Genomic DNA, 91461 nt, shown 5'->3' on the forward strand with positions numbered 1-91461 from the left:
GGCGCGCTCGGCGTCGCCCGCCTCGGCCTCTGTGCCGCCGAGGGCGCAGACCCTGCCGAGATCATGACCATGCCGGGCATCGAGCGGCTGATCACACCCGACCGCGCCCTGACTGCCGCCTATTCCGACCAATATGCGCGCTATCGCGCGCTCTATCCCGCCATCGAGGAGGCCCGCACGTGACCGATTTCTTCAAGGGTATTTCGCCCGTCAAGTTCGAGGGGCCGAGCTCCTCCAATCCGCTGGCCTTCCGGCACTACAACAAGGACGAAGTCGTCCTCGGCAAGACGATGGAAGAGCATATCCGCCCGGCCATCGCCTACTGGCACACCTTCGCCTGGGAAGGCGGCGACCCGTTCGGCGGCCGCACTTTCGATCGTCCCTGGTATGACAAGGGCCTCGAGGGCGCCAAGATCAAGGCCGACGTGGCCTTCGAGCTGTTCGACCTGCTCGATATTCCGTTCTTCTGCTTCCACGACGCCGACATCGCCCCCGAAGGCGAGACGCTGGCCGAATCCAACCGCAATGTCCGCGTCATCGGCGATATTTTTGCCAAGAAGATGCAGTCGAGCCGCACCAAGCTGCTCTGGGGCACCGCTAACCTGTTCTCCAATCGCCGCTACATGTCGGGCGCCGCGACCAATCCCGATCCGGATGTGTTCGCCTACGCCGCCGGCCAGGTGAAGAACGTGCTGGAGCTGACCCACGAACTGGGCGGCGCCAATTACGTGCTCTGGGGCGGCCGCGAGGGCTATGAAACCCTGCTCAATACCAAGATCGGCCAGGAACAGGACCAGATGGGCCGCTTCCTGCATCTCGTCATCGAGCATGCCCACAAGATCGGCTTCAAGGGCCAGATCCTGATCGAGCCAAAACCGCAGGAACCGTCCAAGCATCAGTACGATTTCGACGTCGCCACGGTCTATGGCTTCCTTCGGAAGTATGGCCTGGAAAAAGACGTGAAGTGCAATATCGAGGTCGGCCACGCCTTCCTCGCCAACCACACTTTTGAACATGAACTGGCTCTGGCCGCTTCGCTCGGCATCCTGGGTTCGGTCGACGCCAACCGCAACGATATCCAGTCCGGCTGGGATACCGACCAGTTCCCCAATTCGGTGCCGGACACGACGCTGGCTTTCTACCAGATCCTCAAGGCTGGCGGACTCAACTCCGGCGGCTGGAATTTTGATGCCAAGGTGCGCCGCCAGTCGATCGATCCGGCCGACCTGCTGCATGGCCACATCGGCGGCCTCGACGTGCTGGCCCGCTCGCTCAAGGCGGCGGCGGCCCTGATCACCGACGGCACCTACGACAAAACCTTGGATGCGCGCTATGCCGGCTGGAACACGCCCGACGGCAAGGCGATCCTCGAGGGCAAGGTCTCGCTCGCCGATCTCGCTGCCCGTGTCGATGCGCAAAACATCAACCCGCAGCCCCGCTCCGGCCAGCAGGAATACCTCGAAAACCTGATCAACCGCTTCGTCTGATCGAACTGAACCGGCCGCCCCGCAGGCGGCCGGTTCACAATTCCCCGACCGGGGGCGACAAAACGCCGCATCTGTTTTATGCTTGTCTCAGATGCAGATCAGCGTTCGCCCGACCGCCCTGTAACTCCAATGCCCGGTCCGGCGAATGGGCTCTGCACCCTTTGGTAGCGGAGAATCATAATGGCCAATTTTCACGTCATCGGCGGCACCACCGAAAGGCTGGCCCACCCCACCATTCGCAAAATTCACACTGCCGACCTGATCGACAGTCTGCGCCTCGGCATGGCCGATTTCTGGGAAAAACCGTCCCACATGGTACTGCTGGCCCTGATCTATCCCGCGGTCGCTATCGTGCTGACGGTATGGGCTTCGGGCTATTACACTTGGCCCCTGCTCTATCCGTTGCTGGGCGGCTTCGCGCTGATCGGGCCTATCGCCGCGCTCGGCCTTTATGAAATCAGCCGGCGGCGCGAACAGGGCCTCGATACCTCCTGGCAACACGCCTTCGCCGTGCTGCACTCGCCGGCTATCGGCTCCATCTTTGCGGTCGGCGTGATGCTCTTCGTCGTCTTCACTCTGTGGCTGACGGCGGCGCAAAGCCTTTACGAAAGCCTGTTCGGCTCGGCTCCACCCATGACTATCGATGTGCTGGTGCAGCAAATCCTGACCACGCCGCAGGGCTGGACCCTTATCATCGTCGGCAATCTCATCGGCCTGGCGTTCGCGGTGATCACTCTCTGCACGACCGTAGTGGCTTTTCCCTTGCTGCTCGACCGCGATGTGGGGGCAGCCGCGGCGGTCGAAACCTCGTTCCGCGCTGTCATCAAGAACCCGCTACAGATGGCGCTCTGGGGCCTGATCGTCGCGATCGGCCTGGTGCTGGGCTCGATCCCTTTGTTTGTCGGCCTCGCCGTCGTCATCCCGATTTTCGGCCATGCCACTTGGCATCTCTACCGCAAGGTCATCGAGCCGGAGGCCGCCACCATGCCAGTGCGCCGCGGCCGTGCCATGAAACCGGGAAAAACCGCCTGACCGCTGTTGGATTCTGCGCCCCAAGCCCCTAAGTTCTCGGCTTCCCCGCGGTGGCCGAGAATTTGATGGACCAGACGCCTTTCGATCCCCCCGCCGAGCCCTTGGTGCTGACGCCGATGATGGCGCAGTATTTCGAGATCAAGGCCGTCAATCCGGGCTATCTGCTGTTCTATCGCATGGGCGATTTCTACGAGCTGTTCTTCGAGGACGCCGAGATCGCCAGCGCGGCCCTGGGCATCGTTTTGACCAAGCGTGGCAAGCACTTGGGCCAGGATATCCGCATGTGCGGCGTGCCCATTCATGCCGCCAATGATTATCTCAACAAGCTGATCCGCCTCGGTCATCGGGTGGCGCTATGCGAGCAAGTCGAGGACCCCGCCGAAGCCAAGAAGCGCGGCGGCAAGTCGGTGGTCAAGCGCGACGTCGTCCGCCTGATCACGCCCGGCACGCTGACCGAGGATGATCACCTCCAGGCCCGGTCCTCCAATTATCTGGCGGCTCTTGCCATGGTGCGCCATGGCGATACCGATTTCGCCCTCGCCTGGGCCGATGTCTCGACCGGCGAAACCGCCTGCCTCGATCTGAGCGCCGAAGCCTTGCAGGACGAGCTGGCCCGCATCGATCCGGCCGAACTGCTGATGACCGAGGCGACGCGCACCACCCTGCGCGAGCGCCATCTGCTACCCCCCTCCATTGCCGCCGTGCTGTCGCTGGTGCCGGCCGAAGTCTTTGATAGTGAAGCAGCTTTAGCCCAGCTCCGGGCGACCTTCCCCGCTGATCTCTATGATCCTACCGTGCTCACCCGCGCCGCCCGCGCGGCTCTGGGCGCGCTGGTCGCCTATGTGCGCGAATCGCAAAAAGGCTTGGCTCCCGTGGCTTTGCGGCCGCCTTCCGATGCTTATGCGGCCCCGCATATGGCGATCGATCAGGCGACACGCTCGTCACTCGAAATCCTTGTCACTCAGCGCGGCCAGTCCAAGGGCTCGCTGCGCGATGCGATCGACCTAACTGTCACCGGGCCCGGTTCACGCCTGCTGGCGACCCGGCTGGCCGCTCCGCTCTGCGATGCCGCGGAGATCAATCACCGCCTCGATGCGGTCGGCGTGCTGGTTGATAATGGATTGCTGGCCGCTCGATTGCGTGCCGATCTCAAGATGGTGCCCGATCTGGCCCGCGCGCTGACCCGGCTGGCGCTCGATCGTGGCGGCCCGCGCGACCTTGCCGCAATCGGCAATTCCGTTAGCGCCTCGTTAGCATTGAGTGCGCATTTCGAGCGCATTGGGGAGCTTTCGCCGATCCTGCAGCGCTTGGCCGATTGTCTGGCCGCTGCCCCGCTCGATCTGGCCTCCGAATTGGCCCTCGCCATCGACGACGAGCCCCCCTTGCTCGCTCGCGACGGCGGGTTCGTGCGCAAGGGCTATGACGGCAAACTCGATGCTGAACGCGCCCTCGCCAGCGAAACCCGCGAGGTCGTGGCTGCCCTGCAATCGAGGCTAATCGACGAGACCGAAGTCCGTTCGCTCAAGATCCGCCATAACGGCGTTCTGGGCTATTTCGTCGAAGTCCCCGCCGGCCACGGATCGCGCCTGCTCGAAGAGCCGCTGCGCCAAACGTTCATCCATCGCCAGACGCTGGCCAACGCCATGCGCTTCACCACGGCGGAACTCGCCGATCTGGAAGGCCACATTGCCCGCGCCCATGAGGCCGCGCTCGATCTCGAACTCAAGATTTTTGCTAGCCTGCGCGCCGCCGTGCTGGCCCGTACCGATGCGCTGCGCGAACTGGCTGACGCCCTGGCCGAACTCGACGTCACGGCCGGCCTCGCCCACCTCGCCGCTACCCGAAATTATGCCCGCCCCGAAATCGACAATTCCCTTGCCTTCGATATCCGTGCCGGCCGCCACCCGGTCGTCGAGGACATGGTCGCGGCCGAAGGTCACAGCTTCGTGGCCAATGATGCGGACCTCAGCGGCTCCGACGCCATTGGCGGTGGCCGCCTCTGGCTCGTCACCGGCCCGAATATGGGTGGTAAATCCACCTTCCTGCGCCAGAACGCGCTGATCGCGATCCTCGCGCAGATGGGCAGTTTCGTGCCCGCATCCTCAGCCCATATCGGCGTCATCGACCGCGTTTTTTCCCGCGTCGGGGCCAGCGACGATATTGCCCATGGCCGTTCCACCTTTATGGTGGAAATGGTCGAAACCGCTGCCATCCTCAACCGTGCCACCCGGCGGAGCCTGGTCATTCTCGACGAAATCGGCCGCGGCACGGCCACCTTTGATGGCCTCTCCATCGCCTGGGCGGCCGTCGAGGCCTTGCACGAAACCACCGGCTGTCGCGCCCTGTTCGCGACCCATTTCCACGAATTGACCTCGCTTCAAAAGAGCTTGAGCCGGGTATCGAACGTCACCATGAAGGTGCGAGAATGGGAGGGCGATGTCGTCTTCCTGCACGAAGTGAGCGCCGGTGCCGCCGATCGTAGCTATGGCATTCAGGTTGCCCGCCTCGCGGGCCTGCCGGAGCCCGTTTTGGCCCGTGCTCGCCAGGTACTTGCCGTGCTGGAGCAGCGCTCGGCGGGCACTGCCTCTTCCGGCAGCAACGCTGCCGTGCTAGACGATTTGCCGTTGTTTGCGCACCGGCCTCCCCCGGTCAAAGCCGCGACCGACCCCGTTGCCGAAAAGCTCGACGCCGTCCGACCTGACGAAATGACCCCCAAGCAAGCCATCGAGCTGATCTACGAGTTGAAGAAAATCCGCGATGCCGCTCGCTGAAGCTGACGTCAAACCGCGAAAACCCCAGTTCGCGCTGAAATCCGCGTCCACCATCCTGGAGGAGCTTGATGCCCTGATCGGCGCCGAGCCCCCCAAGAGCGCCGCCGCGCGCGCTCTGGTGCTCGCCCATATCCGCCAGACCCTGGCCGATGCCCGCAAGAGTGCCGAAGCCGAATTGCTGGCTACCAGCAAGGGCACCCGCTGCGCCGAGAACCTGTCCTCGGCACAAGACGAAATCATCTCGGCGGTGCATCAGTTCGCCATCCGCCGCGTCTATCCGGTCGATAATCCCTCCGGCGCCGAAGCCATCGCGCTGGCCGCCGTCGGCGGTTACGGCCGTGGCACCCTGGCCCCCGGCTCCGATATCGATCTGCTGTTCATCCTGCCCTACAAGCAGACGCCCTGGGGCGAGCAGGTCACCGAATATATCCTCTACATGCTGTGGGACTTGGGCCAGAAAGTCGGCCACGCCGTGCGTTCGGTCGACGAGTGCATCCGCATGGCCCGCGCCGATATGACCGTGCGCACCGCGACGCTCGAAGCGCGTTTCCTGACCGGCGAAATGGGCCTGTTCAAGCAGCTCGTGCATCGCTTCGAAACCGAAATCATGCCCCGCACCGGGCCCGAATTCATTGCCGCCAAGATGGCCGAGCGCGACGAACGCCACCGCATCATGGGCAATACCCGCTATGTGGTCGAGCCCAATATCAAGGACGGCAAGGGCGGGCTGCGCGATCTCAATACCCTGTTCTGGATCGGCAAATATTTCTACCAGGTCAAGACCAGCCATGAGCTGATCGCCAAGGGCGTGCTCAGCACCGCCGAATATCGCCTGTTCTCGCGCGCCGAGGACTTTTTGTGGGCGGTGCGCTGCCACCTGCATTTCCTCACCAACCGCGCCGAGGACAAGCTGACCTTCGACGTGCAGCCAGACCTGGCCCAGCGCATGGGCTATGCCGAGCGTGTCGGCATGCTGGGCGTCGAGCGCTTCATGAAGCGCTATTTCCTGGTCGCCAAGGATGTCGGCGACCTGACCCGCATTTTCTGCGCCAGCCTCGAATTCAACCACGCCAAGGACATGGACCTGATCGGCCGCGTCTTCGCGCCGTTCCGCTCGGGTAAATCCAAGATTAAGGGCGAGACCGATTTCGTCCTGGATACCGGCCGCCTCAACATCGCCCGGCCGGACGTGTTCGAAAAAGACCCCATCAATCTGATCAAGATGTTTCTGGTGGCGGGTCGCGAAGAACTGCTGTTCCATCCCGATGCGATCAAGGAAATCACCCGCTCGCTGGCCCTGATCGACAACAATCTGCGCCACGATCCCAAGGCCAACAGCTATTTCCTGACCATCCTGACCGCCCCGCTCTCGGTCGAGCGCATCCTGCGCCAGATGAACGAAAGCGGCGTACTCGGCAAGTTCGTGCCCGATTTCGGCAAGATCGTCGCCCTGATGCAGTTCAACATGTACCACCACTATACAGTGGACGAGCATCTGATCCGCGCCGTCGGCGTCATGGCCCAGATCGCCAATGGCGGGTTGCGCGACGAACTGCCCCTGACCCACGAATTGCTGCCCCAGCTCAACGATACGCGCCTGCTCTATGTGGCACTGTTCCTGCACGATATCGCCAAGGGTCGCCCCGAAGATCACTCCATTGCCGGCGCCCGCATCGCCAAGAAGCTGTGCCCGCGCTTCGGCCTCAGCGCCGCCGAAACCGATACCGTTTCCTGGCTGATCGAATATCACCTGCTGATGAGTGAAATCGCCCAAGCCCGCGATATCCAGGACCCCGAAACCGCCAAAGCCTTTGCCGATGTGGTGCAATCGCCGCAACGCCTGGCCCTGCTGATGATCCTGACGGCCTGCGATATCCGCGCCGTTGGGCCGGGCGTCTGGAGCGGCTGGAAGGGCAGCCTGCTGCGCGCGCTCTACTACGCCACCGAGCCGCTGCTGTCGGGCGGCCATTCCCAAGTCACCCAGTCCGACCGCATCGGCGCCGCCCGCCACGAACTGGCCCAGGCGCTCGACGGATGGTCACCCGCCGATATCGCCACCTATACGGCGCGCCATTACGATCACTACTGGCTGCGTGCCGAGCCGGAATTGCAGGTCGAACATGCCCGCATGATCCGCCATGCCGATATGGCCGACCAGCCCTTTGCCGGCTCGATCCGCATCAAGGCCTTCGAGGGCATTACCGAGGTTTCGTTCTATACGCCGGATCACCCCCGCCTGCTGTCGCTGATCGCCGGTGCCTGTACCATGCAGGATGCATCTATCATTGGGGCGCAGATTTTCTCCACCCGCGACGGCCGCGCCATCGACACGTTCCGCCTGCGCCGCGCCTTCGCGTCGGACGAGGACGAAAAGGTCCGCGCCACCCGCATCATCGATACGGTCAAGCAGCTCCTGCAGGGCAAGCGCACCATCCTGATCGATCTGGGCAAGGATTCGCGCCACAACCGCCGCCTAAAACCCTTCGCGCTGCCGGCGCAGGTTAGCGTCTCCAATGCGTTATCGGAAAAGTTCACCGTCATCGAGGTCTCGGGCCTTGACCGCACCGGTCTCCTGCACGCGCTGACCCGCGAAATTTCCGATCTCAATCTCACCATTGGCTCGGCCCATATCGGCACCTATGGCGAAAAGGCCGTCGACGTTTTCTACGTCACCGACCTGACCGGCCAGAAAATCGCCAGCAAGCCCCGCCAGCGCAAAATCCACGACGCCCTGATGGCCGTATTCCACGCCAAGCCCGCCGAAGAGCGCGCGAAGGTCGTCAATGGGTGATATGCCCACTCTGTGCCACGCCCTCGTGGTTCGAGGGTCGCTGCGCTCCCGCCTCACCATGAGGACTACTGGAAACGCCGCTTCTGAAGTAGCCCTCATGGTGAGGTGCGAGCACTTCGCGAGCCTCGAACCACGAGGGCGTGGCGCGATGCTCCCATGAGCCTCTACCGCAACTTCATCAATGTTGGCGTTCTGACCCTGGGCAGCCGCGTTTTCGGCTTCGCCCGCGACGCCCTGATGGCCGCCGTGCTCGGCACCAGCCCCGCCGCCGACGCCTTCGCGGCCGCCTTCCGCTTTCCCAACCTGTTCCGGCGCCTGTTTGCCGAAGGGGCCTTCAACACCGCCTTCGTGCCGATGTTCTCGACCGCGCTGGAGCGCGACGGCGCCGAGTCGGCCAAATTGCTCGCCGCCAAGATCATGAGCTGGCTGGTCACCGCCATCCTGATCATCACCATCCTGTTCGAAATCTTCATGCCGCAGATCACCGTGTTCTTCGTGCCCGGCTTCGTCGACGATCCGGACAAGTTCGAACTGACCGTGTTCCTCACCCGCATCATGTTTCCGTACCTCGCCTGCATGTCGCTGATGGCAGCCTATGGGGCCATTTTGAACACGCTGGGCCGCTTCTTCGCCGCCGCCTTCGCGCCAATCCTGCTGAACATCGTCAACATCGCCGCGCTCGTCCCCTTGGCCATCATTGCGCTGGACAATCCCGCCGATACCGCCTTCTGGGTCGCCATCGCCACCATGCTGGGCGGCATTGCGCAGTTGATGCTGGTCTATTGGGCCATCCGCCGCGCCGGCTTCGTGCCGCGTATCGGCCTGCCGCGTTTCGATCCCGAAGTGCGTCGCTTCTGGATCTTGGCCATTCCGGCAATTTTGACCGGCGGCATCACCCAGATCAACATCATCGTCGGCACCACGATCGCGTCGGGCGCCTCGGGCGCTATCGCCATTCTGGGATTGGCCGATCGGCTCTACCAGTTGCCGTTGGGTATCGTTGGCATCGCCATCGGCACCGTGCTGCTGCCCGAACTCAGCCGCCATATCGGTGCCGGCCGTGACCGGGAGGCGCGCTCCAGCCAGAGCCAGTCACTGCTGCTCTCCATGCTGCTCTCCATGCCCGCAGCCACGGCCCTGATCGGCCTCGCCACGCCCATCGTGCGCGTGCTTTACGAGCGCGGCCTGTTCACTCCTGCCGATACCATTGCCGTGTCCCAGGCTCTGATCGGGTTCGCGATCGGCCTGCCCGCCTATGTGCTGATCCGCGTGCTGCAGCCCGGCTATTTTTCGCGCAAGGACACCATGACGCCGACGATTTTCGCCGGCATTTCGGTCGTCGCCAATATCGGCCTGTCGCTCTGGTTGTTCCCCAGCCTGACCTATGTGGGCATCGCCCTGGCCACCACCATCGCAGCCTGGCTCAATGCGATCCTGCTCGCAGTCTTTCTCGCCGTTCGCGGCCATTTCGCCCTCACCCGCGACGAGTGGCGCAATCACATCAAGATCATCGCCATCAGCCTGCTGATGGGCGGCGTGCTCTATCTCTTCGGCGTGCGCGGCGCTCACCTGCTGGCCACCGGCAACCCGATCTATATCCAGGCCAGCGTTCTTGCCGCGTTGGTGGTGTTCGGCATGGCGCTGTATTTCACCCTGATCCACATCTCCGGCGCCCAGCCGCTCGGCCTGCTGCTTCGGCGCCTGCGCCGGGCGGGCTAATCGCAATCCAGGCTTGTGAACGGCTAGGCGACTGCTAAATAGTCGCAACCGACTTTTTCTGAACTGCTAGGCTCACTTTCATGGCTTTTACCCCACGCGTCTTTTCGGGCATCAAACCCTCCGGCGATCTGCATCTGGGCAATTATCTCGGCGCCATTCGCCGCTTCGTGCCGCTGCAGGAAACCCATGAAACCCTCTATTGCGTGGTCGATATGCACGCCATCACCGTGTGGCAGGACCCCGAAGACCTCAAGCGTTGGACCTATGAGATCGCCGCGGCCTATATCGCCTCCGGCCTCGATCCCAGCAAATCGATCATCTTCAACCAGTCCCAGGTGATGGAGCATGCCGAGCTGAGCTGGATTTTCAACTGCGTCGCCCGCGTGGGTTGGATGGAGCGGATGACCCAGTTCAAGGACAAATCCGGCGAAAACAGCGAGAATGTTTCGCTGGGCCTGTTCGCTTATCCGTCGCTGATGGCCGCCGATATCCTGCTCTATAAAACCACCGGCGTGCCGGTTGGGGATGACCAGAAGCAGCATCTGGAATTGACGCGCGATATCGCCAAGAAGTTTAATCACGATTTCCGCAAGCAGATCAAGGATTTGGGGTTCGACGAAGATTACTTCCCGATCACCGAAACGCTGGCCACTGGACCCGCCATGCGCGTGAAAAGCCTCAAGGACGGTGCGCGCAAGATGAGCAAGTCGGACGCCTCCGACATGTCGACGATCTATATGATGGACGATGCCGATACGATCGCCAAGAAGATCAAGCGCGCCACCAGCGACGCCGCGCCGCTGCCGGAAACCGCCGATGGTCTCGCCGGCCGGGCCGAGGCCGAAAACCTCGTCGGCATCTTCGCCGCGCTCTCCAACCGCTCGGTCGATGACGTTCTCATCGAGTTCGGCGGCAAGGGCTGGGGCGCGTTCAAGCCGGCACTGGCCGATCTGGCTGTCTCGGTGCTGGCGCCCATCGCGGGCGAGATGCAGCGTCTGGTCGGCGATCGCGGCGAGATGGATCGCATCCTGCGCGACGGCGCCGCGCGTGCTCGCGCCATTGCCCAACCCACAATGGACGAAGTTCGCCGCATCGTCGGCTTCATTCGGTAGGAGTTTTCCGTGGTCGAACACAGCGAATACCGGCGCAAATTCCTTGTCGTCATCGACGAAACGCCCGAATGCGACCGCGCCCTGACCTTTGCGGCCTACCGCACCAAGCGCACCGGCGGCACGGTCGTGCTGATGAGCGTCGTGGAGCCCCCCGGCTTTGTCGGCCTGGGCGTCGAGGATGTGCTGCGCGCCGAGGCCGTCGAGGAGGCCGAACGCAATCTCGACGTGCGCCTAGCCCGTCTCAGGGACATCGGCGACATCAAGGTGGAATCGGTCATTCGAGAGGGTGACGCGGCCGAGCAGATCGAGCGGGTCATCGGCGAAGACCGCGATATTGCCATCCTGGCGCTCGCGGCCTCCGTCTCCGCCGACGGCCCCGGCCCACTGGTGCTGCATTTCGCCAACCGCGCCAACGCCTTGCCCATCCCACTCACCATCGTGCCCGGCCGCATGACCGATGAGGAAATCATCGCCATCTGCTAGGCCGAATCCCCCTTGCTTCCGCGCCCAAAAACACTATTTTAGAAGCATTCTAATTCTTACCGCGCCCTTGCCGCGAGGATACGTCCATGTTCATTCAGACCGAAGCCACGCCCAATCCGGCGACCCTGAAGTTCCTGCCCGGCCGCGACGTGCTTGAAGGTGAACCGCGCGATTTCCGCAATCCGGAAGCCGCTGCCATCTCGCCGCTGGCGATGGGCCTGTTCGCCATTTCCGGCGTCAGTGGCGTGTTCTTGGGCTCCGATTTTATCTCGGTGACCAAGGACGACACCAATTGGGCCCATATCAAGCCCGCCATTTTGGGCGTCATCATGGACCATTTCCTCTCCGGCAAGCCGGTGATCATGGAAAACACCTCGGGCGTGGCCGAGGAAACCTATGGCGGCGAAGAATTCTTCGAACCCGAAGACAGCGAAACCGTCGAAGTGATCAAGGAATTGCTGTCGACGCGCGTCCGCCCAGCGGTGGCGATGGACGGCGGCGACATCATCTTCAAGGGCTATAAGGAAGGCACCGTGTTCCTGCACATGCAGGGTGCATGTTCTGGTTGCCCCTCCTCGACCGCGACGCTCAAGAACGGCATCGAAAACCTGCTCCGCCATTTCGTCCCCGGCGTCGAAGCCGTGCAGCAGGTCTGATCGCCTCATCTGCCACGTCATCGCCATGCTACAAAAGCCCGGATCGCTCCGGGCTTTTTTGCTTTGTCTCGCTCTCACCCACCCACTGATCTTCCCGCGGACTTGATCCGCGGGCCACTCTCAACACGGCACAAGCGGAAAGTGATCCCCGGATCAAGTCCGGGGACAGATCGTGGGTGTGGCTGCGGCTGTGGCTGTCTGCGCGTGGGTGTGGCTGTGACTGTAGATATGGATGCAGCCGAGCTAAGCTAAACTGAGCGTGGCGGCAGCCACTTCTTCTCGACCTTGCACACCATCGTATAGGCCGGATCGAACACATTGCCGACTTCGTAGCGCACCACCTGCCCTAGCAGATGGCTCACCGCCGTGGCGCTCAGCCCATAATCGGCCACCAGCCAGTCCATCATTTCGGTCGTCGCATGCTGTAGCGCCTGTTCGAGCGGGCGTGCATTGCCCACGGTGAAGATCGCATCGGCCGTCTCGCCGCGCGGCCAGACCTGCTTGCGCGCCTTGACCACGCTCAGCCGCACTTCGACCTCGAACGCCGTCTCCACCCCGTTGCCGACGATCTCGCCATCGCCCTGGATGGCGTGGCAATCGCCGAGGAAAAACAGCGCACCGGGCACCGCCACCGGAAACCACACAGTCGTGCCCGGCCCAAAGCCGCGGTAATCCATATTGCCGCCGTTCTCGGCGCTGGTGGCGGTCGAAAATGCCTGCCCCAGTTTTGGCGCCACCCCGAAGCAGCCAATCATTGGCTCCAGCGGCAACACCAGATGCTCGAGTCCGGCCACCGGCTGCTCCAGCCGCGCCGTGCCGTTCTCGATAATCCATTGCACCCGATCCGGCGATGGCAAAGTCCGCACGCGTTCCGGATCGACCACGTTCCCGGCCAGTACCGCGCGGGTCCAGCCGCGGTCCCGGATCGGCGTCATCCGTACGATCTTGACGCACAGCGCATCGCCCGGCTGCGCGCCGGCAACAAAAATCGGCCCGTTCATCGGATTGGGACCGTGGGCGCGGCTGATCCCGTCCTTGTCGAGCCCGGCCGCGTCCAGCGTCTGCGTGACCACGCTGTCGCCATCCGCAATGGTCAAGGCCGCCGGCAGCGTCCCCAGCACATTGTGCCATACGCTGGGTTCCAGCCGATGCAAGGTCATGGTCTACTCCGCTGCCGCCGCTTTTTCGCTGTCGCTGCGCTGGTCGGTGATTGCCAGCGTTTCGGTTACGCCCGACTTACGGCGAATGCGCAGCCGCTTGATGCGCCGGCTATCGGCCGCCAGCACTTCGAATTCAAAACCCTCGAGCCGCGTCACCTTTTCGCCGCGCTTGGGCACATGGCCAGCCAGATCGAACACCAGCCCGCCAATCGTGTCGACCTCGTCGCCAAATTCGCCCGGATCGAAATCCGGCCCGATCAGCGTGCGCACATCGCTGAGCTCGGCCCGTGCATCAGCGATATAGGTATCGGCGCCCACCTTGCGGATCAACGCCGCTTCCAGCTCGTCGTGCTCGTCCTCGATATCGCCGACCACGGCCTCCAGCAGGTCTTCGATGGTCACGAGCCCATCGGTGCCGCCATATTCATCCACCACGATCGCCATATGCACGCGCGATGCGCGCATCGATTGCAGCAGATCCCCCACCGGCATGGTGGTGGGCACGAACATAGCCGTGCGCAGCAGGTCGAGCCTGTTGATTTTCTGTTTCAGCGCCGCCGACACCAGCTTGACCGGAATGTCCTTGCTCGGATCGGTCACCGGCTCGGTGATGCGTTGCAGTGCGTCCTTGACGTGGATGAAGCCGATAATGTTATCCAGCCCGTCCTCGTAGATCGGCATGCGCGAATGCCCGACCTGGCGGAACTTCCCCAGCAGAGCGCCTAGGTTAATATCAATACCGGCTGCCTGTATGTCGCTCCGCTCCACCATCACGTCGGCAACCGACACGTTGGAGAGCTTGAGCACGTTCTGCAGGATGGTCCGCTCGCTCTCCGAAAAATCGGCGGCTTCGGCGCTCCCCTGCTCGTCGAGGGCCACCTGCAGGTCGTCGCGCAACGAGACCGTGCCGCGGGCCAGCATGGCGCGGAAGCGGTTCCAGATCGATTGCCCCCGCGCTGGCGCGGAGGCGGGACTAGAAGGAGGCTCGGGATTTTCGGGTGCGCGCGGCACCATACTGTCGCTGTCGTTCATGGTTCCACGCCGCCAGAGGCAGCTTTTCTATCAGAAAATCGGGCGGTCTTAGTCCGCATAAGGGTCTTCCACCCCCAGCTTAGCCAATATCTGGGTTTCGAGGCTCTCCATTTGAAGGGCCTCTTCGTCGTTCATATGATCATAACCCAGTATATGCAGAAAGCCATGCACCACCAAATGGGTAAAGTGGTCGGCAAAACTCTTGTCCAGATCGGCCGCTTCGCGCTCCAGCGTTTCGCGCGCTAGCGTGATATCGCCCAGGATGCCCACGACCGGTCCAAACGGTTCGATCTGGGGAAAGCTCAACACATTGGTCGAGCTATCCTTGCCGCGCCATTGCTTGTTGAGCTCGTGCTGCTCTTCGTCATTGGTGAGCAGGATCGACAGTTCCGCCGCGCCCTTGACCTTGGCCTTGCTCTGCTTGAGCGCTTCCAGCACGGCGCGCTCGGCCAGAGGATCGAGATCCTCCGGCCAGGCTTCATCGTTGCGGATGACGGCGATATCGAGCGGCGAAGCGGTCAGCGCGCCACTCCCTCGGTGAGTTTTTCTTTCACCTTGCGGGCGGTATCGGCCTCGTAGGCGCGCACGATGCGCCCAACCAGAGCGTGGCGCACCACGTCCTTGTCGTTGAAGCGGCTGATATGCACGCCCTCGACGCCGTCGAGCAAATCCACGGCTTCCACCAGCCCGGATTTCTCGCCGCGCGGCAGATCGACCTGGGTCGGATCGCCGGTAACGATCATTTTCGAGTTCTCGCCCAACCGGGTCAAAAACATCTTCATCTGCATTGAGGTGGTGTTTTGCGCCTCGTCGAGGATGACGACGGCATTGGCGAGCGTACGGCCGCGCATGAAGGCCAGCGGCGCGACTTCGATAATGCCTGAGGTCAGGCACCGCTCGACGTTTTCCGGCTTCATCATGTCGTAAAGCGCGTCATAGAGTGGGCGCAGGTAAGGATCGACCTTTTCCTTCATGTCACCCGGCAGGAAGCCTAGGCGCTCGCCGGCTTCGACAGCCGGGCGCGACAGGATGATGCGATTGATATCGCCGCGTTCGAGCAGGCTGGCGGCATGCGCCACCGCCAGGTAGGTTTTGCCGGTACCGGCCGGGCCCACTCCGAACACCAGTTCGGAGCGCTCCATCGACCGCATATAGGCGTCCTGCGCCGGCGTGCGGGCCACCACGGTGGATTTGCGCGTGGCGATCTGGGCCATGCGCACCTTGCCCTTGCGCTCCAGCGTCGGCAGGGTGAGCTGGCTGTCTTCGGTCTCGATCATGCGGATGACACCATCGACGTCGGAAATCTCAACCGATCGGCCTTCTTCCAAGACGCCATAAAGCGATTCCAGCACGCGGCGCGCCTGGTCGACGCTGCTTGCAGCGCCTTTGATCAGCACATGATTGCCGCGCGGGGTTGCCGAAACCTTCAGCCGCTGTTCGATCAAGGCCAGGTTCTGGTCGAAATCGCCGTACAACTGGGCGGCGAGCCGATTGTCTTCAAAAGCGAGTTCAAGTTGGGATGCGAGTGCGTTGTCTGCGGTCGGGGACAAATGCCTGCTCAAACTGGAATGGCTCCACGATGACGTGGCGCGGGTTGCCCCGCGCTCGGGGGAACACGGTGCGGGCTTGCACCGCGTCAGACTCAAGAGGCTAGGCGGATTTGCGTTCCATGTCTGTAGCAATATTGTGACGCTCCAGCCCGGCCGCAAGGCGGCAAAATCGCTCCAGTTGAGCGATTTTAGGGCTGGAGGCCATGAGAGCTATGCTCGAATGACCCGGCGGCGACAACTAGCCGGGGCCAATCAGGCTAGGCTTGACACCGAGAGACCATTTGTAACAATAAGTGTTACATGAGTAACGACGACGCTTTGCCCGCCGCAAACGCCTTCAATGCCGGCCATGCACGATCTTACGCCGAAGGCCCGCCCCGCCAGGTTCCGGGCTTTGCCGGCCTGCAGCGAATGACCTCGATGCTGCTGGCCGAGCGCGTCTCTGCCGAGGGTAAAGTGCTGGTACTGGGGGCAGGGGGCGGCCTGGAATTAAAGACCCTCGCCGACGATCACCCCGCTTGGACCTTTGTGGGCGTCGACCCCTCGGCCGACATGCTTGCGATGGCCGCTCAAATCGTTGAGCCGCATGCTGACCGCATCCACCTGCAGCAGGGCTATATCGACTCCGCCCCGATCGGCCCATTCGACGGCGCAACTTGCCTGCTGACGCTGCATTTCGTGCCTCGGGACCAGCGTCTCCACACCCTACGTGAAGTCCATCGCCGCCTGCTGCCCGGCTCGCCGTTCGTGGTCGCCCACATCAGTTTTCCGCAAACCGAGCCCGAGCGCTCCCTCTGGATCGCCCGCCACGTCGCCTTCGGGAGCACCGACCCCGCCAATGTGGAAAGCGCCAAACAGGCGATCGGCACCAGGCTCTCCATCCTGTCGCCCGAGGACGATGAAGCCCTGCTCCGCGAGGCCGGATTTTCCGATGTCAGCCTGTTCTATGCCGGCCTGAGTTTCAAAGGCTGGGTGGCCTACGCTTAGGCCGCCTGCGCCACTTTGAGCCGTCCCACCAGCGAATTGGTGCTGGTGCCGACGATCTCCACCTGATGGATCGCGCCGATCAGGTCCGGGCTCCCGTCCAGATGCACCGCCTGCAGGTAAGGTGAGCGTCCGCCGACCTGACCAGGCATCCGCCCGGGCCGCTCGATCAGCACCGGCATGGTCTTGCCGACGCAGGCGGCATGGAATGCCGTGGTCTGCGCATTGACCAGGTCCTGCAGCCGATGCAGCCGCTCGGTCTTGACCTCTTCGGCGATCTGGCCGCCCAGGTTCGCGCCCGGCGTGCCGGGGCGGGTGGAATATTTGAATGAATAGGCCGACGCGTAACCCACCTCGCGGATAATGCTCAGCGTGGCCTCGAAATCCTGATCCGTCTCGCCCGGAAACCCGACGATGAAATCGCCCGATAGCGCCATGTCCGGCCGCGCGGTCTTTATCCGCTCGATGGTGCGTAGATACTCGGCGGCCGTATGCCGCCGGTTCATTGCCTTGAGCATGGTGTCGGAGCCCGACTGTACCGGCAGGTGCAGATAGGGCATCAGGATATCGAGGTCGCGGTGCGCGGCGATCAGCGCATCGTCCATGTCGCGCGGGTGGCTGGTGGTGTAGCGCACGCGTTCCAGCCCGGCGATATCGGCCAAGAGGAAGGCCAGCTCGCCCAGCCCGACCGTGCGGCCGGTGGCGTCCAGCCCGTGATAGGCATTCACATTCTGCCCCAGCAGCGTGATTTCCTTGACCCCTGCGGCGACTAAATTGCGCGCTTCTGTTAGCACTTGGTTAACCGGACGGGACACTTCCGAGCCGCGCGTATAGGGCACGACACAGAACGAGCAGAACTTGTCGCAGCCTTCCTGCACCGTCAGGAACGCCGTCAGCCCGCGCTTGATGGTGACTTCCTTGGAAGCCGCCGGCAGGTGCTCGAATTTGTCCTCTTCGGGATAATCGGTATCCACCACTGCCCGCTTTTGGCTGGGATGCAGGCTCCGGCGTGATGTGGCTTCGCTCAGCATCTCGGGCAGCCGATGATAGCTCTGCGGCCCGAACACCATGTCGACCACCGGCGCACGCCGGGCGATTTCCTCGCCCTCAGCCTGCGCCACGCAACCCGCGACCCCGATCATCAGGTCAGCCCCGGCAGCGCGCCGCAGATTTTGCAGTTCCTGCATCCGTCCGAGCTCGGAAAACACCTTTTCCGAGGCCTTTTCGCGGATATGGCAGGTGTTGAGCAGCACCAGGTCGGCGTTCATGATGTCGCCGGTCGGCTCATAGCCGTGCGGCGCCAGGGCGTCGGCCATGCGGTCGCTGTCATAGACGTTCATCTGGCACCCGTAGGTCTTGATGAACAGCTTCTTGGTATTGGCGATAATCTCGGTCATGGCCGCTCTTTACCAGAGACTCCCGGCGGCCGCAAAGCTTGGCGCAACCTTGCCGGCGCTGCCCCGTTGACCAAGGGACAGCCAAAGGAGGTCATCATGACCGAAGCGCAAAAAACCACGCCCGGCGCCGCCGCCCTCAAGGACGGCAAGAAGCCCGGCCCCAAGGACGCCCCGGTGCAGGTTCGCCCTGCCGGCAAGGACTCCCACGCCGACAAACCCAAGAATTGGGACAAGACCGACGAGGCGCTGGACGAGAGTTTCCCCTCGAGCGATCCCACCGCCAAGTATTGAGATCTGGTCGCAGTCCACCGGTTGTGACCACAAACGGAGGCATTCCCGCGCAGGCGGGAACCTCCGTTTTCTTTTGGGCAGCGCAAACAGAGGTTCCCGCCTGCGCGGGAATGACCCGGGTGGTGCGGAAGGATTTTGCCCGGCGCTGCCTCGCCTCGCCGCTATTCAATAAATTCTGGCGTTCCCGGCCCTTTTGCCCTATATGCAGCCCAACTTTGGCTCAATGGGCTTGAAGTTTTCACGGCCCCACCTGGACGACATCCCTGCTGGGGCGACCCATCCTCTTTTGAAAGGATATACCGATGTCGATTACTGCTGAGCGCAAGACCGAACTGATCGGCGAATACGCCACCAAGGCCAATGATACCGGCTCGCCGGAAGTCCAGGTCGCGATCCTGTCGGAACGTATTGCCAACCTCACCGAGCACTTCAAGGGCCACGCCAAGGATAACCATTCCCGTCGCGGTCTGCTCCGTCTGGTCTCGACCCGCCGCCGCCTTCTCGACTACGTCAAGAAGATCGACGATGCGCGTTACAAGACCCTGATCGAGCGTCTCGGCCTGCGTCGCTAGTCGACGCGGTTCTGAATTGCGGATGCGGGGGAAACTCTCCGCATTCGCCTTCGCCCCAGCCATGAAATGGCGCAAGTGGGCGGAAGCGTAGACCGGCGATTGCCGGAGCATGGCAGGATTATTGGCCGCTCCACCGCCTCACGCTCGCAAAATCAGGTTTTTGGTTTTGGTTTTCGTGAGGCACCCCGGACAAATCGGGGAGCGTCTTGTTGTCTTGCCCATGTTTCGTCAGCCCGCCGGGCCGAAACAGTGCCTGATTTTGAGCCGGGACATGCACATGGGGTGCCTGTCCGGTGCGGGCACACTGAATAGTCACGCGGTCGCTACGCGCCGCGCTCCGGGCTGTTCAGCAGAGATGGAAAGACGAAACACATGTTTGATCACCACAAAGTCGAACTCAACTGGGGCGGCCAGCCGCTCACCCTCGAGACCGGCAAGATCGCCCGCCAGGCCGATGGCGCCGTGCTCGCCACCCTCGGCGAAACCGTGCTGCTGGCCACCGTTGTCAGCGCCAAGACCGCCAAGCCGGGCATCGATTTCTTCCCGCTGACCGTCAACTACCAGGAAAAATACTTCGCCGCCGGCAAGATCCCGGGCGGCTATTTCAAGCGCGAAGGCCGTCCGACCGAGAACGAGACCCTGACGTCTCGCCTGATCGACCGCCCGATCCGTCCGCTGTTCCCCGCCGGCTACAAGCACGAGACGCAAGTTGTCGTCACGGTTCTCCAGCACGACATGGAAAACAATCCGGACGTGCTGGCGATCGTCGCTGCCTCCGCAGCGCTGACCATTTCGGGCGTTCCCTTCATGGGCCCGATCGGCGCTGCCCGCGTCGGCTATGTGGATGGCAAGTACGTCCTCAACCTCGCCGTCGACCGTCGCGCTGATAGCAAGCTCGATCTGGTCATGGCCGGCACCGACGACGCCGTGCTGATGGTGGAATCCGAAGCCCAGGAGCTGAGCGAAGAAGTCATGCTCGGCGCCGTGATGTTCGGCCATGCCGAGTCGCGCAAGGTCATCGCTGCCATCATCAAGCTGGCCGAACTGGCCGCCAAGGATGCCCGCGATTTCGAGGCCGAGGATCACTCCGCTGTCGAGACCGAAATGCTGGGCGTTGTCGAAGCCGAGCTGCGCGCCGCCTACAAGATCACCAAGAAGGAAGACCGCTACGCTGCGGTTGACGGCGTCAAGGCCGTGGCCAAGAAGCATTTTGCCGCTCGCGTCGAAGCCGGCGAACTCTCGGCTGAAGACGTTGGCGCGGTGTTCAAGCACCTGCAGGCCAAGGTCGTCCGCTGGAACGTGCTCGATACGGGCCTGCGCATCGACGGTCGCGATCTGACCACCGTGCGTCCGATCGTTTCGGAAGTCGGCGTTCTGCCGCGCACCCATGGCTCGGCCATCTTCACCCGTGGCGAAACCCAGGCGCTGGTCGTTGCCACGCTGGGCACCGGCGATGACGAGCAGTACATCGACTCGCTCGAGGGCACCTACAAGCAGAACTTCCTGCTGCACTACAACTTCCCTCCATATTCGGTGGGTGAAGCTGGGCGCATGGGCTCCCCGGGCCGCCGCGAAATCGGCCATGGCAAGCTTGCATGGCGCGCCATCAACCCCATCCGTCCTTCGGTCGAAGAATTCCCCTACACCATTCGCGTGGTGTCGGAGATCACCGAGTCCAACGGTTCCTCCTCGATGGCCACCGTCTGCGGCACTTCGCTTGCCCTGATGGATGCCGGCGTGCCGATGAAGCGTCCGGTGGCGGGTATCGCCATGGGCCTGATCCTGGAAGGCGAGAAGTTCGCCGTCCTCAGCGATATCCTGGGTGACGAAGATCACCTCGGCGACATGGACTTCAAGGTGGCTGGCACCGAAGAGGGCGTTACGTCCCTTCAGATGGACATCAAGATTGCCGGTATCACCGAGCAGATCATGCAGATCGCGCTTGAGCAGGCCAAGGGCGGCCGCATCCATATCCTGGGTGAAATGGCCAAGGCGATCACGGCGTCGCGTTCGCAGGTCGGCGAGTTCGCCCCCCGCATCGAGACCATGAAGATCCCGACCGACAAGATCCGTGAAGTGATCGGCACCGGCGGCAAGGTGATCCGCGAGATCGTCGAAAAGACCGGCGCCAAGATCAACATCGAAGACGATGGCACGATCAAGATCGCCTCCAGCGATGGCGCGCAGATCGAAGCCGCGATCAAGTGGATCCGCTCGATCACCGACGAAGCCGAAGTCGGCGCCATCTATCAGGGCACCGTCGTCAAGACCGCCGATTTCGGCGCGTTCGTGAACTTCTTCGGCGCCAAGGACGGCCTCGTCCACATCAGCCAGCTGGCCGAAGCCCGCGTTGCCAAGACCACCGACGTGGTCAAGGAAGGCGACAAGGTCTGGGTCAAGCTGTTGGGCTTTGACGAGCGCGGCAAGGTCCGCCTGTCCATGAAGGTCGTCGATCAGGCGACCGGCAAGGAAGTCGCCCAGGGCGAAGCCGCCGAGTAATCTCGACGCGTTCAAGCATCGGGCCCGGACAGCGATGTCCGGGCCTTTTTTGTTTGGGAGAGATAGATGTTCAACGCGCTGATACCAGAACTGGCTGTTCGCAATTGCGCTGCCAGCCTGCGCTTCTATCGCGACGTGCTGGGCTTTGCGGTGGTCTACGAGCGCCCCGAAGAGGGTTTTGCCTTCCTTCAGCTCGGCGCTGCCCAACTCATGCTCGACCAGATCGGCGCAGGGCGCACTTTCGGCGCTGTTGGACCCGATACCCCGCTTGGCCAGGGACTGAACCTGCAGATCACCGTGGTGGCGCTCGATCCTATGCTGACCGCGCTCGCCGAGGCTGGCGTTACATTGCTGTTGCCCCCAGAGGTGCGCAGCTATCGGCGGGGCGAATCAGCGCTGCTGCAGCGCCAATTTGTGGTCGCCGATCCTGACGGCTACCTGCTGCGGTTCTGCGAATCGCCCCGTGTTGTTGCCGCAACACCCCTTTGACGTTCACAAAGTTGCGATCCGGCGTGGCCCAAGTCGGGCGGTTGACGAGTGATGCTTTCTTGCACTCGACAACGCACCCCGCCGCCGCATACGTCATTAGTTAATCAGAACAACCGCTTACCAAAGGACCGAGACGTGATCAGCCGCCGCCTCTTTATGATCGCAATGCCTCTGACGCTTGCCGCTTGCGCCACCGGTGGTCGTAATCGCGTCGCCGAAGGTCCTCATATCGACCCACAATATGTGGCGATGTATTCGACCCCCGCCAATGAGCCCTTCGCCATTCCGCCAGTCGATCTGCGCCGCGTCGATCCGCAGTGGTGGCGCCAGGAAGTCGCCTATACGGGCGGCGAAAAGCCCGGCACCATCGTCATCGATACCCCCGGCCATCACCTCTACCTGGTCCAGGCCGGTGGCACCGCCATGCGCTACGGCGTTGGCGTCGGCCGCGAGGAAGCCCTGCAGTTCAAGGGTCGTGCCAGCATTGGCCGCAAGGCCGAATGGCCGACCTGGACGCCCACAGGCAACATGATCCGCCGCGATCCGGATCGCTACGCGGCCTATGCGCGTGGCCTGCCCGGTGGGCTGGAGAATCCCCTCGGCGCGCGCGCGCTCTATCTCTATCGCGGCGGCAGCGACACCCATTTCCGCCTGCATGGCACCACGGAGCCCTATTCGATCGGCACCAACGTGTCCTCGGGCTGCATCCGCCTGATGAATCAGGACATTGTCGATCTCTATGGCCGCGTGTCGACCGGCGCCCAGGTCATCGTCAAGAGCTAACCCCATCTCCAGGTCATTCCCGCGTGAGCGGGAACTTTGTTTCGGCTTCCGTAGTCACCCGAAGCGACGATCTCCGCTCCCGCGGGAATAACCTGGACACCAGAGGCCCAGTCTTCGGACTGGGCCTTTTTCTATTTTGGCTGGGCCGCAGGCATCTTGCGCTGGGCCAGCGCCTTGACGGCTTCGAATTCTATCGCGTTGGAGAAGGCCCGCTGGGGCACGACCATGCCCTCCCGCCGGCTGAGCACGAGGAAAAGGTGCTTGGGCTTGACGACAACCCGACGGAACACGGACCACTCGAGTTGGGAGCTCCGACCCGGGACCGACGTCGTCAGCCCGGCTTCGTCGATGACGATATCGACATGTTGATCGGCAATGGACAGGCCCCTGTAGAGACGCATCGCCCGCAGCAGCGTCAGGTTGGGCATCAGTGCGATCAGCACGAGGCCCGCCAGCAGCACTCCATAGACGGAGAACGGCACCTCGTTGAAGGTGACGAGGTCTGTCACGGCCTGCACAAACTGCGGCCAGTTTTTGCTCATCAAACCCATAATCAGCACGAAGAGCGAAATCCAGGCCGTGACGAGAATGGTCCGCACCCCCCGCTGTGGTTGATCCAGCGTCCGGACCATCGCCAGGTAGTCATCGCGGGTGATGGTGTAGTGGCCAGTAAAACTGGCTGGCAGGTCGGTTTCGGTCATGGCGGGGCTCAAACAAAAAGGGCACGGATTGCTCCGTGCCCTTCTAATTGTCTGGCGATGAACCCTGGCTGACGCTTAGAGCGTGCGCTGGATGGTCTCGACGCGGAAGCATTCGATGACGTCGCCGGCGCGCATGTCTTCGTATTTCTCGAAGGCCATGCCGCATTCCTGGCCGGTCTGGACTTCCTTGACTTCGTCCTTGAAGCGCTTGAGCGTCGACAGCTTGCCTTCGTGCACCACGACGTTGTCGCGGATCAGGCGCACGCCGGCGCCGCGTTCCACGATACCATCGGTGACGCGGCAACCCGCGACCTTGCCGACTTTGGAGATGTTGAACACTTCCAGGATCGTTGCATTGCCGATGAAGGTCTCGCGCCGTTCGGGCTTGAGCAGACCGCTCATCGCCGCCTTCACGTCATCCACAAGGTCGTAGATGATGTTGTAATAGCGGATTTCGATGCCGTCGCGCGTCGCCAGATCGCTCGCCTGCTTGTTGGCACGAACGTTGAAGCCAATGACGATGGCACTCGATGCCGCCGCCAGGGTCACGTCCGACTCGGTGATGCCACCGACTGCCGACATCAGGATCTGCGCCGAAACTTCATCGGTCGACAGCTTGTTGAGCGAAGCGGTGATCGCTTCGACCGAACCCTGCACGTCGCCCTTGATGATCAGCGGGAACTTGGCAATGCCGGCAATCTTGAGCTGATTCATCATCTGCTCAAGGCTGGTGGCGCCGCCGCCTGCCGTCTTCTCGCGAATGGCGCGCTGACGGTATTCGGTGACTTCACGGGCACGGGCTTCCGACTCGACGACCGAGAAGCGGTCGCCAGCATTCGGCACGCCGGTAAAGCCCAGCACTTCGACAGGAACCGACGGGCCGGCATCCTTGACCTGCTCGCCCTGATCGTTGATCAGCGCACGCACGCGGGCAAACTCGGTGCCGGCAACGACGATGTCACCGATCGCCAGGGTCCCGCGCTGCACCAGCACCGTCGCCACCGCACCGCGGCCGCGATCGAGCTTGGCCTCGATGACCAGACCTTCGGCGCGGCCATCGCGGGCCACCCGCAGTTCGAGCACTTCGGCCTGCAGCAGGATGGTTTCGAGCAGCTTGTCGAGACCTTCCTTGGTCACGGCCGACACTTCCACGTCCAGCACGTCGCCGCCCATCGATTCGACGAACACTTCATGCTGCAGCAGTTCGGTGCGAACGCGCTGCGGATTGGCCGATGGCTTGTCCATCTTGTTGATGGCCACGATGATCGGAACGCCGGCCGCCTTGGCATGCTTGATCGATTCGATCGTCTGCGGCATCACGCCGTCATCCGCTGCCACCACCAGAACCGCGATATCGGTCGCTTGCGCGCCACGGGCACGCATGGCGGTGAACGCCTCGTGGCCCGGGGTATCGAGGAAGGTGATCTTGGCGCCGTTCTTGACCACCTGATAGGCGCCGATGTGCTGGGTGATGCCACCGGCTTCACCCGAGACGACATTGGCTTCGCGGATCGCGTCGAGCAACGAGGTCTTGCCGTGGTCGACGTGGCCCATGATGGTCACGACCGGCGCGCGATCGGTCAGATCTTCGGCCAGATCGTCGGACGGCACGTCATAGAGGCCTTCTTCCACGTCGGCATCGGACACGCGGCGTACCGTGTGGCCCAATTCGATGGCGATCAGTTCGGCGGTATCGCTGTCGATCACGTCGTTGATCGTCGCCATCGTGCCCTGGGCCATCAGCATCTTGATGACGACCACGGAGCGCTCGGCCATGCGGTTAGCCAGTTCCTGCACCGTGATGGCCTCAGGAATGATGACTTCGCGGCTGAGCTTGGGCGCGGACTGCTGGTTGCGGCCCATCTTCTTGTCGCGGCGGCGGCGCATGGCGGCCAGCGATGGCCCCTTGTCGCGATCGCCCTCGACGCCCGCATTGGTCACCGTCAGGCGGCCACGCGCATTGGCTTCGTCGCCACGGCGAACCGGGCGTTCGGGAGCCGCACGCGCAGCGCGGCGGGCATTTTCCAATTCGGCTTCCGTCGTCGGCCGGGCCGAAGGCGCGCCGGTACGGATCTTGCGACCATCGGCTTCGCTCGGCGGGGCGGGCGGCACATTGCCGATCGGCGCCATGCCGGCACCAGCCGGACGCGTCCGCGCATCAGCGGCGGGACGGCCAGCGGTACCCGATGGGCGGGCACCAGCGCTTGGACGCAGCGCTGCACCAGCACCACGTTCGCTTTCCGGACGGGCATTGGGATTGGGTCGATCGCCAGCGGGGCGGGTCGACACGGGGCGCGGCGGCTGACCGGGACGGCCGGCGACCACACGCACGCTGGACGGGCCGGCATTGCGCTGCGATGGCGGCACAAACGGGGCTGCGGGAGCAGCTTCGGTCGGACGCGCCTGCGGGGCAGCACTGGCTTCGGCCGGACGGGCTTCAGCCGGGCGCGCTGCTACCGGAGCACTTGCGACAGGCGCTGCTGTCTCAGCTGCAACAACGGCTGGCGCGGCAACAGGCTCTGCCGCTTCAACCTGCGGCGCTGGAGCCTCTTCGATAACGGGCGCTTCGCTGGCGCGACGCTCTTCATCCTGGCGGGCAGCGTCTTCGCGAACCTGGCGGCGACGCGCATCGTCTTCGACGCGGCGCGCTTCCTCGGCGGCGAAACGGGCCTGGTCTTCGGCAGCGCGGGCACCAGCCTCACGCAGCACATTGCGGCGGGCTTCGGCCTCGGCGGCCGAAAGGCCCGCTACCGGACGCTGGCTCTGGACCGGCCTGGTCTGGGGTGGACGCTGGCTCTGCACGGGGGCGCCGCTGCTGGGCGTTGCCACCTGCGGACGCTGCGGCGCGCCACTGGGAGCGCCCGGCGTTGCAACGCGGCGCGTGCGCTTTTCGACAACCACGGTGCGCGACTGCGGACGTGCCATGCCGGGGCGACTGCCGAGGCCCGGCCCGCCCTTCAATGTCAGCGTCTTCTTGCCAGCGCCAGAGGTGTCGTCGGTGCGCTTGTCGTCGTTATCAGCCATGTATCTCGCGTCTCTATCTTGTCTCGTCTGGCAAAACGTCACCGTCAACCGCGTGGCGGCCGGTGTCATTTTCCCTCGGTTTGGCGCTGTAACGGGCCAGTCGCCTGGCTTTTTCGAGCGCCGCTTGGGCTGCCGCCCCTCTTATGAGCGCAGCATGTATCACATTTTCGAGCCCGAGTGCCAAACCCAATTGCTCACTGGAGAGCATTTCGAAATGAGGTATCTCGAATCCTACTTTTTCGTCTTCCCGCGCCGCATGGTGGAGGGCTTTTAAGGGCCCCGTCATCTTGCTGCGCCCATCGGGGGAGGCGTCGCTTGCGGTGATCAGGGCGATCAGATCGCCCTTTTCCAGCAAGGCACGCACCTTGGTCGCCCCGAAGGTGAACTGACCGGCCTTGCGGGCCATGCCCAGCGCCGCAAACAGGCGCTGTTCCAGCCGCAAGTAAGTCAGTCCCGGCAGGTCGTCGGGCAGAGTGACCTCTTGCTTGAGGCTCCGTCCGAACACTTTCTTCTTCACCGCCTCCGCCACGGCGTCGCGGCTGAGCGTGATCCACACGCCCCGCCCTTCGGCCTTGGCCTCGGTATCGGGCACCAGCACCCCGTCGGGGCCGAGCACGAAGCGGATCAGCTCCGGGATCGGCAATTCCGCCCGGGTGAGGGCGCATAGCCGCGTCGTATCCTGGCGCCGACCCACCGGGCGGCCCTCGTCAACGTCCGCGTCAGACGGATTCTTCTGCAACCTCGCCAACTTCCTCGACGGGCTCGGCGTCGGCTTCGATCCAGCCGGCTTTGATGCGGGCCTGCATGATCATGTCTTCGGCTTCTTCGCGAGAGACCGGGAAGTCCTTGAAGGTGCCTTCAAAGCGCTTGGTCTCGCCGTCCTTGCGTTCACTCCAGCCGACGAGATCGTCAGCGGCGCAACCGGCAAAGTCGTCGACGGTGCGGATCTCTTCCTTGCCGAGAGCCACCAGCATGGCGGCGGTCAGCCCGTTGATCTCATAAAGCTCGTCCGCAACGCCCAGCTTGACGCGCTCTTCATCATGCGCCCGGTCGATGGCCGCAAGATATTCGGTGGCGCGGTTCTGGATTTCGCCAGCGGTTTCTTCGTCGAAACCCTCGATGGTGGCGATTTCATTGACGTCGATATAGGCCAGTTCCTCGACCGAGGAGAAGCCTTCGGAAGCCAAGAGTTGGGCAACCATCTCGTCAACGTCAAGGGCGGAGATGAACAAAGTCGAGCGTTCGGTGAATTCCTTCTGGCGCCGTTCGCTCTCTTCCTGCTCGGTGAGGATGTCGATATCCCAGCCGATCAGCTGCGAAGCGAGACGCACGTTCTGGCCGCGGCGGCCAATGGCCAGCGACAGCTGTTCGTCGGGAACCACGACTTCGATGCGCTCAGCCTGCTCGTCGAGCACCACCTTGGCCACATCGGCCGGCTGCAAAGCCGAAACCACGAGGTCCGCAATGGTGTCGGTCCACGGAATGATGTCGATCTTTTCGCCCTGCAGTTCGGCGACGACCGCCTGCACGCGGCTACCACGCATACCCACGCAAGCGCCGACCGGATCGATCGACGAGTCGGAGGAGGTCACGGCGATCTTGGCGCGCGAACCCGGATCGCGGGCGATCGAGCGGATGGTGATGATGCCATCGTAGATCTCGGGCACTTCCTGCATGAACAGTTTTGCCATGAACTGCGGATGGGTGCGGCTCAGGAAAATCTGCGGCCCGCGCTGTTCGCGGCGCACGTCATACACATAGGCCCGGACGCGATCGCCATAGCGGAACATTTCGCGCGGGATCAACTCGTCGCGGCGGATGATGGCTTCGCCACGACCCAGGTCGACGATCACATTGCCATATTCGACGCGCTTGACGGTGCCGTTGACGATCTCGCCGATGCGGTTGAAATATTCGTCATACATGCGCTCGCGTTCGGCATCGCGCACCTTCTGCACGATCACCTGCTTGGCCGACTGGGCCGCAATGCGGCCGAATTCCATCGGCGGCAGCGGCTCGGTCAAAAAGTCGCCGACCTTGGCGGTCGGGTTCTTGGGCAGGGCATCCTTGAGCGATACCTGGCGGTTGTTCTCTTCGACCGTCTCGACGATTTCCAGCAGGCGCCACATGCGGGTTTCGCCCGAGCGCGGGTTGATCTCGACCTTGATTTCGGTTTCGGCGCCGTAGCGGCCCTTGGCGGCCTTTTCCATCGCGTCCTGCATGGCTTCGATCACCACCATGCGGTCGATCGATTTCTCGCGGGCAACGGCATCTGCGATCTGCAGCAGTTCCAGTCGGTTCGCGCTAACGGCCATTAGTTCAACTCCTCGGAGGTCGGTTCGTCCGTATCGGTAATTTCGATCGTTTCGGTTTCGTCGTCGTCAATCGGGTGAGCTTCCTGATCGATGCGCGCCTTTTCCATCAGGGCATCGGTCATCACCAGTTTAGCTTCGGCCAACAGGCTGAGGGACAACTTATGATCGGGATCGGTCCCGGCCGGTGCGTCGGGCACCGTGATGGTGAAGCTGTCGGCATCGGCAGCCTTGATTGTGCCGCGGAAGCGCTTGCGGCCATTGACCATGTCGCCCAGCTCGACCCGTGCCTCATGGCCGACATAGGCGATAAAATCGCGCGCCCGCACCAGCGGCCGGTCGATGCCGGGGGAGGAGACCTCGAGGTGATATTCGCGATCGATCGGATCTTCGACGTCCAGCGCCGGCGACACGTCCTTGCTCAGCTTTTCACAATCCACGATGGTGAAGCGCCCGGTCTCGTCTTCGGCCATGATCTGCAGCGTGCAGCCATTTTCCTGGGTGATCTTGATGCGCACCAGCGCATAGCCCAGCCCATTGGCCACCGGCTCGACAATCGCCGCCACGCGGGCTTCGAGCCCGGTCTGCTTGATGTAACGCGGTTCGGTAAGGTTGAAGCTCATCGGTCCTTGGGTAATAAAAAAGAGCGGGGCCGGGAGGCTCCCACTCTGCAAACTTGCTGAGATGTTGTGGTCTATATAGCGCCGAACGCGGAAAGCCGCAAGGGCGGGCTACTTCTCCCAGGTCACGCTCGACACATCGGCGCCCAGCTCTTCCAGCGCGCCGCGCAGGTCCCTGACCATCGGATCGGGCCCGCACAGATAGAAGTTCTGTTGAAAGTCGGAGATGTGGCCGTTGAGGAAATCCACGTCGATCCGCTCCTGCAGCAGTTTGCTCTTGGGATCGCCGGTGACGGTCCACAGCGTTTCCAGCCCATCCATCGCCTCGAACTCATCGCGCAGGATGATGTCCTTCTCGGTTTGGTTGGAGACAATCAGCCGATTGCCCTTGAGCCCGCCCTTGGCCTTGAGGCTGCGCAGGATGGCGATGAACGGCGTCACGCCCGCGCCGCCGGCAATAAAAGTGCCGACCCCCTTATATTGAATGGTGCCCCACACATCGCGCAGCAGCAGGCTGTCGCCGGCTTCCAGACCCCACAGCGCATTGGTAACGCCCGGATGGTCGCGGTAGCTCTTGATGGTGAACTCCAGCGTGGGCTCATCTTGCAGGCTCGTGAAGGTGAACGGCCGCTTCTCGTCGCGCCAGTCATCCTTGTCGATACTGACTTCGGTGGCCTGCCCAGGGCCGAAATGAAAATTTTTCGGCTTTTCGACACGATAGTGTCGCACATTATGAGTGACCATTTCGGTCTTCAAAATCTTGACGCTGGTGGGCATGGCGGTCTCCTTTGAGGGGATACGCGGGGACCTTGAATTGGTTCCAGCCCCCCTCAAAGCCCCGGCCCGCAATCCGTCACTTCCATGATACGCAGTGTCTTGCGGGATACCGGGTATCTCCACAACGCCTTGATTTCTTTATGAAAACCATCGGTATCTTGACGCAAACGTCAAGGGCAGATTCCATGAATCTTTGATCTTGCGAGGGGCCAGACCCACGATCATCTACGGTGTGTTCAAACGAAAGGAACACTAAAATGATCAAGTCCGCAATCATCGCTCTCGTCGCCGTTGCTGCCATGGGCAGCGTCGCTGCTCCCGCTTTCGCCGAAACCGGGACTACCAATGAGTCCAATCATGCCGATGGCAATTACCTGAATACCGACGCCGTCCTGGCCCGCCTGCATGAGCAGGGCGTCAACGCCACTTCGGTCGAACATTGGGGCACGCTGCTTCGCGCCTTCGTGGTCCAGGCCGACGGCAGCAAGGTATCGCAGCTGTTTACGCCTGATACCCTCAAGCCCGTTACGCTCTAAGCTTCGGACATAGCGTCAACCACGCGTTGGAGCGTCCGCGCTCCACACTGACTGACCGTCCAGGCGCCGCCGGCTTTGTCCGACGGCGCCGGAACGGGAAGGTCGAAAATTCAGTCGTGATGGCTGCTGATCAGGCGGATGACCGCCCCTTCGCCGGCCGCATCGAATCGCTCGCGGGCGGCCTCCACCGACCTGCGGTGCTGAATGGCGAACTGCCGCCAGCTATCGGCCAGATCCAGCAGGTGATGGCCCAAATCCGTCAGCTCATAATCCACCCGCGGTGGAATGGTGGGGAACAGGGTGCGCGAGATGAACCCGTCGCGCTCCAGATCGCGCAGTGTCGCGGTGAGGGTTTTCTGCGAAATGCCCCCAATATCGCGGCGCAATTCATTGAAGCGTCGCTTGTCGGTGCGCAGTCGCGTGATCACGATCAGTGTCCATTTGCCCGGTTTGACCACCAGCATTTCGTCTGGTTCGTTGGGGTCGAGAGCATAGTGGGACATGGCGGCCTCGTCGTCTGTTAACCCCGATATGGGTCATTGCCCGCCGGCTTCCAGAGCCAGGGGGAATTAAACTTTGACAAGAGGGCGGTAACACTGCGTTCGACGTTTAGGGGTTAACGTCGCGTAAACGTGAAATAAAAGCTCACCATCCGCCCTTCGCGCCGGGCCTTTTGCTCGTAGCGCGTGGCCTGCCAGCCGGGATAAGGCTGGTGCCAATCCCCCGCCTGCCCGGGCTCGAAGCTGAAGTCCGGCGCCCGCAAGATATGAGCCAGCGTCCAGTTGGCGTAGTCCTCGATATCGCTGGCAAAGTGGAATGCGCCGCCGGGCCGGATCACCCGCGCCAGCTCGGCCAGAGTTGTCGGCGAGACGAAGCGCCGCTTGTGATGGCGCGTCTTGGGCCAGGGATCGGGATAGAGCAGGTAGACCTCGTTGAGGCTCGCATCGGGCAGCGCCATCAGCAGCTTGAGGGCATCATCGGTATAGAGCCGGACATTGCCCAGGCCCTGCGCATTGATCGCCTGCACCATCTTGCCGATGCCGCCGGTGAACACTTCACACCCGATATAGCCGGTTGCAGGATGGCGAGATGCCTCCAGCGCCAGATGCTCGCCGCCCCCATAGCCGATCTCGACGATGATTTTTTCGGCGTCGGGAAACAGCGTTTTGGGATCGAGCTTCCCGTCGAGCTTGATTTCGAGCTCCGGCAGCGTGGCGTCGAATTCGGCTTGCTGGCCGCCATGCAGCTTTTTGCCGGAGCGGCGGCCGAAAAAGGCACGCGGTTCGCCCGAGCGGGTCTTGGGGAGTTCGTGGTCGGTCATGGTGTGGCTCCATGGTGCCACGCCCCCGTGGTTCGAGGGTCGCTGCGCTCCCGCCTCACCATGAGGGCTGTTGAAGCACCGGGAATAAAGTAGCCCTCATGGTGAGGTGCGAGCTCTCGCGAGCCTCGAACCACGAGGGCGTGGCAGTTTTGGCGCCGCTTACTTCACTGCAGCCTTGAGGGCGCTGACCAGGTCGGTCTTTTCCCAGGAGAACGAGCCATCGCGACCCGCCTTGCGACCGAAATGGCCATAGGCGGAGGTCTTGGCATAGATGGGCTTGTTGAGGTCGAGATGGGTGCGGATGCCGCGCGGGGTCAGGTCCATGACCTTGCCCAGGGCGATTTCCAGCTTTTCCTCGTCCACGGTGCCAGTGCCATGCAGATCGACATAGATCGACAGCGGCTGCGCCACGCCGATGGCGTAGCTGAGCTGGATCGTGGCGCGATCGGCGAGACCCGCTGCGACCACGTTCTTGGCCAGGTAGCGGGCCGCATAGGCTGCCGAACGGTCGACCTTGGTGGGATCCTTGCCCGAAAACGCGCCGCCGCCATGCGGAGCCGCGCCACCATAGGTGTCCACGATGATCTTGCGGCCGGTGAGGCCCGCATCGCCATCGGGGCCGCCAACCACGAACTTGCCGGTCGGGTTGACGTGCCAGACGGTGTCCTTGGAAATCCAGCCTTCCGGCAGGGCCTCGCGGATATAGGGTTCGACGATCTTGCGCACATCGGCCGAGGTCAGCGACGCATCGATATGCTGGGTCGACAGCACGATCTGCGTCACGCCGACCGGCTTGCCGTTTTCGTAGCGCACGGTGACCTGGCTCTTGGCATCGGGGCCGAGCACCTTGGCGGGGCCGGTGCCTTCCTTGCGGGCAATGGTCAGGATTTCGAGAATCTTGTGCGCGTAATAGATCGGCGCCGGCAGCAATTCGGGGGTCTCGCGGCTGGCATAGCCGAACATGATGCCCTGGTCGCCAGCGCCCACGTCCTTGTTGCCATTCTCATCGACGCCCTGCGCGATATCGGCCGACTGGCCGTGCAGCAGCACGTCGATCTTGGCCGTCTTCCAGTGGAAACCGGCCTGCTCGTAGCCGATGGCGCGGATAGCCTTGCGGGCAGCAGACTTGAACTTGGATGGATTGACCACCGGATTGCCCGCCGCGTCATGCAGGATCTTGCCGTCCTTGTCCTTCTTCAGCAGCGTCTCGGGGACGCGCACTTCGCCCGCGATGACGACGCGGTTGGTGGTGGCGAGGGTTTCACAGGCGATGCGCACATTGGCCGGGTTCATCCCGGTTTTCTTGGCCTCGCGGAACACCAGATCGACGATCTCGTCGGAAATCCGGTCGCAGACCTTGTCGGGATGGCCTTCGGAAACCGATTCCGAAGTGAAGAGATAGGATGAACGGGCCAAGGTGAAGTTCCCCAAAATGCCAAAAATGCCGAAAAACACGCTATTCTGCCGGGTTTGTGACACTTGGCCCGGTCCCGGTCAAGCGGGATATAAAGAAAGCTTGATATGTGTGATGGCTCGATCGGAGAAGAAAATGCCAGTGCCTAAGCGGCGGGCGAGCCTCTACTCACCCCTTGCGCCGCCGCCCCCTCGCGGCCACGGCCGAAATCAGCAGCCCCAGCAACAGCGCCACCAGCAGTGGCCAATACCGCACTTGCGCAAACATCGTGCTGCCCAGCCGCTCGTGCGGGCTGATGTCGAGCACGGCCATTTCCTGCGGCGCCAGTTGGGCGGTGATGCGGCCGAACGGGTCGGTGGCAAAGGTCAGCCCGGAATTGGCGGCGCGGATCAGGCTCATGCCTTCCTCGACGGCGCGGAGCCTGGCGTGGTGCGCATGTTGGGCCGGTCCGATCGAGCCGTCGAACCAGGCGTCATTGGTGACGTTGAACAGATAGGCCGCACCCGCCGCATCGCCCAGATCGCCCGAGAACAGGATTTCGTAGCAGATCAGCGCCAGGAATGGGGGCGCGCCGGGCAGGCTCATCAGCCGCCGCTTGGCATCGCCATGGGCCCAGCCATTGGCGCCGGGCACGAACTGCTTGATGCCCAGCTTGGCGAAAAACTCCTGGAACGGCAAGAATTCGCCGAACGGCACCAGATGCGACTTGTCGTAGCTGGTGACCACTTCGCCATTGGTATCGATGGCCAAGATCGCATTGAACGGGGGCGCCTGGCTGCCATCGGGCTGGTATTGTTCGCGCGGCGCGCCAGCCAGCAGCGTCGTGGTCGGCGGCAACATGCGGGCAATCCGCGCCAGCGCGTCGGGATATTGGCTCAAAAAGAACGGCAAGGATGATTCGGGCCACACCAACTGGGTGATATCGGCCAGGCCCTTGTCCTCGGGGCCAGTCTGCATTTCCGAGAGCATCAGGAGTTTATCGATCAGCGCCACCGGATCGACATGGCTCCAGTCGGCATGATCATAGATCAGCGGCTGCACCAGCCGCATTGCCACGTCGGTGCGCTCGGGCGTTTCGGGTTCCCGCAGCCGGTTGAAGCCGTAGCCGAGCTGCGCCGCCAAAATCGCGATCGACAGGAAAAAAGGGAACAGGCGTCGGCTGAGCGTCCGGCCGTCGGCCGGCCAGATCAGCGCCGGCGTCATCGCCAGCAGCGCCGCCAGCAGCGTCAGCCCATAGACGCCGATCACCGAGGCCAGCTGCATCAATTCGTCCGTGCCGGTCAGCGAATAGCCCAGCAGATCGAACGGAAACCCGGTCAGCACATGGCCGCGCGCCCATTCGGCGATGGTTAGAAACGTCGCCAGCGTCACGATGCGCCAAGCCCCATTGGACCAGAACAGGTGCGCCGCGGCGCTCGCCAGGCCCCAGAAAAACGCGATCAATGCCGCCAGCGCCAGGATGGCGAACGGCATCAGGGCAATCATCATCCCGCCCTCGATGAAGAAGGCAGCGCCCAGCCAGTGGAAGGCGACGGTGAAATAGCCCCACCCAAAGGCGAAGCCGATATTGAAGGCCGGCCCGAACACCAGCCGCCAACCACGCCGCCGCTCGGCGCCATCGAGGCACCAGACCCAGATCGGGAAGGTGATGAACAGGGCCGGCAAGATGAACCAGGGCGGGATCGACAATGCCGCAATGGCGCCGGCGATCACCAGCAGCAGGAAACGCCGCCAGCCATGGCTGAGCATGGCGGTTTCGGCCAGCCAGGTCATGGCGCGGAGGTCCGGGGCGAATCAGAATGCATAGGGGCAAAGTCGCTGCCGGGGGCAGGGGCGTCAAGGCGGGGTTGCGGCGGGTTGGTGGCTTCAGAGGGCAGACACCCTCATCCGGCGCTGCGCGCCACCTTCTCCCCGACGGGGAGAAGAATAGAAGGATCGCTGCGCTCTCAGGATTCCTCTCCCCGTCGGGGAGAGGGTGGCCGAGCGAAGCGGAGGCCGGGTGAGGGTGCCTTCCGCCTCGACTCCGCGCGGCACTCGGGCTAGAGCGGTGCCATGTCCTTGCCCATCACGCTCGCCATCGACACCGCCGCGCCGCGCCTGCAACTCGCCGTGCTGCGCGCCGATGGCACCACCGATATCTCCATCGACGATATCGCAACCGGCCACGCCGAATTGATCTTCGACCGTATCGCCACGCTCCTGGCCCGCAACAATCTCGGCTATCCCGATCTCGGCCGCGTCGCCGTCACCACCGGTCCTGGCTCCTTCACCGGCCTGCGCATCGGCCTGTCGGCCGCTCGCGGCATTGCGCTGGCGCGCAACATTCCCGCCATCGGCATTCCAAGCCTTCTGGCCCTGTCGCTGTCCGCCAGCGGCCCATCGACCGTGCTGCTCGATGCGCGGCGTGACGAAGCCTATTTCCAGATGTTTGTTGGGCCGGGACAGCCGATCAGCAAAGCGGATATCGTGCCCATGGCGATCGCCCAGGCCGCGATCGTGCCCGGAACCACGCTAATCTCCTCGCCTTTTGTCGATATCGCTCTGGTGGCGCGCTATGGCGCTGCGGCCGATCCGAGCCTACATCCACCTGAACCCGATTATGTGCGCGATGCCGATGCCAAGCCGCAATCGGCGGCGCGCATTGCGAGGCTGACGCCATGATGAAACTCTGGATGGCCCCCGGCGGCCTGCATATCGAACCCGGCCAGTCCAATGATGCGGGCGATTTGGCGCGCATCCACGCCAAGGGGTTTTACCGCGGCTGGCCGCGCGAGGAATTCATCGGCTTTCTCACCGAGCCGTCGACGCCGCTCTACGTGGCCTGCGACGCCAAGCGCCGCATTGCGGGTTTCGCGCTGATCCGCCACGCTGCCGACGAGGCCGAATTGCTGACCATCGCGGTCGACCCGAAATGGCGCGGCAAGAAGGTTGGCCAGGCGCTGTTGCGCGCCGCCTTCGAGGATTTGCTGCTGACCCCGGCCCGGCGCATGTTCCTCGAGGTGGACGAGCAGAACGCCGCCGCGATCCGCCTTTATACCAACCAGGGCTTTGTCCGCGTCGGAACGCGCAACGGCTATTACCCACGCCCGGACGGATCGGCGGCCACCGCGCTTGTCATGGCACGCGATCTTGGATAACCCCGTTTGATGGGTATGCATTTTGGGGCAATCGCGTGAGCAAGAGCCAGACCGATCCGACGCTCGAGGAAGCCTGCGTCGCCAAGGGCATGCGCATGACCGACCAGCGCCGCGTCATCGCCCGGGTCATCGAGGCTGCCTCCGACCATCCCGATGTCGAGGAACTCTATCGCCGCGCCTCGGCCGTGGACGACCGCATTTCGCTGTCGACCGTCTATCGTACCGTCAACCTGTTCGAAGAGGCGGGCCTCGTCACCAAGCACGATTTCAAGGACGGCCGCGCCCGCTTCGAGCTGATCCCCGACGAACACCACGATCACCTGATCGATATCCGTTCCGGTAAGGTCATCGAGTTCCGCAACGAGGAAATTGAGGCCATCCAGGACGTTATCGCCCGCAAACTGGGCTATCGGCTGGTTGATCACCGCCTCGAGCTTTATGCCGTGCCGCTGGAGGTAAAAGACAAGGACGGCAAGCCATGATGCTGTTTCGCTCGCTGTTCTTCGTCTTCGTCTACATTCCCGTGCTGATCGTCGTCATTCCGGCGCAAGCGTTGGTCAATGCGCTGCACCTACCGTTCTGGAACGTCATTCCGCGCTTTTTCCACCGCGTCGGCTGCATCTTCCTCGGCCTGCGGGTTCGGGTCATCGGCCAGCCGGCAACCGGCCGCGCGACGCTGCTGGTGTCCAACCACATCTCCTGGACCGATATTATCGCCATCGGCTCGGTGGCCGATGTCACCTTCGTGGCCAAGCGCGAAGTGGGCGAGTGGTTCTTCGTCGGCATGATGGCGCGGCTGCAAAAGACCATCTTCGTCGATCGCACCCGCCGCAGCGATGCCGTGCGCACCAGCCGCGAAATGGGCAAGCACATGGCCGGCGGCAACGCGGTGCTGCTGTTTGCCGAAGGCCAGTCCGATATCGGCACCCATGTGCTGCCGTTCCGCTCCGCCCTGGTGGGCGCGGCCCAGATCGCCATGATCGAGGCCGGCGCCACCGATGTGCTGATCCAGCCGCTGACCATCGCCTATACGCGGCTGCAGGGCCTGCCGGTCAGCCGCAACGAGCGGTCCTTGATCGCCTGGGTCAAATCCAAGTCGCTCAAGCAGAACATAAGCGAAATCCTCTCCGGCGGGGTCAAGGACGTTACCGTGGCCTTCGGTACGCCTATGGCGCTGGGCGAGGGCGCCGACCGCAAGGCGGTGAGCAAGGCCGCCGAAAACGAGGTGCGGCGCACGCTGGTGGCGCTCAATCGCGGCCGGGACCTGCCCGACATCGCCGCCTGACCGCGGAAAGATAAAACCCCACGGGTTAAGCCTAACGACGGCCTCCGCTTGGGCGTTAAGCTTTGATTAGCTATATCGTCGGCACGGTTCAGGAGGCGACGATGATGGTGATGATCGGACAGATATTGGCGATGTGGCTGATTGTCGGCTGGACCATCGTGTGGTTCGTGCGCGACGAGAAGCGTCGCTACGACGCCGTGCTTCGCGCCAAGGCCATGCACTTCGCCAAGGCCCCGCATTACCGCCATCCCGAGCCCCAAGAGCCGGAAATCTTCGGGCTCTAAGGCCCTCTCGCCGCTAACATTCAATTGCCGCCCCTGGGCCACGCCGCCACGGTGCATCTAGACTCGCCGTTGCGCTGTTTCGCTGCATTGGTTTCCCCACCCACCGCCCTTCCCGCGGGCTTGACCCGCGGGCCTCTCGCCACTCGTGCCAGATTGAGGGTGGCCCGCGGATCAAGTCCGCGGGAAGGCGGAGATGGGATGCGCGGTTGTGAGAAGGCGATAACTGGGCGCCGATTTGGAGCTCGCCCACTCCAATGGCAAATTCACCTACCCCAGATTGGCCTTGAGCCGCGTCACGATGGCGGCGGCCTTGAGCATCAGTGCCATGTCCACGTCGCCCTCGCTCTTGGACTCGGCGAATTGCGCCCAGACCGGAATGAACAGTTCGTGGTCTGTCTCGTGGCCATCGAGGCTTTCGCGCAGGATCACGCGCACCTTGCCGGTCACCCTGCCCTTGAGGTGGGGGTGGTCATGTTTTTCAGTCACGGCAATGTCGATCAGTTCATGCGGCAAGGCTTTGGCTCCTGTGGGAGCCCCCGCGCCGGAAACTAGTCGCGGATGGTTCACGCCTCCTTAACGGCGCATGCCGCCCGGAAGTTCTCCACAGTGGAACTTATTCTTACCCTGTGCCCGCCGCATCACACCTTTACGGCATGTTCCACCCTGCCGGCATCGCCGAAAAGGCGCAGATAGCGGGCGATTTCCTCCGGCGTCCCGGTGGCCTTGGCCGGATTGTCGCTCAGCTTGACCGCCGGATGCCCATTGGCCTCGCTGACCTTGATGACGATCGAAATCGGATCGAGACCGGTATTGAGATCGGGCGAGCAGCCCTCGAAGTCATTGGTCAGGTTGGTGCCCCAGCCAAAGGCCATGCGCACCTTGCCGTCGAAATGCAGGTACGCTTCCTCGATCATGTCGACGTCCAGCCCGTCCGAGAAAATCAGCAGCTTTTCGCGCGGATCGCGGCCGCGTTCCTTCCACCAGGCGATGATGCGCTCGCCGCCCTCGATGGCGGGGGCACTGTCCGGCCGGAACCCGGTCCAGTCGGCGACCCAGTCGGGCGCGTGCTTGAGGAACGAATCGGTACCAAAAGCGTCTGGCAGCACGATCTTGAGATTGCCGCCATAATAGCTCTCCCAGTCCTGCAGCACCTGGTAGGGCGAGGCGATCAGCTGTTCGTCGGTTTTCGACAGCGCGGCCAGCACCATCGGCAGCTCGTGCGCATTGGTGCCCAGCGCTTCGAGGTCATTGTCCATCGCCAGCTTGACGTTGGAGGTGCCGCTAAAGGCCTCGCCAATGCCTTCCTTGAGCGCCTCGACGCACCAGCGTTGCCACAGGAACGAGTGGCGGCGGCGGGTGCCGAAATCGGAAATCTTGAGATCGGGCAGCTTTTGCAGCCGCTCCACCTTTTCCCACATCTTGGCCTTGGCGCGGGCATAGAGCACGTCGAGCGCGAATGGCCCGTAATGCTTCATCGCCGCGCGACTGCGCAGCTCGTTGATGATCGCCAGCGCCGGGATTTCCCACATCGAGGTTTCGAGCCACGAGCCGGCAAATTCCAGCACGAACTGCCCGTCGCGCTTTTCGAGGTGGTATTCCGGCAGGCTGAATGTTTCGAGCCATTTCAGGAACCCTGGCTCGAAAATCTGCTGGGAGCCATAAAAACTGTTACCCGCCAGCCAGATCATTTCCTTCTTGGAAAACCGCACGCTACGGGCGTTGTCGAGCTGGGCGCGCAATTCCTGCTCGTCGATTTCCTCGGCCAAAAGCACGGTTTTGGTGCGGTTGATCAGCGAGAAGGTGGCGTTGACCTTGGGATAGAGCCCCCAGATCATCTGCAGCATGAGCAGCTTGTAGAAGTCCGTGTCGAGCAGGCTCCGCACGATCGGATCGAGCTTCCAGGTGTGGTTGTAAACCCGCCGGGCAATATCGGTATACGTCGCCATCGGGATCCCGCCTGCTCAAAAATGCGCCACGCTTTTAGCGTGCTGAAGCCATGATGGAAAGGTGCGGAACGGCCAGAACCGTTCGGTTGGGAGTGAGTGGCTCAAGGATTTTGGGCCTACTCTCGCCCCAGTTGAAACCGCTCGAACCGCCCCAGCGCGTCCTCGATCGCCGCCTTCACCTCGACGCTCTGGTCCTCCAGCCACGTCCATTTCTGCACCAGCAGTTTACCCGCCGCGCGGTCGGTCTTCAAATCCAGCGCCGCGACGATGCGGTCGCCTACCAGCACCGGCAGGGCGAAATAGCCGTACTGGCGCTTGGCCGCCGGCACATAGGCCTCGAAAATATGATCATAGCCGAAAAACGCGCTCAGCCGCTTGCGCTGGATGATCAGCGGATCGAACGGCGACAGGATATGCACCAGTCCCGCCGGTTCGTGCACCGCCTCCAGCACTTCGGGCGCCACCCAGTGCTGCGCTTTCGGCACATGCTCCAGATGCACCGGCACCAGCAGCTTGCGCCGCACCCGGTTCTCGATCAGTGCCCGGACCGCCGGCTTGCTGGGCGCGTCGAGATGGCAGATTGAATCCAGACCTACGACACCCTGCGATGTCAGCGCCCGCTCCAGCAGGTACTCGGCCACCTGTCTTGAGCTTGGCGGCTTCGGCGCTTGCTCCCAGCCGAAATGCCGCTCCATCAGCTCGTAGCTCTTGAGCATGCCCTGGCGGGCGCTGATCGTTACCAGGCCCTGGTAGAACGCCAGTTGCAGCGCCCGCTTGGACGGCTTGCGGCTGGCCCAGGGATGATCCTTTTCCACCAGTTCGTCATCGTCGATATCGCGGATCGACAGCGCCCCATCACTCTTGATCCGCTTGATCACTTTCTTGATCTCGGCCGGGGTGACGCTGCCGAACCAGCCGCCACCTTTGGCCCGATAGGCCTTCATGGCCGGCAGGAAAAACCGCAGGTCGCGCGTCGGCACATAGGCCAGCGCGTGGGTCCAGTATTCGAACACCGATTTATCCACCGACTGCGCCTGGGTCAGGTGCGCGCGCCGATAATCGGGGATGCGGGAGTAAAGGATGTGATGGTGGCAGCGCTCGATCACATTGATGGTGTCGATCTGCACATAACCCAGATGCTCGACCGCCCGCCGCGTCGCCTCCGGTCCCTCGCCGAACGGATTGGACGTATCCAGCCGCTGCGCCCGCAGCCAGATGGCACGAGCAAAGGCAGGTTCGATGGCATGAGAGAGTTTTTTGGCTGACACTGCGAAATCCTGCGCAATATGCTGGAGGTGAATGGCCGTAACGGCGGGAGGAAGACTATCCGCGACGCAGCTCAAATTAGCCTGTTCAAAGCCATTCGCGCCATCCTGCTCGACCAATGGGACCCCATCGGCATTACCGAAACCGGTGGCCCGCCGGGCGAATATGACAGTTACGTCTGGCCCATCGTTGCCATGGTTCAGCGCGCCGCAACACCCGAAAACATCGCCGCCCACTTGCTGCAGGTCGAGCGTTCATCGATTGGCCTGCCCGGCGACGAGGCCCGCAGCCTGGCCGTGGCGCGGCTGCTGGCCGTCCTGCCGCAATCCCGATGACAATCCATGCGACGCAACAGTTTTCACCAGACCGCGCAACGGCTATGACAATCTCATGAACCGAATCGCAATTCTGGCTGCCTGGCTGGCGCTGATCATCATCGCCATCATCACCGTCGGGCCTATCGACATGCGCCCGGTCAGCGGCGCACCACCGCAATTCGAACGCGCCGTGGCGTTCATGATTGTGGGGTTCCTGTTTGCCCTGGCCTATCCGAAACACATCTGGTGGGCCGTGCTGGTGGTGGTCTGCGCCACCTTCGGGCTGGAATTGCTGCAAAACCTTCGTCCGGATCGCCATGGCCGCGAGGCCGACGCCCTCGCCAAATTCGCCGGCGCCGCCATGGGACTGGCGATCGGCTGGCTCGTTGACCAGATCATCGCGCGCCGCGCGAGGTGACCTTGTCCACAACCGCGAAGGCTCACGACGCCTCACTATTCGCGGCGCCATTCCAGCGCATGCGGGAACCCACTCGGATGACACCGAATAGGTTCCCGCGTGCGCGGGAATGACGTGGTAGTTTTCAGGGCCTCCCATCGTTTCGTAAACAATGAAAGACTGTCGGAACGTTGCATATGCCGGCTAAACCGGATTGCAGATTCAATCGTGTTTGTGGATGACATCAGTCCGTCTACGCTGCGTTGCAGCTACGACGCGACAGCCTTCGCCTGATTGTTCCGCGCAACCTCGTCATGCCCTATCGGGCCTGCCGAGCCGAAGCCGCGGAGCAGCGAAGGCTGGTGGAGCCTAGCGGGATCGAACCGCTGACCTCTTGCATGCCATGCAAGCGCTCTCCCAGCTGAGCTAAGGCCCCATTCCATGGGCGTCCGGCGGGATGTTTCCCTACCGACGCGTGGCGCAACCTAGTGTAGGCTTCCCGCACACGCAAGTGCCTATTTGACACTTTTTTGTATCCCCGGTTTGAGCCTCAAACCGGGGAAAAATCGTTATGAATCAGCGGTCGTCGTCGCCGCCGACGTCAAAGGCGAGGTCGTCATCATCGTCTTCTTCTTCGAGGAACACGTCTTCCTCGTCGTCGGCCAGCTCTTCGTCAACTTCGACGTCGACGTCCTCGGTATCGGGAATTTCTTCCTCGCCCGATTCTTCGGCGTCGGCGTCTTCCAGCGACACGATCTCGGGCGCTGCGACGTCTTCGACTTCCTCTTCTTCTTCCGTCTCGTCTTCCTCGTCAGCGACCTTGCGGACGATGGCCGGGGCGGGCTTGGCGGCTAGGACCGTCTCGAAATACGAGCGCGGATAGGATTTGCCCGTATAGGGGGACACGATCGGATCGTTCCCCAAATCATAGAACTTCTTGCCCGTCTCCGGGTCGGTGCGTTTGGTGCCGCGTTCGGAACTAGCCATCGAGGTTCCTTATTGAATGGGCGGGCTGCGCCCGCTTGGGATCGAATGGGCGGGCAAGCCCGCTTTGGATCGAAAAATGTGCGCGGGCCGGGCCCGCTTCGGTCAGTCCGGTTAGGGGGAAACCATAACCCTGTCAAACCGAAAATGCGCAGACCCGCCCCGCGTTGCAATGTCGGGCGCACCGGCCATCTTCGCCCAGCCTCGTCCATAAGCAAAGCTCCGGCTCCAGTCTGCTGATCGACCCGATAGGCTGTCACGCGTCACGACGACAAGAATTTTCCGGATTGGGCTTTCTCCGGGCCTGCTGATTGTGCCAAAGGATGAGCCGACCAGCTAAGGGGGACTGCAGGTGATCATCGCCGTCGATGGACCCGCCGCTTCGGGCAAGGGCACGCTCGCCAGCGGGCTGGCCCGGCACTACCGTCTGCCCTATCTCGATACCGGCCTGCTCTACCGCGCCGTCGGCCGGGCGGTGGAAGCCTATGAGAACAGTGACGAGTTCGAGGAGCGCGCCATTGCCGCCGCCATGACGCTGGACGAAGGCGATATCGATCCTGAATTCCTGCTCAGCGCCAAGATCGGCACGCTCGCCTCCAAGGTCGCGGTGATCGGCGCGGTGCGGCGGGCGCTGTTCGACTATCAGCGCGACTTTGCCACCCAAGACAGCGGCGCCGTACTCGACGGCCGCGATATCGGCACCGTGATCTGCCCGGAAGCCGACGTAAAACTGTTCATCCAGGCCGATAGCAAATCGCGCATGGAACGCCGCGCCCGCCAGCTCGAAGCGCGCGGCCAGGCCGTTGACAGATACGCCCTCTATCACCAGATAGAAGAACGGGACGCCCGTGACATGGCCAATCCCAACGGCGGCTTTTATAAAGCGGATGACGCGCACTTGCTCGACACCACGCTTCTCGATATAGAAGCCGCACTCCGTGCCGCCATCGCGATTGTCGATGGAACCATGGCGCGCAAGGCAGAACTCCAAAAGTTCTAATTTCCTCCTTGCGGCTTTCGTTCCTCGCAGTCACCCAGCGACCAGGCAGGACCTAGACCCAATTCCATTGCCGTTTCGATACGGACGCCTCCGCGCCGGCTGCTGATCCATTCAGCAGGCGGGCGCCGTTTCTGGCAATGGCTCAACCCCAAACCACCGGCGCTCTGGAGAACTGAATTTGGCACAGCAAACTGTGAGCAAAGAAGATTTTGAATCGCTGTTGATGGACTCGTTCATCGACAATGAGCCTTTGGAAGGTGCCGTGGTCAAGGGGACCGTGGTTGCCATCGAAAAGGATCTGGCGATCATCGACGTCGGTCTCAAGACCGAAGGGCGCATCGCGCTCAAGGAATTCGGCCAGGCTGGCCGTGACGGCACCATCAAGGTGGGCTCGATCGTCGAGGTCTATGTCGACCGCGTCGAGAACTCGCTGGGCGAAGCCGTCCTCAGCCGTGAAAAAGCCCGTCGTGAAGAGAGCTGGGTCAAGCTCGAAGTCATGTACAACAATAACGAACGCGTTGAAGGCGTCATCTTCAATCAGGTCAAGGGCGGCTTCACGGTCGACCTCGAAGGCGCCATCGCCTTCCTGCCGCGCTCGCAGGTGGACATCCGTCCGATCCGCGATATCGCGCCGCTGATGAATGTGCCGCAGCCGTTCCAGATTCTGAAGATGGACAAGCGTCGCGGCAATATCGTTGTCTCGCGTCGTGCCATCCTCGAAGAGTCGCGTGCTGAACAGCGTTCGGAAATCGTCCAGCAGCTCGAAGAGGGCCAGGTTGTCGACGGCGTGGTCAAGAACATCACCGATTACGGTGCGTTCGTTGATCTCGGCGGCATTGACGGCCTGCTGCACGTCACCGATATCGCTTGGCGCCGGGTCAATCACCCGACCGAAGTGCTCACCATCGGCGAGACCATCAAGGTCCAGATCGTGCGTATCAACCACGAGAGCCACCGTATCTCGCTCGGCATGAAGCAGCTTCAGGCCGATCCGTGGGATGGCATCGAGGCCAAGTACCCGATCAACTCGAAGTTCACTGGTCGCGTCACCAACATCACCGACTACGGTGCTTTTGTTGAACTCGAGCCCGGTATTGAAGGCCTGATCCACGTCTCCGAAATGAGCTGGACCAAGAAGAACGTCCACCCCGGCAAGATCGTCTCGACCTCCCAGGAAGTCGAAGTCGTCGTGCTCGAGGTCGATCCCGACAAGCGCCGTATCTCGCTCGGTCTCAAGCAGACACTGGCGAACCCATGGGAATCGTTTGCCGAGAAGTTCCCGGTCGGCTCCACCATTGAAGGCGAAGTCAAGAACAAGACCGAATTCGGCCTGTTCATCGGCCTCGACGGCGATGTGGACGGCATGGTTCACCTCAGCGATCTCGATTGGCAGAAGTCGGGCGAAATCGCGCTCGAAGACTACAATCGCGGCGACATGGTCACCGCCAAGGTGCTCGATGTCGATGTCGAGAAGGAACGCATCTCGCTTGGTATCAAGCAGCTGTCGACCGGCGAGAATTCGTCCTCGGCTCCCGCTTCTGCCTCGGGTGACACCAGCACCGATGGCGGCATCCGCAAGGGTTCTGTCGTTACCGGCACCGTGACCGAAGTCAACGAAGGCGGCATCGAAGTGCGCATCGCTGACAGCGAAATGACTGCCTTCATCCGCCGGGCCGACCTGTCGCGCGATCGTAACGATCAGCGTCCGGAACGCTTCTCCAAGGGTGAAAAGGTCGACGCCCGCGTCGTCCAGTACGATCGCAAGACCCAGCGCATCTCCCTTTCCATCAAGGCGCTCGAAATCGCCGAGGAAAAGGAAGCCGTCGCCAACTACGGTTCGTCCGATTCGGGCGCTTCCCTGGGCGACATCCTGGGCGCTGCCCTCAAGGATCGCGACCAGAAGTAATCCTGGTTGCTGATCACGTGATCGAGCCCGCGCTTCCGAGCGCGGGCTTTTTTGTAGAAGCCGGGGGGCAAATGGATCATCGCGGCATTCACTGGCGAGCCTTGAGCACGCTCGACCTGCCCATGGTCGAGGCGATCGCCGCCATAGTGCATCCAGATTTCCCTGAGGACACCGCAGTTCTCGCCGAACGCCAGCGGCTCTATCCAGACGGCGCGCGGTTCCTAGAGCTGGGCGGCATTCCCTCCGGCTACCTCATCAGCCATCCATGGACGTTCAAGTCCCTGCCGGCGCTGAACTCGCGCCTCGGCGCCATTCCGCCCGACGCCTCGACCTATTACCTGCACGACCTGGCTTTGCTCAACAAAGCCCGCGGCACCGGCGCTGCCGCCATGATCGTCGGCGACATCATCAACCATGCCCGCGCTGGCGGTTTCCCCAATCTCAGCCTCGTTGCGGTCAACGGCTCCCAACCGTTCTGGCACAAGCACGGTTTTCGCGTGGTGAATGCTTCCGAGCTGGCGGAGAAGCTGGCAAGCTACGAGGCGACGGCAAGGTTCATGGTCAAGCCGCTTGTGTAGTTACAGTTTTGTAGTTACATTGCTGTAGTTACGCGAAGGGGGCGACGCGTGCGGTTCGTATGGGACGAGAATAAAAACCGGATCAATAACGCCAAACACGATGTTGATTTCGCATTGGCCCAGAGGGCCTTTCGAGATCCATATGCGATTTTCGATCAGGATCGTTACGTCGATGGCGAAGAGCGATGGCAGATTACGGCGCTAATCGACGGGCTAAGAGTAATAGTCGTGGCCCATACATATCGAGGTGAGAAGAATGGCGAAGAGATCATCCGCATTATCTCGGCGCGAAACGCAACCCCACCTGAACGACGCCGATACGACCGAGCCCGTCTGGGTCAGGAGTGAATTCGATATTCTGAATCCCCCGCCATTGACCGAAGAGCAGCGGGAGCAGATTCGGCGTCTCGCTAACATGCGCGACGAAGACATCGACACGTCCGATATTCCAGTTCTGGACGAGGAAGCCTGGAAAAATGGCATCCGCAACCCCTATTACGCCCGCGCGCTCAAGGAACAACTGACCATCCGGCTCGATGCCGATATCCTCGATTGGTTCAAGCGCCATGCCAAGGACGGCAAGGGCTATCAGACCGACATCAACAAGGCGCTGCGCGCCTATGTGGTGGCCCAGGAACGCCGGGCGGCCAAGAAGGCGCTGTGACCGCCGCCTTGCAAAGCCGCAGTGGCAGCGTTACCTCCAGCGCACTCTAGTTCCGCGAGGCGCCCGTGACCGATCAGCCCGAACCTATTCGCCCTGTTGACGCCCATGGCGTCGTCGCTGCCGAAACCTATCGCCGCTCACGTGGCGTCTGGCGCGTGCTGGCCTTCGTGGCGCTGGCCATTGCGGTGCTGGCGCTGCTCGGGCGCTTCGCCTTTTCCAATACTCCGGTCGGCGATCACATAGCCCGGCTGGTCGTGGATGGCACTATCGCCACAGATCCGGAGCGGCTCGAAGCCATCAATGAACTGGCCGAGGACGACAGCGTCAAGGCCGTCATCGTCGCCATCAATTCCCCCGGCGGCACCACGGCGGGTGGCGAGGAGCTGTATGAAGCCCTCGGCCAGCTCCGCGCCAAAAAGCCCGTCGTCGCGGTGATCAAGGAGCTTGGCGCCTCGGCCGCCTATATGACTGCCATCGCCACCGACCAGATTTTCGCCCGGCGCCTGTCGATCGTGGCTTCCATCGGCGTGCTCTACCAGCATGTCAATGCCGGCAAGCTGCTCGACACCATCGGGGTCGATCTCGACAAGGTCGCTTCCGGCCCGCTCAAGGCCGAGCCCGATTTCGACGAGCCGATGGAGGGCGCGCCGCGCGCCTCGATTGCCGCCCTGGTCGATGACAGCTTCCAGTGGTTCGTCGATGTCGTTGCCGAACGGCGCGGCCTGACCCGCCCCGAAACGCTGGCCTTGGCCGATGGCCGCATCATGACTGGCCGCGTCGGGGTGCAATCCAAGCTGATCGACCAGATCGGCGGCGAGCTCGAAGCCATCTCCTGGCTGGAATCGGACCGCGATGTTCCGGCCGATCTCAAAGTAGTCACCGCCTATCCGCAACCTGAGCAGGGCTTCGGCTGGCTGGCAAATTTCGCCAATGGACAGGCCCGATCCGCGCTCGGCCTTCCCGCCGCGGGCCCCATCACGCTTGACGGGCTGGTCTCGCTTTGGCAGGTTGGCGCGGCGCTCTGAGCGAGGGGCTCGAAACGCAATACGACCGGAGTAGGCGATGATCAAATCCGAACTCGTCGAGAAGCTGGCGGCCGAAAATCCGCATCTGTTTCAGCGCGACATCGAAAATATCGTCAATGCCATCCTCGATGAGGTCGGCGACGCCATGGCACGCGGCGATCGCGTGGAACTGCGCGGCTTTGGCGCCTTCTCGGTCAAGAACCGTCCGGCGCGCGTCGGGCGCAATCCGCGCACCGGCGAACAGGTCGATGTCGGCGAAAAATACGTCCCCCAGTTCAAGGCCGGCAAAGAAATCCGCGAGCGGCTGAACCGCGAATAGCGGCGCTCGGCGATTAAGGCACACGAAGGCATGGGTAAGCGCATCGTCGGCTGGTTGGTCCTGGTGCCCTTGTGCGCGCTGTTGATCGTCTTTGCCTTGGCGAACCGGCAGTTCGTCGCTCTCAATTTCAATCCCTTCGTCGCCCCCGAAGTGCTGCAGCAACCCGGCTATGGCGTGCCGCTATTTCTGGTGCTGTATGTCGTGCTGCTGGTCGGCGTCATGCTGGGCGGCATCGCCACCTGGTTCGCCCAGGGCCAGCATCGCCAGCGCGAACGTCATTGGCGGCGCGAGGCGCAGGTGCTCAATGGCGAACTCGAAGCCCTGCGCAAGAGCCAGCGCCATCCCTCCGGCGCGCCGCTGGGCGAGGTCGATGATCTGCTGGAACTGCGATGATCCCTCATTCTCCAACCCCACGAGCCTGACGCCCCCATGGCCGAACCTCTGATCGTCAAAATTTGCGGGATCAAAACTCCGGACATGCTGGAGGTCGCGATCGAGGCGGGCGCCGATATGGTCGGCTTCATGCATTTTGTGCGCTCGCCGCGCCATGTCACCATCGAGGAGGTGGCCAGCCTCATCTCCGAAGCGCGCGGCCGGGTGCAAACCTGCGTGGTACTGGTCAATCCCGACAATAGCTGCGTCGCCGAAATCGCTGCGCTCGGGCCTGATTGGATCCAGCTGCACGGCCCCGAAACCCCCCACCGCGTCGAGGCCATCCGCGCCGAGGCCGGGGTCGAGATCATGAAGGCCCTGCCCATCGGTGGGGCCGACGACGTCGCCCATGTGGCCGCCTTCGCCCAGATCGCCGACCGCATCCTGCTCGATGCCAAGCCCCCCAAGGGCGCCGACCGTCCCGGGGGGCTGGGCGAGAGTTTCGATTGGTCCCTGCTCAAGGCGCTTGACCCCGCTCTCGACTTCATGCTTTCCGGGGGCCTGACGCCAGAAAACGTCGCCGAAGCCATCCGCACCGTGCGGCCATTCGGGGTCGATGTGTCCTCGGGCGTGGAAACCGCGCCCGGCGTCAAGGACAAGCGGCTGATCGAAGCCTTCATCCGCAACGCGCGGGCGGCTCAATAGCGCAGCCTGCTCCTGGCCTTGGGCCGGAAGCGGCCGCAATTCAAGGTTAGGCTAAACTACATGGACGGCATCAATTCCCTGCGCAACGGCCCCGACGAGTTCGGCAATTTCGGCCAATTCGGCGGCCGCTTCGTCGCCGAAACGTTGATGCCGCTGATCCTCGATCTGGAAGCCCATTATCGCGCCGCCAAGATCGATCCGGAGTTCAAGGCCGAACTCAGCGATCTCTCCATCAATTATGCCGGCCGCCCCAGCCCGCTCTATTTCGCCAAGCGCGTCACCGAGCATCTCGGCGGCGCCAAGGTCTGGTTCAAGCGCGAAGAGCTCAATCATACCGGCTCCCACAAGATCAACAATTGCCTGGGCCAGATTCTGCTGGCCAAGCGCATGGGCAAGACCCGCGTCATTGCCGAAACCGGCGCCGGCCAGCATGGCGTGGCGACGGCGACGGTCTGCGCCAAGTTCGACCTGCCCTGCGTCATCTTCATGGGCGCCACCGACGTCGAGCGGCAAATGCCCAATGTGCTGCGCATGCGCATGCTGGGCGCCGAGGTGCGTCCCGTCACTGCCGGCGCCGGCACCCTCAAGGATGCCATGAACGAGGCCCTGCGCGATTGGGTCACCAATGTCGACACCACCTATTACCTGATCGGCACCGCCGCCGGCCCACACCCCTATCCCGAAATGGTGCGCGATTTTCAGTCGGTGATCGGCACCGAAATCAAGGACCAGTTCCAGAAGGCCGAGGGCAAATTGCCCGACGCCGTGGTCGCCTGCGTTGGCGGCGGCTCTAATGCCATCGGCAGTTTTCACGCCTTCCTTGATGATTCCTCGGTCGCTCTCTTTGGCGCCGAAGCCGGCGGGCACGGCATCGATGTCGAAAACGGCCACGCCGCCTCCATGACCGGCGGCCGCCCCGGCGTGCTGCACGGCAACCGCACCTATCTGCTGCAGGACAAGGACGGCCAGATCCTCGAAGGCCATTCGATTTCGGCTGGCCTCGATTATCCCGGCGTCGGCCCCGAACATTCGTTCCTGCACGATACCAAGCGCGTCACCTATGCGCCGATCACCGACGACGAAGCGCTCGAGGCTTTCCAGCTTTGCACCAAGCTCGAGGGCATCATCCCGGCGCTCGAATCGGCGCACGGGCTGGCGCTGCTGATGAAGGTCGCCAAGACCATGGGCAAGGATCAGTCGATCGTGCTGTGCCTGTCCGGTCGCGGCGACAAGGATGTCGAATCGGTCGGCAAGTATTTGGGATTGTTGAAATAATGAGTACCCGTATTGCCACCCGCTTCGCCGCGGTAAAAGCCGAAAATCGCCCTGCGCTCGTGACCTATGTCATGGCCGGCGATCCCGATCTGGCGACGAGCCAGGCCATTCTCGCGGCCCTGCCGCAGGCCGGCTCCGACATGATCGAACTGGGTATCCCCTTTTCCGATCCGATGGCTGATGGCGTCGCCATTCAGCTCGGCGGCCAGCGGGCCCTGGCGGCCGGCCAGACCCTGCGCGGCGTACTCGCCATGGTGGAGGATTTCCGCCGCAAGGATGAGATTACGCCCATCGTGCTGATGGGCTATTACAACCCGATCTATTCCATGGGCGTCGATAAATTTCTCGCCGCTGCGGTAGCTGCCGGTGTCGATGGCCTGATCGTCGTCGATCTGCCGCCCGAGGAAGACGATGAACTGTGCCTGCCTGCTTTGGCCGCCGGCATCAATTTCATCCGGCTCACCACCCCGACCACCGACGACAAGCGCCTGCCCACCGTGCTCAAGAACACCTCGGGCTTCGTCTATTACGTCTCCATGACCGGCGTGACCGGCGCCGCCATCAAGTCGCGCGGGGCCGTCAGTGACGCCGTCGAGCGCATCAAGGGCCATACCGACCTGCCCGTCGCGGTGGGTTTCGGCATCAAGACCGCCGCCGACGCCGCCGACATCGGCAGGCATGCCGACGGCATCGTCGTGGGGACGGTGCTGGTCGAGGCCGTCGCCAATTCGCTGGTGGATGGCAAGGCCACGGACAAGACAGTCGGCGCGGTGCGTGACCTGGTCGCCGACCTGTTCGCAGGCGTGAAGCGGGCGCGGGGCTAGCTCGCCACACGCCCTCGTGGTTCGAGGGTCGGCTTTGCCTCCCGCCTCACCATGAGGGCTACTGATAGAGCGGCGATTGCCCAGTAGCCCTCATGGTGAGGTGCGAGTGCTTACGAGCCTCGAACCACGAGGGCGTGGCATAACTCGTCCCCCAGCTTTGCCATCCCCATTCCATCCTGATAACATTCGCCACAATTGACGCTTAGCTGAAGCGCATTGGACTTCCACGAGGGCTCACGCTCATGAACTGGATCGATAATTTCGTCCGCCCGAAAATCCGCTCGTTCCTCTCCAACAAGCGCGAGACGCCGGAAAACCTTTGGGTCAAGGACCCCGAGTCTGGCGAGATGGTGTTTTATCGCGATCTGGAAGCCAATCAGTGGGTCGTGCCCAATTCGGGCTACCACATGAAGATCAAGCCGGCCGACCGGCTGGAAACCTTCTTCGACGATGGTAAATATAGCCTGGTGCCGATCCCGGCCGTGCCGGTCGATCCGCTGAAATTCCGCGATCAGAAGCGCTATGTCGACCGCCTCAAGGAAGGCCGCGTCAAGACCGGGTTCGATGACAGCGTCATCGTCGCCCTGGGCAAGCTCTATGGCCGCGACACCACGGTGGCGGTGCAGGATTTCGATTTCATCGGCGGCTCGCTCGGCATGGCGGCGGGGCAGGGCATCATCACCGGGCTCGAAACAGCTGCCAGCCGCAAGACCCCCTTCGTGCTGTTCGTCGCCTCGGGTGGCGCGCGCATGCAGGAAGGCATTTTCTCGCTGATGCAAATGCCGCGCACCACAGTGGCGGTGCTGCGCCTGCGGGAAGCCGGCCTGCCCTTCTTTGTGGTGTTCACCGATCCCACCACCGGTGGCGTCACCGCGTCCTATGCCATGCTGGGCGATATCCACATTGCCGAGCCCGGCGCGCGTATCGGCTTTGCGGGTGCCCGTATCATCGAGCAGACCATCCGCGAAAAGTTGCCCAAGGGCTTCCAGCGCTCCGAATATCTGTTCGAGCACGGCATGGTGGATATGGTGGTGCATCGCCACAAGCTGCGCTCCACAATAGGCTCGCTCGCCGGCATTCTGATGCGCAATGAGGCGGTGGACGAACTAGCCTCCTCGGCCATGACTACCACCACGCGGGTCAGCCTGCGCGATGCAGCGGCCGCCGCCGAAAGCGACGACGATCTCGCCCTGATGCCGCCGGCCGCGCACGCCGAATAAATTCCGGGCCGGACGTCCTTTACCGGCACTTAATATCGTTTCAGGTACTATTGCGCGCTGCCAAAGAGCTCAGCGCGCATTCGCTCGCGTCGCGCCGGCCGGGGCAATCGCGAGGGGACGCCACATGTTCAAATTCCGTTCGATGTCGATCGCCCGCAAACTGCCGCTGGCGCTGATCGGCTCGGCCCTGCTGGTCAGTATCGGCGTCGGTAGCGCCAGCTATCTGATCGGCTCGAGCGCGCTGCGCAGCTCCGCCGAAAGCCGGCTCCTCACCCTCGCGTCCGAACGCGCCACGCAGGTGTCGACCTACCTCAAATCGGTCGAGGACGACCTGACCGCCACCTCGCGCTCCGAAGCCACGGTGCAGGCTTTGCGCGATTTCGGCGGCGCCTGGCTCAGCTTCAAGGTCAACCCGACCGAGGAAGTGCGCACCCTCTACGTCACCAACAATCCTAAAAAGGACGATCTGGCGGCGCTGGATACCCTGGGCACCACCGGCACCTATGACGTCACCCACACCCGTTTCCATCCGGGCTATCGCAGCCAGATCAAGGCGCGCGGCTATCGCGACTTGTATCTGTTCGATCTCAAGGGCTCGCTGGTCTATTCGGTCGACAAGGCCGCCGATTTCGGCACCAATTTCGTCGATGGTCCCATGGCGTCATCGGCACTGGGCCAGGTGTTCGCCAAGGCCGTAGCCATCGAAACGCCGGACGATCTGGTCTTTGCCGATTTCGCCCCCTATGCGGCGGCGGGCGGCCTGCCGGCCAGCTTCTTTGCCAAGCCGGTGTTCAACGCTACCGGCCGCAAGGTCGGCGTGCTGGCCATCCAGCTGCCCTCCGAACGGCTCGACGCCGTCATCGGCAACCGCACCGGCTTTGGCGAGACGGGCGAGGCGCTGGTCGTCGGCCCCGATGGGCTGCTGCGCTCGGATTCGATCTTTACCGAAGGCAATGATGCGCTGGTGACCAGCTTTGCCGCTCCCGCACTCGATTCTGCCATTGCCGGCACCAATGGCGAAGGCACCTCCACCGCTTATCGCGGCACCGAAATGCTGATCGCCGCCGCACCGGTCACCACCCGTGTCGGCAACTGGGCCGTGGTCGCCGTGATGGCCACGAGCGAGGTGCTGGCCCCCGTGGTCAATATGCGCAACATGATGCTTGCCATCGGCGCCGCCCTGCTGGCCGTCGTGGCCTTGGCTGGCTGGCTGTTCTCGCGCAGCGTCACGCGGCCGATCACGCTGTTGACTGGGGCGATGCAGGAGCTGGCACAGGGCAATCTGGATATTCGCATCAAAGGGGCCAGCCGCACCGACGAATTGGGCGCCATGTCACGCGCCGTCGAAGTGTTCCGCCAAAATGGCCAGAAGGTCACCGAGCTGACCGAGGCGGAGGCCGCCCAATCGATCGCCCGCCGTGCCGACCGCATTGCGATGATGCAAAGCCTGCAAAGCGCCTTCGGCGACGTGGTCGATGCCGCCATTGCGGGGGATTTTTCCAAGCGCGTCGAAACCCAGTTCCCCGATGCCGAACTCAATGGTCTGGCCAAGAGCGTCAACGCCCTGGTCGAAACCGTCGATCGTGGCCTTGGCGAAACCGGCCAGGTGCTCGCCGCGCTGGCCGAAACCGACCTGACCCTGCGCGTGCATGGCGAGTATGAAGGCGCCTTCGCCCGCCTCAAGGACGACACCAATGCGGTGGCGCAAAAGCTCGGCGACATTGTCGGCCAGCTCCGCAATACCTCGGGCGCCCTCAAGACCGCCACCGGTGAAATCCTTTCCGGCGCCAATGACCTGAGCGAACGCACCACCAAGCAGGCCGCCACCATCGAAGAGACCAGCGCCGCCATCGAACAGCTCGCCAACACCGTGGCCGAGAACGCCAAGAAGGCCGAATCGGCCAGTGTGCAGGCCCAGGCTGTCACCAAGACCGCCGAAGCCGGGGGCGCCGTGATGGCCGAAGCCAACGATGCCATGGAGCGCATCACGCAGTCCTCGGCCAAGATTTCCAACATTATCGGCCTGATCGACGACATCGCCTTCCAGACCAACCTCTTGGCGCTCAACGCCTCGGTCGAAGCCGCGCGCGCCGGCGATGCCGGCAAGGGTTTTGCCGTGGTTGCCGTTGAAGTGCGCCGGCTGGCCCAATCGGCCGCCAGCGCGTCGTCGGACGTCAAGGCGCTGATCGAGCAGTCGGCCAATGAAGTGCGCGGTGGATCGCGGCTCGTGTCCGACGCCGCCTCCAAGATCTCCAGCATGCTGGGCGCCATCCGCGACAATACCGCGGCGCTCGAAGCCATCTCGCGCGACAGCCGCAAGCAGGCCTTGTCGATCGAGGAAGTCAGCACCGCCGTGCAGGTCCTCGACGAAATGACCCAGCACAATGCCGCGCTGGTCGAGGAAACCAACGCCGCCATCGAGCAGACTGAGGCCCAGGCCAGCGAACTCGACCGCATCGTCGATATCTTCACGCTGGCCGAAGCTCCCGCCCGTGCCCCGTCGCGCCCGGTCGCCGTGCCCCAGTCCACTGGCGCGCGCGGCATCCAGCAAAAACTCAAAGCCGTCGCCGGCACCTACCTGAAGCGCGGCAATACTGCGATTGCCGTGGATAAGGACTGGAATGAGTTCTGAGGCACGCCCTCGTGGTTCGAGGCTCGTAAGCACTCGCACCTCACCATGAGGGCTACTGGTAGAGCTGCGATTGCCCCAATGCCACCCCACCCACCGTCCTTCCCGCGGACTTGATCCGCGGGTCACTCTTAACCCGGCACATGCTGCGGGAGGCCCGCGGATCAAGTCGGCGGGAAGGAAGAAGGGATTGAGTGCTCCCTGAGAACACCCCATTGAGCCCACGGCAAATCGGCGCTACCAGATCGCTTCCATGATCCGGACCTGCTCATGTCGCGTACCGATGCCATTCTCAAGCGCCTTTCGGGCCTGCACCCCAAGCTGATCGATCTGGGCCTGGAACGGCTTGAGCGGTTGCTCAAGGACCTCGGCAATCCCGAGGACCGTCTCCCCCCGGTGATCCATGTCGCCGGCACCAATGGCAAGGGCTCCACCGTCGCGTTCCTGCGGGCCATGCTGGAAGCGGCAGGCAAATCGGTCCACGTCTATACCTCGCCCCATCTGGTGCGCTTCAACGAGCGCATTCGCCTGGCCGGCAAGCTGGTCACCAGCCGCCGCCTCAATGCCGTGCTGGAGCGGCTCGAGACTGTGAACGCCGGCCAGAACATCACCTATTTCGAAATTACCACAGCGGCCGCCTTCGTGCTGTTTGCCGAAACCCCCGCCGATTACGTGCTGCTCGAAGTGGGCATGGGCGGCACCTATGACACCACCAATGTGATCAAGCACCCGCTCGGCACCATCATCACCCCGGTCGATCTCGATCACATGGCGTTTCTGGGCAATACCATCGGCAAGATCGCGGTGGAGAAGGCCGGCATCCTCAAGCGTGGCGCGCCCGCCGTCATCGCCCGCCAGGCCGATGAAGGCCTCGCCAGCATCGACAGGGTCGCACGCCGCCTCGGGGTCACGCCCTTCGTCGCCGGCCAGGATTTCGATGCCTATGAACAGGATGGCCGCCTGGTCTACCAGGACGAGGATGGGCTGCTCGACCTGCCGCGCCCCAAACTGATCGGCGCGCACCAGTTCGACAATGCCGGCACCGCCATTGCGGCCGTGCGCCATTTTAAGCTGCCGGTCGATAGCGCTGCGATTGAAAAGGGCCTGCAGACTGTGGTCTGGCCGGCAAGACTATCGTCGCTGCACGGCCCGCTGCGCGATCTGCTCGGCCCCGGCGCCGAGTTGTGGCTCGATGGTGGTCACAATGCCCACGGCACGCGCGCCTTGGCCCGGGCGCTGGCCGATATGAACACCGCCCGACCGGCGTCGCTCGTGCTGATCATGGGCATGATGAACACTCGCGTCCCTGCCGATGTGTTGGCCCCGTTTGCCGGCATGGCGCAGCGCATCCTGACGCTGACCATTCCCGGCGAAGGCAATGCCCACAAGGGCGCCTTCATCGCCGAAGCCTTGCGCGGTGCGGGCTTCCCCGCCGCCGCCAGCCGGTCGATCGACGCGGCCCTCAAAAGCGCCGCGGCCATACCCAATGCCCGCGTAGTGATTTCCGGCTCGCTCTACCTCGCGGGCCAGGTCCTGCACCGCAACGGCACGATCCCCGATTAGGGCTCGGATCTAGTCCGAGCCCACCAGAATCTCGCGCTTGCCGGCATGGTTGGCCTGGCTGATCACGCCTTCGCGTTCCATGCGTTCGATCAGCGTCGCCGCCTTGTTGTAGCCGATGGCGAGGCGCCGCTGGATATAGCTGGTCGAGGCCTTCTTGTCGGTCAGCACGATGTGCACGGCCTTGTCGTAAAGCTCGTCGCCCGAGCCGGCATAATCGTCGCCGCCCGCGCTGTCGCCCATGTCGCCGCCGCCCTCGTCCTCATCGGCAACGATGCTGTCGAGGTAATCCGGGGACCCTTGGGTCTTCAGATGGGCGACCACGGCTTCCACTTCGCTATCGGCCACGAAGGGACCATGCAGGCGCTTGATGCGGCCGCCGCCGGCCATGTAGAGCATGTCGCCATTGCCCAGCAGTTGCTCGGCGCCCTGTTCGCCCAGAATGGTGCGGCTGTCGATTTTGCTCGTCACCTGGAAGCTGACACGCGTCGGGAAGTTGGCCTTGATCGTGCCGGTAATCACGTCCACCGACGGGCGCTGGGTGGCGGTGATGATGTGAATGCCGGCGGCGCGGGCCATCTGGGCGAGGCGCTGGATGGCCCCTTCGATATCCTTGCCGGCCACCATCATCAGGTCGGCCATTTCGTCGACGATGATGACGATATAGGGCAGCGGCTCGAGGTTGAATTCCTCGCTCTCAAAGATCGCCTCGCCGGTTTCGCGGTCGAACCCGGTCTGCACGGTGCGGGTAATCACCTTGCCCTCGGCCTTGGCTTCGCCGACGCGCTGGTTGAAGCCGTCGATATTGCGCACGCCGATCTTGCTCATCTTGCGATAGCGGTCTTCCATCTCGCGAACGGCCCATTTGAGCGCCACCACCGCTTTTTGCGGATCGGTGACGACTGGGGTCAGCAGATGCGGAATGCCGTCATAGATCGAGAGCTCGAGCATTTTCGGATCGATCATGATCAGGCGGCACTGCTCAGGGGTCATCTGATACAGCAGGCTCAGGATCATCGTATTGATGCCGACGGACTTGCCCGAGCCGGTGGTGCCGGCGATCAGCAGATGCGGCATGCGTGCCAGGTCGGCGATCACCGGCTCGCCGCCGATGGTCTTGCCCAGGCAAATGGGCAGCTTGCCCTTCATTTTCTCGAAATCGGTCGAGGCCAGCATTTCGCGGAAATACACCATTTCGCGATTGGCATTGGGCAGCTCGATGCCGATGGCATTGCGGCCCGGCACCACGGCGACGCGGGCGGAGATCGCGCTCATCGAGCGGGCAATGTCGTCGGCCAGCGAAATCACGCGAGAGGACTTGATGCCGGGGGCCGGTTCAAGCTCGAACAGCGTGACGACGGGGCCGGGGCGCACATTGATGATGTCGCCCTTGACGCCGAAATCTTCCAATACGCCTTCGAGCTGGCGCGCCATGGCTTCCAGCCGCTCAGGATTGTGCTCCTCCGACGGACCCTTGTGGCGCGGCTCGGCCAAGAGGCTCAGCGGCGGCAGCTCAAAACCCTGCGGGGCATCGAGGAACGAGCCCTGCGCCTCGCGGGCGACGCGCTGGCCCTGCACGGGGCGCTGTGGGGGTGCGGAGACGCGCGGCGAGATGCCGCTTGGCGGCGGGGCCGGATGAAAGCGCGAATCGCCACGCTGGTGATGGTTGACGACCGCCGGCGGTGCCGGCACATCGGGCACGAAGGGCAGGTCGTCGTACTCCGTCTCTTCGGGATATTCGAGCTCGGTATCGTCATAGTCGCTGGGCGCATTGATGCGCGGCTCGGTACGGGGCTGCTCGAACGCCGGTTCGGCCGGCGCGTGAATGCGGCGCTGCGTCGGAGCCATTTGGGGTTCCTGGCGGCCGACAACCGGCTCGACAGCGACGTCCATGCCCGGCTCGCGATCGTTATCGCGGAACGAGGCTTCTTCCTCGCGGCGCTGGGCATGGCTTTCGCGGGCGCGGCGGAACGCGGTGCGCAGCGAATAGCCGGTATGGACCATGGCGCCGAGCACGATATCGACCAGCGGATTGGTTTCGGGCTCATCGTCCGCAACTGCCGGCTGCCCACGGCGTGCGGCGGCAGCCGATAGCTTCTGCGGCGCGGCCGAAATGGTGTGGCCCAGCCCCATGCCGATCCAGAACAGTGCCAGCGTCGGAATGGCGATGATGATGGCGAACAGCGTGCCCATCAGCCCGCTCACCGGCGCCCCGGCGATCGAGGACGCCGTGTTGCTAAACACGCCACCCACGAGGCCGCCCAGGCCCGTCGGTAGCGGCCAGGTGGCGGGCATGGCGATGAAGGAAAGCACGCCGGCCGCCAGGAACGTCGAGCCGATCCACGCCAGGGCACGCAGCCCCATGCCGGTGACGACGCGCTTGCGGGCCAGTGCCCAGCCCCACAGGGCTGGCGCAACGACGAGCACCAGCGCGGCAAGCCCCAGCGTCTGGAACAGGATGTCGGCGATGGCCGCGCCCGGAAAGCCTAGCCAGTTGGCGGGCGCCTTATCGGTCGCATAGGAAAAGCTGGGATCATCCACCGACCACGATGCCAGCGCCGCGAGGCATATCCCCACCACCGCCAGCACGATCAGGCCAACCAGCCGCAGCGGAATATGGATGGCAATCGCCTTGGGCGCCACGGGTGCAGCAATCTTGGCCCGAGGCTTGGCACCACGCGCGGGCATGGAACGCACTTCGTCGAGCATGGGGGTGGGATGTGTCGGCATGGGCGGGCAACAGTCTCTACCGGGCGCGGACGATCCTTGCCCAATGCTGGCTCATGCTAGAAGGCTGGGGTTAATCTCATGCTAACCATCGGCGGCCCGTCCAATAAAAAGGGCCCGCCGGTGGTTCCGGCAGGCCCTCGTCGTCCGCATTGCCCTCGGGGAGGATCGGCATTTGCGGCACTGTGTTCGCCAATTGATCGTGGTGTGCAGCCCGTGCGGTTTTGCGAGTGGGAAGCCTCTGTGGCGGGCCAAGAGGAACACGAGCTGCACGCGACGATCAATTTACGAGGCACGTTTTGGGGGAGCCGGGCGGCGGATGCCGCCGCCCGGAAGCTTGGATTTAGCTGTTGTAGGCGTGCTCGCCATGGCTGGAGATATCCAGACCATCGCTTTCGGCGCTTTCCGCAACCCGCAGGCCACCGAACAGCACCCGCACGATCATCAGGGCGATGAAGGCCACGACGCCGGACCACACCACGGCGATTGCCACGGCGGTGAGCTGGATCATGAACTGGCCGGTCCACGAATAGGCGGCCGCGTCGCCGAGGGCGTAACCGCCCAGCGATGGAGTGGCGACGATGGCAGTGCCCAGGGCACCCACGATACCGCCAACGCCATGGACGCCGAACACGTCGAGGCTATCGTCATACTTGAACATCGCCTTGAGCGACACGACCGCCCAGAAGCAGACCACGCTGGCAACGCCACCGAGGACCATGGCGCCCGCCACACCGGCAAAGCCGGCAGCCGGGGTGATGGCGACGAGACCCGCAACAGCGCCAGTCACGGCACCCAGCGCCGAAGCATGGCCACGGCTGACTTTTTCGCAGAGGATCCACACCAGGGCGGCCACGGCCGGCGCGGTGATGGTGTTGAGCAGGGCCACGGCGGTCAGGCCATTGGCTTCAAGGTTGGAGCCGGCATTGAAGCCGAACCAGCCGAACCACAGCAGGCCGGCGCCGATATAGGTCAGCACCAGATTGTGTGGGGCGATCGGCTCCTTGAGGTAGCCGATGCGCGGCCCCAGAACCAGACAGGCCACGAGGGCGGCCACACCGGAATTGATATGAACCACGGTGCCGCCAGCGAAGTCATAGGCACCCATGCCGAACAGCAGGCCCGGGCCAGCCCAGACCATGTGGGCGATCGGGATATAGGAGAAGGTGAACCAGATCGCCAGGAACGCCAGCACGGCGCCGAACTTCATGCGTTCGGCAATGGCGCCGACGATGAGGGTGGCGGTGATGGCCGCGAAGGTGAGCTGGAAAATCACGAACACCATTTCGGGCAGCAGGAAGCCGGCCGAGAAGGTCGCAGCGGTCGAGTCCGGCGTGATGCCCGCCAGGAAGAATTTCGAGAAGTCGCCGACGAAGGCCGACAGGCCACCCTCGGTCGGGCCGCCAAAGGCCAGCGAATAGCCATAGGCCACCCAGAGCAGGGCGATCATGGCGAAGCCGGCAAACACCTGCGTCAGCACCGACAGCACGTTCTTGGAACGCACGAGGCCACCATAGAACAGCGCCAGGCCCGGCACCGTCATGACGATGACCGCCATGGTGGAGACCAGCATCCAGGCGGTATCGCCCTTGTCGACGATCGGGGTAACGGCGTCAGCGACGGCGGCAGCTGCATCAGCGGCGGGGGCGGCGGCGTCTTGGGCGAAAGCGGCGACGCTCATCGCCAGGGAGGCGAGCAGTGTCCCCCCGAATAGTTTTGACGTCTTGAGACCTGTCATTTCTGTTTCTCTCCGAATGACGCTTAAAGGGCGGCCGCGCCGGTTTCGCCGGTGCGAATGCGGGTGACGGCGAGCAGATCGAGGACGAAGATCTTGCCGTCGCCGATCCGGCCGGTCTGGGCGCTGTCGCGGATGGCCGTGGACACGGCATCGGCAAGCGCATCGTCAACCGCGATCTCGACCTTGAGCTTGGGCAGGAAGTGCACGGCGTATTCGGTGCCGCGGTAGATTTCGGAATGCCCCTTTTGGCGGCCGTACCCCTTCACTTCCGTCACGGTCATGCCGTGGACGTCGAGTGAATTGAGTGCCTGGCGAACCTCTTCGAGGCGTGATGGCTTGATAATCGCTATCACCAGTTTCATGAGAGCCCCTTTGCAATTTGGCGTCAGTCTGGAATGCCCAGATAGACTCAAGAGCCGTGCCAACTCGGGTTGCGTCCAAAATACGCCGCTAAAACAAAGAGTTACCGAATAGCTAACGCAGGCGCTCGGCGTAGCGGCAGAAAGCTGCCTGATTTTTGTGCAGAACTGGGCCAATTTGGGCAATATTGCGGCAGGCGTGCCCGCGACGCTGACGCAACTTGCATCCGCCTGCCCAGGCGGCGACACTGGGATATCAAAGCGAGGCGAATGACCATGCAGAGCGAGCGGTTCGATGTGCTGATCGTGGGTGGCGGGCCGGTGGGCCTGACCCTGGCCTTGGCGCTCGCCCGGTCCGCAAAGGGCATTCGCATTGGCCTGGTCGACCGGCGTCCGCTCGCGGTGCCGCGCGACAATCGTGCATCGGCGGTTGCGGCCGGCGTGCGCCGGGTGTTCGAGGCGCTCGGCGTCTGGTCGTCCATGGCGGAAGCCGCGCAGCCCATCACGGCGATGCGCATCACCGATTCGGGCACCGGCGATCTGTCGCGGCCGCTGTTCCTCAGCTTTGTGGGCAATGTCGCGCCGGGCGAGCCGTTTGCCCATATGGTGCCCAACAGCGTCATGGGGCAGGTGCTGCTCGATGCCGCCGCGCCCAGCATCACCGTAATCGCCCCCGCCGAAATCGAACACTTTGTCGCCGACGGCATGGCCGGCGTCCTAACGCTGGCCGATGGGCGCCTGCTGAGCGCGCCGCTGGTTGTCGGCGCCGACGGCGGCCAGTCAAAACTGCGCACCATGGCGGGCATCACCACGATAGCCCAAGACTACAAGCAGTCCGGCCTCGTCACGACCATCAGCCACGAACTGCCCCATGACGGTGCCGCATACGAGCATTTCCGCCCCGCCGGCCCCTTCGCCAGCCTACCGCTCAAGGGCAACCGATCTTCCCTGGTCTGGACCGAGGCCAGTGCCGACGCGCCGAAGTTCCTCGCCATGGGCCCGGACGAGTTGAATGCGACCATCGAGTCCGTCATGGGCTCGACCCTGGGCGCGGTCACCGCCGAAGAGAAATTGCAGGCCTTCCCGCTAAAGATGCAGATCGCCCGCGACTTCGTCGCTCCCCGCCTCGCGCTGGTAGGCGACGCCGTCCACGTGGTGCACCCCATTGCCGGCCAGGGCCTTAACCTCGGCCTCAAGGACGTCGCCGCTTTGGCCGAAGTCATCGTCGAGGCCCTCCGCCTGGGCCTCGATCACGGCAGCGACGACGTGCTGGCGCGCTACCAAAGCTGGCGCCGGCTCGACACCTCCACCATGGCCATGGTCACCGACACTATGAATCGCCTGTTCTCCAACGAAAATGCCCCCATCCGCGCCCTCCGCGACTTCGGCCTCGGCCTCGTCGACCGCTCCGAACCGGTTAAGGCCGCGATGATTCGGGCAGCGGCGGGGGTAGGGTCCAACGGGCCAAGGTTGCTTTCGGGGCTGCCGATCTAGCCTTTGTGCCCGCCCTCGTGGTTCGAGGCTCGCGAAGGGCTCGCACCTCACCATGAGGACTACTGATAGAGCGCCATCTCCCAGTAGCCCTCATGGTGAGGTGGGAGTTCTTACGACCCTCGAACCACGAGGGCGTGGCACGGTTGCCTGACCGACACTTGAACCCACCGCACCGCTTCCCATATCTTGCGTGGGCGCCGGATGCCACTTTGCTACGGGTCCGGCCCAGACGTTGCTTGCTATCAAGGACGCCCCTGATGTCGCGTATTTCTGTGTTCTCTGCCCCGTTCCTGTTGGGCTTTGATGCGTTCGAAGAGCGGGTCGATCGGCTGGCCAAATCGGCCGATGGCTACCCGCCTTATAATATCGAACGGACCGTGCTGCCCGACGGCACCGAGAAATTCCTGGTCTCGATCGCAGTGGCGGGCTTTGCCGCCAACGAACTCGAAGTCATGGCCGAGGATAACCAGGTCATGGTGCGCGGCCGCCAGAAGGATGAGCCCGGCAAGGAGTATCTGCATCGCGGTATCGCGGCGCGGCAATTCCAGCGCTCGTTCCTCTTGGCCGATGGGATGATCGTCAAAGATGCAACTTTAGGGCATGGTATGCTCGTTGTTGCATTAGAGCGCCCGCAAGCGCCGAAGGTCGCCCGCCGTATCGAAATTCGCTCATTATGAGGAAAGGGCCTGAAAATGTATGAAAAACGCAATGACGAGGCCAATGTCGGTGACGTTATCCATCCGCTGAAGACGCTGACCAGCGCCCAGTTCGCCGCGCTTGGCGGCAATGCCGTGGCCTATGTGCGCCCCATTGGCGGCGATGCGCTGTCTGCAATGATTACCGACGCCGAATTCGACACTGACGGGCTCTACCAGCTGGTCATGTCCGCCGACGGCACCCCGCTGCTGGTCACCGATACCGAAGATGCGGTTACCGACTGGCTCGGCGACAAGAATCTGGGCCTGGCGACGCTGCACTAGGCTGGTGCCTTATAAGGCCCGAAGCCCCACACCCACCGTTCTGCCCGCGGACTTGATCCGCGGGTCTCCAACGACAAACACTAACGCCGTACATGCGGCGAGCGGCCCGCGGATCAAGTCCGCGGGAAGGACAGTGGGTGGGGGAGATCAGCGCGGTATCTCGAGAACAAAAAACCCTCGGGTCTCCCCGAGGGTTTTGTATTTTTAAGATCGAGCGGAACTCAAGCCGCGTAAGTTGATGCCATCGGCGCGGTCAGCACGCCATAGATCGCGTCGCACGACTCAAGCCGGCGCAATTCGTCTAGGGTATGCTCGTTGCGCAGCACCCGCGCCACACGCGACAGGGCCTTGAGGTGATCGGCGCCAGAGCCGGTGGGCGCCAGCAGCATCATCACGATATCGACGGGCAGGTCATCGAGCGCGTCGAATTCGATGGCCTCGTCCAGCCGTGCGAACACGGCGCAGACCCGATTCAGCCCCGCCACCTTGCCATGTGGAATCGCAATGCCATTGCCCAACCCAGTCGAGCCGAGCTCTTCGCGGCTTTCGATAGCCTCGAAGAGTTCCGTCTTGGAGCGACCGGTGAGTTCAGCAGCCTTGTTGGCCAGTTGTTCAAACAGTTGGCGTTTGGTTTTGACGCCCGTGCAAGTCAGCACGGCGCGCTCAGCCAGGATATCGGCCAATTCCATGAATTCAGTCCCGCAATAGTTCTTCTGGTATGTACTGGTGGGGGACCTAGTTTGCCCCCAGAGCCGGATCAATCCAGCCTATATTGCCATCGGAGCGGCGGTAGACCACATTCAGCCCGCCATGTCCAGCATGGCGGAACACCACTACACCGGATTGTGTTAGGTCCAGTTCCATCACCGCTTCCCCCACGCTGAGCGAACGCAGGTTCTTGGTGGTCTCGGCAATCACCGGCGGCGCGTAATCTTCGTCCAACTCGTCCAGCTCGTCGGCAGCGCCCAGCACGGTGTATTGGGCCAGCGTGTCGTCCCCATTGGCCTTGATGCCCTTGCCGTGAGTCTTGAGTTTCCGCTTGTAGCGGCGCAGCCGCTTTTCGATGTTGAGTGCCATCACCTCATAGGCCGATGTCGCGTCCCCGCCCTGGGCGCTCGATTGCAGCATGGCGCCGCTATCGAGATGCACGATGCAATCGGCCCGAAAACCAATGCCATCAGGGGTTAAGGTCAGATGCCCGTCATAGCCGCCATCGAAATATTTGGCGACGACGGCGTCAAAGTGATCCTCCGCCTTGCCACGCAAAGCGTCGCCAACATCCATGTTCTTGCCGGAAACTCGTAAGGTCATGGGTTCCTCTTTCGCTGTTTTTATCGTCGAAAACCGACGCTTGGGTAGCCGAAAGCCGGATTCCCGACCTTCGGGATCACGTCACGCTCATACCTCTTGAATATGGGTGTGCCGTTCCCCCGATGCTAGACCCGCTCGGCCAAGGGAGGCAATGCGCAACACCCCGCAAGAGTTCGTTTAAAAGCGTGACACGCGGCTGGAAGCGCTTTAGCCTTCCGTCCGAAAGCGGACAGAGCCCGTCGCCGCGCTATCTGACGCCCATATTTCAAAAAACGGCGTCATTCCCGCGCAAGCGGGAACCCACTCTTCTTACTCCGCCGCCCGACGAATGGGTTCCCGCTTGCGCGGGAATGACGTCGTGGTTGGGTGAGCTTGCATGAGGAACCGCAAACGCGGTTCCGCCTAGGCCTGTTCCAGATTCTTCTTCTGCCGCCGCCGGATCACCGATGAGGGAATATTCATGCCCTCGCGATATTTCGCCACGGTGCGGCGCGCCACGTCGATCCCCTGCTCGCGCTTGAGCACTTCGGCGATGGTATCGTCGCTCAGCACATCGCTGAGCGCCTCGGCGTCGATCAACTGGCGAATGCGATGCCGCACCGCCTCGGCCGAATGGTCCACCCCGCCATCGCTGGAGGCAATCGCGGTGGTGAAGAAGTATTTCATCTCGAATAGCCCGCGCGGCGTCGACAGGTACTTGTTGGAGGTCACCCGGCTGACCGTCGATTCATGCATCTCGATGGTTTCGGCCACCATTTTCAGCGTCATCGGCCGCAAATGGGCGATGCCGTGCAGCAGGAAGCCATCCTGCTGCCGCACGATTTCAGCCGCCACCTTCAGAATGGTCTGCGCCCGTTGGTCGAGACTCTTGGTCAGCCAGTTCGCCGTCTGCAGGCAGTCGCTGAGAAACGCCTTTTCGGCACTGTCGCGCGTCTTCTTGGTCACCGTCGCATAGTAGACGCGGTTGACCAGCACCTTGGGCAGCACCTCGGTATTCAGCTCGATCTGCCAGTCGCCCGCCGGCCCCGGCCGCACGAACACATCGGGCACCACCGCTTCCACCGGCCCCACGTCGAAAGCGCGTCCGGGCTTGGGATCGAGCTGGCGCAGTTCGGCCAGCATCTCGTTGATGTCCTCGCGGTCGCAGCCCACCGCCCGCATCAGCGCCGGCATATTGTGGTCCGCGAGCATCTCGAGGTTATCCAGCAGCCGCATCATGATCGGATCGAGCCGATCCTTCTCGCGCAACTGGATCGCGAGGCACTCCTTGACCGAGCGCGCGAACACGCCGAGCGGATCGCAGCCCTGCACCGCTTCCAGCACCGCCTCGACATCGGCGAGATCAGCGCCAAGCTGGTCGGCAATCGCCTGCGGCTCGACCGCCAGATACCCGGCCTCGTTGAGATTATCGATCAGGTAGCGCGCGATCAGCCGGTCCGCCGGCGTGCGCAGGATCATATTGGTCTGGTTTTCCAGATGATCGGCCAGCCGCGGCCGAGCCGCCACGAACTGGTCGATATCAGGGGCTTCACCGCCCTCGCTGGCGCCATTGCGGTCCAGCCGGCTCATCGGATTGAGCTGGTCCTGCCCCGGCTGGTCGGGAAACACGTTCTCCACCGAGGTGTCGTAGCCGTCCGCAATGGTATCGGCGCTCTGGATGCGGTCGCCATGCTCGACCGTGTCTTCGTAGGATTGGCCCTCGGGCGCCCGCTCCGGCGCCTCGGGCGCGTCAATGTCGGCGTCGCCGCCATCCTCGCGCTCCAGCAGCGGGTTGCGCAGCAGCTCGGCATCGACGAAATCGTTGAGTTCGAGATGGCTCAGTTGCAGCAGCCGGATCGACTGCATCAACTGTGGAGTGAGCGTCAGGCTTTGGGCCTGGCGAAACTCCAGCCGCGGCGAAAGCGCCATGAATATCAGGTCCCTGAGGCAAAACTTTTTGGCCGTTGCCAGCCACTTCCCGGGCGGACCATGACTCAATTTTGCGCAGGGAGCAAGCGCAAGGGCAAGTTCCGTGCCAAGTGTGGTGGCGCAAGGCCGGCCGCGCTAGCCGCGATGTTTCCCACCCGTCGCAGTTGGTGCGACGCTACGCAGCGTCAGCCGGCACAATCCCTCCTACCCCCTGCAGTTGGTGCAACGCTGCACACTACCAGTCGGCACGATCCCTCCCACCCACCGTCCTTCCCGCGGACTTGATCCGCGGGCCTCTCGTCGCGCACGCCGTGTTGAGGGTGTCCCGCGGATCAAGTCCGCGGGAAGGCGGAGGGTGGGGCGGTATTAGGGAGCGGCAGCGAGATCGCAGAGGAGGGCGGTATCGCGGTGATGGGCGAGATGCCGCCCCACCACCGCTCCCTCAGATCTCGAAATTCTCGCCCAGATAAACCCGTCTTGCATCCGGATCGGCGCTGATGGTTTCGGGCTTGCCCTGGATCATCACCTTGCCACCATGGATCACATAGGCCCGGTCCACCAGCCCCAGCGTTTCGCGCACCGCATGGTCGGTGACCAGCACGCCGATGCCGCGCCGCGTCAACTGCTTGACCAGCCCCTTGACCTCGGCCACCGCGATAGGATCGACGCCCGCAAAGGGCTCGTCCAGCAGCATGAAGACCGGGTCGGCCGCCAACGCCCGGGCGATTTCCACGCGCCGCCGCTCGCCGCCCGACAGTGCCAACGCATTGGCGCTAGCCAGGTGGCCGATGGAAAATTCCTCCAGCAGCGATTCCAGCCGCACCTTGCGGTCGGCCTTGTTCCGCACATGGCTTTCCAGCACCGCCATGATATTGCCGCGCACCGTCATCCCACGAAAGATCGAGGGTTCCTGCGGCAGGTAGCCGATGCCCAGCCGCCCGCGCTGGAACAGCGGCAAATGCGTTATCGCCCGCCCATCGAGGTTGATACTGCCGCTATCGGGCTTTACCAGCCCCATGATCATGGTGAACACCGTCGTCTTGCCGGCCCCGTTGGGACCCAAAAGCCCCACCGCCTCGCCGCGCCGCACCGCGATCGACACGTCGCGCACCACGGTGCGCTTGCCAAAACTCTTGGCCAGGCTATGCGCCACCAGCCACCCGGTCTGGTCGATCCTGGCCTTGCCTGCGCTATCGGTCATTGCGAGGTGAACACCCCGGTCACCCGCTTGCCGCTGCTGCCGCCCGTAAACGTCGACACATTGGTCTGCAAATTCACCACCAGTTCGCCCGAACCCACCGTGCCGCCCGAATTGGTCACCAGCACATTCCCGGTCAGCCGCAGCAATTGGTCGCTCGGCGTGAACACCGCGCGTTCTCCGGTGGCGTTCTGTTCGCTGGTCTTCAGCTCCACATGGCCGGTGGCCACGAAGGTCTTGATATCGGTGGTGCCGCCCTCCCCATAGGTGGCCACCACCTTGTCGGCATGCACCAAAACGGTGGGATGGTTGACCACCACATTGCCGGTGAACACCGCCTCATGGGCGGTCTCGGTCACTGTGAAGGTATCGGCGGTGATCTGCACCTTGTCGGCCGCCATGGCGGTGCCCGCCAGCAACAGGCCCAATCCCACTCCGAACACTTTTGCTAACAGGCTCATGGTGTCGCGGCTCCGGGCGTATTGGGCAGGGTGACTGTCGCGTCGGTGAAAGTCCAGACCGCCGTCTTGGCATTATAGACCAGCCCCTTGGCCACCAGATGGGTGCCGTCGGCATAGTCCACAACCACCGGCCCCTTGCCGGTCAGCTCCTGCTTCTGCCAGTCGAAGACAGAATTGGCGAATGTGCTGGTGGTTCCCGTGCTTTCCACCACATGCGTGTCGCCGGCGATGGTCACCAACTCCCGCGTCGTGTCCAGCCGCGCCATATTGGCCGTCAGGTCCATGGTCACGCCGTTGCTGCGCACCACGCTCAGGCTCGCCGTGCTCAGGTCCATCACGTCGGTAGCGTCGAGCGCCGCTTCGGCCGATGTAGCCGAAACGCGGTAGACCGAGCCATCGTCGAGCACGCCCGAATATTGCGGCGCATCGATGCTGACCCGCTCGCGTGTCACCGAGATTTGCCCGACGCCGAACCGGCTGCCCAGGCTCGACAGGTAAATCTGCCCCACCAAAAGCACCAGCACCACAATGCCCAGCAGGGGCACCGCCAGCCGCAACACGCCCACGACCCGGTTGCGCAGCGTCAGGCGCTGATAGGTCCGCAGGCGGTTGGCGGTATCGGGCTGCGCGCTCATGGGCTCTCAGCTATGGGCAAAAATATCGATCTCGTCCCAACCCAGCAGGTCGAGTTCGCACCGCGTCTTGAGGAAACCAAAGCATTCCTGTGCGATTTCCATGCGGTTCTCGCGCTTCAGCATGCGGTCGAGATGACGCTTCAGATCATGCAGGTACAGCACGTCGGACGCCGCATATTCGAGCTGCGCGTCAGATATTTTCTCGGCGCCCCAGTCCGAACTCTGCTGCTGCTTGGAGAGGTCGATATTGAGTAATTCGCGCACAATATCCTTGAGCCCGTGCCGGTCCGTATAGGTGCGCACCAGCTTGCTGGCGATCTTGGTGCAATAGACCGGCCCCGTCACCACGCCAAAACGGTTCTTCAGCGCCGCTACGTCGAAGCGCGCATAATGGAAAATCTTCGTCATGTCGGGATCGGTCAGCAACTTGACCAGGTTCGGCGCCTCGTTGATGCCCTGCGGCAATTGCACCACGTCGGCGCTGCCATCGCCCGGCGACAACTGGATCACGCACAGCCGATCGCGATGCGGATGCAGCCCCATGGTTTCGGTATCGATCGCCACTTCCCGACCGGTGTAATTATTCAGGTTCGGCAAGTCCCCACGATGCAGTCTGATAGCCATGTCGGTCTCGGTGTTGCGTTTGAGACGTGATGGCACAGCATGAAGGCGTTGGAAAGGCGCGAGCACGCTTGTGTGACGCCAGGCGGCCGGCCGGTCATGGTCCGAAAACCAGAACGCCGACCGGGCGAGTTGCGCGGTCGGCGTACTGAATGAACCTTGCGGTTCAAGATATTGGTGCCCAGAAGAGGACTCGAACCTCCACACCTTGCGGTACACGGACCTGAACCGTGCGCGTCTACCAATTCCGCCATCTGGGCAAGCGCGGTGTAACTAGGTTGCCCCGGCGCCGATGTCAACACGCTTTCGCGCGCTATATGTCAGGGCGGTGACGCGAGCCCGCTCAGGCATTGGCGCCGTCCCAGTGAATGATGGCGTTGCGCTCGATCGGCGGCGCGTCCTCGAGGCAATTGACGTTGATCATGACCAAATTATTGCCCTGTCGGTCCTGCCCGCGCGCAAATGATTCGACCCCACAGGCACCGCAGAACAGGTGCTCGATCTTGTCGGTGTTGAAGCGATATTCGGTCAATTTGTCCGCCCCGCTCAGCAGGGTGAACTCCGCAGCCGGCACCGATTGCAGAATCCAGCCCAGCCGCTTGCAGCGCGAACAATTGCAATCCATCAGTCCGCCCAGGTCGGTATGGGCGGTGTAGCGCACCGCGCCGCAATGGCATTGTCCGTGATAAAGTCTTGCTTCGGCCATGGCCCACTCCTGCGTTGTTCGAACAAAACAAGAACAAACGAGCCAATGAGTCAAGGCCAATTCCGCCGCGGCCCTCGACAGCGCGCCCGCCCTTGCGCTAGAAGCAGACCAACCCCTTGCGCCTGCCGGAGCCTCGTCATGGATCGTTTTGAACCGCAACTCGTCACCATTTTTGGCGGCGCCGGGTTCGTGGGCACTCAGGTGATCCAATTGCTGGCGCGTCAGGGCCACCGCATTCGCGTCGCCACCCGCCGGCCCGATCTCGCCGGCCACACCAGGACGCTGGGCACGGTCGGCCAGATCCTGCCGATCCAGGCCAATGTGCGCAATCTTGCCTCGGTGCAGCGCGCCGTCAAAGGCGCCGATATCGTCATCAACCTGGTGGCCATCGGCTTCGAGCGCGGTGCGCAGAAGTTTTCGGCGATCAACACCCAGGGCGCGGCTAATGTCGCCGCCGCGGCGCGCGACGCCAAGGTCAAGTCTTTGGTGCACATGTCGGCGCTCGGCGTCGATATCGCTACAAGCAGCCTTTACGCCCAGTCCAAGCTGGCCGGCGAAGCTGCTGTGCTCGCCGCCTTCCCGCAGGCCGTGATCCTGCGCCCCTCCCTCATGTTCGGCCGCGACGACGGCTTCTTCAACATGATGGGTGGCCTCGCCCGCATGCTGCCGATCATGCCACTGATTTCCGGCGCTACGCGCTTCCAGCCGGTCTATGTGGGCGACGTCGCCGAAGCGATCGCCATGGCGGCGCATGGCCAGGTCAAGACCGGCCGCATCTATGAGCTGGGCGGGCCAGAAGTCGAAACCCACAAGGACCTGCTGACCCGCATCCTGCGCGAAGCCGGCCGCACCCCCCCGCTGCTGCCATTGCCGTCTGCGGTCGCCCGCCTGCTGGCGCTGCCTTTCGCCATCCTACCCTTCAAGCCGCTGATCACGGCCGATCAGGTCGAACTGCTCGGCACCGACAACGTTGTTTCCGAAGCCGCGATGCGCGACAAGCGCAGCTTCGTGGCCTTCGGCATTACGCCCACCGCGATGGACACCATCCTGCCCACCTATATGTGGCGCTTCCGCCAGCACGGCCAATTCGACCGCGCCGAAGCCAGCCACAGCGAGATCTAGGCGGCTCTGGCTCTACTGATCGGCACTCTGCATCAACCCCCGGCCTTGCCCGGGGGTTTTTTGCGGCTGCGCGTCATCTAAAACAATCGTAAGATATATCTTGAAATCGCCAAATCAGGCGCCCACCTTGAGCGTCAACGCAACCAAGATATATCGGAGACCCATCATGGGACAATATTTCAGGGACGGCGAACCCAATTGGCGCCGGCTTGAAGCCATGGCCCGTCGTGGCTGGGGCCGCTTTGCTCAAAGTGGGGAAGGCGAGGGCTTTGGCAATATGGGCGGCAATTTCCGCATCGGCCGCATGCTCGCCTCGGGCGACCTGCGCCTCGTCGCGCTCTACCTGATCGAACAGCAGCCGCGCCACGGCTATGACTTGATCAAGGCGATCGAGGAACAGTCGGTGGGCTTCTATTCGCCCAGCCCCGGCATTGTCTATCCGGCGCTGACCTATCTGGAAGAAGCCGGCTACGTCACCAGCCAGGTCGATGGCAACAAAAAGCTCTATACCATCACCGACGAGGGCCGCGCCCACCTGGCCGACAATCGCGAAGCCATCGAATCGACCTTGAGCTTCTTGGCCAAGGCCGGTGAACAGATGAACCGCTTCCGCGATTTCGCCAAAAGCGACTGGCCGTTTAACCGCGGCGAAGGCGAGCCCGGCGGACCCGACCGTGGTCGTGGCCCCGGCCACCGCCATGGTCCCGGACCCGGCTGGCCCTTCGGCCCCGATCGCGACATGGCCGACGTCCTCCCCGAGGTCAACGACGCCCGTCGTGACCTGAAAGCCGCCATCAAGACCGCCAGCGGCAAAAGCGAAGACGTGCAACGCCGGTTGGCCGAAATTTTGCGCAAGGCCGCGGTGGAGATCGACGGGCTCAACGATACGCCGCGCGAAGACGACGTGGATATCTGAGGGAGTGCGCGCCAGGCTGTCCGGCTTGGCGCAGCCGCCCCCCAACCACGGTGTCACCCCGGCCTGCGCCGGGGTGACATCGCGTTTGGTGATGTTTCCGAGGTCCCCCTCCCGCATTGCCACCCCTCAAAATTCCCGCCATGCTCCCTTCCTCGCCACTGGCAACTCGTTGAGGGAGAATCCGCATGAGCCTTTCGGATCGCGCCAAGGCGCTGGGCATGGATCGCCCCATTACTCGCCGCGATTTTCTCAACGGCGTCGCCCTCACCGTCGCCGGCGCGGCCGCTACCACGCTGATGCCCGGCATCGCCCACGCCATCACCCCGGTACCCTATCCACCAGCGCTGACCGGCCTGCGCGGCCATAGCCCCAAGGCCATGGACATCATGCACGCCGTGCGCGACGGCACCTTCTGGGCCACCGCCCCCAAGCCCGAAGATTCTGGCGAGCACTACGATCTCGTCGTGGTCGGCGGCGGCATTTCCGGGCTCGCCGCGGCTGTGCTGTGGCGCCAGCAGCAGCCGAACGCAAAAATCCTCGTCCTCGAAAACAACGACGATTTCGGCGGCCACGCCCGCCGCAACGAATTCGTCGCCAGCAATGGCAAAAAGCTGATCGGCTATGGCGGCTCTGAATCGCTGCAGACGCCGAGCTATTTCTCCCCGCTGGTCAAACAATTGCTGGTCGACATCGGCATCAAAACCGAAAAGTTCAGCGACTATTACGATCAGGCCTGGTCCGAGGATCGCGATCTTGGCGAATCGGTGTTCTTCCGCAAGGAAGTGTTCGGCACCGATACCCTGGTGAAAACCACCGAACTGGCCGCCGATTGGGTGCCCCAGACCCCGCTCAACGACACCGCCAAGGCCAACCTCGTCGAGCTGATCGATTCCCCGCCTGATTACCTCCCTGGCAAATCGCGCCAGGAAAAATTCGAAATCCTGTCCAAGACCATCTATGCGGATTTCCTGACCAAGACCTGCGGCTACGATTCCCAACTGATCGCCTATTTCCAGGCCAGTACCGGCGCCTATTTCGGCGTCGGCGTCGAAGCCACCACGGCGCTCGATGCCTGGGGCAATGGCAATCCGGGTTTCGACGGCATGGACCTTGGGGAAATTCCCTACAAGACCATGAGCCCCTCCGGCCGCCTCGTGCTGACCGATCCAGACGACTACATCTACCATTTCCCCGACGGCAATGCCGGCGTGGTCCGTGCTTTGGTCCGCGCGCTAATTCCCGATGCTGTGCCCGGCACGACCATGGAAGATCTCGTCACCGCCCAGGTCAATTATGGCATCCTCGACCTGCCGGAAAACGCCACCCGCTTGCGCCTGAACGCCTCGGTGGTCCGCGTCGCCCATGATGGCCCGCCGACGGACGCCACCAATGTCATCCTGACCTATGTTGACAACGGCGGGCTCAAAACCGTCACCGGCGCCAATGTGGTGCTGGCCTGCTGGCACCGCGTCATACCCCACATAACCAGCGAGTTGCCGCCCGCACAGGTCGAAGCGCTGAACGACCAGGTCAAGGTGCCGCTGATCTACACCAATGTGCAGCTCAAGAACTGGCAGGCCTTCGCCAAGCTGGGCATCGACAGCTTCGAATGCCCGTCGGGCTTCTGGGATGGCGCCAATATCGACATGCCGGTGACCATGGGCGATTACGCTTTCGCCGATAAGCCCGATGACCCGGTGCTGCTGCACATCTCCAAGGTCGTCGTCACGCCCGATCCGAGTATGGGCGCCCGCGACCAGGCCACCGCGGGCCGCTATTCCCTGATGGACCTCACCTTCGAGCAGATGGAATTCGAAATCCGCGACATGCTGGATCGCGCCCTCAAGGCCGGCGGTTTCGACGCCGCCACCGATATCGAGGCCATCACCTGCAATCGCTGGAGCCACGGCTACGCGCTCGAATATATGCGCCCTTGGGATCAATATTGGCCCGATGGCCCGCTCCCGATCGAGGCCTCCCGCAAAGGCTGGGGCCGCATTGCCATCGCCAATTCCGATGCCGGTGCCTACGCCTATGCCCACTCCGCCATGGACCAGGCCGCTCGCGCCGTCAGCGAACTTTTGGGCGATAAGGCCAAGCTGGCCGAATTCTCCAAATTCCCCGGCCCGCCGTTGGATATGATCGGTCTTTAGGGCGCGGTCTGTAATCGATTATTCGGGAGCCCCGACGAACTCCCCTTTGAGGCAGGATTGGGGTAGTCCTTGAACGCCCCCACCCACCGCGTTCCCGCGGGCTTGACCCGCGGGCCTCTTGCCACCTCACCGAATTCAGTGCGACCGGCTAACGCCCCGCGGGTCAAGCCCGCGGGAAGACCGAGTGTGGGATGCCCATGGTGATGAAGCGATCGCACCAGAATCGCACGCTCCCCAGGGGCAACCCGCCCCTTCACCATGAACCGCACTCCCCAAATATAAAAATTCCACAAAGCCATTTCGCTACCCGGCACTAACATGTTAGTCTCGACGTCATGCAAAAACTGATCGATCCTTCCGAAGTCGCCACCGCGCAGCCCATCGACCGCCAGGCCGCCGGCGAGCGCCTCGTCGCCCGGCTCAAGGGCACTATCGCCGCCAACAAGATGATGACAGACCCGCTGATGACCTATGCGTGGTCTGGCGACGCGTCGTCCTATCGGCTGATTCCAGCCGCGGTGGTGTTCATCAACTCCGAGGACGACGTGCGCGCCGTCATGGCTGCCGCCCGCGCCGAAAAGCTGCCGATCACCTTCCGTGCAGCCGGTACGTCCTTGTCGGGCCAGGCCGTCACCGATGGCGTCCTCGCGGTGCTGGGCGATGGCTGGCGCACCATGCGCATCCATCCCGGCGCCGACCAGATCACGCTGGGGCCAGCCATCATCGTCGCCAATGCCAATGCGGCGCTGAAAAAATTTGACCGCAAGATCGGGCCCGATCCCGCCAGCCAGGCCACCTGCAAGATCGGCGGCGTGGTCAACAACAATTCGTCCGGCATGTGCTGCGGCGTCGCCCAGAACACCTATCACACCATGGCCCGCCTGCGGATCGTCCTGACCGACGGCACTATGCTGGACAGTGGCGACGAAGAATCGCGAAAATCGTTCCGCGCGACGCATGCTGCAATGCTCGGCGGTCTCCATGTCCTCCATCACGAGGTGATGGCCGATCCCGACCTCGTCGCGCTCATCCGCAAAAAATACAAGATCAAGAATACCGTCGGCTATTCGCTCAACGCGCTGGTCGATTATCACGACCCGCTCGATATCCTGATCCACCTGATGGTCGGCTCCGAGGGCACGCTCGGCTTCGTCTCCGAGGTCACCTACAATACCGTCCCCGAGCACCCCTTCAAGTCGACGGCTTTGGTGCCATTCCCCGATCCGCAATCGGCCGGTCGCGCCATCATCAAGCTGGCCAATAACGGCGTTCACGTCACCACCGGCGTCACCGCCGCCGAATATATCGAGCGCCGCGCCCTGGCCACGGTGGAACACCTCGAACCGCTCGCGCCGCTGCGCCCCTACCTCACCGACAATTCCCCCGCCGTGCTCATCGACGTCACCGCGCCCGACGCCACGACGCTCGATGCCGAAGTCGCCAAGGCTGTTGCGCTCCTGGCCTCCGAAGGCGCCACCCACATCGATTTTTCTACCGACGAGCACCGCTCCCACGCGCTATGGGACGTTCGCAAAGGCTTCTTCGCCTCCGGCGGCGCCGCCCGTCCCAAGGGCACCTCGATGCTCACCGAAGACGTCGCCGCGCCGATCGAGCGCCTGGCCGAATTCGTGCTCGACATGCGCGCTCTGCTCGATGACCACGGTTATGACGACGCCATCATTTTCGGCCATGCCTTGGCCGGAAACCTGCATTTCCAGATGAGCGACGATTTTTCCCAACCCGACGCCGCCCACAAATTCGATATGTTCTCCAAGGCCCTGTCGGAGCTGGTCTCGATCCGATACGGCGGCAGTCTCAAGGCCGAACATGGCACCGGCCGCGCCATCGCCCCCTTCGTCGAAGCCGAGTGGGGGAGCAAGGCCTACGGACTGATGCACCGCATCAAGGCCCTGTTCGATCCCGAAAACCTGCTCAATCCCGGCGTGCTGCTCAACGCCGACGACAAAGTCCACATCAAGCATCTCAAGGTCATGCCGCTGGCCGATGACCTGGTCGACATGTGCATCGAATGCGGTTTTTGCGAGCCGGCCTGCCCCAGCCACCAGATGACCCTCTCGCCCCGCCAGCGCATCGCCGTCACCCGCGAACGCGCCCGCCTCCGCCGCAGCGGCGAGGACCCGGTCCGGCTCAAGCGGCTCGACGATGACTTTCAGTATGCCGGCCTCGACACCTGCGCGGCGTGTAATCTGTGTTCCCTGCGTTGCCCGGTCGGCATCGAAACCGGCACCATGATCATCGCCCAGCGCACCGAGCGCCGCGGCGACTTCGCGCGGAGCGTCGCCGGCTTCGCCGCTAAACATACAGTCAGTATCGAAAGCGCCATGCGCGGCGGTGTCGGCCTGGGTGATTTCGGCAAGGCCGTCATCTCCGCTCCGGCGATCGAAGCCATCACCGAAACCGCCCGCCGCCTCACCGGCAAGCGTGTTCCGCGCATCTATAAGGCGCTCAAGCCCGGTCCTGGTGCGCCCGACAACAAGAAATCCAGCATGCTGGTTCAGAGTGCGCCTTCCGAGCGCCCGCAGGTGGTCTATTTCCCTTCCTGCGCTACCCGCATGTTCGGCGCCCCCAAGACCGAGTATGACCTGCTCCCGGTCCCCGACGCCATGCTGGCCTTGCTGCAGCGCGCCGGCTTCGACGTCGCCATGCCCGATCACCTGAACGGCCAATGCTGCGGCCAACCCTTCCAGTCCAAGGGTTTCCCCGAGCAGGCCGCCAGTGTCGGCGGCGCGCTCAAGACCCAACTTGATGACCTTTCTGGCGGTGGCAGTGTCCCCGTCATCACCGATGCCTCGACCTGCGCCAAGCACCTGCGCGAATTCCCCGGCACCGCGCCAGTGCTGGATTCAGCCGAGTTCCTCGTCACCCATATCCTGCCGCGCCTGACCATCACCCAGGCCCTGCCGGTGGTTGCCGTGCACCACAATTGCTCCGCCCAGCGCCTCAAGGAACAGCCCGCCACCGAAGCCATCGCCCGCGCCTGCGCCACCGAGATTGCCGTGCTCTCGTCCGTCACCTGCTGCGGTTACGCCGGTGACAAGGGCCTGTTCATCCCGGAGTTGAATGAACACGCGACGCGGTTCGTGCGCCAGGACATACCTGCAGGCTGTACGCTTGGCGTATCGACGGTATCGACCTGCGCGTCGGGGCTCAGCGAACAGGCCGGCATTCCCTTTGTAGGGCTGGCGAGCCTCCTGGAATATGTGAGTCGGCCCAGGGTGTAGGACCTTCGGCGCTTTTCTCGTTGACCAGCCCACGGAGTCATTCCCGCAGGCGCGAACCTCCGTTTTCTTTCTGCGCCCTTTAACGGAGGTTCCCGCCTGCGCGGGAATGACTTGGTGGGTGGGACGAGAGCCTATAACCCCTGCGCCCTTGCCCCACCGGTCTCATCCGGCTACTGAACGCGTTCAGCAAGCCCCGGATGCCCATGACCTTCACCGCCACCATCACCAGTCTCGGCCAAAAGGGCGAAGGCGTCGCCGAGATTGACGGCCGCAAGGTCTATGTGCCGCTGACCCTGCCCGGTGAAGTCATCGAGCTCGACGCCGAGGGTGATCGCGGCACGCTCGTCTCCATCGCCACCGCCGCCCCCAATCGCATTGCGCCGTTCTGCCCGCATTTCGGTTCTTGCGGCGGCTGCCAGTTGCAACATCTCGATCGGCCCAGCTACGAGGCGTTCAAGACCGCGCTGGTCGAAACGCCGCTGCACTTTGCCGGCGTCGACGCCAAGATCGAGCGCTTCATCGATGCCTCTGGCGCTGGCCGCCGCCGCGCCACCATGCATGCCCGCAAGGAAGGCTCGGGCTATATGCGGCTGCGCAGCCATCAGGTGCATGATCTCGATACCTGCCCCATCCTGGTTCCGGGCCTGGCGCGTGCCCCCGAAATCGCCCGGGCCGTCATGCTGGCCATCGGCGAGGCCGATATCGCCTTCACCGCCACCTTGACCGGGCTCGACGTGGCCGTGCGCACCGAAAAGAAGCAGGCCCGCGCCGAACGGCTGATGCCGCTCATGGGCCGTTTCAAGCTGGCCCGGTTGGCCCTCAATGGCGAGATGGTGCTGCAGGCACAGCCGCCGATCATCGAGATGGGCCGCGCCCGGGTCGAGCTGCCCCTCGGCAGCTTTTTGCAGGCCACCGCCGCCGCCGAAGCCATCCTGGCCGACTACGTCGCCGAAGCTGCCGGCAAGTCAAAATCCGTGGCCGACCTGTTCTGCGGCGTCGGTCCGTTCGCGCTGCGGCTCGCCGAAACCCGGCCGGTCTACGCCGCCGATAATGACAAGCCCGGCATTCTGGCGCTCGACAAGGCCCGCCGCTTCACCAAGAACCTGCGCGAAATCACCGCCAAGCCCCGCGACCTGTTCCGCGAACCGCTGACCCGTTACGAACTGGACGCTTTCGACGCCGTTGTGCTCGATCCGCCCCGGGCCGGCGCCCAAGCCCAGGTCGAACAGCTCTCGATGTCCAAGGTCAAGACCATCATCATGGTCGCCTGCGACGCCAAGACTTTTGCGCGCGATGCCGCAATCTTGATCGGCGGCGGCTATGGGATGGAAAACCTCGTTGCGGTGGACCAATTTGTCCATTCCACGCATATCGAGATCGCCGCCACGTTCCGCCGCTGACGACAGTTTGTCGCGGCGACGCAACCGCATCGGGCGAAGGCGCGTTTGGCTCCGTCAATCATCAAACGGCTGCGTGGGGCGGGCGTTGTTACAATGGAGCATCCCATGCATATCCTCACCAAGACCTTGTCCATCGGCCTGCTGTTTGCGGCCACTGCCCTGCCCACCTACGCTCAGGACGCCGCAGCCCCGGCTCCGGAGGCGCCCGCTGCCGAGGCTCCGGCCGACGCCACGGCGCCCGCGCCGGGCATTGATCCAACCGGCACATTTGTCGATGAATTTGGAACTTCGTTTCAATTCACCCTGTGCGGCGATAGCGGCACCGACCTTTGCGGCGTGCTGACCACGCTCAAGGGCGAATCGGCTACGCCGGAAAACCTGGCCTTTGTGGGCAAGCAGGTGATGCAGGCGGCGCAGACCGCTCCCAACGAGTGGAAGGGATCGCTGACCGCTGGCGGCATCAGCGCGGATGCGACCGTTACCCAGACCGGGCCCGACACTATCGACATCCAAGGGTGTCGTGCGGCACTCCTCTGCCAGACGCTGACCTACAACCGCGCCTCCTAGACGTAGGCTGCCATGCTAAAAAGCACCCTCGGGCTTGCCCCTGGGTGCTTTTTCGTAGTCGCCTAATATGACTTGCGCCGTTCAGCACACGCTCGCGACGCGCTCCTTGATGACGGCCAAAACCTCGTCACCCGGCCGCTTCCACCAATTATTCTTGGAGAAAATCTCTACTTCTTGTGGTCCCGAATAGCCGGCCGCCTCGATCATGGCGCGGATGGCCTTCAGGTCGATGACGCCATCGCCCATCATGCCGCGATCCAGCAGCATATCGGTGGTGGGCACCAGCCAGTCGCAGATGTGATGCGCGAAAATCCGGTTCAACCTTCCGGCTCGGGCAATAGCGGCGGCGAGATACGGGTCCCACCACACGTGATAGACGTCGATGGCGACACCCACATTGGGGCCCAGCAATTCGCAGATATCCAGCGCCTGATCGATCGTGTTCACGCAGGCCCGGTCGGCCGCATACATCGGGTGCAGCGGCTCGATGGCGATTTTCACGCCCGATGCCTGTGCATGCGGCAGCATCGCGGCGATCCCATCGGTCACCATCTGCCGCGCTCCGACGATATCCTTGGATGAGCCGGGCAGGCCGCCCACCACCAGCACCAGGCAATCGGCGTTGAGCGCCGCCGCCTCATCGATGGCGCGCAGATTGTCATCGATATTGGCTTGCCGCCCTTCGGCGGTCTCCGCGGGAAACATGCCGCCCCGGCATAGGCCGGTGACGCGCAGATTATTGGCCGCAACGATTCGGGCGGCCTCGTTCAACCCAATCGCCGCCACCTGGTCGCGCCACGGCGAAATCGCCGTGATGCCGGCACGCAGGCACCCATCCACGGCGTCCTTAAAACCCCAGACTTCGCGCGTCGTGGCGAGATTGAGCGAGATTTGCGTCATGCCGACACCCCATGCACAGCCAAAACAGCCTTCATCCGGGCGATGGCCAGGTCCGGATCGGCCAGCACCCGCGCCTTGTCGGCGAGCCGGAACAGTTCGCTCAGGTGTTGCAACGAGCGCGTGCTCTGCTGGCCGCCGATCATCGTAAAGTGGTCCTGCAGGCCATTGAGATAGGCCAGAAACACCACGCCGGTTTTGTAGAATCGCGTCGGCGCCGCGAAAATATGCCGGCTCAGCGGCACGGTGGGTTCGAGCAGGTCGAAGAACTCATTGTTATTGCCGCGCCCCAGCGCCGCCAGACCAGCCGAAGCGGCCGGCGCGATGGCGTCGAAAATGCCGAGCAGGGCGTGGGAATAGCCTTGTTCATCCCCCGCGATCAGTTCGGCATAGTTGAAGTCGTCGCCGGTATACATTTTGACCGAAGCCGGCAGCCGCCGGCGCATGGCGATTTCTTTCTCCGCTGACAGCAGCGAAATCTTGATGCCATCGACCTTGTCGGCATTGGCGGCGATCACGTCGAGGCAAACATCCATGGCCTTGTCGTGATCGGCATGACCCCAATAGCCCGCCAGCGCCGGATCGAACATCTCACCGAGCCAATGCATCACCACCGGCTGCTTCACCTGGCTCAAAATGCGGCCATAGACCTTGGCATAGTCATCGGGCGACTTGGCCGCCGCAGCCAGTGCCCGGCTGGCCATCAGGATGACGCGGCCGCCTTCGCCTTCGACAAACCCGACCTGTTCCTCATAGGCGCGGATGATCTGGTCGATAGTGACATCGGGACCCGGCGCCAGGTGATCGGTGCCCGCCCCATAGGCGATCAGCGCGTCATCGCGGGTGCGGGCTTCGGCCTGGGCGCGGCGGATCAACTCCTGCGCGTCGGTCCAGGTCAGCCCCATGCCGCGCTGGGCGGTATCCATGGCTTCGGCGACGCCGAGGCCCAAATCCCACAGCCGATGGCGGAATTTCAGCGTCGTATCCCAGTCGATCGCCGGGGTCAGCCAGGGATCGTTATTCGCCAGCGGATCGGCCACGACGTGCGCAGCCGCATAGGCGATGCGATTGAAGTCGCTGGCCTTGTGCTTGATGAACGGGATCGGGGTGCCGGTCAGCGCGTAGCTGGAAATGCTCCTGTCGGCATTGGGCAGGTTGAGGCTGGCCATGGATTAAAACTCCAGTTTCGGCACATCCAGCCAGCGCCGCTCGGCCCAGCTCTTGAGGCCAAGTTCAGCCAGCTGCACGCCCTTGGCGCCCGCTTCCAGCCCATAGGGCCAGGGCGCGTCTTCGGCCACGTGCTTGAGGAACATTTCCCATTGCGCCTTGAAGCCGTTCTGCGCCGGCCAATTGTCGGGCACTTCCTCCCAGTCGTTGAAGAAATTCATCGTCTGCGGCTGGTCGGGGTTCCACACCGGCTTGGGGGTGTTGACGCGGTGCTGGGTCCAGCATTTGTGCAGGCCCGCAACGGCCGAGCCATGCGTGCCATCGACATGGAAGGTCACGAGATCATCGCGCCGCACGCGGGTGGTCCAGCTCGAATTGATCTGCGCGATCACGCCGCCTTCAAGCTCGAACGTCGCATAGGCCGCGTCATCGGTATCGGCCTGGAACCGTTGGCCTTTTTCATCGACGCGTTCGGGAATGTGGGTGGCGCCCAGGCAGGACACGGCCTTGACCTCGCCGAACAGGTTATCGAGCACATAGCGCCAGTGGCACAGCATATCGAGGATGATGCCGCCGCCGTCGCCCTTGCGATAGTTCCAGCTCGGGCGCTGCGACGCCTGCCAATCGCCCTCGAATACCCAATAGCCGAACTCGCCGCGCACCGACAAAATCTTGCCGAAGAAGCCGCTATCGGCCAGCATCTTGATCTTGAGCAGGCCGGGCAGGAACAGCTTGTCCTGCACCACGCCATGCTTGAGGCCTGAATTTCGGGCCTTTTTCGCCAGCGCCACGGCGACTTCGAGATCGTCGGAAATCGGCTTTTCGCAATAGACATGCTTGCCGGCGTCCAGTGCCTTTTCCAAGAGCGACGCGCGCATCAGCGTGGTGCCGGCGTCGAAGAACACGGTGTCATCCGGATTGGCCAGAGCAGCATCGATATCGGTGCCCCAGCGGGCGATATTGTGCTTTTTCGCCAGCCGTTCGATCTTGTCGCCATCGCGCCCGACGATGATTGGGTCGATCACCAGGCGATCGCCATTGGAGAGCGCGATGCCGCCCTGGTCGCGGATCGCCAGGATCGAGCGCACCAGATGCTGGTTGTAGCCCATGCGGCCGGTCACACCATGCATGATCAGGCCTAGCCGTTTGTCCGCCATTGCGTGTCTCCCTTCTTGTAACTAGTTAGTTACTTAGATACACTCGACACGAGCAGAGCGTCAAGACCCGTGCTTAACCCAACGTCCGGGATTGCCGTCACCCCAGTTGGATTGGTAGGGGATTAGGGATTTGCTGCGCGAGCAGGGGACACCGTATCGCCATGGACGAGCGCGACAATGTGAGCTTACCGGAGCCCGACGCGGGGGGGATAAGTGCGCCGCGCGGTCCTGAGGTAGTAGTGCGGCCCCGCGATCCGGAGCGCACCAAGGCGACGATTCTGAAGGCGGCGCGCGATGAATTCTGCGCCGAGGGCTTTAACGGCGCCCGGGTCGATGCCATCGCGGCGCGGGCCAAGGCCAATAAACGGCTGCTCTATCACTATTGGGGCAACAAGGAAGCGCTCTACTCGGCTGTGCTGTTCGATGCCTATAGCGAAATCCGCCGCGGCGAGCGCGAGCTGTCGCTGGGGCAACTCGATCCGGTCGAAGCGGTGGGGCGCATGGTGCGGTTCACCTTCCGCCACTACCTGGCAAACCCTTGGTTTCCGCGGCTTTTGGCGGTTGAGAACCTGCAGAATGCGCGCTTCCTCAAGCAGTTGAAGGACATTCCGCAGCTCCATTCGCCGCTGGTGGCGGAACTGCAGGCCATTGTCGAGCGTGGCAGTGCGGCGGGGATTTTCCGCTCCGACGTCGATCCGGTGCAGCTCTATATCTCCATCGCCGGCCTCGGATATTTCTATGTTTCCAACATGAATACGCTGTCGGTTATCTTCGAGCGCGACCTATCCGGGTTCGCCATGGTGCAGGAGCGCGAGGCCCAGGCGGTGCAGATGGTGCTGGACTATCTGCGCACAAAACCGGCCTGAATTCGCCGCAGTTCGGTTAGCATATCGTTAGCATAGGAGGTCACCGCAGCGCCGTTAACGTGCCTGATAACAGGTGTCTTTACCTCGTCACCGGAACCGCGCTACACTTCCATACAAGATTGCGTCAGGATGGATTGACATATAAGGTCACCTGACCCAAAGTTGTAACCAGTTGGTTATTTAGCGACGGGGAGGTCGCTGACCAGCTTACCGATCCGGCAAGCCGGACGGCGAAATTCACCGGGAGGACACTATATGAGCATCTCTATCGACCGCCGCCAATTCCTGATGGGCAGCACCGCGCTGCTCGCTGCCGCCGCTGCCGGCGTCGGCCCTGCAATGTCGCAGGAAACCCGCATGCGGCTGATCTTCTGGGGCGGCCAGGCCCGCGCCGATCGCACCTATGGGGTGACCGATCTCTATACCAAGGCCAATCCAGGCACCACCTTCGACGGCGAATTCCTCGCCTTTGCCGATTACTGGCCCAAGCTGGCCACCCAGACCGCCGGTGGCAACTCCCCCGACGTGATCCAGATGGATTACCGCTATATCGTCGAATACGCCAATCGTGGAGCCATCGCTCCGCTCGACGAATTCGTCGGCAATGGCCTCAACCTCGATGATTTCGACAAGGATCAGCTCGACGGCGGCAAGGTCGGCGGCAAGCTCTATGGCATCAGCCTGGGCGCCAATTCGGTGGCCATCGTGGTCAACCAGACCGCATTCGAAGAAGCCGGCATCGAAATCCCGAACCGCGATTTCTCCTATGCCGACCTGCCGGCTCTGGCCGAACAGTGGAAATCCAAGAACAAGCGCGCCGGCATGGCGCTGTGGAGCGACTATTCGGGCGGCGAGCCCGGCCTCGACAACTGGCTGCGCCAGCGCGGCAAGCCGCTTTACACCGCTGACGGCAAGGCCGGCTTCACCGCCGACGACATCACCGAATGGTTCCAGATGTGGGCCGATCTGCGTGCTGCCGGTTGCCTCGTCTCGCCGGACGACCAGGCGCTCGACGCTACCGACGCTATCGAAAACACCATGATCACTTTGGGCAAGGCACCGATGACCTATGCCAATTCCAACCAGCTGATCGCGTTCCAGGCAGTCAACCAGGACACCTTGACCATGATCAACTATCCGCGCGCCAAGCCGGGTTCGGGTGGCGGTCATTATCGCAAACCCTCGATGTTCTTCTCGCTCGGCGCCGGCTCCAAGCAGTTGCCTGAAGGCGCCAAGTTCATCGACTTCTTCATCCGCGATCCCGAGGCCGGCAAGATTCTGGGCGTCGAGCGCGGTATTCCCTGCTCCAAGGCGCAGCGTGAGGCGATTGCTCCCACGCTCGATCCGCAGAGCCAGATCGCGCTCGATTATGTGTCCAATCTCGGCGACCTGCTTGGGCCTCTGCCCCCATCCCCGCCGGCTGCCGCCGGTGAAGTGGGCGTGGCCTTCAAGACCAAGAGCCAGGAAGTCGCGTTCGGCCAGCAGTCCCCGCAGGACGCCGGCCCGGCCTTCTTCCAGCAGGCCACCGAAATCCTCGCGCGCGCAGCGGGCTAGACCATATGACCGCGCGCTCCATGCAAGACGCCAATCGCGCTCCACCCATGGGGCGCGCGGTCTCTCCTTCGTTCTGGTCCCAACTCTGGAGCCGCAATGCGGGGGGCTATCTGTTCCTCCTGCCGTGGTTCCTCGGCTTTTTCGGGCTGACGCTCGGGCCGATGATTTCCTCGCTCTATCTCAGCTTCACCAATTTCGACCTGCTGACCGCGCCCGATTGGGTGGGGCCGGCCAATTATGTGCGTATCTTCACCTCCGATCCGAAATTCTCGGCCTCGATGCGGGTCACCCTGTTCTTCGTGGTGTTCTCGGTGCCGCTCAAGCTGGCCTTCGCGCTGGGCGTGGCGCTGCTGCTCAATCGCGGCATGAAGGGCCTGCCGCTTTATCGCGCCGTGTTCTACCTGCCATCGCTGCTTGGAGCGTCCGTCGCCATCGCGGTGCTGTGGCGGCAATTGTTCGCCGGCGACGGCGTGGTCAATGACGCACTGGCAATCTTCGGCATCAAGGGTCCGGCCTGGATTTCCAATCCCAACTATTCGCTGTGGACGCTGGTGGTGCTGTCGATCTGGCAGTTCGGCTCGCCAATGATCATTTTCCTGGCTGGCTTGCGCCAGATTCCCGTCGATATGTATGAGGCCGCCAGCCTGGACGGCGCCAGCAAATGGCGCCAGTTCTGGAAGATCACCCTGCCGCTGCTGACGCCGGTCGTGTTCTTCAACTTCATCATCCAGACCATCGAGGCCTTCAAGAGCTTCACGCCGGCCTTCATTATCTCTGGCGGCACCGGAAATCCGATCAATTCGACGCTGTTCTATACGCTCTATCTCTATCAGGAGGCGTTCAGCTTCTTCCGCATGGGCTATGCGTCAGCCCTGGCCTGGATCCTGTTGGCGATCGTCGGTTTCTTCACCGCCTTCTCCTTCCTCACCTCCAAATACTGGGTGCACTATGACGACTGATGTTCAGCGTCTGACAGTGGTCACCGAAAGGCAGACCGCCGGGGTCAAGACCCGCAAGCGCCTGTTGTCGATCCTGGCCCATGTATTGCTGGTCGGCGCCTCGATCCTGATGCTCTATCCATTGCTGTGGATGCTCTCGTCATCGCTGCGGCCGGAAAACGAGATTTTCACCTCGACCTCGCTTTGGCCCAGCGCCATCAGCCTCGATTCCTATTTCCGCGGCTGGAACGGATTGCGGCTGAGCTTTGGCACCTTCTTCGTCAATTCCTTCACCATCGCGGTGCTGGCGATCATCGGCAATCTGGCGACCTGTTCGCTGGCCGCCTTCGCCTTTGCGCGGCTGGAATTCTGGGGCCGTGGCTTCTGGTTCGCCATGATGCTGGCGACCCTGATGTTGCCCTATCAGGTCACGCTAATCCCCCAATATGTGCTGTTCCACAACCTGGGCTGGGTGAACACGTTCTTACCGCTCGTGGTGCCGAAGTTTTTAGCTGCCGATGGCTTCTTCATCTTCCTGATGGTGCAGTTCTTCCGCGGCATTCCCAAGGAACTGGATGAAGCCGCGATGATGGACGGCTGCTCGCCCTGGCGCATCTATTGGAAGATCCTGCTGCCGCTCTCGACCCCGGTGCTGGCGACCGCCGCCATCTTCACCTTCATCTGGACCTGGGACGATTTCTTCGGGCCACTGATCTACCTGAGCGATATCCGCACCTATACGGTGATGCTGGGCCTGCGCACCTTCGTCGACTCCAGCGCCCAATCGGATTGGGGTGGCCTGTTCGCCATGTCCATCCTGTCGCTGCTGCCCATCTTCCTGTTCTTCCTCTTCTTCCAGCGGTTGTTGATCGAGGGGATTGCGACGACGGGGATGAAGCGGTGATTTTTGCCGTCAGCGAAGGCCCCCTCATTCGCCCTTCGGGCACCTTCTCCCACGAGGGGAGAAGGGGGGCTCGGTGGCCAGACAAAACTCAATGCCACCCCTCGCCCCTTGTGGGAGAGGGTGGATCGGCCGCAGGCCGAGACGGGTGAGGGGTTCTTTCCCTCGAACGAAATTTTGCAAGGCTCTCTTATGACCGCTCTAAAATTCGCCGCCATTGGCATCAACCACAGCCATATCTATGGCCAGGTCGATTGCCTCAAGACTGCCGGTGCGCAGTTCGTCTCCTTCTATGCACTCGAGGATGATCTCGCCGCTGCCTTCGGGGCGAAATTCCCCGAGGCCAAGCGCGTCGCCGATCCCAAGGTGATCCTTGAGGACGCCTCGATCGCCATCGTGGTGACGGCGGCCATCCCTGCTGACCGCGCCGCGATTTCCATCGCCGCCATGAAGCATGGCAAGGACGTGCTCTCCGACAAGCCGGGCATGACCACGTTTGCGCAGCTCGAAGAGATCAAGCAGGTCCAAAAAGAGACCGGCCGCATCTTTAGCGTGATGTATTCCGAGCATTTCGAAGTGCGCGCCACGGTCGAAGCCGGCAACCTGATCGCGCAGGGCGCCATCGGCAAGGTGATCAACACCGTCGGCCTTGGCCCGCATGCCATTCGCAACAATCAGCGGCCGGACTGGTTCTTCGAGCGCGCTCGCTACGGCGGCATTCTCACCGATATCGGCAGCCACCAGTTCGAACAGTATCTGTTCTTCTCGGGTGCCATGGATGCCGAGGTTGTTTCGGCCAGCGTGGCCAACCGCGCCAATCCGGACAGACCGGGCCTGCAGGATGTCGGCGACGTGCATTTGAAAACCCCAAATACCTCGGGCTATATCCGCGTCGACTGGTTCACGCCCAGCGGCCTGCCCACCTGGGGCGATGGCCGCCTGACCATTCTGGGCACCGAAGGCTATATCGAGCTGCGCAAGTATATCGACATCGCCGGCCAGCCCGGACAGGACCACCTGTTCATCGTCAATGCCGAAGGCCCGCGCCATATCGATTGCAGCAAGACCGTGCTGCCTTATGGCCCGGCATTCCTCGATGACGTGCGCAACCGCACCGAAACCGCGATGCCGCAGGAGCGGTGCTTTAATGCCATGAAGCTGGCTCTGACTGCGCAGGCCTTGGCCGAACGCGGCACGGAGTGGGCGCAATGAGCGATATCAAGACGGTTGCGATCATCGGCGTCGGCATCGGCAAGAGCCACATCACCGAGGGCTATGTCACCAATCCGGACAAATTCAAGGTCGTCGCCCTGTGCGATCTCAATGTCGAGCGCATGACCCCGATCGCTGACGAATTCGGCATCGAACGCCGGGTAACCAGCTTCGACGACGTGCTGGCGATGGACGATGTCGACATCATCGATATCTGCACCCCGCCCATGCTGCATTACCCCATGGTGATGGCAGCGCTGCAGGCCGGCAAGCACGTGATCTGCGAGAAGCCGCTGGTCGGCTCGCTGGAGCAGGTCGATGCGGTTATCGCCCAGGAGAAGATTTCCAAGGGCAAGCTGATGCCGGTGTTCCAGTACCGCTTCGGCGACGGCATCGAGCAGGCCAAGGCCATCATCGATGCCGGCATTGCGGGCATGCCCTATGTGGGCACGGTGGAAACCCTGTGGACGCGCGGGCCCGACTATTACGCCGTGCCGTGGCGTGGCAAGTGGGCGACCGAGCTGGGCGGCGTGCTGATGACGCATGCGATCCACCAGCATGACCTGTTCACCTACCTGATGGGCGACATCAAGCGTCTGTTCGGCCGCGTCGCGACGCGCGTCAACGATATCGAAGTCGAGGATTGCGTCACCGCATCGCTCGAACTCGAAAGCGGCGCGCTGGGCAGTTTTACCGCCACGCTCGGCTCGGCCGACGAAATCACCCGCCTGCGCTTTGCCTTCGAGAACGTCACTTTCGAAAGCGATCACGCCGCCTATAATCCGGGCGACAAGCTGTGGAAGATCTTGCCGCGCAATCCCGAGACGGCGGCCAAGATCGAGGCGCTGCTCAAGGATTGGGTGCATGTGCCGTCGCGCTTCCAGACGCAGATGGCCCGGTTCCATGACGCGCTGACCGGCAAGGCCGAGCTACCTGTTACCAGCGCCGACTCGCGTCGGGCGCTGGAACTGGTCACCGCCTTCTATCAGTCCTCGACGACCCATCAGGACGTCGAACTGCCTCTCGCCCCCGATCATCCGAAGTATAAATCTTGGGTGCCCGCCGAATTTTCGGCCCGCACCTAAAGGAGACCGCCATGGCGACCAGCGTTACGCTCAACAAGATCGTCAAGGCCTATGGTGACATCGAGGTCATCCACGGCATCGACCTGACCATCGAGCCGGGTGAATTCACCGTCTTCGTCGGCCCTTCGGGCTGCGGCAAGTCCACCCTGCTGCGGATGATCGCCGGCCTTGAGCCGATCACCGGCGGCGATCTGGTCATCGACAACCAGCGCATGAACGACATCCCGGCGGCCAAGCGGGGCATCGCCATGGTGTTCCAGAGCTATGCGCTCTATCCGCACAAGACAGTTGCCGAGAACATGGCCTTCTCCCTGCTGATGCAGGGCATGCCGAAAGCCGAGCGTGACAAGAGGGTCGCTGCCGTCGCCGACACGCTTCAGCTTGGCCCGTTGCTGGGCCGGCTTCCCAAGGAGCTTTCCGGAGGACAGCGCCAGCGCGTGGCGATCGGCCGGGCGATCGTGCGCGAACCCGAAGTGTTCCTGTTTGACGAACCATTGTCGAACCTTGACGCCGAACTGCGTGTCCAGATGCGGCTCGAACTCGCCAAGCTGCACAGAAGCCTGGGCGCCACGATGATCTATGTCACGCACGATCAGACCGAGGCGATGACGCTGGCCGACCGGATCGTGGTGTTGCGCGATGGCGTGATCGAGCAGTTCGGAACGCCGGCGCAAATTTACGACGCGCCCTGCAACCGTTTCGTCGCCGGCTTCATGGGTTCGCCCAAGATGAGTTTCCACGAGGCCTCGGTCGAGGGGCAGGACGGCACGCGCCTGACGCTGCAGATTCCGGGAACGACCGGCGGCAGCGTGGAACTGAACTTGGCGCAGCCGATGGCGCTCTCCGGCAGCGTGACCGTTGGTATCAGGCCGGAGCATTTCAACACGCACCGGACTGCCGGCCCGCGGCTGCAGGCAGATGTCGAGTTCATCGAACGGCT

85 protein-coding genes, 2 tRNA genes and 1 pseudogene are annotated in these 91461 nt (G+C 62.9%); 53 read left to right on the forward strand and 35 right to left on the reverse strand.

Going from position 1 to position 91461, the window contains the following annotated elements; genetic code table 11:
• The 9 genes and pseudogenes from JWR51_RS19890 to JWR51_RS19930 form a co-directional block, all read left to right on the forward strand.
• A pseudogene (locus tag JWR51_RS19890) lies at positions 1-183 on the forward strand (xylulokinase); the annotation flags it as partial.
• Positions 180-1487 (forward strand): xylose isomerase, encoded by a 1308-nt coding sequence (xylA, locus tag JWR51_RS19895; protein ID WP_299751689.1) that lies wholly within the window; start codon positions 180-182, stop codon positions 1485-1487. The pseudogene JWR51_RS19890 and the gene xylA, both read left to right, overlap by 4 nt.
• 180 nt (positions 1488-1667) lie before the next feature.
• Positions 1668-2519 (forward strand): DUF2189 domain-containing protein, encoded by an 852-nt coding sequence (locus JWR51_RS19900; protein ID WP_299751692.1) that lies wholly within the window; start codon positions 1668-1670, stop codon positions 2517-2519.
• A gap of 65 nt (positions 2520-2584) precedes the next feature.
• Positions 2585-5290: a DNA mismatch repair protein MutS gene (gene mutS, locus JWR51_RS19905; protein ID WP_299751695.1), complete on the forward strand. Its 2706-nt coding sequence runs from the start codon at positions 2585-2587 to the stop codon at positions 5288-5290.
• Positions 5277-8081, forward strand: a complete 2805-nt coding sequence (locus JWR51_RS19910; RefSeq protein ID WP_299751698.1) for a [protein-PII] uridylyltransferase — start codon at positions 5277-5279, stop codon at positions 8079-8081. The genes mutS and JWR51_RS19910 overlap by 14 nt, the downstream gene beginning before the upstream one ends.
• A gap of 156 nt (positions 8082-8237) precedes the next feature.
• Complete coding sequence (gene murJ / locus JWR51_RS19915; protein ID WP_299751701.1) at positions 8238-9800, forward strand: murein biosynthesis integral membrane protein MurJ; 1563 nt, start codon at positions 8238-8240, stop codon at positions 9798-9800.
• An 80-nt stretch (positions 9801-9880) separates the two neighbouring features.
• Positions 9881-10912, forward strand: a complete 1032-nt coding sequence (trpS, locus tag JWR51_RS19920; protein ID WP_299751704.1) for a tryptophan--tRNA ligase — start codon at positions 9881-9883, stop codon at positions 10910-10912.
• Between the two features lie 9 nt (positions 10913-10921).
• Positions 10922-11395 (forward strand): universal stress protein, encoded by a 474-nt coding sequence (locus tag JWR51_RS19925; protein WP_299751707.1) that lies wholly within the window; start codon positions 10922-10924, stop codon positions 11393-11395.
• Positions 11396-11481: 86 nt separating this feature from the next.
• The gene (locus JWR51_RS19930) at positions 11482-12051 is read left to right on the forward strand and encodes a NifU family protein (protein WP_299751710.1); all 570 of its coding nucleotides are present in this window, start codon (positions 11482-11484) and stop codon (positions 12049-12051) included.
• A gap of 248 nt (positions 12052-12299) precedes the next feature.
• On the opposite strand, the gene JWR51_RS19935 is transcribed toward JWR51_RS19930, so the two are convergent.
• Genes JWR51_RS19935 through JWR51_RS19950 form a run of 4 tightly spaced genes read right to left on the reverse strand, consistent with a single transcriptional unit; the run spans position 12300 to position 15793 of the window.
• Entirely contained in the window at positions 12300-13211 is a 912-nt protein-coding gene (locus JWR51_RS19935) for an acetamidase/formamidase family protein (protein ID WP_299751713.1), read from the reverse strand.
• Positions 13212-13214: 3 nt separating this feature from the next.
• Positions 13215-14243: a hemolysin family protein gene (locus tag JWR51_RS19940; RefSeq protein ID WP_299751716.1), complete on the reverse strand. Its 1029-nt coding sequence runs from the start codon at positions 14241-14243 to the stop codon at positions 13215-13217.
• A 48-nt stretch (positions 14244-14291) separates the two neighbouring features.
• Positions 14292-14765: an rRNA maturation RNase YbeY gene (gene ybeY, locus JWR51_RS19945; RefSeq protein ID WP_299751910.1), complete on the reverse strand. Its 474-nt coding sequence runs from the start codon at positions 14763-14765 to the stop codon at positions 14292-14294.
• Positions 14762-15793, reverse strand: coding sequence for a PhoH family protein (locus JWR51_RS19950; protein ID WP_299751719.1), 1032 nt, complete (start codon positions 15791-15793; stop codon positions 14762-14764). Before JWR51_RS19950 ends, ybeY begins: the two co-directional genes overlap by 4 nt.
• Before the next feature lie 300 nt (positions 15794-16093).
• Between JWR51_RS19950 and JWR51_RS19955 the strand changes: the two genes are divergently transcribed.
• On the forward strand, positions 16094-16780 hold the full coding sequence (locus JWR51_RS19955; RefSeq protein WP_299751722.1) for a class I SAM-dependent methyltransferase: 687 nt from the start codon (positions 16094-16096) through the stop codon (positions 16778-16780).
• On the opposite strand, the gene miaB is transcribed toward JWR51_RS19955, so the two are convergent.
• The gene (gene miaB / locus JWR51_RS19960) at positions 16777-18174 is read right to left on the reverse strand and encodes a tRNA (N6-isopentenyl adenosine(37)-C2)-methylthiotransferase MiaB (RefSeq protein ID WP_299751725.1); all 1398 of its coding nucleotides are present in this window, start codon (positions 18172-18174) and stop codon (positions 16777-16779) included. The genes JWR51_RS19955 and miaB overlap by 4 nt on opposite strands.
• A gap of 96 nt (positions 18175-18270) precedes the next feature.
• On the opposite strand from miaB, the gene JWR51_RS19965 reads away from it, so the two are divergent.
• The 5 genes from JWR51_RS19965 (at position 18271) to JWR51_RS19985 (ending at position 22808) form a co-directional block, all read left to right on the forward strand.
• The gene (locus JWR51_RS19965; RefSeq protein ID WP_299751728.1) at positions 18271-18465 is read left to right on the forward strand and encodes a hypothetical protein; all 195 of its coding nucleotides are present in this window, start codon (positions 18271-18273) and stop codon (positions 18463-18465) included.
• A gap of 302 nt (positions 18466-18767) precedes the next feature.
• Positions 18768-19037 (forward strand): 30S ribosomal protein S15, encoded by a 270-nt coding sequence (gene rpsO, locus JWR51_RS19970; protein ID WP_299727505.1) that lies wholly within the window; start codon positions 18768-18770, stop codon positions 19035-19037.
• 372 nt (positions 19038-19409) lie between these two features.
• Positions 19410-21536, forward strand: coding sequence for a polyribonucleotide nucleotidyltransferase (gene pnp / locus JWR51_RS19975; protein WP_299751731.1), 2127 nt, complete (start codon positions 19410-19412; stop codon positions 21534-21536).
• Positions 21537-21602: 66 nt separating this feature from the next.
• On the forward strand, positions 21603-22025 hold the full coding sequence (locus JWR51_RS19980; RefSeq protein WP_299751734.1) for a VOC family protein: 423 nt from the start codon (positions 21603-21605) through the stop codon (positions 22023-22025).
• Positions 22026-22160: 135 nt separating this feature from the next.
• Entirely contained in the window at positions 22161-22808 is a 648-nt protein-coding gene (locus JWR51_RS19985; protein ID WP_299751737.1) for a L,D-transpeptidase, read from the forward strand.
• Between the two features lie 131 nt (positions 22809-22939).
• Here JWR51_RS19985 and JWR51_RS19990 read toward each other — a convergent pair whose 3' ends face one another.
• The 6 genes from JWR51_RS19990 to JWR51_RS20015 all read right to left on the reverse strand — a co-directional run bounded on the left by JWR51_RS19990 (position 22940) and on the right by JWR51_RS20015 (position 30242).
• Positions 22940-23509, reverse strand: a complete 570-nt coding sequence (locus JWR51_RS19990; protein ID WP_299751740.1) for a YcxB family protein — start codon at positions 23507-23509, stop codon at positions 22940-22942.
• A gap of 75 nt (positions 23510-23584) precedes the next feature.
• Complete coding sequence (gene infB, locus JWR51_RS19995) at positions 23585-26533, reverse strand: translation initiation factor IF-2 (RefSeq protein WP_299751743.1); 2949 nt, start codon at positions 26531-26533, stop codon at positions 23585-23587.
• Positions 26534-26546: 13 nt separating this feature from the next.
• On the reverse strand, positions 26547-27227 hold the full coding sequence (locus JWR51_RS20000) for an RNA-binding protein (RefSeq protein ID WP_299751746.1): 681 nt from the start codon (positions 27225-27227) through the stop codon (positions 26547-26549).
• A gap of 25 nt (positions 27228-27252) precedes the next feature.
• On the reverse strand, positions 27253-28848 hold the full coding sequence (nusA, locus tag JWR51_RS20005; protein ID WP_299727484.1) for a transcription termination factor NusA: 1596 nt from the start codon (positions 28846-28848) through the stop codon (positions 27253-27255).
• The gene (gene rimP / locus JWR51_RS20010) at positions 28848-29468 is read right to left on the reverse strand and encodes a ribosome maturation factor RimP (RefSeq protein WP_299751749.1); all 621 of its coding nucleotides are present in this window, start codon (positions 29466-29468) and stop codon (positions 28848-28850) included. The genes nusA and rimP overlap by 1 nt, the downstream gene beginning before the upstream one ends.
• A gap of 108 nt (positions 29469-29576) precedes the next feature.
• A complete protein-coding gene (locus tag JWR51_RS20015) occupies positions 29577-30242 on the reverse strand; it encodes an FAD-binding oxidoreductase (RefSeq protein ID WP_299751752.1) in 666 nt (221 codons plus the stop codon).
• A gap of 257 nt (positions 30243-30499) precedes the next feature.
• Here JWR51_RS20015 and JWR51_RS20020 point away from each other — a divergent pair, with 257 nt between their 5' ends.
• Positions 30500-30778 carry a hypothetical protein gene (locus tag JWR51_RS20020; protein ID WP_299751755.1) on the forward strand — a complete coding sequence of 93 codons (279 nt, stop codon included), beginning with the start codon at positions 30500-30502 and terminating at the stop codon, positions 30776-30778.
• A 110-nt stretch (positions 30779-30888) separates the two neighbouring features.
• Here JWR51_RS20020 and JWR51_RS20025 read toward each other — a convergent pair whose 3' ends face one another.
• The 4 genes from JWR51_RS20025 to lnt all read right to left on the reverse strand — a co-directional run bounded on the left by JWR51_RS20025 (position 30889) and on the right by lnt (position 35286).
• The gene (locus tag JWR51_RS20025; protein ID WP_299751758.1) at positions 30889-31281 is read right to left on the reverse strand and encodes a helix-turn-helix domain-containing protein; all 393 of its coding nucleotides are present in this window, start codon (positions 31279-31281) and stop codon (positions 30889-30891) included.
• Positions 31282-31394: 113 nt separating this feature from the next.
• On the reverse strand, positions 31395-32099 hold the full coding sequence (gene trmB, locus JWR51_RS20030; RefSeq protein ID WP_299751761.1) for a tRNA (guanosine(46)-N7)-methyltransferase TrmB: 705 nt from the start codon (positions 32097-32099) through the stop codon (positions 31395-31397).
• Between the two features lie 159 nt (positions 32100-32258).
• Complete coding sequence (gene metK, locus JWR51_RS20035; RefSeq protein WP_299751913.1) at positions 32259-33515, reverse strand: methionine adenosyltransferase; 1257 nt, start codon at positions 33513-33515, stop codon at positions 32259-32261.
• A gap of 166 nt (positions 33516-33681) precedes the next feature.
• A complete protein-coding gene (gene lnt / locus JWR51_RS20040; protein WP_299751764.1) occupies positions 33682-35286 on the reverse strand; it encodes an apolipoprotein N-acyltransferase in 1605 nt (534 codons plus the stop codon).
• Between the two features lie 279 nt (positions 35287-35565).
• Between lnt and tsaB the strand changes: the two genes are divergently transcribed.
• From tsaB to JWR51_RS20065, 5 genes are all read left to right on the forward strand, one after another.
• Positions 35566-36174, forward strand: coding sequence for a tRNA (adenosine(37)-N6)-threonylcarbamoyltransferase complex dimerization subunit type 1 TsaB (gene tsaB / locus JWR51_RS20045; RefSeq protein WP_299751768.1), 609 nt, complete (start codon positions 35566-35568; stop codon positions 36172-36174).
• Positions 36171-36650 carry a GNAT family N-acetyltransferase gene (locus tag JWR51_RS20050; RefSeq protein WP_299751771.1) on the forward strand — a complete coding sequence of 160 codons (480 nt, stop codon included), beginning with the start codon at positions 36171-36173 and terminating at the stop codon, positions 36648-36650. The genes tsaB and JWR51_RS20050 overlap by 4 nt, the downstream gene beginning before the upstream one ends.
• Positions 36651-36739: 89 nt before the next feature.
• Positions 36740-37132 carry a Fur family transcriptional regulator gene (locus tag JWR51_RS20055; RefSeq protein WP_299751916.1) on the forward strand — a complete coding sequence of 131 codons (393 nt, stop codon included), beginning with the start codon at positions 36740-36742 and terminating at the stop codon, positions 37130-37132.
• Positions 37129-37935: a lysophospholipid acyltransferase family protein gene (locus JWR51_RS20060; protein ID WP_299751774.1), complete on the forward strand. Its 807-nt coding sequence runs from the start codon at positions 37129-37131 to the stop codon at positions 37933-37935. The genes JWR51_RS20055 and JWR51_RS20060 overlap by 4 nt, the downstream gene beginning before the upstream one ends.
• A gap of 62 nt (positions 37936-37997) precedes the next feature.
• On the forward strand, positions 37998-38219 hold the full coding sequence (locus tag JWR51_RS20065) for a hypothetical protein (RefSeq protein ID WP_299751777.1): 222 nt from the start codon (positions 37998-38000) through the stop codon (positions 38217-38219).
• Positions 38220-38486: 267 nt separating this feature from the next.
• Here JWR51_RS20065 and JWR51_RS20070 read toward each other — a convergent pair whose 3' ends face one another.
• The 3 genes from JWR51_RS20070 to JWR51_RS20080 all read right to left on the reverse strand — a co-directional run bounded on the left by JWR51_RS20070 (position 38487) and on the right by JWR51_RS20080 (position 41433).
• Entirely contained in the window at positions 38487-38732 is a 246-nt protein-coding gene (locus JWR51_RS20070) for a hypothetical protein (protein ID WP_299751780.1), read from the reverse strand.
• A gap of 125 nt (positions 38733-38857) precedes the next feature.
• Positions 38858-40165: a nicotinate phosphoribosyltransferase gene (gene pncB / locus JWR51_RS20075; RefSeq protein ID WP_299751782.1), complete on the reverse strand. Its 1308-nt coding sequence runs from the start codon at positions 40163-40165 to the stop codon at positions 38858-38860.
• A 116-nt stretch (positions 40166-40281) separates the two neighbouring features.
• Positions 40282-41433: a crosslink repair DNA glycosylase YcaQ family protein gene (locus tag JWR51_RS20080; protein ID WP_299751785.1), complete on the reverse strand. Its 1152-nt coding sequence runs from the start codon at positions 41431-41433 to the stop codon at positions 40282-40284.
• An 18-nt stretch (positions 41434-41451) separates the two neighbouring features.
• Between JWR51_RS20080 and JWR51_RS20085 the strand changes: the two genes are divergently transcribed.
• Positions 41452-41766 (forward strand): hypothetical protein, encoded by a 315-nt coding sequence (locus JWR51_RS20085; protein WP_299751788.1) that lies wholly within the window; start codon positions 41452-41454, stop codon positions 41764-41766.
• Positions 41767-41821: 55 nt separating this feature from the next.
• The gene (locus JWR51_RS20090) at positions 41822-42166 is read left to right on the forward strand and encodes a VanZ family protein (RefSeq protein WP_299751791.1); all 345 of its coding nucleotides are present in this window, start codon (positions 41822-41824) and stop codon (positions 42164-42166) included.
• Positions 42167-42505: 339 nt separating this feature from the next.
• On the opposite strand, the gene JWR51_RS20095 is transcribed toward JWR51_RS20090, so the two are convergent.
• Positions 42506-42581 (reverse strand) — tRNA-Ala (locus JWR51_RS20095).
• 140 nt (positions 42582-42721) lie between these two features.
• Positions 42722-43132 carry a TIGR02300 family protein gene (locus JWR51_RS20100; RefSeq protein WP_299751794.1) on the reverse strand — a complete coding sequence of 137 codons (411 nt, stop codon included), beginning with the start codon at positions 43130-43132 and terminating at the stop codon, positions 42722-42724.
• A gap of 349 nt (positions 43133-43481) precedes the next feature.
• Between JWR51_RS20100 and JWR51_RS20105 the strand changes: the two genes are divergently transcribed.
• From JWR51_RS20105 to JWR51_RS20170, 14 genes are all read left to right on the forward strand, one after another.
• The gene (locus tag JWR51_RS20105) at positions 43482-44129 is read left to right on the forward strand and encodes a (d)CMP kinase (RefSeq protein WP_299751797.1); all 648 of its coding nucleotides are present in this window, start codon (positions 43482-43484) and stop codon (positions 44127-44129) included.
• A 178-nt stretch (positions 44130-44307) separates the two neighbouring features.
• A complete protein-coding gene (rpsA, locus tag JWR51_RS20110) occupies positions 44308-46035 on the forward strand; it encodes a 30S ribosomal protein S1 (protein ID WP_299751800.1) in 1728 nt (575 codons plus the stop codon).
• Positions 46036-46106: 71 nt separating this feature from the next.
• The gene (locus JWR51_RS20115; protein ID WP_299751803.1) at positions 46107-46613 is read left to right on the forward strand and encodes a GNAT family N-acetyltransferase; all 507 of its coding nucleotides are present in this window, start codon (positions 46107-46109) and stop codon (positions 46611-46613) included.
• Between the two features lie 48 nt (positions 46614-46661).
• Entirely contained in the window at positions 46662-46961 is a 300-nt protein-coding gene (locus tag JWR51_RS20120; protein ID WP_299751806.1) for a BrnT family toxin, read from the forward strand.
• Positions 46870-47277: a BrnA antitoxin family protein gene (locus JWR51_RS20125; RefSeq protein WP_299751809.1), complete on the forward strand. Its 408-nt coding sequence runs from the start codon at positions 46870-46872 to the stop codon at positions 47275-47277. The genes JWR51_RS20120 and JWR51_RS20125 overlap by 92 nt, the downstream gene beginning before the upstream one ends.
• Before the next feature lie 65 nt (positions 47278-47342).
• The gene (gene sppA, locus JWR51_RS20130; protein ID WP_299751812.1) at positions 47343-48302 is read left to right on the forward strand and encodes a signal peptide peptidase SppA; all 960 of its coding nucleotides are present in this window, start codon (positions 47343-47345) and stop codon (positions 48300-48302) included.
• A 37-nt stretch (positions 48303-48339) separates the two neighbouring features.
• Complete coding sequence (locus JWR51_RS20135; protein ID WP_299727988.1) at positions 48340-48621, forward strand: integration host factor subunit beta; 282 nt, start codon at positions 48340-48342, stop codon at positions 48619-48621.
• Positions 48622-48651: 30 nt separating this feature from the next.
• Entirely contained in the window at positions 48652-49014 is a 363-nt protein-coding gene (locus JWR51_RS20140) for a lipopolysaccharide assembly protein LapA domain-containing protein (RefSeq protein WP_299751814.1), read from the forward strand.
• 36 nt (positions 49015-49050) lie between these two features.
• Positions 49051-49698, forward strand: coding sequence for a phosphoribosylanthranilate isomerase (locus tag JWR51_RS20145; RefSeq protein WP_299751817.1), 648 nt, complete (start codon positions 49051-49053; stop codon positions 49696-49698).
• A gap of 60 nt (positions 49699-49758) precedes the next feature.
• Positions 49759-50973, forward strand: a complete 1215-nt coding sequence (gene trpB, locus JWR51_RS20150; RefSeq protein ID WP_299751820.1) for a tryptophan synthase subunit beta — start codon at positions 49759-49761, stop codon at positions 50971-50973.
• Entirely contained in the window at positions 50973-51797 is an 825-nt protein-coding gene (trpA, locus tag JWR51_RS20155) for a tryptophan synthase subunit alpha (protein WP_299751823.1), read from the forward strand. Before trpB ends, trpA begins: the two co-directional genes overlap by 1 nt.
• Positions 51798-52039: 242 nt before the next feature.
• Entirely contained in the window at positions 52040-53017 is a 978-nt protein-coding gene (locus tag JWR51_RS20160; RefSeq protein ID WP_299751826.1) for an acetyl-CoA carboxylase carboxyltransferase subunit beta, read from the forward strand.
• A 124-nt stretch (positions 53018-53141) separates the two neighbouring features.
• A complete protein-coding gene (locus JWR51_RS20165) occupies positions 53142-55649 on the forward strand; it encodes a methyl-accepting chemotaxis protein (protein WP_299751829.1) in 2508 nt (835 codons plus the stop codon).
• A gap of 267 nt (positions 55650-55916) precedes the next feature.
• Positions 55917-57209 (forward strand): folylpolyglutamate synthase/dihydrofolate synthase family protein, encoded by a 1293-nt coding sequence (locus tag JWR51_RS20170; RefSeq protein WP_299751832.1) that lies wholly within the window; start codon positions 55917-55919, stop codon positions 57207-57209.
• A 9-nt stretch (positions 57210-57218) separates the two neighbouring features.
• Here the strand turns inward: JWR51_RS20170 and JWR51_RS20175 are convergent, their stop codons facing one another.
• The 3 genes from JWR51_RS20175 to JWR51_RS20185 form a co-directional block, all read right to left on the reverse strand.
• A complete protein-coding gene (locus tag JWR51_RS20175; protein WP_299751835.1) occupies positions 57219-59936 on the reverse strand; it encodes a DNA translocase FtsK in 2718 nt (905 codons plus the stop codon).
• Between the two features lie 340 nt (positions 59937-60276).
• Positions 60277-61671, reverse strand: a complete 1395-nt coding sequence (locus JWR51_RS20180; protein WP_299751838.1) for an ammonium transporter — start codon at positions 61669-61671, stop codon at positions 60277-60279.
• A 23-nt stretch (positions 61672-61694) separates the two neighbouring features.
• Entirely contained in the window at positions 61695-62033 is a 339-nt protein-coding gene (locus JWR51_RS20185) for a P-II family nitrogen regulator (protein WP_046134535.1), read from the reverse strand.
• 273 nt (positions 62034-62306) lie between these two features.
• On the opposite strand from JWR51_RS20185, the gene JWR51_RS20190 reads away from it, so the two are divergent.
• The 3 genes from JWR51_RS20190 (at position 62307) to JWR51_RS20200 (ending at position 64504) form a co-directional block, all read left to right on the forward strand.
• Entirely contained in the window at positions 62307-63524 is a 1218-nt protein-coding gene (locus JWR51_RS20190; protein WP_299751919.1) for an FAD-dependent monooxygenase, read from the forward strand.
• A 257-nt stretch (positions 63525-63781) separates the two neighbouring features.
• The gene (locus tag JWR51_RS20195) at positions 63782-64201 is read left to right on the forward strand and encodes an Hsp20 family protein (RefSeq protein WP_299751841.1); all 420 of its coding nucleotides are present in this window, start codon (positions 63782-63784) and stop codon (positions 64199-64201) included.
• A 15-nt stretch (positions 64202-64216) separates the two neighbouring features.
• Positions 64217-64504: a DUF1150 family protein gene (locus tag JWR51_RS20200; protein ID WP_299751844.1), complete on the forward strand. Its 288-nt coding sequence runs from the start codon at positions 64217-64219 to the stop codon at positions 64502-64504.
• 221 nt (positions 64505-64725) lie between these two features.
• On the opposite strand, the gene JWR51_RS20205 is transcribed toward JWR51_RS20200, so the two are convergent.
• From JWR51_RS20205 to JWR51_RS20245, 9 genes are all read right to left on the reverse strand, one after another.
• Positions 64726-65193: a PTS sugar transporter subunit IIA gene (locus JWR51_RS20205; protein WP_299751847.1), complete on the reverse strand. Its 468-nt coding sequence runs from the start codon at positions 65191-65193 to the stop codon at positions 64726-64728.
• A 46-nt stretch (positions 65194-65239) separates the two neighbouring features.
• A complete protein-coding gene (locus JWR51_RS20210; protein ID WP_299751850.1) occupies positions 65240-65815 on the reverse strand; it encodes an HPF/RaiA family ribosome-associated protein in 576 nt (191 codons plus the stop codon).
• Between the two features lie 402 nt (positions 65816-66217).
• Entirely contained in the window at positions 66218-67723 is a 1506-nt protein-coding gene (gene rpoN, locus JWR51_RS20215) for an RNA polymerase factor sigma-54 (protein WP_299751853.1), read from the reverse strand.
• A gap of 442 nt (positions 67724-68165) precedes the next feature.
• On the reverse strand, positions 68166-68924 hold the full coding sequence (lptB, locus tag JWR51_RS20220) for an LPS export ABC transporter ATP-binding protein (RefSeq protein WP_299751856.1): 759 nt from the start codon (positions 68922-68924) through the stop codon (positions 68166-68168).
• Positions 68921-69382 (reverse strand): LptA/OstA family protein, encoded by a 462-nt coding sequence (locus tag JWR51_RS20225; RefSeq protein WP_299751859.1) that lies wholly within the window; start codon positions 69380-69382, stop codon positions 68921-68923. The genes lptB and JWR51_RS20225 overlap by 4 nt, the downstream gene beginning before the upstream one ends.
• Positions 69379-70017, reverse strand: coding sequence for a hypothetical protein (locus tag JWR51_RS20230; RefSeq protein ID WP_299751862.1), 639 nt, complete (start codon positions 70015-70017; stop codon positions 69379-69381). Before JWR51_RS20230 ends, JWR51_RS20225 begins: the two co-directional genes overlap by 4 nt.
• Before the next feature lie 6 nt (positions 70018-70023).
• Positions 70024-70641 carry a ribonuclease D gene (locus JWR51_RS20235; RefSeq protein WP_299751865.1) on the reverse strand — a complete coding sequence of 206 codons (618 nt, stop codon included), beginning with the start codon at positions 70639-70641 and terminating at the stop codon, positions 70024-70026.
• 172 nt (positions 70642-70813) lie between these two features.
• Positions 70814-70898 (reverse strand) — tRNA-Leu (locus JWR51_RS20240).
• Between the two features lie 83 nt (positions 70899-70981).
• A complete protein-coding gene (locus JWR51_RS20245; RefSeq protein ID WP_299751867.1) occupies positions 70982-71344 on the reverse strand; it encodes a GFA family protein in 363 nt (120 codons plus the stop codon).
• A gap of 138 nt (positions 71345-71482) precedes the next feature.
• On the opposite strand from JWR51_RS20245, the gene JWR51_RS20250 reads away from it, so the two are divergent.
• The 6 genes from JWR51_RS20250 (at position 71483) to JWR51_RS20275 (ending at position 80744) form a co-directional block, all read left to right on the forward strand.
• The gene (locus JWR51_RS20250) at positions 71483-72466 is read left to right on the forward strand and encodes a complex I NDUFA9 subunit family protein (RefSeq protein ID WP_299751870.1); all 984 of its coding nucleotides are present in this window, start codon (positions 71483-71485) and stop codon (positions 72464-72466) included.
• A gap of 166 nt (positions 72467-72632) precedes the next feature.
• Complete coding sequence (locus JWR51_RS20255) at positions 72633-73382, forward strand: PadR family transcriptional regulator (RefSeq protein WP_299751873.1); 750 nt, start codon at positions 72633-72635, stop codon at positions 73380-73382.
• A 185-nt stretch (positions 73383-73567) separates the two neighbouring features.
• On the forward strand, positions 73568-75535 hold the full coding sequence (locus JWR51_RS20260; protein WP_299751876.1) for an NAD(P)-binding protein: 1968 nt from the start codon (positions 73568-73570) through the stop codon (positions 75533-75535).
• Between the two features lie 335 nt (positions 75536-75870).
• Entirely contained in the window at positions 75871-78777 is a 2907-nt protein-coding gene (locus JWR51_RS20265) for an FAD-binding and (Fe-S)-binding domain-containing protein (RefSeq protein WP_299751879.1), read from the forward strand.
• 203 nt (positions 78778-78980) lie between these two features.
• Positions 78981-80177, forward strand: a complete 1197-nt coding sequence (locus JWR51_RS20270; RefSeq protein WP_299751881.1) for an RNA methyltransferase — start codon at positions 78981-78983, stop codon at positions 80175-80177.
• A gap of 105 nt (positions 80178-80282) precedes the next feature.
• Positions 80283-80744 (forward strand): hypothetical protein, encoded by a 462-nt coding sequence (locus JWR51_RS20275; RefSeq protein WP_299751884.1) that lies wholly within the window; start codon positions 80283-80285, stop codon positions 80742-80744.
• An 81-nt stretch (positions 80745-80825) separates the two neighbouring features.
• On the opposite strand, the gene JWR51_RS20280 is transcribed toward JWR51_RS20275, so the two are convergent.
• The 3 genes from JWR51_RS20280 to JWR51_RS20290 are packed head-to-tail and all read right to left on the reverse strand — an operon-like array spanning position 80826 to position 83965.
• Positions 80826-81644 carry a sugar phosphate isomerase/epimerase family protein gene (locus JWR51_RS20280; RefSeq protein ID WP_299751886.1) on the reverse strand — a complete coding sequence of 273 codons (819 nt, stop codon included), beginning with the start codon at positions 81642-81644 and terminating at the stop codon, positions 80826-80828.
• Positions 81641-82810 (reverse strand): dihydrodipicolinate synthase family protein, encoded by a 1170-nt coding sequence (locus JWR51_RS20285; protein ID WP_299751889.1) that lies wholly within the window; start codon positions 82808-82810, stop codon positions 81641-81643. Before JWR51_RS20285 ends, JWR51_RS20280 begins: the two co-directional genes overlap by 4 nt.
• 3 nt (positions 82811-82813) lie before the next feature.
• Positions 82814-83965 carry a Gfo/Idh/MocA family oxidoreductase gene (locus tag JWR51_RS20290; protein WP_299751892.1) on the reverse strand — a complete coding sequence of 384 codons (1152 nt, stop codon included), beginning with the start codon at positions 83963-83965 and terminating at the stop codon, positions 82814-82816.
• Positions 83966-84204: 239 nt separating this feature from the next.
• On the opposite strand from JWR51_RS20290, the gene JWR51_RS20295 reads away from it, so the two are divergent.
• The 7 genes from JWR51_RS20295 to JWR51_RS20325 form a co-directional block, all read left to right on the forward strand.
• A complete protein-coding gene (locus JWR51_RS20295; RefSeq protein ID WP_299751895.1) occupies positions 84205-84831 on the forward strand; it encodes a TetR/AcrR family transcriptional regulator in 627 nt (208 codons plus the stop codon).
• A gap of 255 nt (positions 84832-85086) precedes the next feature.
• Entirely contained in the window at positions 85087-86385 is a 1299-nt protein-coding gene (locus JWR51_RS20300; RefSeq protein ID WP_299751898.1) for an ABC transporter substrate-binding protein, read from the forward strand.
• A gap of 47 nt (positions 86386-86432) precedes the next feature.
• Positions 86433-87344, forward strand: coding sequence for a sugar ABC transporter permease (locus JWR51_RS20305; RefSeq protein WP_299751922.1), 912 nt, complete (start codon positions 86433-86435; stop codon positions 87342-87344).
• Between the two features lie 109 nt (positions 87345-87453).
• Positions 87454-88227, forward strand: coding sequence for a carbohydrate ABC transporter permease (locus tag JWR51_RS20310; RefSeq protein WP_299751925.1), 774 nt, complete (start codon positions 87454-87456; stop codon positions 88225-88227).
• 189 nt (positions 88228-88416) lie between these two features.
• Positions 88417-89436 (forward strand): Gfo/Idh/MocA family oxidoreductase, encoded by a 1020-nt coding sequence (locus JWR51_RS20315; RefSeq protein ID WP_299751902.1) that lies wholly within the window; start codon positions 88417-88419, stop codon positions 89434-89436.
• Positions 89433-90521, forward strand: coding sequence for a Gfo/Idh/MocA family oxidoreductase (locus JWR51_RS20320; RefSeq protein WP_299751904.1), 1089 nt, complete (start codon positions 89433-89435; stop codon positions 90519-90521). The genes JWR51_RS20315 and JWR51_RS20320 overlap by 4 nt, the downstream gene beginning before the upstream one ends.
• A gap of 11 nt (positions 90522-90532) precedes the next feature.
• A partial coding sequence (locus JWR51_RS20325) for an ATP-binding cassette domain-containing protein (RefSeq protein WP_299751907.1) occupies positions 90533-91461 on the forward strand: 929 nt, incomplete at its 3' end.

It is taken from the genome of Devosia sp., assembly GCF_028290625.1.
Taxonomy (GTDB): domain Bacteria; phylum Pseudomonadota; class Alphaproteobacteria; order Rhizobiales; family Devosiaceae; genus Devosia.

What these genes read in the sequence shown, in the direction of transcription:
- rpsO (WP_299727505.1), top strand. Translation starts at nt 18,768, where the DNA reads ATGTCGATTACTGCTGAGCGCAAGACCGAACTGATCGGCGAATACGCC.
- rimP (WP_299751749.1), bottom strand. Translation starts at nt 29,468, where the DNA reads ATGAGCTTCAACCTTACCGAACCGCGTTACATCAAGCAGACCGGGCTC.
- JWR51_RS20100 (WP_299751794.1), bottom strand. Translation starts at nt 43,132, where the DNA reads ATGGCTAGTTCCGAACGCGGCACCAAACGCACCGACCCGGAGACGGGC.
- JWR51_RS20180 (WP_299751838.1), bottom strand. Translation starts at nt 61,671, where the DNA reads ATGACAGGTCTCAAGACGTCAAAACTATTCGGGGGGACACTGCTCGCC.
- JWR51_RS19955 (WP_299751722.1), top strand. Translation starts at nt 16,094, where the DNA reads ATGAGTAACGACGACGCTTTGCCCGCCGCAAACGCCTTCAATGCCGGC.
- nusA (WP_299727484.1), bottom strand. Translation starts at nt 28,848, where the DNA reads ATGGCCGTTAGCGCGAACCGACTGGAACTGCTGCAGATCGCAGATGCC.
- JWR51_RS20170 (WP_299751832.1), top strand. Translation starts at nt 55,917, where the DNA reads ATGTCGCGTACCGATGCCATTCTCAAGCGCCTTTCGGGCCTGCACCCC.
- JWR51_RS20310 (WP_299751925.1), top strand. Translation starts at nt 87,454, where the DNA reads ATGCTCTATCCATTGCTGTGGATGCTCTCGTCATCGCTGCGGCCGGAA.
- JWR51_RS20145 (WP_299751817.1), top strand. Translation starts at nt 49,051, where the DNA reads ATGGCCGAACCTCTGATCGTCAAAATTTGCGGGATCAAAACTCCGGAC.
- JWR51_RS20270 (WP_299751881.1), top strand. Translation starts at nt 78,981, where the DNA reads ATGACCTTCACCGCCACCATCACCAGTCTCGGCCAAAAGGGCGAAGGC.
- trmB (WP_299751761.1), bottom strand. Translation starts at nt 32,099, where the DNA reads ATGACCGACCACGAACTCCCCAAGACCCGCTCGGGCGAACCGCGTGCC.
- JWR51_RS20175 (WP_299751835.1), bottom strand. Translation starts at nt 59,936, where the DNA reads ATGCCGACACATCCCACCCCCATGCTCGACGAAGTGCGTTCCATGCCC.
- lptB (WP_299751856.1), bottom strand. Translation starts at nt 68,924, where the DNA reads ATGACCGATAGCGCAGGCAAGGCCAGGATCGACCAGACCGGGTGGCTG.
- JWR51_RS20055 (WP_299751916.1), top strand. Translation starts at nt 36,740, where the DNA reads ATGCGCATGACCGACCAGCGCCGCGTCATCGCCCGGGTCATCGAGGCT.
- JWR51_RS20165 (WP_299751829.1), top strand. Translation starts at nt 53,142, where the DNA reads ATGTTCAAATTCCGTTCGATGTCGATCGCCCGCAAACTGCCGCTGGCG.
- JWR51_RS20210 (WP_299751850.1), bottom strand. Translation starts at nt 65,815, where the DNA reads ATGACCTTACGAGTTTCCGGCAAGAACATGGATGTTGGCGACGCTTTG.
- JWR51_RS19900 (WP_299751692.1), top strand. Translation starts at nt 1,668, where the DNA reads ATGGCCAATTTTCACGTCATCGGCGGCACCACCGAAAGGCTGGCCCAC.
- JWR51_RS20260 (WP_299751876.1), top strand. Translation starts at nt 73,568, where the DNA reads ATGAGCCTTTCGGATCGCGCCAAGGCGCTGGGCATGGATCGCCCCATT.
- JWR51_RS20305 (WP_299751922.1), top strand. Translation starts at nt 86,433, where the DNA reads ATGGGGCGCGCGGTCTCTCCTTCGTTCTGGTCCCAACTCTGGAGCCGC.
- JWR51_RS19935 (WP_299751713.1), bottom strand. Translation starts at nt 13,211, where the DNA reads ATGACCTTGCATCGGCTGGAACCCAGCGTATGGCACAATGTGCTGGGG.
- rpoN (WP_299751853.1), bottom strand. Translation starts at nt 67,723, where the DNA reads ATGGCGCTTTCGCCGCGGCTGGAGTTTCGCCAGGCCCAAAGCCTGACG.
- trpB (WP_299751820.1), top strand. Translation starts at nt 49,759, where the DNA reads ATGGACGGCATCAATTCCCTGCGCAACGGCCCCGACGAGTTCGGCAAT.
- JWR51_RS20140 (WP_299751814.1), top strand. Translation starts at nt 48,652, where the DNA reads ATGGGTAAGCGCATCGTCGGCTGGTTGGTCCTGGTGCCCTTGTGCGCG.
- JWR51_RS19910 (WP_299751698.1), top strand. Translation starts at nt 5,277, where the DNA reads ATGCCGCTCGCTGAAGCTGACGTCAAACCGCGAAAACCCCAGTTCGCG.
- JWR51_RS20315 (WP_299751902.1), top strand. Translation starts at nt 88,417, where the DNA reads ATGACCGCTCTAAAATTCGCCGCCATTGGCATCAACCACAGCCATATC.
- JWR51_RS20205 (WP_299751847.1), bottom strand. Translation starts at nt 65,193, where the DNA reads ATGGAATTGGCCGATATCCTGGCTGAGCGCGCCGTGCTGACTTGCACG.
- JWR51_RS20115 (WP_299751803.1), top strand. Translation starts at nt 46,107, where the DNA reads ATGGATCATCGCGGCATTCACTGGCGAGCCTTGAGCACGCTCGACCTG.
- JWR51_RS20285 (WP_299751889.1), bottom strand. Translation starts at nt 82,810, where the DNA reads ATGGCCAGCCTCAACCTGCCCAATGCCGACAGGAGCATTTCCAGCTAC.
- JWR51_RS20135 (WP_299727988.1), top strand. Translation starts at nt 48,340, where the DNA reads ATGATCAAATCCGAACTCGTCGAGAAGCTGGCGGCCGAAAATCCGCAT.
- JWR51_RS19930 (WP_299751710.1), top strand. Translation starts at nt 11,482, where the DNA reads ATGTTCATTCAGACCGAAGCCACGCCCAATCCGGCGACCCTGAAGTTC.
- trpA (WP_299751823.1), top strand. Translation starts at nt 50,973, where the DNA reads ATGAGTACCCGTATTGCCACCCGCTTCGCCGCGGTAAAAGCCGAAAAT.
- JWR51_RS20085 (WP_299751788.1), top strand. Translation starts at nt 41,452, where the DNA reads ATGCTGGAGGTGAATGGCCGTAACGGCGGGAGGAAGACTATCCGCGAC.
- JWR51_RS20300 (WP_299751898.1), top strand. Translation starts at nt 85,087, where the DNA reads ATGAGCATCTCTATCGACCGCCGCCAATTCCTGATGGGCAGCACCGCG.
- JWR51_RS20020 (WP_299751755.1), top strand. Translation starts at nt 30,500, where the DNA reads ATGATCAAGTCCGCAATCATCGCTCTCGTCGCCGTTGCTGCCATGGGC.
- JWR51_RS20060 (WP_299751774.1), top strand. Translation starts at nt 37,129, where the DNA reads ATGATGCTGTTTCGCTCGCTGTTCTTCGTCTTCGTCTACATTCCCGTG.
- JWR51_RS20025 (WP_299751758.1), bottom strand. Translation starts at nt 31,281, where the DNA reads ATGTCCCACTATGCTCTCGACCCCAACGAACCAGACGAAATGCTGGTG.
- mutS (WP_299751695.1), top strand. Translation starts at nt 2,585, where the DNA reads ATGGACCAGACGCCTTTCGATCCCCCCGCCGAGCCCTTGGTGCTGACG.
- JWR51_RS20230 (WP_299751862.1), bottom strand. Translation starts at nt 70,017, where the DNA reads ATGAGCGCGCAGCCCGATACCGCCAACCGCCTGCGGACCTATCAGCGC.
- JWR51_RS20185 (WP_046134535.1), bottom strand. Translation starts at nt 62,033, where the DNA reads ATGAAACTGGTGATAGCGATTATCAAGCCATCACGCCTCGAAGAGGTT.
- pncB (WP_299751782.1), bottom strand. Translation starts at nt 40,165, where the DNA reads ATGGCGACGTATACCGATATTGCCCGGCGGGTTTACAACCACACCTGG.
- JWR51_RS20235 (WP_299751865.1), bottom strand. Translation starts at nt 70,641, where the DNA reads ATGGCTATCAGACTGCATCGTGGGGACTTGCCGAACCTGAATAATTAC.
- JWR51_RS20015 (WP_299751752.1), bottom strand. Translation starts at nt 30,242, where the DNA reads ATGCCCACCAGCGTCAAGATTTTGAAGACCGAAATGGTCACTCATAAT.
- JWR51_RS20200 (WP_299751844.1), top strand. Translation starts at nt 64,217, where the DNA reads ATGTATGAAAAACGCAATGACGAGGCCAATGTCGGTGACGTTATCCAT.
- JWR51_RS20195 (WP_299751841.1), top strand. Translation starts at nt 63,782, where the DNA reads ATGTCGCGTATTTCTGTGTTCTCTGCCCCGTTCCTGTTGGGCTTTGAT.
- miaB (WP_299751725.1), bottom strand. Translation starts at nt 18,174, where the DNA reads ATGACCGAGATTATCGCCAATACCAAGAAGCTGTTCATCAAGACCTAC.
- JWR51_RS20255 (WP_299751873.1), top strand. Translation starts at nt 72,633, where the DNA reads ATGGGACAATATTTCAGGGACGGCGAACCCAATTGGCGCCGGCTTGAA.
- pnp (WP_299751731.1), top strand. Translation starts at nt 19,410, where the DNA reads ATGTTTGATCACCACAAAGTCGAACTCAACTGGGGCGGCCAGCCGCTC.
- JWR51_RS20275 (WP_299751884.1), top strand. Translation starts at nt 80,283, where the DNA reads ATGCATATCCTCACCAAGACCTTGTCCATCGGCCTGCTGTTTGCGGCC.
- JWR51_RS20050 (WP_299751771.1), top strand. Translation starts at nt 36,171, where the DNA reads ATGATGAAACTCTGGATGGCCCCCGGCGGCCTGCATATCGAACCCGGC.
- JWR51_RS19980 (WP_299751734.1), top strand. Translation starts at nt 21,603, where the DNA reads ATGTTCAACGCGCTGATACCAGAACTGGCTGTTCGCAATTGCGCTGCC.
- infB (WP_299751743.1), bottom strand. Translation starts at nt 26,533, where the DNA reads ATGGCTGATAACGACGACAAGCGCACCGACGACACCTCTGGCGCTGGC.
- JWR51_RS20225 (WP_299751859.1), bottom strand. Translation starts at nt 69,382, where the DNA reads ATGAGCCTGTTAGCAAAAGTGTTCGGAGTGGGATTGGGCCTGTTGCTG.
- JWR51_RS20280 (WP_299751886.1), bottom strand. Translation starts at nt 81,644, where the DNA reads ATGACGCAAATCTCGCTCAATCTCGCCACGACGCGCGAAGTCTGGGGT.
- JWR51_RS19940 (WP_299751716.1), bottom strand. Translation starts at nt 14,243, where the DNA reads ATGAACGACAGCGACAGTATGGTGCCGCGCGCACCCGAAAATCCCGAG.
- JWR51_RS20320 (WP_299751904.1), top strand. Translation starts at nt 89,433, where the DNA reads ATGAGCGATATCAAGACGGTTGCGATCATCGGCGTCGGCATCGGCAAG.
- JWR51_RS20190 (WP_299751919.1), top strand. Translation starts at nt 62,307, where the DNA reads ATGCAGAGCGAGCGGTTCGATGTGCTGATCGTGGGTGGCGGGCCGGTG.
- JWR51_RS19990 (WP_299751740.1), bottom strand. Translation starts at nt 23,509, where the DNA reads ATGACCGAAACCGACCTGCCAGCCAGTTTTACTGGCCACTACACCATC.
- JWR51_RS20090 (WP_299751791.1), top strand. Translation starts at nt 41,822, where the DNA reads ATGAACCGAATCGCAATTCTGGCTGCCTGGCTGGCGCTGATCATCATC.
- JWR51_RS20290 (WP_299751892.1), bottom strand. Translation starts at nt 83,965, where the DNA reads ATGGCGGACAAACGGCTAGGCCTGATCATGCATGGTGTGACCGGCCGC.
- JWR51_RS20250 (WP_299751870.1), top strand. Translation starts at nt 71,483, where the DNA reads ATGGATCGTTTTGAACCGCAACTCGTCACCATTTTTGGCGGCGCCGGG.
- JWR51_RS20160 (WP_299751826.1), top strand. Translation starts at nt 52,040, where the DNA reads ATGAACTGGATCGATAATTTCGTCCGCCCGAAAATCCGCTCGTTCCTC.
- lnt (WP_299751764.1), bottom strand. Translation starts at nt 35,286, where the DNA reads ATGACCTGGCTGGCCGAAACCGCCATGCTCAGCCATGGCTGGCGGCGT.
- JWR51_RS20245 (WP_299751867.1), bottom strand. Translation starts at nt 71,344, where the DNA reads ATGGCCGAAGCAAGACTTTATCACGGACAATGCCATTGCGGCGCGGTG.
- JWR51_RS20265 (WP_299751879.1), top strand. Translation starts at nt 75,871, where the DNA reads ATGCAAAAACTGATCGATCCTTCCGAAGTCGCCACCGCGCAGCCCATC.
- JWR51_RS20125 (WP_299751809.1), top strand. Translation starts at nt 46,870, where the DNA reads ATGGCGAAGAGATCATCCGCATTATCTCGGCGCGAAACGCAACCCCAC.
- JWR51_RS19965 (WP_299751728.1), top strand. Translation starts at nt 18,271, where the DNA reads ATGACCGAAGCGCAAAAAACCACGCCCGGCGCCGCCGCCCTCAAGGAC.
- murJ (WP_299751701.1), top strand. Translation starts at nt 8,238, where the DNA reads ATGAGCCTCTACCGCAACTTCATCAATGTTGGCGTTCTGACCCTGGGC.
- tsaB (WP_299751768.1), top strand. Translation starts at nt 35,566, where the DNA reads ATGTCCTTGCCCATCACGCTCGCCATCGACACCGCCGCGCCGCGCCTG.
- trpS (WP_299751704.1), top strand. Translation starts at nt 9,881, where the DNA reads ATGGCTTTTACCCCACGCGTCTTTTCGGGCATCAAACCCTCCGGCGAT.